Genomic DNA, 113,445 nt, shown 5'->3' with positions numbered 1-113,445 from the left:
GTCGCCCTCGCGGACCGCCAGGAGCTCGGTCATGCGGGCGACCGTGAACGGCTGCGAGATCGTCTGCCCGAGCCCGATGGGGAGCGCCACATCGTCGTAGGCCTGCGTCAGCAGCGACGAGTCGGGGATGAACAGGTGGCGCGGGACGCTGCCCACGGCGGCGAGCACGCGCTCGTCGGCGATGCCCTTGGCGCGGAGGGCGGCCACGAGGTCGGCGCGGCGGCGGGCGGCGACGCGGTCGGTGAGCGGCATCAGGGGGCGGGCGGGGCGGGCTCGTCGTCGTCGCGGCGGGCCGGCGAGAAGGCGGCGTTGAACCGGGCCTCGACCTCGTCGAGCGAGAGGTCGACGTCGAGCTTCCCGTTCTCGGCGACCGAGATCTTCCCGGTCTCCTCCGACGTCACGACGACGAAGGCGTCGGTCCGCTCCGTGAGCCCGACGGCGGCCCGGTGGCGGAGGCCGAGGTGGGGGTCGAGCGTGCGCGCGTCGGAGACGGGCAGGATGCACCGGGCCGCCTCGATCTTCTGGCCCTGCACGATGACGGCGCCGTCGTGGAGCGGCGAGTTGGGGAAGAAGATGGACGTGAGCAGGTCGCGCTCGACCTCGGCATGGATTTGGGTCCCGCTCTCGACGTAGTTCCGCAGGCCGGACGAGCGCGCGAACGCGATGAGCGAGCCTACGCGGTCCCGGCTCATCTCGCGGAGCGCGCCGACGACCTCGTCGGTGATCTTCTGGCGCGGCGGCTGCGTGACCAGCCGGCGCACGAGCGGGTTGCGCCCGAGCAGGAACAGGGCCTGCCGGATCTCGGGCGCGAACAGGATGAGGACCGCGAGCACGAACACGTCGCCGACGGCCCCGAACAGCGTGTTCAGCGTCGTCAGCCCGATCGCGCGGACGACCTCGCTGAGCGCGTAGATGCCCAGCAGCGCCACGGCCACCTGGACCGCGATCGTGCCGCGGATGAGCCGGTACCCCTGGTACACCAGGACGGCTGTGAGCGCGATGTCGAGGAGGTCGAGCCACCCGACCGGGACGAACCCGATCCGGAACACCTCCAGAAAGAGGAGGGCCGAGGGCGGGGCGGGTACCAGACTCACCGGCCGCCCTCGGCTCCCGCCCCGCCCGCGTCCGCCCCGCCCGCGTCCGCCCCGCCCGCGTCCGCCCCGCCCGCGTCGAGGGCGGCCGTGAGCGTGCAGAGCGTCTCGACCGTCGCGCGGACGTCGTGGACGCGCACGATGGCTGCCCCGCGCACGACGGCCAGCGCCGCCAGCCCGAGCGACCCGTACAGCCGCTCCGAGACCGGGGCGGGGTGGCCGCCCCGCCCGCCCCGCCCGGCGCGGGCCAGAACGGCGCCGACCGTGCTCTTGCGCGAGACGCCGACGAGGACCGGCCGGCCCGCCGCCGCGAGCCGGTCGAGCCCGGCGACCAGCCGGAGGTTGTCGGCGACGGACTTCCCGAACCCGAACCCGGGGTCGACGACCACGTCGCGGACGCCGGCGGCCTCGGCGCGCGCGGCGGCCCGTTCGAGCGCCGCGGCCACGTCGGCGACCACGTCGCCGTAGGCGTCCGCCGGGGCCGCCCCGCCCGTGGCCCCGAGCGCGTGCATGACCACGAGCGGGGCGCCCCACTCGGCCGCGGCCTCGGCCGTATCCGCCCCGCCCGCCACGTCGTTGACGAGGTGGGCGCCGGCCCGGAGCGCCGCGCGCGCGACGGCCCCCTTCGTCGTGTCGACCGAGACGAGGAGGCCGGGCACCTCGCGCGCGATGGCCTCGACGACCGGCACCACGCGCGCCGTCTCCTCGTCGGCCCCGACCGGCGCCGCGCCCGGCCGCGTCGACTCGCCGCCGACGTCGACGACCGCGGCGCCCTCGTCGGCCATCTGCGCCGCACGGTCGACGGCGGCGCGGACCGTGGCGTAGCGGCCGCCGTCGGAGAACGAGTCGGGCGTCACGTTGAGGACGCCCATCACGAGCCCGGCGCCCGGCCGCGCGTCGAGCGTCCGGCCGCGGCAGTCGAGCGCTCCGCGGGCGCCGTCGCGGGGCGCGGGCCGCGGGGGCGGGGCGGGGGCAGAGCGGGCGGCGGGCATGGGCGGGGCGGGGGCCGGAAAGCTACCACCGGCGCCTCGGGCGGGGCGGGGCGGCGGACCTTCCGTCTTCATTGTTCGTACACATGAGTGGCCCCGGTGGTAGACTCCCCCTCGCCCGGCACTGCTCCCAGCGCGGTCCCCCGACCGCTGCGCCACCGCCCGACCCGCCGCCTCCCCGCCCGACCCGCCGCCTCCCCGCCCCGCCATGTACGTCCCCCGCAGCCAGCAGATGCTGGACCAGTACCTCCAGGAGATCGGGACCATCGACCTCCTGACGGCCGACGACGAGGTGCGCCTGGCCCAGCGGATCAAAGAGGGCGACGAGGAGGCGCTGCACCAGATGGTTCGGGCCAACCTCCGGTTCGTGGTCTCGGTCGCCAAAAAGTACCAGGGCCAGGGGCTCTCGCTCTCGGACCTTATCAACGAGGGGAACTACGGGCTCATCAAGGCGGCCACGCGGTTCGACGAGACGCGCGGGTTCAAGTTTATCTCGTACGCCGTCTGGTGGATCCGGCAGGCCATCCTCCAGGCGCTCGCCGAGCAGGCCCGGGTGGTCCGGCTCCCGCTCAACCGGATCGGGACGATCTCGAAGATCCGCAAGGCGTCGGCGCGGCTGACGCAGACGTTCAACCGGGCGCCCAACGTCGAGGAGCTGGCCGCCGAGCTCGACCTCAAGCCCCAGAAGGTCCGCGACGCGCTCCGCCACCAGGTCCGCCACCTCTCGATGGACGCCCCGCTCGGCGACGACGACGACAACAACCTGCTCGACGTGCTGGCGGACCTCGAGGACCGCCCGCCCGACGAGCACCTGCTCGACGAGAGCGTCCGGGCCGACGTCGAGCGGGCGCTCGCGACGCTGCCCCCGCGCGAGGCCGAGATCACGCGGCTCTACTTCGGGGTCGGCCGCGAGAGCCCGATGACGCTCGAAGAGATCGGGAACGAGTTCGATCTGACCCGCGAGCGCGTGCGCCAGATCAAGGAGAAGGCGCTCCGCAAGCTCCGCCAAAAGTCCCGCCGCGATGACCTCGCCGACCACGCCGGGTAGGCCGCCCCGCCCCGCCCACGGGGGCGGCCAACGGGGGCGGCCAACGGGGGCGGCCAACGGGGCGGGGCGGGAGCCGCGCTGCGCGCCGTGGGCGGGGTGGGGCAACGATTTGGGGCGGGGCGGCGTTATAGGGAGGCACCTCCTGCACCACCCCGCCTATGCGCACCCTCGCCCTTTCCGTTCTAGCCGCGTCGGCCCTCGTCGCGCTCGCCGCCCCGCCCGCCGCCGCGCAAGACGCGCTCGGCCTCGACACCGAGGCGATGGACCCCGAGGTCCGTCCGCAGGACGACCTGTTCCGGGCCGTCAACGGCCGCTGGCTCTCGACGACCGACATCCCCGCCGACAAGAGCCGGTACGGCTCGTTCGACATGCTCCGCGAGGAGGCTGAGGACAACGTGCGCGCCATCATCGAGGACGCCGCCTCGGGCCGCGAGGTGGACCCCGACGCCCGCAAAATCGGCGACTTCTACGCCGCCTACATGGACTCGGCGCGCGTCGAGGCGCTCGGGCTCGCCCCGCTCCAGCCGGACCTCGACCGGATCGAGGCGGTGAACTCGGCCGAGGACCTCGCGCGCTACTTCGCCCAGAACCGGACGGGCTTTGGGCCGTCGCCGGTCGCGGGCTACGTGAGCGTCGACGACCGGGACTCGGACCGCCACGTCTTTTTCCTGACGCAGTCCGGGCTTGGGCTCCCCGACAAGAGCTACTACCTCGAAGACCGCTTCGCCGACGCCCGGGACGCCTACGTCGACTACCTCGCGCGGCTCTACGAGCTGGCGGGGTGGCCGGACGGCGCCGAGGCGGCTCAGACGGTCCTCGACCTGGAGACAGAGTTGGCCGAGCGCCAGTGGACGCGCGTCGAGAACCGGGACCCCGAGGCCCGCTACAACCCGATGTCCGTCGCGGACCTCGGGGCGGCCTACCCGAACGTCCACTTCGACGCCATGCTGGACGAGATGGACGTCGCGGACCAGATCGACTCGCTCGTCGTCCGCCAGCCGTCGTACCTCGCCGGGCTGGACAGCCTGATGGCCGAGGTGCCGCTGGAGGACTGGACGACGTACGCCCGCGCGCGGGCGCTCTCCGAGGCCGCCGGCCTGCTCCCGGCCGCCTACGGCGAGGCGAACTTCAACTTCTACGGCCGCGCGCTGAGCGGGGCGGAGGAGGACCGCCCGCGCTGGAAAAAGGCCGTCGGCGCCACGAGCGGCGCGCTCGGCGAGGCCGTCGGGCGGATCTACGTCGACCGCCACTACCCGCAGGAGGCGGCCGACCGGATGGAGGCGCTCATCCTGAACCTCCAGGAAGCCTTCCGCCAGTCGATCAACCAGAACCCCTGGATGACGGACGCGACGAAGGCCGAGGCGCTCCAGAAGCTCGACAACTACACGTTCAAGATCGGCTACCCCGACGTGTGGGAAGACTACACGGCCCTCGAGGTCTCGCCGACCGACCTCGTGGGCAACGCCCGCGCGGCGGCCGAGTGGGCGTACGAGGACAACCTGGGCAAGCTGGGCGAGCCCGTGGACCGGACCGAGTGGGGCATGACGCCGCAGACGGTCAACGCGTACTACAACCCGGCCTTCAACGAGATCGTTTTCCCGGCCGCCATCCTCCAGCCCCCGTTCTTCAACATCGAGGCCGACGACGCGGTCAACTACGGCGGCATTGGCGCCGTCATCGGCCACGAGTTCTCGCACGGGTTCGACGACCAGGGCAGCCAGTACGACGCCGAGGGCAACCTCCGCAACTGGTGGTCCGACGCCGACCGCGCCGAGTTTGAGGAGCGGGCGGACCAGATCGTGGCGCAGTACGACGCCTACGCCCCGTTCGACGACGCCAACGTGCAGGGCTCGCTCACGCTGGGCGAGAACATCGCCGACCTCGCCGGCCTCACGATGGCCTACCGCGCCTACCAGATCTCGCTCGACGAGGACGGCGACGGGGTCGTATCGCCCAGCGAGGAGGCCCCCGTCATCGACGGCTACACCGGCGACCAGCGGTTCTTCATGGGCTGGGCGCAGGTGTGGCGCATCCTCCACCGCGAGCCGTACCTCCGCCAGCTCCTCCAGGTCGACAGCCACAGCCCGGGCGAGTACCGCGCCAACGGCCCGCTCGGCAACGTGCCCGCGTTCTACGACGCGTTCGACGTCGAGCCCGGCGACGCGCTCTACGTGGCGCCCGAGGACCGGATCGTGCTCTGGTAGCCGCCCTGGCCACCCCGCCCTCGCTCGACCGCCCCGCCCGCGTTTGTGGGCGGGGCGGTGTCGTTTTGGGGTACGAGGTACAGCCCAGATTCAACCGGTCGTCGCAACACCCTTGAGGAGGGATCTGCGATGAGCACTCGGACGCGACACCCTGACAACACCGGACGTCCTCCACTCCATTCACCCGGGCGGCCGCCGGTCGGGCGCCGCTCGCACCGATTACGGTTCTGGATTGCCATCGCGGACGGGCAGTCCAGCGTCGACGCCGCCCGTAGCGTGGGCGTCTCCCCGGCCGTCGGGGTCCGATGGTTCCGACACGCTGGTGGCATGCCCCCGACACACCTCGCACCCTCTGCCCCAGCACTCTCGGGGCGCTACCTCTCGTTCGCCGAGCGAGAGGAGATCGCGCTGCTGCGCGCGCAAGGCCACGGCGTCCGCGAGACCGCGCGCCGGATCGGCCGGGCAGCGTCGACGGTCTCGCGAGAGCTCCGTCGCAACGCAGCCACGCGCAGCCGGTCGCTCGCCTACCGTGCGACCACAGCCCAGTGGCACGCCGACCGATCGGCCGCGCGCCCCAGGCCAACGAAGCTGACCACCAACGCCAGGCTGCGCGCCTACGGGCTGGACCACCTCAGCGGAGCTGTCGCCTCGCCGAGCGGGGCCGAAGTCCCGGGACCGGCGGTGGAGTGGAAGGGACGGCGACACGGACGCCGCAAGCCTCGGCGCTGGGCGCAGTCGTGGAGCCCTGAGCAGATCGCCGCGCGTCTGCGGGTCGACTTCCCCGACGACCCGTCGATGCGCATTAGCCACGAAGCCATTTACCAGGCGCTCTACGCCGATGACAGCCGACCGAGTGGGCTGGCGCGCGAACTGACGGCATGCTTGCGAACCGGGCGGACCCTGCGCGCGCCGCGAGCCCGGACGCGGGGGCGTGGCAAATCGTTTGTCTCACCCGAGTTGCTCGTCCGCAACCGCCCACCGGAAGCGGCCGACCGATCGGTGCCGGGTCACTGGGAGGGCGACCTCATCCTCGGACTCGGTAGCTCAGCCATCGGCACGCTGGTCGAGCGCACGACGCGGTACACGCTCCTGCTCCCGCTTCCTCGAATGGACAACCACGGGTCCGCGCCGCGCCAAAAGAACGGTCCGGCCCTGGCTGGACACGGCGCCGAGGCCGTCCGCAAGGCAGTCGCGCAGGCGATGGATCCACTGCCAGACCGGGTCTGCCGCTCGCTGACGTGGGATCAGGGCGCCGAGATGGCGCAGCACGCCGAGCTTCGGGAGCAGACCGGCTTGCCCGTGTACTTCTGCGATCCTCGCAGTCCGTGGCAGCGTGGGACGAACGAGAACACGAACGGTCTACTGCGTCAGTACTTCCCGAAGGGGACCGACCTGAGCACGCACAGCGCGGCGGAGCTGGCGGCGGTAGCCTTAGCGCTCAACACTCGTCCCCGCAAGACGCTAGGCTGGCGTACACCAGCCGAAGCGATGGACGAGGCCTTACGACCACCACCGACCGTTGCGACGACCGGTTGAATCTGGGCAGGGTACGAGGTACGGGAAACCGTTCTGGGCGAGCCGCCCCGCCCGCGTACCCCGTACCGTGTACCCCGTACCCTACGCGTCCGCCGAGGCGGGGCGGGGCGGGGTGGCGAGCGGGCCGCGGACGAGGAGCGCGCCGTCGCCGGACGACTCGTCGGCCGCCCCGCCCTCCGCGAGCGTCTCGGCCACGCCGGCGAGCGTCTCGGCGAGGGCCTCGCGGCGGACCGGCTTCGAGAGGTAGGCGTCCATGCCGGCGGCGAGCGCCGTCTCGCGGTCGCCGGCGAGCGCGTTGGCCGTCATGGCGACGATGTACGGCTGGCGCTCGGGCGGGAGCCGCTGGCGGATCTCGCACGTGGCCGTGAGCCCATCGACCTCGGGCATCTGGACGTCCATGAGCACCACGTCGTAGTCCACCGCCTCGGCCGCGGCGACGGCCTCGGCGCCGTTCGAGGCGACGTCGGCCGTGTAGCCCAGGCGGTCGAGCAGGCGGAGGGCCACCTTCTGGTTGACCACGTTGTCCTCGGCCAGCAGGATGCGGAGCGGGGCGGCGGGGAGCGGGGGCGGGGCGGCGGCCGCGGGGGGCGGGGCGGGGCGGGCGCGTACCTCGGTCGGCGTGGCCGCCTCGATCGCGCGGGTGATCGCGCGGTGGATCTGGGCCTGCCGCGCCGGCTTCGTGAGCCACACGGCGAACAGGCCGCTGTCGTCGGCCGCGTCGCCCAGCGAGCTGAGCATGACGAGCGGGGGCGGGGCGGCCGGGGCGTAGGCCTCGCGGAGGGCGTGGGCGACCGCGACGCCGTCCATCTCGGGCATGTGCATGTCGAGCACGACGGCGTCGAACGCGCGGCCCTCGGCCCGCGCGCGGTCGACGGCCGCGAGCGCCGCCGCCCCGCCGTCGGCGAGCACGACGGCGGCCCCGGTCCCGGCCAGCTGGAGCTCGGCCATCTGCCGGTTCGTCGCGTTGTCGTCGACGACGAGCACGCGGCGCCCGTCGAGCGCCTCGGTCGCCGCGACCGGGGGCGGGGCGTCCGATGGCCCGACGCGGACGGAGAACGAGAACGTCGAGCCCTCGCCGGGCACGCTCTCGAGGCCCACCGCCCCGCCCATGAGCTCGGCCAGCCGCTTCGAGATGGCCAGGCCCAGCCCGCTCCCCCCGTACTTCCGCGTCGTCGAGCTCTCGGCCTGCGTAAAGGCGCTGAACAGCCGGTCCTGGACCTCGGGCGGGATCCCGATGCCCGTGTCGCGGACGCCCACGCGGAGCTCGATGTCGCCGTCCTCGGCCGCCGCCGCCGTCACGGCCACCGTGATGCTCCCCTCGTGCGTGAACTTGGCGGCGTTCGAGAGGAAGTTGAGGAGGACCTGCCGGAACCGGGTCGCGTCGCCCTCGACCATGTCCGGCACCGACGTGTCGAGCAGGTACGCCAGGTCGACGCCCGACTCGCTCGCGCGCGTGGCGACAAGGTCGAGCGCGTCCTCGACCGCCTCGCGGACCGAGAACGGGTGCCGCTCCAGGACCACCCCGCCCGCCTCGATCTTCGAGAAGTCGAGGACATCGTTGATGATGGCGAGGAGCGCGTCGCCCGAGACGCGAACCGTTTCGAGGTAGTCGCGCTGGACCTCGTCGAGGTCGGTGTCGAGGAGGAGCCCCGTCATCCCAATCACGCCGTTCATGGGCGTGCGGATCTCGTGGCTCATGGTCGCCAGGAACTCGGCCTTCGCGCGGGCGGCGCACAAGGCCTCCTCGCGGGCGCAGTCGAGGTCGTCGTTGGTCGCCTCGAGCACGCGCTTCTGCTCCTCCAGCGCCGCCGTCCGCTCCTCGACGGCCGCCTCGAGCGTGGCCCGCCGGCGCTGGTGGCGCCGCGAGTTGGCGCGGGCGCCGAGCACGAGCCCGCCGAGCACGAGGAGCAGGCCGCCGGCCCGTGCCGCCGGGTGCTGCCACCACGGCGCGAGGACGGCGAACGCGAGCGGGGCGGTCGGCGCGCTCGCCCGCCCGTCCGACGTCACGGCGCGGACCGAGAACGCGTACTCGCCGGGCGGGAGGTTGGCGTAGGTCGCCGCGTGCTCGGCGGTGAGCGGGCTCCAGCCGGCGTCGAACCCGTCCAGCCGGAACTGGTAGCGGACGCCCTCGGGGTCGTCGTACGAGACGGCCCCGAACTGGAGGGTCACGTGGTTCTGGTCGTGCGGGAGCCGGAGCCCGACCGGCAGCCCATCGCCCCCCGCCCCGCCCGCGTAGGGCGCCCAGTCGCCGGCGCCCCGAAACAGGGCGAGGCCGGAGACGAACGCGCGGGGCGGGGTGGTCACGGCGACGTCGGCGGCGGGGTCGTAGCGGACGACGCCATCGATCGTCCCGAACCACACGCGGCCTTCGTCGTCCTCGGAGAACGTGTTGGCGTTGAGCTCGAGCGGCGTGAACCCCTCGGCGGCCCCGTAGAAGCGATAGTCCAGGTCGGCGTCGGCCGTGGGCCGGTCGACGCGGGCGAGCCCCCGGTTGGTGCCCACCCAGAGCCGCCCCGCTCGGTCGACGTGGACGAGGTAGATGGCGGCGCCGGCGAGCCGCCCGCCGAGCCGCTCGCGCTGGACGGTCCCGTCGGGCTGGATGCGGATAAGGTCGCTGGCCACGGTCCCGATCCACACCGTCCCGTCCCGGGCGACCGTCAGCCACTTTGGCCCGTCCGGGACGCCGTCGGCGGCCGTCCAGGTGCGGACCGCCCCGCCCGGTGCGACGGCCACAATTGCACGGTGGGAGCCAATCCAGACGGTCTCGTCGGGACCTTCGGCGAGCGAGAGCACGCGGTTGACCTCGGGGTCGATCCCGTCAAGGTCGAGGATCTCGGCGGTGCCGCCCCGCACAGCGATAACGCCGTACCCATCGGCCGCAGCCCACACCTCCCCATTCTTCCGGTGGAGGACGGAGACCACGTACGCGTCGCTCGGGACGCTCGGGACCCGGGTGACGCGGCCGTCGCGGTAGCGGAGCAGACCCTCGTCCGACCCGAACCATAAGCCGCCCGAGCCGCCCGAGCCGTCGGGGACGATCTGGGAAACGGCTTGGATGGGCGACCCGTCCGATAAGGCCAACTGCTCGATTCCGCTGCGGCCGATCCGGGAGAGCCCGAGGTTGTGACCGACAAGGACTTCGTCTTGGGCGACGCCTATTCCCCAGATCGAGTTGCTCCCCAAGCCGTGGTCGACCGTGTACGTCAGGAAGCGGTCTCGCCCGGCGTGGTGGCCGGCGTAGCGGAACGCTCCGCTTCCGTGCGTGGCGATCCAGAGGCCGCCCTCGTAGTCCGCCTGCATGCGGTAGACGCTGGCGTCGTCCACACCGGCGTCGGGCGTCAGGCAGTCGGGCGGCCGGCCCGGTGGCCCAAGCCGGCACGGTCCGTTCGCGGTCCCCACCCACACGGCGCCGTCGGCGTCGAGGCCGAGGCTTTCCGCCCCGCCCAGGAGCCCCCGGGGTCCGACCGGGTACTGGGCTTCGACGCCGAACGTGGAGTCGAACGCAATCGCTCCCTTGCCTCCAGCGGCCACCCACAGCGACCCGTCCACCTCCAGGACGTCCGAGACCGGCTGATCGAGCGGGGCGGGGCGGTCGAGCACGCCGCGCTGGTAGCGGACGACTCCGGTGTCGGTCGCAAACCAGACGGCGCCGTCGTCGCCCGCCGAGATCGCCGTCGTGCGCCCGAGCGACGAGTCGGGGGCGGGGCGGACCGGCACGAGCGGGCCGCGGCCGTCGCGGCGGTACACGCCGTCTTCGGTCCCGGCCCACACCGCGCCGTCGATGACGCGGACGACGTGGGCGTGAGGGCGTAGGCCGCCGCGGAACGGGACCCGCTCGAATTGGCGTCCGTCGAACCGCGCGACGCCTTCTTCGCCCAGAGCGAGCCAGAGGTCGCCTCGCACGTCGAGGGCGAGCGAGCGGACGTGGTTCGTCGGCAGCCCGTCCGTCACCGTGAACGACTCGAACTGGCGCCCGTCGAACCGGGCGACGCCGCCGTCGGTCGCAAACCACATCCGGCCGTGCTGGTCCTGCGCGAGGTCGTAGACGGTAGCCTGGGGGAGCCCCTCGGCCACGCTGTACGACGTGACGTGCCGGCGCTGCGCGGCAGCCGGGCGGGCGAGCCCGGCGGCGAGCACGGCCAGGACAAGGAGACGGAGGCCGATGTGGGGCATGCCGCGGGGGAGGACTCAGAGCGGTATCGGCCCCCAGGCGAAGGGGTTAAGCGGCCGCTGTGGACCCCGGCGCCGGCGCCGGCGTACCGGGTCGCACACCGCCCCGCCCCCCCATGCGCACGCTTCTCCCCGCCCTCGCCCTCTGTGTGGCGCTCGCTGTCCCCGCCGCCGCTCAGGAGCGGAGCACCGACGAGCCCCGGTCGAGCCCCAACGCCGTCGCCGGCCAGACCGTCGGGACCACCGACGTGGAGGTCACCTACGGCCGCCCGAGCGCCCGCGGCCGCGCGGTCTTCGGCGAGCTCGTCCCCTACGGCGAGGTCTGGCGGACCGGCGCGAACGAGGCCGCGACGTTCACGGCCTCCGACGACGTGATGGTCGAGGGCGAGCGGCTCCCGGCCGGCACCTACGCCCTGTTCACGGTCCCCGGCGAGGACGCCTGGACGATCATCTTCAACCGGACGCCCGCGCAGTGGGGCGCCTTCGACTACGACGAGGCCGAGGACGCGCTCCGCGTCCAGGTCGAGTCCGCCGAGGCCCCGATGCAGGAGCAGTTCGAGGTCCGCTTCGACGACACGACCGAGGACGCGACGACGATGCTCCTCCACTGGGACACCGTCGGCGTCCCGGTCCGCATCGCCGCCGAGTAGCGCCCGCCCCGCCCCAGCGCCTTCCGGCGCGTTCCGCCCCGCCCTCGCACGCGACGAGGGCGGGGCGGTCTGCGTTGCGGCGGACGCGCGGGCGGGGCGGCCTCGTCCACCCCGCCCTGCCCTTCTCTGGGAATGGAGGCGTTGGGTCCTGAGCGCGCGCGGCGCAACAGGTCCGCAACGGGGACCCGCCCACCGATCTACTGCCTCACTAGGCTACCGGCCTAGGCGTCCCAGTCGGGCGCGAAGTCGGGGTTCGCCAGGCGGTGGTCCTTGGGGAGCGCGGCGATCCGCGCCCGGTCGTCGTCGGTGAGCGAGACGTCGAGGGCGCCCAGGTTGCCCTCGCGGTGCGACGCCGACGACGCCTTGGGGATCGCGACCACGCGATCCTGATCCAGGAGCCACGCGAGTGCGACTTGCGCCGCCGTCGCCCCGTGCGCCTCGCCGATCTCGCGGAGCGTCTCGTCGCCGACCGCCTCGCCCTGCGCCAGCGGGCTGTACGCTGTGAGCACCATGCCCCGGTCGCGGACCACGTCGAGCAGCGCGCTCTGGTCCAGGAACGGGTGGTACTCGACCTGGTTCGTCGCGAGCTCCGGCACGACGTCCAGCGCGCGACGGAGGAGGCCGGCCGGGTAGTTCGAGACGCCGACGAGCCGCGCCTTCCCCGCCTCGCGCACGGCGTCGAGGTCGCGGAGCATCTGGTCAAGTGGGACCTCGTCGTTGGGCCAGTGGAGCAGGAGGAGGTCGACGTGGTCGGTCCCCAGCTTCTCCAGGCTCTCGTCGACCGACGGCCCGAGCCGCCCCGCCCCCATCTGGTCGGTCCACACCTTGGTGGTCAGGAACACGTCGTCGCGGGGGACCGACGAGGCGGCGAGCGCCGCGCCGACCTCGGCCTCGTTGCCGTAGATCTGGGCCGTGTCGATGTGGCGGTAGCCCAGCGCGAGCGCGTGCTCGACGGCCTCGCGGGCCGCGTCGCCGGTGATCTGCCAGGTGCCGAACCCGAGGGCGGGGATGGACACGCCGTGGACGTCGTAGTGGGTCATAAGGGGGCGGGGTGGGAGAGGGACCAGAGCACGCGGCCGCCCCGCCCGCGGTTCGCGGCGGGCGCCCCGGGGGCGGGGTGGGGCGCCTCCCGACGCCGGCGGAGACGGAACGGCGCGGGTCGGCGCCGGTATCCCCAAACCCCTCTCCAACCCCAACCTATCATGGCACAGATCACCGACCTCCGCGGCCTCCTCCTCCACGGCCTCAAGGACATGTACTACGCCGAGAAGCAGTCGGAAAAGGCGCTCTCGGACATGGCCGGCAAGGCCTCCAACGACGACCTCAAAAAGCAGCTCAAGGAGCACGGATCGCACTCGGACGAGCACCTCAAGCGGCTCGAGAAGGTGTTCGACATGCTCGGCGAAAAGGCCGAGGGCGTCACCTGCGAGGCCATGGACGGCATCCTCAAGGAGGCCCGCCACCTCATGGACGAGGTGAGCGACGACGCCACGCGCGACGCGGCCATCGTGTTCTCGGCCCAGGCCATCGACCACTACGAGATCACGCGCTACGGGAGCCTCGCGACCTTCGCCGAGCGCCTCGGCCACCAGGAGGCGTCCGACCTGCTCGGCGACTCGCTCGGGGAGGAAGAGGAGGCGGACGAGCGGCTGTCGCAGCTGGCCGAGAGCGTTCTCAACCAGAAGGCGGCGTAGAGCGCCCTCCGGGCGGGTACAAGGTGCGGGGTACTGGGTACGCCGCTGTCCCCGCCCCGCCCCCAGCCTGCGCCCCGCGTCCTCGCGACGTGGGGCGCGCTGCGTTTGGGGAGCCGCCCCGCCCTCGGCGCCGGGCGAGGCGGTCTCTGCTGTTCGCCCTGAAGGCTATATGCGCCGCCCCGCCCGTACCGACGCTGCGCGGCGCCAAAAAGGGAGCCTCCGCGGACCACCCCGCCCGGCAGTGGCTACTCGACAAAGGAGCCGGGGACCGTACCTCGTACCCGGTACCCCGCACCCATTCGAGAGGCGCACCGCCCGAGCCGGGCGGGGTGGTCTGGCCGGCCGCCACCCCGCCCCCATCCCTCCATCTCAAGCGCGCGGAGCGCGCATCCCCCATCCCTCCTAAAACGGAATCGCCGCCTGGATGCGGTAGTACAGGTCGACGTCGTCGAACGCGATCGAGCCGTCCCAGACGTCGTCCAGCCGCCCCGCCGGGAGGGCGAGGCCGATGGCGTGGAGGATCTCGAAGCCGGCCACCGAGACCACGTTCTTGACCTCGGCGCCGACGCCCAGCCGCTTCACCCCGCCCCCGATGTCGCTCCCCGACCACACGAGGCCGCCGTCGGCGAAGAGGGCCGGGGCCACCGGCCCGAGGCGGACGAGCCCGAGGAGCGTCGTGCTCAGGTCGAACAGGATGGGCGCCCGGTACTCGACCGACCCGAACAGCGCCCGCGTGCCGACCGCGTAGCTCCGGTAGCCGCGCACGCGCTCGGCGTCGTCGAGCGTGACGGCGCCGAGCAGCGGGATCTGCACGTCGACGTCGTCGAACCGCGACAAACCCACGTAGTCCTGCGCCAGCTGCTCACCCACGACGGCCGTGGCCCGGCCCTTCACGAAGAACCGCCCGACGCCGGGCGACGGCGACACCCAGTAGCCCAGCACGTCGGGGCGGAGGAACGCGCGGCCGCCGAGGGCGGGGAGGCCGGCCGTCAGCCGCGCGCGCAGGCCGGTCCCGTCGATGGGCGTGATCACGTTCCACCGATACGGCCGCTGAAACTTATAGGCGGCCCCGACCTGGACGTCAAACCGGGTCCCCGCCTCGGGCACGCCCAGGCCCGTCGTTTCGAGGTCGCCGAACCGGCCGAAGTCGATGGGCTCGGCGTAGGCGTAGCGCACGCGGCCGCCGCCGAGCGTGGTCACGTAGGGCCGGTCGATCAGGTCGAGCGTCCACTCGGCGCCCACGTCCCCGCCCGTGAGGTCCTCGACGAGCACGCTCGACCCGTAGAACGACGACGGCGACGGGAAGCGGTACAGGTTGAGCGAGAGCGTCGGCGCGAGCTGCCGGTTCTGGTACGCGAGCAGGAGGAACGACTTGTCGATGGGCCGCGTGACCGAGATGCCGGCGAGCGCGGCGACCTGGTGCTTGCCGAGCGGCTCCAGGAGGAGCGTGTTGGCGAAAAAGCCGAAGTCGTCGTCGCCCGTGAACAGGTCGCCGTCCTCGCCGGGGTCGCCGTAGGGGAGCACGAGCGTGAGGGCGTGCGTGAGGTTGGCCCACGAGTTGTACCCGCCCCGCTCGCGGACGAGGCCGGGGTCCGGGGCGATCTGGTCGGGGACCTCGACCGGCGGCCGGTGCTCGGTCCACGCCGCGTAGGCCGGCGGCACGACGACCGAGTCGGGCGCGACCGTCGGCCGCCGCGCGGCGTCGACGAGGAACACGCGGTCGCGCCGGGCCGACTCCGACGCGACGAGCACGAGCCGCCCCGCCGGGTGCAGGCGGTCCGGCGGCAGCCAGTCGTGGACCGTCGCGCCGTCGTAGAGGAAGGTGACGCGCTCCTCGCTGCGCTCGGGGAGGGATGGGGGATGGAGGGACGGAGGGACGAGCGTCTCGCCCGCCCCACCCCGCCCGAGCGGGGCGGGAGCCGCCCGGTCTGGCACTGGAGCGGGGCGGCCTGCGAGGTCGTCCATCCCCGATCCCTCCGCATCCCGTATCCCTCCCACAAACACGTTCGGCGCCCGGTCGCGGAGCGACGTGAAGGCGAGGGCGTCGCCGTCCGGGCTCCACACCGGCAGCCGGTCGTCGCGCTCCCAGGGCGGGGTGGTGGCGCCCGTCGGCAGCCGCTCCACGCGTCCCGTGGCCAGGTCGACCGTGGCGAGGTCGCGGCGGCCGTCGGCGTCGAAGAGCGCGAACGCCACGCGGCGGCCGTCGGGGCTCCACCGGGCCGTCGTGATCTGGACGTCGCCCGTGAACGCCGTCAGCGGCCGCTCGGCGCCCGTGGCGAGGTCGAGCGCGTAGACGTTGGCCGTCCCGCCGCGGACGCCGACGAAGGCGAGGCGCCGGCCGTCGGGCGCGAACGACGGCGACGACGCGCGGCGGTCCGTCGTCAGCCGCTGCACGTCGCCCGACGCGACCTCGACGACGTACAGGTCGTCGACGAGCGAACCGTAGGCGCCGCGGCGGTTCCGCGAGAACGCGATGCGCGCGCCGTCGGGGCTCCACGAGATCGGCCCAGAGATGGCACCCTCGGCCAGGATGCGGAGGTTCGACGGCCGCCCCGCCCCGCCCGCCGTCGAGTCCCGCCCCGCCCCGCCCTCCGCGTCCGCCGAGTCGGGCGGGGCGGGGCGGTCGCGCTGCGGGCCGTCGCCGGCCGAGCCGTCGCGGGCGGGGCGGCCGTGGTCGAGCACGATGAGCCGGCGGACCGGCCGCGCCAGGCTGGGCAGCACGACGGCCGCCACCATGCTCGTGTCGGGGCTGAAGCGGACGTCGTAGGCCACCTGCCCCGGCAGCCCGTACGGCTCCGTGCTCAGCGAGTCCAGCCGCTCCATCTGCCCCGCCTGCGTGTTGTAGTACACGTTGACGTGCTTCCGCCACTCCTCGTTGAACGCGCCGTAGCTCTTGCCCACGACGGCCCGGAAGGCGGTCCGAAAGTCGTGGACGCGCGCGAGCCCCAGGGCCACGGGCGTCCGGTGGGCCAGGATCTTGGCGATCGTCGAGTCGCCGTAGGTCTGGGCGAGGTAGCGGACCTGGGAGTTGCCGACCGCGTAGCGGAGGCGGCCGGCGCTCGGGCTCGTCCCGTCGCTGTAGTTCAGGCGGTCCTCGAAGACGGCCGTGCGCAGCCAGCGGTCGCCGCGCTGGGCGTCCCACCGCTCGGTCTCGTACTGGGCCAAGCCCTCGGCCCAGAAGCTGGGGAGCGGGTCGCCGAAAAAGATGCCGAGCAGGCCCAGGTTCGACCGCACGGCCCGGTAGTGGACGATGTGGGCGAGCTCGTGGGCGATCACCTTGCGGAGCCACTTGACGTCGCCGGTCCAGACGGTCGCGAAGTCGTTGACGTGGACCCAGATGGCCGTGAACCCGCTCCGCCCGACGTTGTAGGCCACGCCGTTGGCGATCTCGTCCTCGTCGGTGAGGTAGAGCCGGATGGGCTCGTCGAAGTCGAGGGCGACCGAGTCCGGGCTGAGGTTCTGCGTGAGCGCGGCCAGCGACTCTTCGGCCACGGCGGCCGCGTCGACTTCGATGCCGGCGAGGCGGGCGGGGTAGACGATCTCGAAGTGCTCGGTCGTCGCGACCCGCCAGTCGATCTCAGGGTGGTTGCGGCCGTTGAACGCGCCGAACCCGACCTGGGCGGCGGCGGGGCCGGCCACGAGGGCGACCAGCAAGGCCACGAGGCCGGCGACGAGGCGGGACCCCGCGGGCGGGACTGTCAGCATGGGCGGGGCGTCCGGGGGGAGCGAATGACCGCGAGTCGGCGGGGCGAAGGTAGGGCGGCCGCAGCGGGCGGCGGGGCCGTCCGCCCCGCCCACAACGCGCCGCCCCGCCCGTCCGCGCCTGGGCGGGGCGGTCGGGGGCTGCCGGCCAGGACGCGCGGGCGGGGCGGCAGACGGACCGGGGAGGAGGCGTGCGAGAGCGGGCAAACAACCGTATCGCGCTGTGACAATCAGGTGTCACCGGGGATGCCTACCCTATGTACACGCGCGCGCGAGGCTCCGCCCCGCCCCTGTGAGTCGACCCAGCGCGCCCCTTCCCCAACCGCTCCCGTCATGCTCCGTCCCCTCCACTCCCGCCCCGCCCGCGTGCGGCCCGCCGGCGCGCAGTCTTCCCCCGATTGGGCCTCCGCACTCGCGGCCGGTCCGCACTACGAGCCGCCGTACCCGGGCGCCGTCCAGGACGAGCTCGCATGGCACCTCGTGAAGTACCTCCGCGACGACGCCGTGCTCCGCTCCGAAGTCGAGGTCGAGGTTCCGCCGGGGGCGGGCCACGGGCCGGCCTTTTTCACGCTCGACCTCGTCGTCGAGGTGCCTGTCGAGGGCGGGGCGGAGGGCGCGGTTCGCCGCGTGGCCTTCGAGACCGACTCGGGCCGCTCGCTCCGCGACCACGAGCGCCGCCTCCGCCGCGACGCCACGCTCCTGGCCCACGGCGCCGTCGACACGGTGTACCGGCTCCGCGGCTCGGACCTCCTCGGCCACATGGCCGACGTGCTCTACCTGGCCTCGCAGTGGGACGCCGACGTGTTCTCCGAGCGCGGCCGGATCAACCTCAAGACGCTCGCGAGCCCCGAGGCCCGCGCCCTCACCGTCCGCCCGGAGCAGCCCAGTGTGCTCGTGCCCTACGCGCTGGGCGGGGCGGACGAGGCCCCCGAGCGCCACCTGTGGCACGTCGCCAACGGTCAGGCCCCGCACGTCCTGGTCCGCCGCCTCGACCGCCGGTTCGAGAGCGTGTGGGGGCCGTACGCCGAGCGCCCGCTGCGGCGCGTCGAGCCCGCCCCGCTCCGCAAGGCGGGGTGACAGGTGGGCAGGAGAGAGACCCACCCCGCCCCACGGCTAGGGCGGGGTGGCGCCTCGTATCGATCCGCACCGGCCACCTGTGACACGTCGCTGACACCGCCCCGCCCTACGCTCCATCCACACCACCGTTCGTCCGTTATGCCCAGCCTCCGCGTCCACCCCCTCAGCCGCCGGCCGCAGCAGCGCCGCCTCGTCGTCGCCGTGCGCGGCGCGGCCGGCGCCGGCAAAAGCTGGTTCGCCGCGTCGCTCGCCGACGCCGGCCTCGGCCGGCTGTGCTACTTCGACACCGAGCGGAAGGCCCGCCTGCTGCCGGGCGCCGACGGCTCGGTCTTCGACGCCATCGAGGTCGAGCACCCCGACGAGCTGCTCCCGTTTATCGACTGGGCGCTCGGCGAGGGCCGCGAGGAGCAGGGCTACGGGTGCTACGCGCTGGACTCGTGGGCCATGTACTTCGGCCGGAAGCACCGGGCGACCGTCCAGGCCGCCCGCGAGCGGACCGGCGACCCGACCGCGCGGCCGTCGGCCGAGGAGCTCGAGGCCGATCAGGTCGTGCTCCAGGAGGTCCTCCGCCGCCTCTGCGTCGACTCCGGCGCGTGCGTCGTCATCACGGACCAGATCGGGGCGCGCGGGAAGGAGCAGCGCGAGGAGAACGAGATGGGCCGCGTGCTGCCCATGACCACGTCGGGGCTGGAGTACTTCGTCGACGTCATGCTCGAGCTCAACCTCCGCCAGGACGGGTTCGAGACGCGCCGCGTGGCGACGGTCGTGAAGTCGAACGCCCCCGACTTCCCGGTCGGCCTGGAGGTCGAGGGGCCGACGTTCGCCGACCTCCTGGGGCGGATGGGCGCCGGGCCGTCGCCCGCCCCGCTCCCCGCGAGCGTGGCCGACGTGCTCCCCGAGCTCCCCGAGCCCGGCCTCCCCGCCCCGGCCGGCCCGACCGTCGACGACCTGCTCGCCGAGGCCGAGGCGCTCGGGCTCGCCCGCGAGCAGGTGCTGCTCGCCGCCCGCCACTACTGCGGCGTCCAGGCCCTGGGCGAGCTCGCCCCCGACCAGACGGCCGACCTCCTCGATCGGATGCGCGCCCGCTACGCGCCGCAGGACGACACCCCCAGCGGGGACGGCGTAGCCAACGCCACGACGGCTGAACCAGAGGTGACCGTGTCGAAGCGCTCGCGGAAGAAGGCCGCCTGACCACCCCGCCCAGCACGCGGGCGGGGTGGGGTGGGGTGGGGTGGGGTGGGGTGGGAAGCTATCCCGCAGCGTCGTGGCATGCGACGGCGTCACCCCGACGCAGGCGTGCCGACGTAGCGCCGCCGGTCCGCCCCGCCCACGACGCGGGCGGGGCGGTCGCCAGGGCGGGGCGGCCCGAGCGATCTTCCACCCCGCCCGCACCCGCCGGGCCGTGACGCGCGGCCCCCGACTCCCACCCCGCCCCTATGGCGAAAGCCCGCAAGACCGGCGCCTCCTTCGACGACCTCGCCACCGGCTTCCGGCACGGCCAGTTTGCCCCGCTCTACTTTTTCTACGGCGAGGAGGGGTGGTTCATGGACGAGCTCCAGCGGCTCGCCGTCGAGCACGCGCTCGCCCCGCACGAGCGCGACTTCAACCTGGACGTCGTGTTCGGGCCGGAGGCCAGTGCGCCGGCCGTGCTCGCGCAGTGCGCTCAGTACCCGATGATGGCCGAGCGGCGGCTCGTGGTCGTCCGCGGGTTCGAGAAGCTGGACGAGAACAGGCTGTTCAAGGGCTACGCCGAGGCCCCGAACCCGCACGCCGTCGTGGTCCTCCTGTGCCACGCCAAACCGAACACGTCGGCGCACCCGTACCGGGCGCTCAAGGCGGAGGCGGTGTGGGCCGAGTTCGCCCCGCTCAAAGACCGCCAGGTGCCCTCGTGGGTCGAGGAGCGGTTCCGCGCGCACCGCGTCGAGACCGAGGCGGGCGCGGCCCAGATGCTGGCCGAGCTGTCCGGCCCCGACCTCCGCTCGCTCGCCGCCGAGGTCGACAAGCTGGTCACGTTCGTCGGCGACCGCCGGCGCGTCGAGCGCGACGACGTGCTCCGCGCTGCCGGCCACAGCGCCGAGCAGAACCCGTTCGAGCTCCAGAACGCCCTCGCCGCTGGCGACACGCCGCGCGCACTCGCCATCGCCGACGCCCTGCTCGCGCAGGCCGGCAACCGGCGCGGCGAGGCCCTCAAGATCGTCGGGCTCCTCGCGTCCTACGTGACCAAACTGTGGAAGCTGACAGGGTGTCTCGCCGCAAACGTGCCCGAGCCGCAGTGGGCCGGACAGATCGGCGTGCCCCCGTTCTACGTCCGCGACTACGCCCAGGCCGCCCGCCGCTTCGGGCCGGACGCGCTACGCCGCGCCTTCGAGGCGCTCCTGGCGGCCGACCTGGAGCTGAAAGGGGCCTCCCACCGCGACGAGCGCCTCATCCTCACGCTCGCGCTCCGCCGCGTGTCGGCTCCGTCGCGGTGAGGGCGGACCCAGCGGGCGGGGTGGGGAATTCCCCAACTCGGGCGTTCATCGTTGGAACAACGTCCGGGGGCACTATCCTTGCGTTTTGTTCCCGTGCTGACAATCCGGCCGCCCCGCCCCCTCAGGAGCGGGACATCCACCATCACCTCCCGGCCCTACATGCCCACACTGAAGAAGCAAACGTTCGCCAAGGCCGCCGCCCGCACCGTCACGCCGGCCTCGAAGAACCACGGCGTCCTGTCGCAGATGAACGACGAGGACCTGATGTCCCAGTTCCAGATGGGCACCGTGGAGGCGTTCGACATCCTCGTCAGCCGCTACCACGACCCGCTGACGAACTACATCTATCGGTTCCTGGGCGACCTCAAGGAGTGCGAGGACCTGCTTCAGGAGACGTTCCTCCGCGTCTACCGCAACCGGCACAGCTACCGCCGAATTGCCAAGTTCTCGACGTGGCTCTACACGATCGCCGGCAACCTCGCGCGCAGCGAGTACCGCAAGCGGAAGCGCCGCCGGCTCTACAGCCTCCAGTCGGTCAACCGCGACGACGAGGAGTACGAGGTCGAGATCCCCGATGAGACGTTCCTCCCGGACAAGCACGCCGAGGGGACCATCCAGGACCGCTACATCCAGGACGCGCTCGCCCAGATCCCGGAGGAGTTCCGCGAGGTCGTCGTGCTCCGCGACGTGCAGCAGCTGGCCTACGAGGAGATCGCCGACATCACGGGCCTCCCGATGGGCACGGTCAAGAGCCGGATCAACCGCGGCCGGACCAAGCTCCAGGGCATCCTGAAGGAGGTCTACACGCCGGAGGAGGACTAGAGAGTGAGGAGTCGTGGGTGACGGGTGACGAGCCCGGACCGCCCCGCCCCAACCGAGCGCGGCTCCCACGACGGGGGCCGCGCTTTTTTTATCCGCCCCGCCCGCGTCGTCGGGCGGGGCGGGGTGGTGCCGAGGTCCGCGCCGTCTTCGCACCGGGCGCCCTTGCCGGGGCGGGGCGGGGCGGGCTACCTTTGCCGTCCCGCCGGAGCGGTTCCGGCGCGCGGGTCCTTAGCTCAGGGGTTTAGAGCGCTCGCCTCACACGCGAGAGGTCGATGGTTCAAATCCATCAGGACCCACCCCGCCCAGCGACGACGAGGGCGGGGCGGTGGACGTGCGGCGAGGGAGCCGCCCCACCCCAGAAGGCCGCGCGAGCGGGGCGGCCGCTAGGCCAGCCCCTCGGTCTCGGCCCACGCCCGGAGCCCGTCGATGGCCTCCGGCGACAGCGTCGGCACGGTCACGCCGACCTCGACGTAGAGGTCACCCGTGCCGCGGTCCGAGGCCACGCCCTGGCCGCGCACGCGAAGCCGCGCGCCCGGCTGCGTCCCCGGCTTGATCGTCAGGCGGACCGTCTTGCCCGTCGCCGTCTCGACCTCGCGCGTGGTCCCGAGCAGCGCCTCGACGGCCGTGACCGAGACCGACGTCGTGAGGTCGTCGCCGTCGCGGCTGAACCGGGCGCTCGGCGCCACCTGGAACGTGACGAACAGGTCGCCCGGCTCGCCCCGCCCGCCCGGCGCCGCCTCGCCCCGCCCGGACAGCTTGATCTTGAACCCGTCGCGGACCCCCTTCGGGACCGTGATGCGGACCGTGTCGCCGGTCGGCGTGCGGAACTCTCGGGGGCCGCCGGCGAGCGCCTCGCCGAAGCTCAGGCGCAGCGAGGCGTTGACGTCGCGGCCGCCGCGGTACTGCGGCTCGCCGCCGCCTCCGCCGCCGAAAAACTGGTCGAAGATGCCGCCCAGTCCGCCCCCGCCGCTAAACACGAAGTCGTCCTGGCTGCCCCCGAACGAGCCCGGCCCGGCACCCGTCGCGTCGACGCGGACGTAGGTGCCGTCGGGCGTGCGGTAGTAGCGGCCGTCGCCGCCGGGCGCCCCGGCGAACCCCTCGAACGGGTTGCCCTCGAAGCGGCCGCCGTACGGGTCGCGGCGGGCGCGGTCGTACGTCTTCCGCTTGGCCTCGTCGCCCAGCGTGTCGTAGGCCTCCTGGACCTCCTTGAACCGCTCCTCAGCCGCCGCGTCGCCCGCGTTCCGGTCGGGGTGGTACTGCTGGGCCAGCTTGCGGTAGGCCTTTTTGACCTCTTTGGCGGAGGCGTCTTCGTCGACGCCGAGGACGGCGTAGTAATCGGGAGCGGGCAACGGGTCGGGGGCAGGTCGAAGGGAGCGGAGGTCGAACGCGGGAGGAGGCTCCCCCTGTTCCAGCGCCGCCCCGCCCGCCGCCCCGCTCAGCGTCCCGGGCCGTTCCCGAACCGGGGACCCGGGGCGGGGCGGGTAGCGTGGCCGCCCCGCCCCCGCGGGCGGAACAGGGCGGGGCGGGGCGGCCGACCGCGACGTGAGGGCGGGGCGGAACGTGGAGCGGGAGAGGCGCCTATCTAGAGCACCCTCCGGGTCGGTACGGGGTACCAGGTACGAGGTACGGCCCCGGAGGCTTTCAGGCAGCGTACCCGGTACCCCGTACCCTGTACTCCGTACCGATCCCCGCCCCGCCCGTGCTCGTCCTCGTCCCCACGCCCGTCGGCAACCTCGAAGACGTCACGCTCCGGGCGCTCCGCGTGCTCCGCGAGGCCGACCTCGTGCTCTGCGAGGACACGCGGACGACCGGGCGCCTTTTCCAAGAGTACGGGATCGACACGCCGCGCCAGAGCTTCCACGTCCACAACGAGCACGCCCGCGCGCCCGCCGTCGTAGAGCGGATGCGGGGGGGGGCGGTCGTGGCGCTCGTGAGCGACGCCGGGACGCCGGGCGTGTCCGACCCCGGCTTCCTCCTCGTCCGCGCCGCCGCCGAGGCCGGCGTCCGCGTCGAGGCGCTGCCCGGGCCGACGGCGTTCGTGCCGGCCCTCGTCGCGAGCGGCCTCCCGACGGACCGCTTCGCGTTCGAGGGCTTCCTCCCCCACAAAAAGGGCCGCCAGACGCGGCTCAAGGCGCTCGCCGACGAGCCGCGGACGGTCGTCCTCTACGAGAGCCCGCACCGGCTCGTGAAGCTCCTGGGGCAGCTCGCCGAGGTGTGCGGGGCGGACCGCCCCGCCGCCGTCGCCCGCGAGATCTCGAAGATCCACGAGGAGGTCCGCCGCGGGACGCTGGCCGAGTTGGGCGCGCACTACGGCGCGCAGGCGAAGGTGCGGGGCGAGATCGTTGTCGTAGTCGGAGGAGCCCCCGCGCCCTGAGCCCCACGTTATGACCCGTTTTCTCTCGCTCGCCCTCGTTGCCGGACTCACTGCCGGAGCGGCCGCCGCGCAGGTGCCGCCGGGCCACGCGACGACCTCGCCGATTCAACCCAAGGACTACCCCGAGCGCATCACCGCCGACGACTTGGCCGCCCCGCCCGCGGACCAGACGACGACTGAAGAGGTCGTGCAGCGGACGATCGGACGCGACGGCGTCCACGTCGTCCACTTTTGGGCGCCGTGGTGCGGCAACTCGCAGGCCGAGTTCGAGACCGGGTGGTACGAGGTCATCGAGGAGCACCCCGACGTCACGTTCACGTTCGTGACCATCTGGAACGACGGACGCGACGGGGCCGACGAGCTCCGCCGCTACGGCATCCCCGACTCGGCCACGATCCTCGCGCAGCCGGACCGCGGCCCGAGCGCCAACCCCGACGCGCGCCGCCGGACGTTCCTCGGCCTCCCGCTCTCGTGGACGCCCTCGACCTGGATCTTCAACCGCGGCGGGCAGCTGGCGACGGCGTTCAACTACGGCGAGGTCTCGGCCGACATGCTGGAGGACGCCATCGAACACGCCCAAGCCGACTGGACCCATGACTGACGATTCCACGACGGCCGCCGACGCCGCGCTCCGTGAGACGATTCAGGGCGAAGGCGTCCACGTCGTCCACGTGTGGGCGCCGTGGTGCGACAACTCACTAAACGAGCTGGCGCCCGTCTGGGCCGGCGCCGTGCCCGGCCGCGCGGCCTCGGTCACGCACGTCGCCGTGTGGTCCGACGGCGACGACGGCGCCGACGTCCTCCGCGAGTACGACGTCGAGGTCGGGGGGCGGGGCGGGGCGGTGCTCGCCGTGCCCGGCCCGAAGCCCGCCCCGCCCGAGCGCCGGCTGACGCTGCTGGGCCTGCCGGTCACGTGGATCCCGACGACGTGGGTGTTCAACCGCGGCGGCCTCCTCGCGACGGCGTTCAACTACGGCGAGGTCTCGGCCGACGCGCTCGCGGCCGCCATCGACGGCGCGGGGCGGAGCTGGTAGCCGCCCCGCCCGAGCGCAGCAACGAAGGGCGGGGCGGTGCAGGACCGTAGGCGGGGCGGTCTACTTGGCGCCCATCTTCGACTCCGTCCCGTTCAAGAGCCGCCGCACGTTGGCCCGGTGCGTCCACACGATGAACGCCGGCACGACGGTGGCGAAGATCCAGACCGGCGGCGGGCTCTCGACGCCCAGCCCGAAGTGGAGCGCGAGGAGCGAGAGCGGGAGCGACACGGCGGCGAGGATCGAGCCCAGCGAGACGTAGCGCGTGAGCGCCATCACGACGGCGAACACGACGGCCGCCAGCCCGACGGCGACCGGCGCGAGGCCGGTCAGCATGCCGGCGCCTGTCGCCACGCCCTTGCCGCCCTTCCACGACCCGAAAAAGAGGCGGCCCCAGACCGTGAACACGTGGCCCAGCATGGCGGCCGTCCCCGCGATCGTCGCCACCCAGGCCGCGGCGAGGGCGGGGCGGGAGCCCAGCCACCCCGCTCCGACGACGGCGTCGAGGTCGGCCAGGCGCGCGACGAGGGCGACGGCGGCCAGCCCCTTGCCGAAGTCGAGGAGGAACACGAGGAGGCCCGGCCCCTTGCCTAGCACGCGGAGCGCGTTCGTGGCCCCGGCGTTCCCGCTCCCGTGCTGTCGGAGGTCGACGCCGAGCGCGCGGCCGACGACGAGGCTGAACGGGATGGCCCCGAGCAAATAGCTGATGGCGACGACGAGGACGAGCGAGGTCACAGGGCGGGTGTGAAGGGCGGGCGGCGGTCAAGATAGAGGCTCGTGAAGGGGCTCCCGATGTGGAGGGCCGGTGGCGGGCGGCCCAAGGCCGAGTTAAGGGAGGCCCAAGAGACGACGAGACCGGGGCCGTGGAGGCGCCGCCCCGCCCGCCGCCGCTATCCTTGCGCCCGCACCCGGACCCTCTGGTCCTTCGGCTGTTTCGTCCCCCACTCTGCGTGTGATCCGTCTCCTCCTGCTGGCCGTTCTCTTCGCCGCGGCCCCCGCCCTCGCCCAGTCGTCTGGACCCATTGCTCCGGGCGGAGCGCGCGCCGAAGCCCAGCGGTCCCAGGCGAAAAGGGGCGTGGCCAGCTACTACGCCGCCTCGCTCCACGGCCGGCGCACGGCCAACGGCGAGCGCTACAACCGGACGGCGCTGACGGCGGCCCACCGGACGCTCCCCTTCGGGACGCTCCTCCGCGTGACCGCCCCCCGGACGGGGAAGGCCGTGCTCGTGCGCGTCAACGACCGCGGGCCGTTCACGGGCGGCCGCGTGCTCGACCTCTCGGGCGCCGCCGCCGACCGGCTCCGCATGCGCCAGCGGGGCACGCTCCGCGTCCGCTACGAGGTCGTCGACCCGGACGCGCTGCCGAGCCGGCAGGCGCCGCCGGCCCCAAAGGTCCGCCACCTGTAGGCGGGCGGGGCGGCCACCCCGCCCTCGCCGCAGGGCGCCCGGGCGGGGCGGTCTAGGCGCCGTCGAGCACCACCTTGAGCGACACGTCGAGGGCGCGGACCGAGTGCGTGAGGGCGCCGGTCGAGACGAAGTCGACGCCCGTCCGGGCGACGGCGCCGACCGTGTCGAGCGTCACGTTCCCGGACGCCTCGGTCTGGATCCGGCCGCCCACGCGCTCGACGGCCGCCGCGAGCGGCGCCGTATCGACGCCGCCCTCGGGGGCGGGGCGGGCAAAGTTGTCGAGCAGCACGCGGTCGACGCGGAGGCCGTCAGCGTGGGCGGCGAGCACGGCGTCGACTTCGTCGAGCGTCCGGGCCTCGATCTCGACCGGCACGTCGCGGCCGGTCTCGCGGAGGTGCCGGTCGACGGCCTCGGCCGCCGCCCGCACCCCGCCCGCCGCCGCCACGTGGTTGTCTTTGACCAGGACCATGTCGTAGAGCCCGGTCCGGTGGTTGGCCGCCCCGCCCAGGCGAACGGCCCACTTGTCGAGCGCCCGCAGGCCGGGCGCCGTCTTCCGCGTGTCGAGGACCGTCGCAGGTCGGGCCGCCTCGGCAAAGCGGGCGGCCGCCGTCGCCACCCCGCCCATCCGCTGCATGAGGTTGAGGGCCAGCCGCTCGGCGACGAGGATCGACCGCGCGCGGCCCGTTACCTCGCCGAACACGGTGCCCGCCTCCAGATGGTCGCCGTCAGCCGCCGTCCACGCGACGGCGAGGTCGGGGTCGACGGCCTCGAACACGCGCTCGGCAACGGCGAGGCCGGCCACGACGCCGTCTTCTTTGAGGAGGAACCGGGCCGTCGCGCGCGTGCCCGCGGGGATCGTCGCCTCGGTCGTGACGTCGCCGTCGCCCACGTCTTCGGCGAGCGCGCGGTCGAGGAGGGCGGGGAGGTCGCGGGCGACGTCGGGGGGGAGCGGGAGCATGGGTCAGGGGGCGAGCTCGGCGGCGATGGGGTCGACCACGCGGGCCGGCATCGGCCCCCACGCCTCGAACCCGGGGACCTCGGCGCCCACGATCTGCTCGGCCGAGCGGCCGGCGGCGAGCGCCTGCGCGACGGCCTCGCGGGCCGCCCCGAGAAAGTCGCGCATGACGAGCAGCTCGCCCCGCCCGCCCGTCACCGGGTAGCCCTCGCCGGCGTGGCCGAAGACGAATACGGTGCCGTCGGAGAACGCTCCGTGCGTCGCTTCCAGAACGCCGATCCACCCCGCCACTGAGGCCCCGGCGCCGGCGTCGATAAACGGCTGGCGGCGGTTGAACACGAGGTCGCCCATGTGCACCACGTCGGCCCGCTCGAAGTGGACGACCGAGTCGCCGCACGTGTGGGCGGGGCCGAGGTAGCGGAGCGCGACGACCTCCCCGCCCACCTCGGCACTCCACGTCCGGGCGTACGTCTCGGACGGGTAGCGCTGGGCGTCGTACGTCCCCCGCTGGACGGCCGCCGCGCGCTGGAGGCCCGGGACGGCCTCGTGCGCGACGTGGGTGTCGGCGACCGGCGCGAGCACGGCGTTGCCCGCCGTGTGGTCGCCGTGGTGGTGCGTGTTGACGAGCAGGTCGAGCCCGCGCGCCGACCCGTCGCGGAGGCCGGCGAGGAACGCCTCGGCCGACTCCGGGAACTGGGCGTCGACGGCGACGAGCGCGTCCGGCGTCTGGAGGTACCCGATCGTCCCGCCCCGCCCGCTGAAAAAGCCGACGCCCCGGCGGATGGGCGTGAAGTCGGCGCGGCGGGCGGGGCGGACGGCGGCCCGCAGCGCCGGCGCGGCGAGCGGGAGGCCGGCGGCGGCGACCGACGTGCGGGCGAGAAACTGGCGGCGGCTGAGGGGCATCGGGCGGGGCGGGGCAGCGGGGCGGACGGCGGCAACCCCGAACGCAGACGCGCGGATCCGGGCGGGGCGGCTACGGGCGGGGCGGGGCCGCGTGTGCTCTCCTCGCAGGCGGAGCCCCGCCCCCCGTAGCCCGTACCTCCCCGCCCCGCCCCCGACCGCATGAGCCTGCTCTCCCGCCCCGCCCGCCTCGTCGGCGGCCTCGTCCTCGCGCTCCTCGCGCCGGCCGCCGCCGCCCAGACGGCCGACTCGGCCGCCGCCCCGCCCGAGCGCCCGACGGTCGGGCTGGTCCTCTCGGGCGGGGCGGCCAAGGGGCTCGCCCACGTCGGGGCGATCCGCGCCATCGAGGCGGCCGGCGTGCCGGTCGACCTCGTCACGGGCACGAGCATGGGGGCCATCGTCGGCGGCCTCTACGCGGCCGGGTACCCGACCGACTCGCTGGAGGCCATCGTCGAGGGGCGCGACTGGATCGGCCTGTTCGACGACGCCGTCGACCGGCGGCTGGTGGCGCCCGAGGCCCGCGTGGGCGGGGGGGGCGTTCTGGTCTCGCTCCCTATCGAGGGCGGCTCGCTCGGGCTCCCGTCCGGGCTCGTCGCGGGGCAGAACGTGTTCGAGCTGCTCACGAGCCTCCTGTGGCCAGTCCAGGACGTCCAGGACTTTACCCAGCTCCCGCGCCCGTTCGCCGCCGTCGTCGTCGACGTCGAGACCGGCGAGCCGCGGCGGCTGACCTCGGGGTACCTCCCGCTCGCGATCCGCGCGAGTATGTCGCTGCCGAGCCTGTTCACGCCCGTCGCCATCGACGGCCGCCGCTACATCGACGGCGGCGTGGCCCGGAACCTCCCCGCCGAGGACGCGCTCGCGCTCGGCGCCGACGTGCTCGTGTGCGTCGACGTGTCGAAGGTGATCGACGAGGCGACCGACGGTCTCGACTCGTTTTTCGACGTGCTCGTCCACGCCGCGTTCTACCAGTCGGAGCAGAGTCTGGGCGATCAGAAGGCGCTGTGCGACGTGCTCATCGAGCCGGACACCGAGGGGCTCTCGTCGTTCTCGTTCGACGCCGGGGCCGAGTGGATCGCCCGCGGAGTGGCGGCGGCCGAGGCCAAGCGGGCCGAGCTCGACGCGCTCGCCGACCGGGTCGGCCGCGCCGCCGCCGCCCCGCCCACCGCGCCCGCCGCGCGCACGTTCCGGGCCGACACCGTCGCCGTCGTGGGCGTGGAGGCGGGCGGGGAGGCCGAGAAGCTCGTCCGCCGCCGTTTGGGTCTGACCTTCCCGGCCGACCTCACGGCCGCCGACGCCGAGGCGGCGGTCCGGCGCGTCTACGCATCTGGCGCCTTCGACATCATCACCTACCGCGTCGTCGGCGCCGCGTCCGACAGCGCGGCCGTCGTGGGCGGGGCGGCCGTCCCCACGCTCGTCCTCGACGTCCGGCGGTCGAACGGGGACCGTCTCGGGTTCGGGTTCCGCTACGACACGGTGTACGACGCGGCGCTCCTGTTCTCGCTCCAGCTCCGCGACCTCGTCCAGTTCGGGAGCACGACGCGGCTGGACGCCCGGCTGGGCGAGCAGGTGCAGCTCCAGGGCGGCTACTTTACGCGCCTGGGAATCGACGAGCCCCTGTCGGTCGCGGCCCAGGCGGGCTACGTTAGCGTGCCGGTCCCCGTCTTTACTGGGGCTGTCCGGCCGACGGCGCAGGGCCGGCTTGACGTGGTCTCGGCGTCGGTGCTCGGCGGGCCGATCGTATTCGACGCCATACTCACCGGCTTGGGGCCGAACGTCGCCTACGTCCGCGACGCGCCCGACGTGGCGCCCGAGGGCGTCGAGGGCACGTCCTGGACGTACGCGTCGGCCTCGGCGTTCGCGGCGGTCGATGACCGGGACCGGGAGGCATTCCCGTCGCGGGGCGTCCGGGCGCTGGCCACGGCCGAATGGGCGCCCGGCGTGGGCGCGTCGTTCCGCCACGTGTCGGCCGACGCCGAGCTGTGGGTGCCGCTCGCGCGCGGGCTCAGCGTCGGCGCCCGCGCCGCGGCCACGCGCGCCTGGGGCGAGGATCTGCCCGCCGACCGGCTCTCGTTCCTGGGCGGGGCGGTGGTGCCGTCGCTCTTGCCCGGCCGCTTTTTCCCGCTCTACGGGGCCGAGCGCCTCGAGCTCGCCGGCCGGGCCAGCCAGCTCGCCGCGGTCAGCGTCCAGTTCGAGGTCGTCGACGAGGTCTTTGCGCGCGTGACCGCGAACGCCGGCCGCGCCGGCGATTCGTGGTCGCTCGACACGGACGACGTCCGCGGCGGCGTCGGCGCCCAGCTCGGTGTGGTCACGCTGGCCGGCCCGGCCTCGCTCACAGTCGCCACCGACTTCGACGGCGTGCCGCAGGTCGTCTTCTCCGTCGGCCGCTCGTTCTAGAGCACCCTTTGGGTGGGTACGGGGTACCGGGTACGAGGCACGGTCCGATCCGACCTCGACGCGCGCGTACCTCGTACCGAGTACCCTGTGCCTCCCTGCATATTGCTCTAGCCGCCACCCCGCCCGCGCAGCACGGGCGGGGCGGGCGCGGAAGGAGCCGGGGCCGCAGACGCCTGGGCCGCCACCCCGCCCTCGCCGCTGGGCGGGGCGGTCTCGCGGCGGAGGGGTCCGCCTGCTCCCTACGGCCAGATGCCGCGCTGGAGCGTGACGTCGGACACGCGCTGGATGGCGAGGACGTAGGCCGCGGTGCGGAGGTCGATGGCCCCGAGCGGCTGCCCGTTCAGGCCGCGCTCGGCCCGGGCCGCCCCGATCGCGTCGAGGTCACCGTTGATCCGCTCCTGCGTGTCGACCACGGCGTCGACCGCCCGGTTCATCTTGCGGAGGAGCCGGCCGTTGACCTCCTCCTCTTCCCACTGCTCGTTCTCCTGGTTCTGGACCCACTCGTAGTAGCTCACGGTCACGCCGCCGGCGTTGGCCAGGATGTCCGGGAGCACGGGGACGCCCCGCTCGAAGAGCGCGCGGTCGGCCGCCGGCGTCGTGGGGCCGTTGGCGCCCTCAACCACGAACCGAGCCTGGATGCGGTCCACGTTGTCGGCGCGGATCTGGTTTTCGAGCGCGGCCGGGACGAGCACGTCGCACGCGAGGGCGAGGAGGTCGTCGTTCGAGATCGGCTCCGTGCCGTCGAGGCCCTTGACGAACCCGGTCTCGTCGCGGAGCGCCAGCGCCGCCTGGATGTCGATGCCGTCCGCGTTGTGGACGCCGCCCGAGACGTCGCTGATGGCGATCACGCGCGCGCCGGCCTCGTGGAACAGCTCGGCCGCCGTCGCGCCCACGTTCCCGAAGCCCTGGACCACGACCGTGGCGCCCTCGACCGAGTCGAGCCCGTCGACGAGCCCACGGCGGAGCGCCTGCTCGCAGGCGAAGAGGACGCCGCGGCCGGTCGCCTCGGGGCGTCCCCGCGAGCCGCCCATGTCCAGCGGCTTGCCGGTCACGACCGGCAGGTTGTTCTCGCCCGGGTGCATCACGGCGTACGTGTCGTAGATCCAGGCCATCGTCCGGGCGTTCGTGTTCACGTCCGGGGCCGGGATGTCGACGAACGGGCCGATGGCGTCGCCGAGCTGCGAGATAAACCGGCGCGTGATCCGCCGGAGGTCGCCCTCGGTCAGCTGGGTCGGGTCGCACTCGACGCCGCCCTTGGCCCCGCCGAACGGGACGTCGACGACGGCGCACTTCCACGTCATCCACGCGGCCAGCGCGCGGACCTCGTCGGCGTTCACGCTCGGGTGGAACCGGATGCCGCCCTTGCCCGGCCCGCGGACGTGGTTGTGGAGCACGCGGTGGCCCACGAAGTTCTCGACGGTCCCATCGTCCTTCTGGATCGGGAACTCGACCGTGAGCACCCGCTCGGGGCGGATCATGAACTCGACGAGGCCCGAGTCCAGCTCCGGGAGGTACCGGACGGCGTGGCTAAACTGCTCCTGCGCGATTGCGAAGGGGTTCAGCTCTTCGGGGGACTGTGCGGACGGGGGGGGAGACGTGGAGGCCATAAGGATGGGCGGGGCGGTTCTGGGAGGGGAAGCCCTGGCGTGGGGCGGGGCGGCCGGCGGAAGCGGCGAGTGAACGTACGGCGGAGGAGCGGGCGGGGTCCGCTCCGAGGACCACGTCCCGCCCCGCCCCCGCCGCTCAGGCGGCGACGCGCTCGGCGCCGGCGGCCTCGGGCTGGTAGAGGACGGCCTCGATCTGGAACTGCGTCCGGCCCGCCGGCACGTCGCACGCGACGACGTCGCCCTCGCGGCGGCCGAGCAGGGCGCCCCCGATGGGCGCGAACACAGAAACGCGGCCCGCGCGGAGGTCCGACTGGCCGGCGACGAGCGTGAGCACGCGCTCGGCGCCCGTGCCCAGCGTGCGGATGCGGACGCGCGAGTTCAGCGTGACGACGGTGGGGGAGATCTCCGACGAGTGGACGACGACGGACTCGCTCAGACCGACGACGAGGTCGGCCAGCGTGCGGGCCTCGGGGGCGGTCGCGTTCCGCGAGGCGAGAAGCTGGCCGATCGTGGTGCGGTCGGGGTCGGTGAGGGTGAGGGGGCGCGTGGTCATGGGGAGCACGAGGAGGCCCGCCGAGCGGGGCACAGCGCCGGGAGCCAGAGGCGACCTCTAGCCCTCGGCGGGGCGGGGCGGGGTGGGGGACGGGCTGCGGCCCGAGCCGGGCGGGGCGCCAGGCTGGCGGAAGGATCGGGCGCTACCATTGATCGGTCCAATCGTTTGTGCGCATCCGCTGATAACCCCGTCTTATCGCTGTGACCCTCCTCCAGCTCGCCTACGCCGTCGCCCTGGATCGACACGGCCACTTTGGACGGGCCGCCGAGGCGTGCCACGTCACGCAGCCCGCGCTCAGCGCCGGCGTCCAGGCGCTCGAGGCGGGGCTGGGCGCCGTCCTCTTCGACCGCTCGGCCCATCCCATCGTGCCGACGGAGCTGGGCCGGGCCGTGGTCGCGCAGGCCCGGCACGTACTCGCCGAGGCGGAGCGACTGGAGGACCTGGTGAGTGAGGCGACGGGCGAGCTGGCGGGCGAGCTCCGCGTGGGCGTCCTCTCGACGCTGGCCCCGTACCTCGTCCCGCTCGTGATCGCCCCGTTCGCGCGGCGCTATCCCGATGTCGAGCTCGTGTTTGAGGAGCTCGTGGCGGAGGCCATCGTGGACCACGTCCGGCGCGACCTGTTGGACGCCGGGCTGACGGCGACGGCGCCGCCCGTGCGGGGCATCGAGGAGGTGCCCCTGTTCGAGGAGCCGCTCGTGGGCTACGTGGCCCCGGGCCACCGGCTCTACGGCCGCGCCGAGATGGAGCCCGAGGACTTAAGCCCGGGCGACGTGTGGCTCATGCGCGAGGGCCACTGCTTCCGCGACCAGGCGCTCGCTCTCCTGGCGCGGGGGGCGGGGCGGCCAGACGCGAAGGCGGCCCAGTTCGAGAGCGGAAACCTCGAAACGCTCCAGCGGATCGTCGACCGCGGCTTCGGGATGACGCTCCTGCCGTGGCTGGCCGTCCAAGGCGGGGGGTCCCACGCGCCCGAGTCGGTCCGGCCGTTCCGGGCGCCGGCCCCGTCGCGGACGGTCCGCCTGGTGTACGCGACGACGCTCGTGCGGCGGCACCTGGTGCGGGCGTTCGCGGCCGAGGTCGCGCGCGCGGTCGCGGCCGACCTTCCCCCGGGCGCCGTCCTCTACACGCCCGGGCGGTAGCGGCGGGAGCGCCTGCGCTGGGGCCGGTACGGGCGGGGCGGTCGGAAGGAGAAGGGGTAAAGCCAGGGGCGTCGACCCCTCTTATCTGGACTAGGTCTACATTTGGATCCGGTCTAGACAGTCGCCCCGCCCGCTCGCCGCCCCGCCCCCGTGAACGTCCCGCCCCGCCCCTCCGCCCGCCGCCTCGGCGCCGTGCTGGCGCTGCTCCTGGCCGCCCCGGCCGCCCTCGCCCAGACGGGCACCGTGACCGGCCGCGTCGTCGACGCCGAAAATGGGCAGCCGCTCCCTGGCGCGACGGTCCGTCTGGCCGCCCCCGAGCGGGGCGGGGTGGAGCGGGGCGGGGCGGCCGACGCGTTCGGGCGGTTCGTGCTCCGCGACGTGCCCGCCGGGCCGGCCGTACTCACGGCGTCGTTCGTGGGGTTCGTCGCGGCCGAGCAGACCGCAACGGTCGCGGACGGCGAGACGGTCGCGCTCGACTTCCGGCTGGCGGAGGAGGACGGCCGGCTGGCCGAGGTCGTCGTGCGCAGCGAGAAGTTCGTCCGCAACCTCCAGGAGACGCAGTCCAGCGTGGCCGTCGTCGGGGACGGCGCGCTGAACGCGCTCCCCATCCGGGACTGGCGCGACGCGGGGCTCCTGGTGGGCAACTTCTCCGGCAACGGGGTCGGCGGGTTCGTCATCCGCGGCATCAACAGCGCCGGCGTCGGGTTCGGCGGGCAGGGCACCACGGCCCAGCTCTACATCGATGGGATCGCCCAGAACCAGGCCTCGACGCGGTCCGGCGCGCGGGGGACGTGGGACGTCGAGGCCGTCGAGGTCTTCCGCGGGCCGCAGTCGACGGTCGCCGGGCGGAACGCGCTCGCGGGCGCCGTCTCGATCCGCTCCAAGGACCCGTCGTTCGAGTACGGCGCGGCGGCTCGGCTCCGCGGCGGCAGCCAGGAGACGGCCGAGGGCGCGCTCATGCTGACCGGCCCGCTCGTCGCCGACCAACTCGCGTTCCGGCTCTCCGGCGAGCTCCAGCGCGAGGACACCGGCTTCCGGTACACGGCGCTGGAGGACGAGGGCTTCGACCTCTCCGACGCGACCGAGAACGGCTATGCCAGCGCCAAGGCCCGGCTCCTGTTTACGCCGACGGCGCTCCCGGGCTTCTCGGCCCGGCTCGCCTACGGCTACGCCTACGACCGGCCCAACATCTACTTCAACGCCAACGGCCCCGACTTCGAGGCCCGCGAGAGCACGTCGCCGTTCACCGTCCTCGACGACAACCGGACGCACAACGTGTCGCTGGAGGCCGCCTACGACCTCACGGACGCGCTGACGATCACGTCGCTGACCGGCTACCTCGCCAACGAGCGAACGTACGACAGCCTGGAGCAGCAGGACTCCGACCCCGACGTCGTCATCCCGGTCGGCCAGCGGAGCGTGGTCGACGGCGACGACGTGACGCAGGAGCTCCGGCTCAACGTCGTCACCGACCGGACGACGGCCGTTGTCGGCGGCTACGCCGGCCGGTTCGCGTTCAGCGGCTTCCGGGTCGACCGGGGCGACGTGTTCCCCATCGTCGAGGGGAACCTGACGCGGGCGGCCGTTCAGCTGGGGCTGATCCCGGCCGGCGCGTCGCTGCCACCGTTCGAGGTCTTGTACGAGACGGACAACCCGCTCTCGACCGAGAGCGTGAACGTGGCCCTCTTCGGCGAGGTCAACCACGAGGTCCTGCCCGACCGGCTCACGCTGACGGCCGGGCTCCGGTACGACTACGAGGAGTACGAGGAGCGGAGCGAGCAGGACGCCACGATCTCGCTCCCGGACAGCCCGTTCGACGCCGCCACGACGGCGCTCGTCGTCCAGACGCTCCAGGCGCAGATCGAGAGCGGCGAGCAGAACCCGAGCGCCAGCTACAACGCGCTCCTGCCCAAGCTCGGCGCGACCCTCGACGTCACGCCCGACCTCTCGCTCGGGGCCGTCGTCCAGCGCGGCTACCGGGCCGGCGGCGCCGAGGTGCTGACGACGGGCCAGCGCAACGTCTACGACCCGGAGTACACCTGGAACTACGAGCTCGCGCTCCGGAGCCGCTGGCTCGGCGGCCGGCTCACGGCCAACGCCAACGCCTTCTACACCGACTGGACCGACCAGCAGGTCCGCATCCCGGTCGAGGGCACGACGCTCACGCAGACGGTCAACGCGGGCGCCTCGACGCTGTACGGCGCCGAGATCGAGCTCCGCGCCGTCGCCGCGCGCGGGCTGACGGTGTTCGGCTCGGGCGGCCTCGTCCACACCGAGTTCGACGAGTTCGTGCTGGCTGGGCGCGACCTCGCGGGCTACCAGTTCCCGGCCTCGTCCGGCGAGACGGTCTCGCTGGGCGCCGTCTACGAGCCAGGCTCCGGCCCGTTCGCCGCCTTGAGCGCCAGCTACACCGGCCCGTTCTACGACGACGTGGGCACGCTGCCGGACGGCGGCAACGACCCGCTCCTGCGGGCGGGCGACTACACGATCGTCAACGGGCAGGTGGGCTACGCCTTCGGGCTCCGGGGCGTCGAGGCGCGAGTGGCCGCGTTCGCCCGCAACCTGCTCGACGAGGACATCGCCACGCGGCGGACGTTCGACTCGTTCGGGCAGCCCGTCGTCCGCTTTTCGCTCCCGCGCGTGATCGGGCTCAGCCTCGACGTCTCGATCTGATTCCATGGCCGCCCTCTCGCTCCTCCTCGCCGCCGCCGCCTACGGGGCGTTCTACGCCGCCGCGCCGGGCCGGCAGTCGGCGCCGGCCGGGCCGCCCCGCCCGCTCCGGTGGGCCGGCGCCGGGCTGGCCGCCGCCGCGCTGGCGCTCTCCGTCGCCGCGTACGGGCCGGGCGTGGGGCCGGTGCTGGTGGTGACAGTGATGATGACCGTCGCCTCGGTCCTCGCCGTGGCGGGTCCGTTCCTGCTCCCCGAAGTGGCCCGCCCCGCCCGCGGTACGCGCCCCGCCCGAGGCGCCCGCCCCGCCCGCCCCGCCCCCTTGAACCGATGAAGCACGCCTGGACACGCGGCGAGGGGTGGGGAAAGGGGACGGCGGCCGTCCTGGGCGGCTTTGCCGTGTTCCTCCTGTTCGGCATGGCGCTGGGGACCGCGCTGCCGCTGCTCGGCGTGCCGCTCGGCTGGACGGTCGGGCTGGGCGTGGCGCTGTGCGTGCCCGTCTGGGCGCTCGTCGTCGGCTGGGCGGTGCTGGCGCCGAGCGGGCGCGGCGCGTGGCTCCGCGTGGGCGGGGCGGCCCTCGTCTTCGCGGCCGTGACCGCCCTCACCACGCTCTGATGGAAACGATCTCCCGCCCGACGCGCCCGCCCACCCCGCCCGCGCCGCCGCCGGGCGGGGCGGCGCCGTCCGCGAAAAAGAAGAAGCTTGTCGGGCCGCGCGCGTTCAAGCTCCTGTGGGACGCCCACTCCGTCACGGGCGTCGTCTTGGGGCTCGGCCTGTTCGTCATCTTCTACTGCGGGGCGTTCGCGCTCTACCGGGCCGAGATCCAGGCCTGGGCCGACCCGGCGCTCCGGGCGACCGAGCAGACGGCCGGGGCGATGCTCTCGGCGGACGCGGCCGTCGGCGAGATCCTGCGCGAGCGGCCGCCGGCGCAGGGAGCGGATGTGCTGTTGGTGTACCCGTTCGCCGAGCGGGCGTACTACTGGCTCCGCTACCCGACCGCGGCCGGCGACACGCTCGACCACTGGGTGAGCGCGACGAGCGGGGCGGTGCTCCCGACGCGGAGCCGGAGCGGGGTGGCGGAGGTGCTCTACGATCTCCACTACTTCGCGCAGGCCGGCCTCGTCGGGCGCATCCTGTCGGGGCTGGCGGCCGTGTTCCTGCTGTTCGGCGTCGCGAGCGGCGTCCTGATTCACCTGCGGAAGCTCCCGCGGGACTGGCACACGTTCCGGCCGCGTGGGAAGCTCCGCGACGCGCTCGCCGACGCGCACACGGTCCTCGGCCTCGTGGGCCTGCCGTACACGGTGATGTACGCGGTCACGGGCGCCTTCTTCAGCCTGCTCATCGTCATCCTGGGGCCGACGCTGCTCGTCGTGTTCGACGGCGACGAGGGGGCGCTCGAAGCCGTCCTGACGGGCGTCGAGGAGCCGCCGCTGGAGCTCACGGGCGAGGCGGCCGAGATGTGGTCGCCGGACGCGCTCCTGGCCGCGCTCCCGCCGTTGTGGGACGACGCCGAGATCACCGTGCTCCACGTCCACGGCTGGGGCGACGCGGGCGGGTTGGCGGCCTTCGAGTCGGGCGTGCGCGAGAGCGTCACGGCGTCCGGGAAGGCCGTCCTGAACCCGGCGACGGGCGAGGTGCTCGCCGTTTCCGACCCGCGGCGCCCGACGGCGCTCGGCGCGACGACGACGGCCATGACCACGCTCCACTTTGCCACGTTCGGCGGGTGGTTGATGACGGCGCTGTTTTTCGTGCTCGCGCTCGCCGCGGGCGCCGTGATCCTGACGGGCAACGTGCTGTGGGTGCTGGTGCGCCGGCCCAAGGACCCGCGCGCCACGCCGCGCCTCCACCGAGTCCTGGCCCGGCTGACGGTGGGCGTGGGCGTCGGGCTGGTGGCGGCGGTGCCCGTGCTGTTCCTGGCCTCCCGCGTGCTCCCGATCGACCTCGACGGACGCGTGGCGTGGGAGAACGCTGCGTTTTTCGGCGTGTGGCTGGCCCTCGTCGCGGCGGCCTTTGCGGGGCGGTCGCCGGTGAGCGCGGCGCGGTGGCAACTCGGGCTGGCGGCCGTACTGAGCGCGGCGGTGCCAGTCGCGAGCGGCCTGCTCGGCGGCCCGTGGCCGTGGGAGAGCGCCGCGAACGGCTGGTGGGGCGTCTTCTGGGTCGACATCGGGTTCGCGCTCGCTGCGCCGCTCCTCGTCTGGACGGCCCGCCGCCTGTCCCCGGGCGCTCCTCAGCACACGCCACCCCGCCCGGAAGTTGTGCGGTCGCCTCGCCCGGCGTAGCCCGTCGCCCTCCTTTTTGGCCGTGCCCGTCGCGGGGGGACGTCCGCCCCGGCGTGGGCGGGGCGGAGTCAGGCCGCGCGGACGTCGGCGGAGACGAACCCGCCCCGCTCCTCGGCTCGGCCGACGCGGACCGCGAGCGGCCGGCGGAACATCGGGCCACCCGTGCAGACGGTGTGGAACTCGCCCCGCTCCCCGCACGGGTCGGCTAGGGCGGGGAGGTCAGACAGGAAGGCGCCGTCGTAGGGGCGCCCCACGAACGAGGCGTCGAGGACGGACGCGTCGGCGCAGGTGACGGTCGCGCGGAGGCCGCCTGCGAGCATGGACTGGGCGAGCGCAGCCGTCCCGCCGGGCGGGTGCCAGAGCGGAAAGAGCGGGGCGAGCCCGGCCTCAGCCACGAGCCGCTCGCGGTAGGCCCGGATGTCCGCCAGGAAGAGGTCGCCAAAGGCGACGTGCGTGGCGCCCGCGTCTCGGGCAGCCGCGAGGGCAGGGCGGAGGGCGGCTTCGTAGACGTCGTTCGGGGCCGGCCACGGGAGCGCGACGGTGTGGAGCGGGAGCCCGGCGGCCTCGGCCTGTGCCTCGACCACGTCGCGCGGGACCCCGTGCAGGCCGACCCGCCCGGTCGCCTCGTCCAATGTCGTAAGCAAGCCGCTGACGTCGACGCCGCGATCGCGGAGCACCCAGAGCGCCCAGGCGGCGTCCTTTCCGCTGCTCCACGAGAGGATGACCCTCACGCCGCGACCGGCAGGCCGGGCAGCCACACCGGCGGTGCGACGCCGTCGGGCCGCGGCTGCACGTCGGGGTGGAACAGGTGCGCGAGCAGCTCGACCGCCTCGACCAGGCGCGGCCCCGGCCGCGCGAACAAGCCGGACCCGTCGACGACCACCACGCGGCCGTCGCGTGCGGCCGGGACCGTCTCCCACCCCGCCACGCCGTCGAACGCGCCGACGTCCTTCAGCGCCCGCTCGGGCGTGAACCCGCAGCAGGCCACGACGACGATGTCGGGCGCGGCGCGGACGACCTCGGCCCAGTCAAGCGTCCGCGACGGGGCGCCCTCTTGCCCAATGACCTCCGCCCCGCCTGCGAGCCGGACCAGCTCCGGGTTCCAATGGCCGGCTGAAAACGGCGGGTCGAGCCACTCCAGCACGACGACGCGCGGGCGCGCCCGGCCAGACACGCGCTCGGTGACGGCCCGAACGCGGGCATCGAGCGCGCGGACAACCGGACCGGCGTCGACGCCCGCCGCGCAGCCGACGGCGTCGATAGACGCGAACACGCCGGCGAGCGTCGTCGGCTCCAGGTTGAGGACGCGCGGCGAACCCGGCAGGCGACAGGCCGCCGCCTGGACGTCGGCCTCGGCGACGGCACACACGTCGCAGAGCGCCTGCGTGACGATCAGGTCCGGGTCGAGCGCCGCGAGGGCGTCTTCGTCGAGCGTGTAGAGGGCGGGGCGGTCGTCGCCCGCCGCTTCGAACCGCTCGCGCACGAGCGCGTCAATCTCACCGCTCGTCGCGGCAGGGGGAATGAGCGTCCGCGTGACGGGCGGCAGGTCACCAACCTCCGGCGGCCCGTCGCACTCGTGCGTCACGCCGACGAGGCGGTCGCCCAGGCCGAGGGCGCAGACGAGCTCGGTGGCGCTCGGGAGGAGGGAGACGATTCGCTGGGCGGCCAGGGCGGGGCGGGGCAGGTGGCCGCGGTCTACGTCACTTGGAGCGCTCGGGTCCAGCGTGGGCCGGGCGCCGCCCCGCCCGCGGTGCGTCGGGGCGGGGTGGCAGCCCGAGGCTGGGGCGGGGCGGTCTGGTGGGGCCTGGAAACAGAGCCGCCCCTCGCCGGCGGGTGGCCGGGAGGGGCGGTCTGGTGTGGAGATGCCGGGAGTCTCGAGGGGGTCCGGTTTGCTCTGTGTTTGCTGGCGAAAACGGCGTTTCCAAGCTAGATTGGGCGTTCGGAAATCTGTTGCCCCAGGCAAACCGGCAATGCCTGAGGAAAAATCCGGCAGTGTTTCCGGCAGTGTCTAGCAGGCACTGCCGGCGCCGCCCGACCGCCCCCGCCCGTGGTCTCCGTCAAGATCACCCTCCGCGCCTCCGAGCAACGCGCCGACGGCACGGCCCCGCTCTACCTCACCTGCCGCCACGACGACGCCCGCGCCGTCCTCTCGCTCGGCCTCTCCGTCCGGCCGAAGCACTGGAACGACCGGACCTCCGCCGTCCGCAAGACGCACCCCGAGGCCGACCGGCTCAACGAGCACCTCCAGCACTGCCTGGCCAAGGCGCAGGCCGAGGTCACGACGCTCGCCCTCGGGTCCGAGCGCGTGACCGCCGCCCGCCTCCGCGACCGCGTCCGCGCCGTCGTCCGGCCCGACACGCTCCAGCCCGCCCCCGAGGCGCCCGGCACCGGGCTCGACGCCGACTTCCTCGCCTACGCCCGCGACGTCCTCCAGGGCTACCGCACGCGCGGCCAGATCAACACCTTCCAGGCCTACCGTTCCGGCTTGCGTAAGCTCGCCGCCTGGCACCGCCGCGAGACCGGCCGCGACGCGCTCGCCTTCCGCGACGTCACGCCCCGCCTCGTCCGCCGCTTCCACGCCCACCTCGCCGCGCCGAAGGACGACGGCGGGTGTGGCAACCGGCCCAACACGGTCCACAAGGCGGTCACGTCCGTCGCCAAGCTGTACCGCCAGGCCGTCGAGGAGGGCGCCGTCCCCTACGGGCCCGACCCGTTCAAGGCCGTCAAGCTCAAGAAGGAGCGGGCCCAGAAGCGGAAGCTCTCGCTCGACGAGGTCCGTGCGCTCGCCCACGCCGACATCCCCGCCGGCCTCACGCGCGACGTCCGCGACTGGTGGCTCTTCGCGTTCTACGCCGGCGGCATGCGGTTCTCCGACGTCGCCCTCCTTCGTTGCGAGCACCTCCGCATCTCGGAGACGCCCGAGGGCCAAGAGGTCCGCGTGTTCTACCGGATGGGGAAGACCAAAGAGCTCCACGGGGTCCTCCTTGTCCCCGAGGCCGTCGCGCTCCTCGACGCCCGCGGCTGGCGGGACAAGGCGCCTGGCGACCGCGTGTTCTCGATCCTCGACGGGTACGACCTCTCGACAGCCGAGGCCCGCCACCGCGCGATCGCCGCCCGGAACGCGCTCGCCGACAAGTACCTCCTGAAGGTCGCGAAGCACGCCGGCCTCGTCGACGCCAGCGGGAAACCGCGGAAGGTCGGGTTCCACCTCTCGCGCCACTCGATCGCGGGGTACCTCCTCGAGCAGGGGACCGACGTCCATACGATCCAGCGGATCCTCGGGCACTCGTCGGTCCGCGTCACGGAGCAGTACCTCCGGGGGTTCGAGCGGTCGACGGCCGACGACGCCATGCGATCGGTCCGGCTCTGAACTGCGTAACCGTGGCTTCGGTAGGAGTAACCTGTTAGCTCATACTACACTGGGGTTCTTCGCCTGAGTACTAGCACTGGACTGCTCATCCACTTTGGCGTACCCGCCCACTAGTAAAGCGTCAAGTCTGATGGGTTATGTTGGACGCTCGCTTCCCGTACGCTCATGTCCGCCCGCTACACCGTCCGCCTCTCCGACGACGACCGCGAGGCCCTCCGCCTCTTCGTTAGCCGTGGCACCGCCCCGGCCCGCGCCATCGCTCGCGCCCGCGTGCTCCTCAAGACCGATGCCGACGGCCCCGCCTGGGACGACGCCCGCGTCGCCGAGGCCCTCGACCTCTGCGCCGCCACCGTGCAGCGCGTCCGCAAGCGGTTCGTCACCGGGGGGCTCGACGCCGCCGTCGAGCGCAAGCGGCCCGACCGCGTCTACGCCCGCGCCCTCGGCGGGCGCGGCGAGGCGGAGTTGACCCGGCTGGCGGGCTCTCCCGCACTTTGTGTGATCGCGGACGGCGTCGCGCTCCGACGGGATCGTTCGGGCAGGCTCACCCGCCCGCCTCTGCATGGCCGCCTCCGTCGTCCCGTTCCGCATCCCCGGCTGCCGCCTCGACGCCGTCCAGGCCGACCCGTCTGACCTCACCGTCGACGCGAGCAGCAAGGCCCGCAGCGCCGTCTGCCCGGGGTGCGGCCACCGCTCGCGGCGCGTCCACGGCCTCTACACCCGCTCGCCGGCGGACCTGCCCGTCAGCGACCGAGCCGTCGGGCTGCGCCTCCGAGTCCGACGGTTCCGCTGCCTGAGCGAGGCCTGTCCGCGACGGACGTTCGCCGAGCCGTTCCCCGATCTCGTCGCCCGCCACGCCCGGCGGACGGACCGCCTGGCCGCGTCGCAGGTCCGCACCGGACTCGCGACGGGGGCCGAGCCGGGCGCACGGCTGCTCCGTGACCTGCGGATGCCGACGAGCCCCGACACCGTCCTCCGGCTCCTCCACCGGCACCCGGTGCCCGAGGCCGAGACGCCCCGCGTGCTCGGCCTCGACGACTGGGCATGGCGCAAGGGCCGCTCGTGGGGCACGATCCTCATCGACCTGGAGACGCGCCGTCCTGTCGATTTGCTACCAGACCGGACGTCGACGGCTGTCTCGGCGTGGCTCCGCGATCACCCCGGCGTCGAGGTCGTCGCACGCGACCGCTCGACCGAGTACGCCCGTGCGGTCTCTGAGGGGGCGCCCGACGCGGCCCAGGTCGCGGACCGGTGGCACCTGCTGCACAATCTCCGCCAGGTGCTCGTCCGGCACCTGACGAGCGTCCGCGGGCGGCTGAGGACGCTTCCAGGAGTAGAGAGCCTTCCGGCATCGGAGTACCAGCCTGGACGACGGACGGCCGCCGAGCGGGCGGCGTCGGCCGCCAGTCGCGACCGGCACCACGCCCGATACGTCGAGGTCCGACGGCTCCACGCCGAGGACGGCCTCAACGCGCTCCAGATCGCCCACGCGCTCCGGATCGACCGCAAGACCGTAGCCAAGTACCTCGCCGCCGACGCGTTCCCTGAGCGCGGACGCCACTCGGTGCCGCCGAGCGTCCTGGCGCCCTATCAGGAGCACCTCAACGCGCGGTGGGCGGAGGGCGAGCGGAGCGCGCTCGTGCTCTACCGCGAGATCGGAGCGCTCGGCTACTCCAGGTCATCGCGCCCGGTCTCGCGCTGGGCGCAGGGCCGCCGGACCGAGCCCCACCCCCGAACGCCCCGCAAGTACCTGACGGGGCTCCGCGAGCCGGTCGAGAGCGCACCGCGCCGCGGACGTCTGCCGTCGACGCGGAAGCTGGCCTGGCTGCTCGTCCGCGACCCTGAAGCGCTCGACGCATCGGAGACGGCCGTGCTCGCCCACGTCCGACAGGACACGGAGGTCGCACGTCTCCACGATCTCGCGCGCTTGTACAACCGGATGGTGCGCGAGAAGCGGCCGGACGACCTCGACGGCTGGCTGGAGGCGAGCCGCACGAGCGGGATCTCCGCGCTGGCGACCTTCTCGGACGGCTTGCGTCGGGACTACGCCGCCGTCCGCGCCGCGCTGGACGAGCCGTGGAGCAGCGGTCAGGCGGAGGGTCAGATCAACCGGCTGAAGATGCTCAAGCGCCAGATGTACGGCCGGGCCGGCTTCGACCTGCTCCGCAAGCGCGTCCTGTGCTCGGCGTGATCACACAAAGTGCGGGAGAGCCGCTACACCGGGTCAGGATCAGATGTCCCCGAGACCAAGTCTGCCCTCAACGGCTATTTCGGGACCGTCAGCGCGTTCTGGAAGCTCGTCAAGGACTACGGATTCCCGGCAGCAGTCAAGAAGCTGACGAGCGCGCAACAGCGGGCGGCGCGCCTGTTCCCGGTCTGGGCGGTCAACAACCTCTCCGTCCGAAACGCCCTCCCCCTCCAGCCCGCCCTTGAATCAACCCGGGTTTGCCGGAGACCGGATTACGTGAGTGCCGCCTCGGTGACCTGAGTCTCCAAGCGGCGGTAGAAAGCGTCTTCGTACTCGGCTGGCGGAAGGTAGCCGAGAGGCTCGAGCAGGCGCCGCTCGTTGAACCACCACACCCATTCCAGCGTGGCGAGTTCGACGTCTTCGAGGCCGCGCCACGGCCCGTTGCGGTGGATCTCCTCGGTCTTGAACAAGCCGATCACCGTCTCAGCCAGGGCGTTGTCGTAGGAATCTCCCTTGCTTCCGACCGACGGCTCGATGCCCGCCTCGGAGAGCCGCTCGGTGTAGCGAATGGACAGGTATTGAACGCCCCTATCGCTATGGTGAACGAGGAGATCGTCGCCGACCGAGCGCTCGCAGATGGCCTGCTCCAGCGCGTCGAGCGCCAAGTCGCTCCGCAGCGAGTTCGACACGCGCCAGCCGACGATGCGCCGCGAGAACACGTCGATCACGAAGGCGACATAGACGAAGCCGCGCCAGGTGGCGACGTAGGTCAGGTCCGACACCCAGAGCTGGTTGGGGCGCTCGGCGGTGAAGTCGCGCTCCACCAAATCGAGCGGGCGCTCGGCCAGATCCGCCGGTACGGTCGTGCGGACACGGCGGCCCCGCGTGACGCCGCGCAGACCCATTGTGCGCATCAGCCGGGCGACGGTGCAGCGGGCGACCACGAAGCCTTCGCGTTTCAACTGCTTCCAGACCTTCTTTGCGCCGTAGACCGAGCGGTTCTCGTCCCACACGCGCTGGATCTCAGCACGCAGGGCCTCGTCGCTCTGTGACCGCGCCGAGCGCAGGGCCGGATCGGACTGGCGGGCTTTGGCGGCGTAGTAGGTCGACGGAGCGATCGGCAGAACCTTGCAGATCGGCTCGACTCCGTAGGCCTCGCGGTGGTCGTCGATGAACGTGATCATCGTCTCGGTCGGCGGTCGAGCTCCGCCTGTGCGAAATACGCGGACGCCTTGCGGAGGATCTCGTTGGCGCGGCGCAGCTCGCGGTTCTCGCGCTCCAACTCCTTCAGCCGCGCTCGGTCGTCGGTGGAGGGGCCGGCGCGACGGCCGTGGTCGCGCTCAGCCTGGCGAACCCAGTTGCGGAGCGTCTCGGCGGTGCAGCCGATCTTCTCGGCCACCGAGCGGATGGCGGCCCACTGCGAGGGGTGGTCGTGCTCGTGGTCGAAGACGAGGCGGACGGCGCGCTGCCGGACCTCGGGGGAATAGCGGGTGGACTTGCTCATGGCTCCAAGTTGTCAAGGATGGGAGCCTCCGGCAAACCCGGGTTGATTCACCTCTTCGACCTCGTCGTCATCGACGAGGCGAGCCAGTGCGACCTCGCCTCCGCCGTGCCCTCCTCTACCGGGCCCGCCGGGCCGTCGTGATCGGGGACCCGTACCAGCTCCGCCACATCACGTCCGTCGGCGAGGAAGCGGAAGCTCGGTTCGCCAAGCGGGCAGGGGTCACGGACCTGCTCCCTCGCCTCTCTTACGTTCGGAACTCGACCTACGACGCCGCCGAGGCGGCCCTCTCCGAAGCCGGAGGCCATCGCGTCTTTCTCCGCGAGCACTACCGGTGCCACCCCGAGATCGTGGCGTTCCCTGCGCGTGCCGTCTACAAGGGGCGGGACCAACTCCTCGTGCGGACCACTCCCGAGCAGTACACAGCCCGCATCCCCCCGCCACTCCACGGCCTCGTCTGGCACCACGTCGCTGGCCAGGCCCGTCGCGTCCGGTCGAGTTGGATCAACGATGCCGAGATCGACGCCATCATCCGTCTCCTCACAGAGTGGTCGGCTGCGGGCCACCTCGCCAACACGGACCTCTCGATCGGAATTGTGACGCCGTTCCGACCCCAGGCGGATGCGATCCGCGACCGAGTGCGCCGGCTCGATCTATGGGCTTCCCGCCCGCCCCCAACCGTCGGGGCGGCTCACGCCTTCCAGGGCGACGAGCGAGACGTCATGCTCCTCTCATCCGTCGTCGCATTAGGCATCTGGCCTGGTTCCGCTTCTTGGGTTAGCGGCGAGGTCAATCTGCTCAACGTCGCGGTGACCCGCGCGCGAGCGGGCCTCCACGTGGTCGGCGACGAGGGTGCCTGCCGAGAGACGGGAGGCGCCCTGCGAGACCTCGTAGCGTGTGCGAGGCTTCGCGCCTGCGACGGGGTTGCAAACGGCGTGGGCCCAGACACCTCACTCGCCGTATCAACAGGCTGACAGCCGTCATCCTGTTCCTGGTCATCGCCAATACGCCGGATCGACTGGCGTGAAGCTGACGATCCGGAAGTAGCTCCCGGGCGTGATCCGCCGCTCGCGCCGCCACACGCCATCCCCATCGCGCTGGCTCCCCGCTTGGCCAGACGACGTGTTGCCCTCGACCGTCTCGCCACTCGCGCCGTCCCAGGTCACCGCGAACCCCGCGTGCCCGTACGGTCCGTTTCCCTTCCGCCACACCACGACGGCCCCCGACGGCACTTTCTTCGTGCCCCGGAGCGCCTCGCTCGCCCGGATCGACCGGGCCGTGATGAACCGGGCCGCGAGCCCCGACCGGATCACGCGCCGCCGCCCATCGAGCGGCGCCCGGACGCCCGCCACGTCGAGCACGTAGCTGACATAGGCCGCGCACCACGGATTCCCCGGCCCGAGCCCGACCGACCCGAGGAACCGCTCGACCCGCGGCCCCCGATTGTTCCTGCCCCGCTCGACGGTCCCGAGGTAGGCGAGCGCCGTGTCGAGGTGGGCCGGCCGCGCGCGCACGACCTCGGAGGGACCTCGCTCTGCCCGTCCGCCCGCTGGCGGCGTGCACGAGCAGACGCACCGGCACGCCGCCTCGCCATCTGTCTCCGTCGCAGTGGGCAGCGCAACCGCCGGCTGTGCCGTGGCCACGGTCGCCGCGAGGAGCACCGCCAGCGCGAGGAGCGCGAGCGCGTACGCCACGTTCCCCGCTTTCAGCTCCGCCACCGTGTCGATCTCGTCCAAGACGTACCGGTCGAACGCCCAGAACAGCCCGACGGCCAGGGCGGCTTTCAGGAGACCCGCTGCGAAGCCCGAGAGCTCGATCGGGGTCACGGCCCCGTCGCCCCCGTCGGTGAACGTGGCGTAGACGGCCGTGCCGGTTGCGAGGAGCAGCGCGGTCAAGAACTTCTCGGCCTTCATCGGTCTCAGGGGGTCGAGTGAGAGGTCAGCGGTCGAGCCGGGCCTCAAGGTGGTCCAGCCGGCGCTCGACGTGCTCGATCCGCCGCTCCTGGCTCGCCTGGTCCACGAGCACGCCGCCGAGCGACTCGGCCAGCCGCTCGAGCCGGGCCGTGTTCACGGCGATGTCCTCGGCCACCCCGTCGAGCGTCCGGTTCGCGCTCCACCCGAAGAGCGCGACGAGGAGGGCCACGACGAGGTGGAGCGCGTTCCGGGCGAGCCAGCCCTCGACGGGCGGGGTCTGAGCGTGGGAGTCCATCGGTCCGGTCGGAGACGGCGCCGGCCCCGCTCCCAGTTCGCTCCTGACCAACTCCTACCGGAGGACGGTCGGAACGAGCGAGAGCAAGGCCGGCGCCTCGGGTGAGCCCGGGGTTAGACGAGCGCGCCGGCCTCGTCCGGGACCGGGCCTGCGTCGCCGCCGCCGGCCTGGAACGCGGCCCGCTTCTCGGCGCCCGTCACGACGACGTCGGCCGCGGCGTCGGCGTCGTAGCGGACCGACCCGTGGAAGGCCAGCTTCGGGTCGCCGCCGGCAACGGGCCGGTACGGCACGACGTGGACGGCGTACATGGCCCGGTCGGCGAACGGGACGCCGAGCGCCGCCTGGCCGTCGGCCCGCGTGAGGCCGGTCAGCACGTCCTGCGCCGCGCCGTCCGGCCCGGCCACGACGACCGCAATCGCGTCGTCCGGCTGCCCGCCGGCCACGTCCCACGTCACGAGCGTGTCGCCCGCGCCGTCGTCGGCGAGCGCCGTCGGCTCGGCCGGCGCGAGCCCGCCCCGCGTGAGGAGCATCTGCGCCGCGTCGAACGTGCCGGCCGGCTCGCCGGCCACGGCGTCGGAGCGCATGATGCGGACGTTGGCGCGGACGAACTCGTTGAACGCCGTCGTCGCGTTCCGGCCCGACCGCTCGAACCGGCGCCAGTACGGGCGGACGAACGCGTCCATGAGAGACGAGCCGGCCCGGGTGAGCTGGGCGAACAGGTCGCGCTGGGTCGTTTGCGCGGCGGTCTGGGGGTTGGCGGGCGTCACGCGGGAGCGGATCACGTCCTTCCCGCGCCACTTGGTCATGACGACGGTGCCGACGGCGTTCCGGCCGCCGCCGAGGATGCCTCGATCGAGAATGGCCATGGGTCTGTCTGGGGGGTGAGTCCTCAACCTCGGCGTCGGCTCCGTGGCCGTCCAGGTCGTCTTCCCAACCTCGGGAGCGCCCAGCGACACCGCGAGGTGGGTTAGCCGAAGACACGAGGGGGCGTGGTTGTTACATTTCCTCGGTACCTGAAGCCAAGTACCTAGACTTCGTGACGCACGCCGACCAACTCCTCGACCTCGCCCGCCAGCGAGGCGTCCTCCGCCCGAAGGACCTCGCTCCGCTCGGCATCCCCCGCCAGACCCTCGCCCGTCTCCACCGCCGGGGCGTGCTCGAGCGCGTTGGGCGCGGCCTCTACGTCCTCGCCGACGCCGACGTCTCCGAGTACCACACGCTCGTCGAGGCCGCCCGTCGGGTCCCCCACGGCGTCGTCTGCCTCCTCTCGGCCCTCCGGTTCCACGACTTCACCACGCAGGACCCGTTCGACGTGTGGGTCGCCATCGAGAACAAGGCGTGGCGGCCCGAGCCCGAGGCCATCCCGCTCCGCGTCGTCTACATGTCCGGCCAGGCGTTCGCCCACGGCGTCGAGGCCCACGAGGTCGAGGGCGTCGACGTCAAGGTCTATGGCGCGGCGAAGACCGTCGCCGACTGCTTCAAGTACCGAAGCCGGGTCGGACTCGACGTCGCCATCGAGGCCCTCCGGGACTACCGTCGGAGCGACGGCTTCGATGCGGACGCGCTCTGGCGGGCCGCCCAGGTCTGCCGCGTCTCGACCGTGATTCGCCCCTATCTCGAGGCCGTCGCATGAGTGCAGAGTCGAGCAAGGCCGCGTCCGTCCGCCAACGGCTCCTCAACCGTGCCCGCGCCGAGGGCGGGGGCTTCCAAGCGCTCCTCACCCGCTACGTTCTGGAGCGCTTCCTCTACCGGCTGGGGCAGTCCCCCCACCGCGAGCGGTTCGTCGTTAAGGGCGCGATGCTGTTCGTGCTGTGGGAGGGCGACCTCCACCGGACGACGCGCGACCTCGATCTCCTCGGCTCTGGCCCCAGCGCCATCGCCGACGTGGAACGGGCCGTCCGCGAGGTCCTCACCGTTGAGGTGGAGGACGACGGCGTGACGTTCGACTCCGGTACCGTGCGGGGCGATCTCATCCGGGAGGAGCAGGAGTACGAGGGCGTCCGCGTGAGCGCCGAGGCCCGCGTCGGCAACGCCCGCGTCCGCCTCAAGATCGACGTCGGGTTCGGCGACGCCGTCACGCCCGAGGCGGAGGAGGCCACCTTCCCTACGCTCCTCGACGCCCCGCCGCCCACGCTCCGAGCTTACCCGAAGGAGACCGTCGTCGCCGAGAAGCTCCAGGCGATGGTCGCCCTCGGCATCCTCAACAGCCGGATGAAGGACTTCTACGACGTCTGGCACCTCGCCCGCCACGACGCCTTCGACGGCCCCACGCTCACCGAGGCCGTCCGCGCCACGTTCGAGCGGCGCGGGACCCCCGTCCCCCACGCGGCCCCGCTGGCGCTCACCAACGAGTTCGCCGCCGATACCGGGAAGCAGACGCAGTGGCGCGCGTTCGTGCGTCGCGGCCGGCTGAGCGACGAGGCCACGCTGGCCGAGGTCGTCGGCGTCCTCCGCGTCTTCCTGCTCCCCGTACTCGACGCGGCCCGGCGCGAACCCTCACTCGACGCCCACTGGCCACCCGGCGGCCCATGGCTGAAGGAGGGGTAGAGGGCTACTTCCGGTAGACCACGGTCCGGACCCGCTCCTCGCTGAGGTAGTACGGCCGGCCCTCGTCATCTTCGTGCGGTCCGAGCAACTCGGCCACCGACGCCTCGACGGTCTGGCCCGACTGGCGGAGCATCTCGAACCGGCGTCGGAGCTCGGCGTCGCGGAGCGCGAGCCGGAGCGCCTTCGCCACGCGCGCGTCACCCAGCGCCTCCGCCAGCGCGGCGGCGTCGGGGAGCGTGACGGGCGGGCCGCCCGGAGTGGGGGAAGGGGGCCAAAGTGGGCACAGCGGAAAAATCCGGCAGTGTTTCCGGCAGTGCCCAAACTAGAACCGCCCCTCCTCGGCTTCAATGGCCGAAAAGGGGCGGTCTGTTGTGGAGATGCCGGGAGTCGAACCCGGGTCCGAGAAACGCTACAGTCCGAGCGTCTACACGCGTAGTCGGCGCTTTAAAGGTCTTTGCTTGTCCGGCGTGGCCCGCCGACGGGCTTCCGGTCAAACGCAGGCTGGTTGGTTCTCGTCCGTTCGGCTCAGCCGGAGCCTCCGGGACCAGCTCACTCTAGTCGGTGTCTCGCACAGCGACAGTGAGCACCCACTGTGCGAGACAGCTAGCGGCGTGTTTACGCGGCCAGCGAGTAGGAGTAGTCGTTCGCAGCTACAAGTGCGGTCCGATGGGTGTCACGGGCGTATCGGACACCACCCGGCGCGCAGCTCGCCGCACACGTCTCTCGTCGAAACCAAGTCATCCCCAAGGAACAGCGCCTCGCCGAAGCCAGGCAGAGAGGACAACGTACGACCGAGACTCCTCAGTCTCCACCCCGCCCACTTCACGGTCGCTCCGCCACCGGCGCGACCGCGTAGAACGAAGCCGGGCGGACACGCTCACCCGTGCGTGTCCGCCCGACGTGCGCGGACCCGTATTCGGGACGCTATGCGCACTGGCATCGCTCTTCAACGTCCCCGCCGTGCTGTGCACGACTCGCGGACGTACCAGACCTACGGCAATGCGCATGCCAACCGTTGTCCCCGCTCCATAGTCCCTCCCGCGTTCCCTCTGTACGCACGGAGGGGCAGAGTTGCGGTGGCGAAGCGTCTCTGATCCTGGACGGATGTGTGGCCGATCGGAGACGGCCCGTGTCTTCGGCGTGTTGGAGAACGGATTCGCCAGGACGTCAGAACCGGGCGGCGGCGGCTACGTCTCGTATGAAGCCTGCACCGAGTCCCGCGCATCTCGGCGAAAGCCGACGTCCCAGCGTTACTTTGAGGTCTCTGTTCGTGTTCGAACGCTCACCAACTCCCAGTCCCTATGCCCAGCGGACGTAAGCGCAAGCGCCACAAGATCGCCACTCACAAGCGGAAAAAGCGCCTCCGCAAGAACCGGCACAAGAAGAAGGGCCGGTAGCACCCCCGGCGTCGGCGGGCGGTACCGGACGCGTTCGGCTGCGGCCGGCCGCGCCACGATGCGCCGGCCTCTAGGCCGAGCCGGGCGTCCCGTGTGCAGGGGCGGCCTTGCTGCGAGTGCCCCACCCCGCCCCTCCTCGCTCTCCGTCTCCATGAGTCAGCGTAGCCGGTCTGTCCGTGCCGCCGTCTGGGGGTTCCTCGTTGGAGGAACCTCGGGCGTAGCCTTCGGCCTCCTCCTAGCCCCCAACGAGGGGCGCCAGCTCCGCCGCCGCGCGGCCTACCTCCTTGACCGGTGGGCCAGCGACCTCGCGGGTCTCGTGGACCGGCTCGACGGCGCCGACGTGCCCACTGACGCCCGCCAGCGGGCCGACGACATCGTGTCCGACGCCCGCAAGCAGGCGGAGAGCCTGCTGAGCGAGGCCGACGCCCTCATCATGCAGGCCCGAAAGGGACGGTCCTCGTAACGTCGAACCCGCCCCGCTCTCACCCCGCCCCCACACGTGCGTTTTTCCATCCTCCTTCCCAGCGCGGAGGGTAAAGAGGCCGGCGGCAACCCGCTCGCGCCCGACATGTTCGACTACCGCTCGTCGAACACGTTCAACTACTTTTCCGAGCTGAACCCTGAAAGGCGCGCGCTGATCGACGCCCTCCAGACGCAGATGGAGGAGGCCACCGAAGCGGAGCTCGGGGCGCTGCTCGGAGTCAAAGGGGACACGCTAGAGGAGGCTGTCGCGATCAACCGGGACATTTACCGGAGCCCGCTCATGGCGGCCGTCGATCGGTACAGCCCAGGCGTGATGTACGCCGCGATGGATTTTGCAGGCCTCCCGACGGGCTCCCAACGTCGCCTGCTGGAGAACGGCGTCATCTTCTCCGGTCTGTTCGGGCTGCTCCGCCCCGATGACCTGATCCCGAACTACCGCCTGCGGATGGATGCCAAGGTGGGCGACCTGGGCAAAGTGGCGTCTTACTGGCGGCCGGTGCTCTCGGATCACCTCAACGCGCTCCTCAAGGGGCAGGCGGTCTGGAACCTCCTCTCCGGCACGCACGAGGCGGCATGGGACGACGCGGGGACGTACGCCCGGATGATCCGGCTCAAGTTCTACCGCGAAGACGAGAGCGGCGAGCGGACCGCCGTCTCCCACGGCGTCAAAGAGCTGCGCGGCGCCCTCGTCGCGTTCATCGTCAACGAGACGGCCGACGGCGTCGAAGCCCTCGAAGAGTGGGAGGCGCCGGACGGATACGAGGTAGACCACGACGGGTCCGAGATCGACGAGTCTGGGGGCGGGACCGTCGTCATGGTGTCGAGCCCGGGGTGGGAGGCCCGGCGGAAGGCCCGGCGGAAGGCGCGGGCGCAGGAGGAGGCCGAGGCCGCCGCAGCGAAGGCGGCGCGCGAGCGCGACGAGGACGACGACTAGGTCGCCCGTTCCGCCGCCCCGCCCGCTCTACCGCCCCGCCCCTTCCGCCGCCCCGCCCGTGTCCGTCGTCATCGGTATTGCGGGCGGGTCAGGGTCGGGGAAGACGACGGTCCAGCGCCGCGTGATGGAGCGGTTCGGGCCGCGGCGGATCGCGCTGCTCGACCACGACGCGTACTACCACGACCTCGCGCACCTCGAGCCGGACCAGCGGGCGCGGTTCAACTTCGACCACCCGGACGCGCTGGAGTCCGACCTCCTGGTCGACCACCTCGACCGGCTCCTCGCCGGAGAGCCCGTCCAGAAGCCGACGTACAGCTTCGAGACGCACCGGCGGCTGGAGGAGACGGAGACGGTCGAGCCCCGCCCCGTCATCCTGGTCGACGGCATCCTCGTGCTCGCCGAGCCCGCGCTCCGCGTCCGCATGGACGTCAAGCTCTACGTCGACGCGGCCCCCGACGTCCGCCTCATGCGGCGGATCGAGCGGGACCTCCACGAGCGCGGCCGCTCCGTCGAGTCCGTGCTCGACCAGTACCGGCGGACGGTGCGCCCGATGCACCTCGAATTCGTCGAGCCCTCAAAGCGCCACGCCGACGTCATCATCCCGCGCGGCGGCCGCAACGAGGTAGCCATCGACATGGTCCTCGCGCGCGTCCAGTCGCTCCTGGACCTCGACCACTAGCCGCCCCGCCCGGGCAGCCTACTGGGGCGGGGCGGTCAAGAGGCGCACGCCGTCGAGCACGAGGTGGGGTTCGACGCGGTCGACGCCCGGCACGCGCTCGGCCATCCACGGCCCCCACCCGCCGGTCACGACGAGGGCGGGGCGGGCGCCAAGCGCCTCGGCCGTCTGGCGCAGGAGCCGCTCCACCCCGCCCACGAGCGCCGCCGTGAGTCCGGCCTGGATCGACTCGGCCGTCGACGCGCCGACGGGCTCGGGCGGGGCGGCCCATGCAATGTCCGGGAGCTGGCCCGTGCCGCGGGCGAGCGAGCGGCGCAGGAGGTCGGGGCCGGGGAGGATGGCGCCGCCCAGGTAGGCCGGCTCCGCGCTCACGACATCGAGCGTGACGGCGGTGCCGGCGTCGAGCGCCACCACTGGCCGCTGGCCGCCCACGAGCGCCCACGCGGCCGCCGCCGCTGCCAGCCGGTCGGCCCCGAGCGTCGAGGGCGTTTGGTAGGCGAGGCGGAAGGGGAGCGGGAGCGCCGCCGACACGACAGCGGGCGGGGCGGACCACGCGGCCTCCGCCGCCTCCGCGAGCGCGGGCGTCAGGGCGGGGACGACCGAGGCGATCCCGACGGCGGACGCGCAAGGCGACAGGTCCCGGAACCGCCCCGCCCACACCTCGGGCGGGGCACCGTCCGAGGGCCACCGCTCGACGCGGACCCACCGCCCCGCCCACACGCCGGCCTTGACGGACGAGTTGCCGGCGTCGAGGGCGAGGAAGGGGGGGAGAGAGGAAATGGGAACGGAGAACTGGGAATGGGGCAGAGAGAGGGGCGGGGCGGTCCTCATAGTCATGTGTCCGCCACGGCCATCACGTGGGCGGGGTGGTCGGCTCCACGCCCTTCCCGTTCCCATGTCCTGCACGCGCAGCGGGTCTACAGCCTCTGGATGCGGACCGTCTCGATCCGGCTCGGACTCGCCGTCAGAACCGTAAAACGGTGTCCGTCCAACTCGAACACCTCGCGCTCCGGGGGGACGCTCCCGACGTGCGCGAGCAGGTAGCCGGCAACGGTGTCGTAGTCGCCGGCGGGGAGGACGACGCCGGACTCGGCCTCCAGGTCTTCCAACTCAACCCGGCCGTGGACGTGGACCGTCCGCTCGTCAATCCGGCGGACCGGGGCGGCGGCGGCGTCGTGCTCGTCGCGGATGTCGCCGAACAGCTCTTCCAGCAGGTCTTCGATCGTGACCACGCCGGCCGTCCCACCGTACTCGTCGACGGCCACGGCCATCGTGGAGCCGCCCTGGAGAAAGTCGAACAGGAGGTCGCGGGCCGGCTTCGACTCGGGCACCATGCGGGCGGGGCGGAGGATGGCCGCCAGCGAGTCCGGCGCGTGGAACAGGTCGTGCGCGAGGACCACGCCGACGATCCGGTCCACGTTCTCGCGGTAGACGGGGAGCCGGCTAAAGCCCGTCTCGATAAACGTCTGGCGGACGGCCGCGAGGCTCGCCCCTTCCTCGACGGCCACGATCTCGGTCCGCGGCACCATCGAGTCCTTGACGCGGAGGCTGCGGAGCTCGAACACGTTCGAGAGGATCTCCGAGCCCTCCTCGTCCAGGTCGAGCGTGCCCGTCTCGCGGCTCTCGCGGATGACCAGCTCGAAGTCGCGCCGCAGGAACTGCTGGAGCGTGTCGGGCTCGCCGCCGACGAGGCGAACGAGCCCGCCCGAGACCCACCCCGCCAGCTTGATCGGGAGCCAGAACACCCAGTACGTGACCCAGAGCGGGGTGGCGAGCGCGAAGACCACCCCGCCCGCCGGCTGCCGAAGGAGCGACTTCGGGATCACCTCGCCGACGACGAGGACCACGAGCGCCGCGATCACCGTCTGCGTCAGGAGGACGGTCCCGGTCGGGTCGGCCATCCCGAGCGTCCCGGCGAAGAACGCCCGGAGCGGCCCTTCGAGCGCCAAGCTCATGAGCGTCGAGTAGACGACGAGGGCCACGTTGTTGCCTACGAGCGTCGTCGTGAGGAACGTACCGGGGTCGGCCAGGAAGTCCTGGACCACGCGGCCGACCCACCCCGACTGCCGAGCTCGGACCTCGGTCTTGAGCCGGTTCGCCGTCACGAACGCGATCTCCGAGCCGGAGAAGAACGCGCTCAGGAGGAGCATGAGCCCGATGAGCAGGATCTGAGCGGTGGGCGACATAAGGCGTCGGGGCGGGGCGGGGGGCGGGCGCCCCCAGCGCTACCGGCCCTGGAACTGCGGCGTCTCGCGGTTGAGGAACGCGCCCACGCCCTCGGCAAAGTCTTCGGTCGCCGCGCACTGGGCGAAGAGCGCGGCCTCCTGCTGAAGCCCTTGCGGGAGCGGGAGGTCCGCCGCGCGGAGCGCCTGGAGCGTCATGGCCACGGCGACGGGCGCCTTCGAGGCGATCGTGAGCACGAACTGCTTGGCCGTCGGGATAAGCTCCTCAGCCGGCACCACACGGTTGACTAGGCCGATCTCGTACGCCCGCTGCGCCGAGACCCGGTCGCCGGTCAGCAGCATCTCGGTCGCGATGCCGCGGCCGACGAGGCGCGGGAGCCGCTGCGTCCCGCCGTACCCAGCGATGAGCCCGAGCTGCACCTCGGGCTGCCCGAACTGGGCCGTCTCGGAGGCCACCCGGAGGTGGCACGCCATGGCGAGCTCGCACCCGCCGCCCAGCGCGAACCCGTTGACGGCGGCCACGACTGGCTTCGGCGTGCTCTCGATGCCGCTGAACACGGCCTGCCCGCGCGCGGCGAAGCGGTGGGCGTCGAGCGGCTCCATGCCTGCGAACTCGCCGATGTCGGCGCCGGCCGCGAACGCCTTCTCGCCCGCCCCCGTAATCACGACGCCGCGGACGCTGTCCTGGCGCGCGAGGCGGAGCGCCTTGCTCAGTTCGGCCACGAGTTGCTGGCTGAGCGCGTTGAGCGCGTCCGGCCGGTCGAGCGTGATCGTGAGCACGCCGTCGGCGTCCGTCTCGGTCTGGAGGGTCTGAAAGTCGGGCACGGTTGAGAGATGGGTGACGGGTACAGGGTGACGAATCCTTCCGGTTCGGGGTCGCGCTGAGTGCGGCCGCCCCGCCCGTGGACGGCGGCGGAGAGGTTACGGACACCGCCCCGCCCTGGGGGGGCGCAGCGGTCTCCGGGCACGTGGTCATCGCCGGGCGGGGCGGGGCGGTCGAGCTGGCCACCCCGCCCGTCTCCCGTCTACCGCTCGCGCGAGCGGCGGCGTTCGGACGTGGGCGGCGGCTCGGAGAGGCTGTCAATGTCGTCGAGGAGGCCGGCGTCGATCCGGCCGACCTTGCCGGCCGGCGAGGCGTCGAACGCCTCCAGGTCCAGCTCCGTCAGGCCGCTCGTCCCGAGCGAGTCTTCGATGGCCTCCATCGAGAGCTGCGTCTCCTCGACCTCCGACATCAGCGTGTCAAGCTGGAACGAGACCTCCTCCGGGTTCTGCATCGTCAGCGACTGCTCGTAGACGTAGCGCGTCACGTCCTCGATGGTCTCGAGCTGGGCCTCGATGATGGCCAGGTTCTCGCCGGCCTTCTTGAATCGGTCGAGCCGCTTTTCCAGGATCACGAGCCGCCGCTCCTTGATGGCACGCACGCGGGGCGGGTCGCCCTGCATCTCGTGGCGGAGCCCGGAGATGGCGTCGACGATGTCGGCCTCGCCGGTCCGCCGGGCAAACTGGACGTAGCGCTCCTTGAGCTGGAGCAGGTTGAGGTGGGCGTCCAACAACCCGTCGAGCTTCTGGAGGTGGGCGTCGAGGAGCCCCTGGCTGGAGTACGGGAGCTTGGCGTAGTTGTCCTTGATCGCCTTCTCCATGTTGCGGAACCGGACGTACCGCTTCTGGTCGTCCTTGGCGAGCGTGCGGAACACGTCGCGGTCGCGGGGCTCCTTCCGGCGCTCCCCGATCTTCCGCGCGCGGACGGCCCGCCGGTAGCGGTCGTTGCGGGGGACGGTCCCCAGGTACAGCAGCTCGGCCGCCGCCGCGAACACGAGGAGCACGTTCGCCGTCACCCCGCCCGCGAGGAGCGCGACGACGAGGGCGAGGATCAAGAAGCCCAGGTTGACCGGGCTCATGAACGCCTCCTTCGTAAAGTTGATCGGCTCGTCGGGCATCGGGCTGTTACGTGTCTCGTGTTCCGTGTGTGGCGTCCGCTAGGAGAGACGCAACACGGAACACGCAACTAGGATTTTGAGCGGCCGATGGTCTTGCCGTCGCGGTCGGTCGGCGGCGGGTCGCCCGCGAGCGGGGCGCGCCCGATCGTCTTGTCCGCCCCGCCCCGCCCCGCGTCGTCAGGCGGGATGGGCTCGCCGGTCGGGCCGGCGGGGTGGGCCGGGCGCTGGCCGTGCGACTCGTTCGGGTCGGTGACGAACGGGCTGTCCGGGTTCCGGGCGGGGTCGATGGCCAGGTTGGGCGTGGGCTCGTCGGGGAGCGCCCCGCCCATGGCCGCCTTCATCTGCTTGACGAGCGCCTCGGCTTCGGCCTTGGCGAGGTCGTCGCGGTCGAGGTCCTCGACGTTGCCGGTCTGCGGGGCCTGCCCTTCGAGGGCCAGCTCGAGCCGCGCCTCCTGCTGGGCCGACTCGCGGAGCATCTCCTGCGTCAGCCGGTCGGTCTCGTCGGCGACGTCGGAGTTCTGGATCTCGTTGAGAGCGTCGGCCGTGGACTTTTTGCTCTGGAGCCCGCGGTAGGTCTGCTTGAGGTCGCGGAGCTTGCGGAGGTGGGCCTTCTCCTCGGCCTTCAGCCGCTCGAACTCTTCGGGGGACATGGTGGGGGAGGGATGGGGGATACGAGGGACAAAGGGATGAGCAGAGGGGGAGCGGGGCGGGGCGGTCGAGGGCAACGTTTGCCTATCCCTCCATTCCCTATCCCTACGATCCCTCTTGCTACTCCGTCCGCGTCCGGTCGCGGCCGGCGGTGCGCTCGGCCGGGGCGGGCTCGTCGGGGATCTGGAGGGCCGGGGCGGGCGCGGACTCGCGGGCGGGCGATTCAGACACGCCCATCTCCAGCTTGAACTGCTTGACGAGCTCGGCGCCCTGGAGCTCCTGCGCGTCCTCCTCGATCTGCATGGCCTCGGTGTCGACCGAGTCGAGGGCCATCTCCATGCGCGCCTCGTTCTTGGCCGACTGCTCGTTCACGCGCCGGATCATCTCGGAGTGCGTCTGGTCGACGCCGGCGACCTCGAACTGCTCGAGCGTGTCGGCGATCTTCGCCTGCCACTTGGCCCGCTCGTGCGTGCGGAGGGCCTCCTTGGCCTCGGAGATCTTCTTTTCGCGCTCGCGCATGAACGCCTTCTTGACCTGGAGCGATTTCTCGTAGGCCTGCTCGGCGAACTCGAGCTGCTCGCCGGTCCGCGCCTGGGCCTCCTTGGTCGACTGGAGCTGGACGGCGTAACGCTGCGCGATGTCGTCGCGGCCGGCGTTGATGGCGGCCTTGATCTTGTTCGTCAGCGCCTGCTGCTCGGCCGTGTACTTCCGGTGCTCCTTCTGGAGCAGCATCGCATTCGCCTTCACGGTCGCGATGTTCTCGTTCATCTTGGGGACCTGGTCGTTCAGCTCCCGGATGTTCTGCTCCAGGATCAGCCGGGGGTCCTCCATCGCGGAGACGGCCCCGCCGAACATGGACTTGATGAGACGGGTGAAACGCTTCCACATAGCGGCGGGCGGGGCGGGTGAGGCAGGGGGGAGGGAATGTAACGGGCGTGCGGTCAGGCCGATCCATCCGCCCCGCCCGCGCGTCCGTCCCACGCCCCACCCGCGTAGCGGTCGAGGACGAGGGCGGCGGGGCGGGGCGGGGTGGCGTCGGAGACCGTGAACGCGGCCCGCACGGCGTCGGTGTCGGCGCGGTCCGGGTCGGAGGCGTAGACGAACGCGAGCGGCTCGCCGGCCTCTACGGGCTCGCCCGGTCGTTTGTTGAGGACGAACCCGGCCTTCGGGTCCACGGCGTCCTCCTTCCGCGCCCGCCCCGCCCCGAGCGCGACGGCGGCGTAGCCCAGCGCGAGCGCGTCGACGTCGGCGACGGTGCCCGCGCGGTCGGCCTCGACGGTCGCCACGGGCTCGCCCATGAGCCGGGCGGGGTGGTCGAGCACGGACGCGTCGCCGTCCTGGGCCTCGACGAGCGCGCGGAACGTGGCGAGCGCGCTCCCGTCGGCGAGCGCGGCGCGGGCCTGCTCCCGCCCCGCGTGTGCGTCGGGCGCCGCCCCGCCCAGGGCCAGCATCTCGCCGGCGAGCGCGACCGTGACCTCGACGGTGTCGTCGCAGGCGCCGCCGGTCGGCGTCTCGTCGCGCAGGATGGAGACGGCCTCGGCGGTCTCGGGGCCGTTCCCGACCGCGCGGCCCAGCGGGACGTCCATGCGGGTGAGGAGCGCGACGGCGGGCGTCCCCTCGCGCTCGGCCACGCCGACGAGCGTCTCGGCGAGGCGCCGCGCCTGCGCCTCGTCCTTCATGAACGCGCCCCGCCCGCACTTCACGTCGAGCACGAGCGCGTCGATGCCCTCGGCCAGCTTTTTCGACAGGATGGAGGCGGCGATCAAGGGGATCGACTCGACGGTGCCGGTCACGTCGCGGAGCGCGTAGATCTTTTTGTCGGCCGGCGCGATCTCGGCCGTCTGCCCGATCATGACGGTCCCCACGCGGCCGAGCACGTCGCGGTACTCCTCAATCGAGAGGTCCGTGCGGAATCCGGGGATGGCTTCGAGCTTGTCGAGCGTGCCGCCGGTGTGGCCGAGCCCGCGCCCCGAGATCATGGGCACCGGCACGCCGCATGCGGCCACGAGCGGGGCGAGCACGAGCGACACCTTGTCGCCTACGCCGCCCGTCGAGTGCTTGTCGACCTTGGCGCCCTCGACGTCGCTCAGGTCGAGGACGCGGCCGCTGTGGAGCATGGCGCGCGTGAGCGCGGCGGCCTCGGCGTCGTCCAGCCCGCGCACGAAGGCGGCCATGAGGAACGCGGCCATCTGGTAGTCCGGCACGTCGCCGGCCGTGTAGGCGTCGACGAGGGCGGTGAGGTCGTCGGGGGCGACCTCGCCCCCGTCGCGCTTCTGGGTGATCAGGCGGACGACGTTCATCGAGTGCGGAATGGAGAATGCGGAATGACGAAGGGGAGCCCCGGGCGGGGTGGCGCAAACTCCCCACCGGCGCGGGCGTTCTCGGGAGGAGAGGGATGGGAGAGGCACGGAGGGATGGGCAGACGCCCTCCGACCACCCCGCCCGCGCTCATCCCTCACATCCCTTGTCCCTCCATCTCTCTTCCCCATGACTCAGATCTGGATTCCCGAAGCCGGCCCGCCCGACGTCCTCGACGTCCGCGAGGCGCCTGACCCGCGGGCGGGGCGGGGCGAGGTGGTCGTCGACGTCGAGGCGGCCGGCATCAACTTCGCGGACATCCTGGCGCGGCAGGGGCTCTACCCCGACGCGCCGCCGCTCCCGGCCGTCGTCGGCTACGAGGTGGCGGGGACCGTCGCGGCCGTCGGGGCGGGCGTCGAGTCGCTGGCCGTGGGCGACCCGGTGCTGGCGTTCACGCGCTTCGGCGGCTACGGCTCGAAGGTGGCCGTCCCCGAGGTGGCCGCGTTCCGCCGGCCCGACGGCATGAGCGCCGAGGAGGGCGCGGCGATCCCGGTCAACTACCTCACGGCGTTCCAGATGATGATCGTCATGGGCAGCGTGCGCCCGGCCGACGAGCTGGGCGGGCGGCCCGTCCGCGTGCTCGTCCACGGTGCTTCGGGCGGGGTGGGGACGGCGTGCGCCGACATCGGGAAGGCCTACGGTGCCGAGCTGTACGGGACGGCCTCGCCGGGCAAGCACGACTACGTCCGCGAGCGGGGCTACGCCCACGCCATCGACTACCGCAACCGCGACTTCGTCGACGAGGTCATGCGGCTGACGGACGGGGAGGGCGTCGACCTCGTCCTCGACGCCGTCGGCGGGAAGCACTGGGGCCGGAGCCTGAAGACGCTGGCCCCGAGCGGCCGGCTCCTCGTCTACGGCATCTCGTCGGTGACGGGCGGGAGCAAGGTGGACCTCGCCAAGATGCTCCTCGGCGTGCCGTGGGTGAAGACGAACCCGCTCGGGCTCATGAGCCGAAACGAGGGCGTCATGGGCGTCAACGTGGGCCACCTGTGGAACGCCCGCGAGCGCGTGGCGGGGTGGGCGCGCGCCGTGCTCTCGCTCTACGACGCCGGCCACGTCCGGCCCTACGTGGACCGCGTGTTCTCGTTCGACGAGGCGGCCGAGGCGCACCGCTACATCGAGGACCGCAAAAACCGCGGCAAGGTCCTCCTGCGGCCGTAGCCGCCCCGCCCGCGCGTTGTGGGCGGGGTGGTCAGGGCAGGCCCCGCCCCGCCCCGGCCACGCCATCAATCGTAGGGACACCACGCGTGGTGTCCGCATTCGCAGCGCCGCCCCGCCCGCGCGTGGTGGGCGGGGTGGTCATAGAAACGGGGCGGGCCGCATCGCGCAGCCCGCCCCGTTCGCAGTCGTCCGTGCCGGCGGCGCTACGCCGCGGCCGGGGTCTCCTCGGCGGGCGTCGTCGCCGGACCGGCGTCGGTCGTCACGGTGCCCTCGGCGTTGTCGGCGCCCTCGTCGTCGTTGCCGATGGTCTTGGCCTGGGCCTTCCCGTAGCGGCGCATGAACTTCTCGACGCGGCCGGCCGTGTCGACCATCGTCTTCTTGCCCGTGTAGAACGGGTGGTTCGACGAGTCGACCTCGGAGCGGAGCTCGTCGCGGTCCATCGTCGAGCGCGTCGTGAACTCGGACCCGTCCGCGAGCGTGACGGTGACGAACGTGTAGTCGGGGTGGATGTCGGTCTTCATCGGTCGGGGGCGCGGAGTCAGAACCGAAAAGGTACGCGGGCGGGGCGGGTCCGCCCAAGCCGCCCCGCCCGTGTTCCCCCGGTCTTCGCGGGGGCGCTCGGGGCGGGGGGGCGCTCAGGTCGGGACCACCCCGCCCCGATCCCTCTGCCGCCCCGCCCCTACGGGCGCGGGCGGGGTGGTCAGGCGGCGAGCGTGGCCTCGATCTGGGCGACGGAGTCCCGGAGCTCGGCGGCCTTCTCGAACTCCAGGTTCTCGGCCGCCTCGTCCATCTCGCGCGTCAGCTGCGCGACGAGGTCCCGCTTCTGGTCGTCCGTCAGGTACTTCACGACCGGGTCGGCCACCTTCGGGAGCTGGTCTGGGCCGCTGTAGTAGGTCGTCGCCTGCTTGGCGCGGCGCTCGTCCTGCTCCGCCTTGTGGTCGGCGATCGCTGTCCCGCGGCGGACCTCGTCGATGGACTTGGTGACGGTCGTCGGCGTGACCCCGTGCTCCTCGTTGTACGCCGCCTGGATCTCGCGGCGGCGCTCGGTCTCCTCCATCATGCGCGCCATCGAGTCCGTCACGCGGTCGGCGTATAGGACCACGACGGACTCGGCGTTCCGGGCCGCCCGCCCCGCCGTCTGGATGAGCGAGCGCTCGGACCGCAGGAATCCCTCTTTGTCCGCGTCCAGGATCGCGACGAGGTTTACTTCGGGCAGGTCGAGCCCCTCGCGGAGCAGGTTGATCCCGACGAGCACGTCGAACTCGCCCAGCCGCAGGTCGCGCAGGATGTCGACCCGCTCCAGCGCGTCGATGTCCGAGTGGAGGTAGCGCACGCGGACGCCGAAGCTGTCGAGGTAGTCGGTCAGGTCCTCGGCCATCCGCTTCGTGAGCGTGGTCACGAGCACGCGCCCGCCGGCCTTGACGCGGTCGCGGATCTCGCCCAGCAGGTCGTCGATCTGGCCCTCCACCGGCCGGACCTCGACGACCGGGTCCAGGATGCCCGTCGGGCGGATGATCTGCTCGACCACCACCCCGCCCGACTGCTCGAGCTCGTAGTCGGCCGGCGTCGCGCTCACGAAGGTCACGTTGTGGTGGAAGCGCTCGAACTCCTCGAACGTGAGCGGCCGGTTGTCCATCGCCGACGGCAGCCGGAACCCGTGCTCGACGAGGTTCAGCTTGCGCGCGCGGTCGCCGTTGTACATCCCGCGGACCTGGGGGATCGTCACGTGGCTCTCGTCGATGACCATCTGCCAGTCCTCGCCGTGGTTTTTTTCGAAGTAGTCGAGCAGGCAGTACGGCCGGGTGCCCGGCTCGCGGCCGTCCATGTGGCGGCTGTAGTTCTCGATCCCCGAGCAGTACCCGATCTCCTTGATCATCTCGATGTCGAACAGCGTCCGCTGCTCGATCCGCTGCGCCGCGATCATGTTGCCCTCGTTGCGGAGGATCGCGAGCCGCCACCGGAGCTCCTCCTCGATGCCCGCGATGGCCCGGTCGACCTGGTCCTTCGGCGTCACGAAGTGCTTGGCCGGGTAGATCGTGAGCGTGTCCGACTCCAGCGCCAGCTCGTCGCCGGTGAGCGGGTTGATCCGGGCGATCCGCTCGACCTCGTCGCCCCAGAACACGATGCGGTAGGCCTGGTCCTCGAAGTAGGCCGGGAACACCTCGACCACGTCGCCGCGCACGCGGAACGTGCCGGGCGTAAAGTCGACGTCGTTCCGGTTGTAGAAGATGTTGACGAGCTTCAAGAGCAGCTCGTCGCGATCGGTCTCCTGCCCCGGCGTGACCTGGACGAGCTGCTTTTTGTACTCGTCCGGGTTGCCCAGCCCGTAGATGCACGACACGGACGCCACGATCACCACGTCCTTCCGCCCGCTCACGAGCGCCGACGTCGCCCGCAGCCTCAGTCGGTCGATCTCCTCGTTGATCGCCATGTCCTTCTCGATGTACGTGTCGGACGAGACGATGTAGGCCTCGGGCTGGTAGTAGTCGTAGTAGGAGATGAAGAACTCGACGGCGTTGTCCGGGAAGAACGTCCGGAACTCGGCGTAGAGCTGGGCCGCGAGCGTCTTGTTGTGCGAGATCACGAGCGTCGGTTTCCCGACGTTGCGGATGACGTTGGCGGCCGTGAACGTTTTGCCCGTGCCCGTGGCCCCGAGCAGCGTCTGGTAGGGGTCGCCGCGGAAGACGCCCTCGGTCAGCTCCTCGATGGCGCGGGGCTGGTCGCCCATCGGCGTGAACGCCGTGTCGAGCGTGAACGGCGAGCGGATGCGCTGGATCGTAGCCATGAGGGCGGGGCGGGGTGGAGGCAGCCCGGGAACGTAGCGGCCCCGGCTGACAACCGTGCGTCAGACGAGCCGTGTAAGTTGGAGCCCCGCCCGCCGTTCCGATCCCCCCGCCCCGCCCTTTGGGTCCGCCCGTGCCCGCGACGCTCCCCGACGGATTCCTCCCCGCCCTCCGCCGCCGGCTGGAGGCGCACTACGGCGACCGGCTCGTCCGGGCCGTCCTATTCGGGTCGTACGCCCGCGGCGAGGCGACCGAGGAGTCCGACGTGGACGTGCTGGTTCAGCTTCGGGGCGATGTGAACGCCTGGAGGGAGTACGGGGAGTTGTCCGAGATCACTCTCGACCTCCTGTTCGAGTACGGCGAGCTCGTCTCGTTCGTCGTCGTGGACGACGAGATCTGGGAGCGGGGGTGGTCATTTGTCCAGAACGTCCAAGAGGACGGGGTCTCCATCGCAGCATGACAGACGAAATCAACGGCCTCCTCGCCCTCGCCCGCGAGGACCTGGAAACTGCGCGCCGCGACCTCGCCGCAGGCGCCTTCCGCCACGCGGTGTCACGGGCGTACTACGGCGCGTTCCACGCGGCCTCCGCCGCTCTCCTCCACCGGGGACACCGCCCCAAGTCGCACGGCGGTGTCCACCGGATGCTGAGCGACCTGTTCGTCCGCGAAGGGCCGCTCGGTAGGGAACAGGGGCGAGCCTACACCCGGCTGATGCAGCTCCGTTACGACGCGGACTACGAGGTCGGGCGCATCATCCCGCAAGAGGACGCCGAGCGGTCTGTCCGGGACGCCGCTGCGCTCGTGGACGACCTCGCCGTCTGGGTCGAGGCGCAGTGACCTACTGGCTCTGGTCCGTCCCGCCCGACCTCTACCCCGCCGTTGTGCGGACGCAGACGTTCGCGCTCCGGCAGCAGGGGCGGAAGCGGCTCGCTGAAGTCCGCCCCGGCGACCACGTGTTCGCCTACGTCCCCGGCAGCCGCGTGATCGCGGGGCAGTTCGAGGTCGTGGGCGAGCCGTTCGAGGACGCGACGGCGCTCGTGCCCGGCCGCCACGCGCCGCACCGGGTCCGCGTGCGGCCGGTCGTGGTGCTGCCCGAGGAGGCGTGGGTGCCGTACGACGGGTTCGCCCGCGACCTCCGCGTGCTCGACCAGTACGCCGACGTGCGGCCCGAGGCCCGCTTCCGGCGCGTCGTGCAGCGCGTGCTCCACCGGCTGCCGCCCATCGACGGGAAGGTGCTGGAGTTCGTCGTCCGCGCCCGCGCTGGGGCCGACCCCGAGGCGCTCATGGCCGCCGTCGAAGCCGTCCGCGAGGCGCGCGACGCCGCCCCGCCCCGCCCCGCCGCGCCGCCTGAGGGCGACCGGCCGGAGAGCGCCGCCCCTCCCGCGCGGGGCGGGGTGGTCGCGGAGCCCGGCGTCGGCTACGTCGCGCCGTCGGGGTTCGACCGCGCCGAGGCGACCGAGCGGCTGATCGAGGCGCTCGCTGCGCGCGGGTTCGTTTTCGCTCCGTGGGAGGTGGCCGCCTACGTGACGGCGCTCCGCACGAAGCCGCTCGTGCTCCTGGCCGGCGTGACGGGCGTGGGCAAAAGCCGCCTCCCCGCCCTCGTCGCCGAGGCCACGGGCGGGGCGGCCGTCGTGGTCCCGGTCCGCCCGGACTGGACGGACCCGGGCGAGACGATGGGGTACACCGACCTGGCCGGCCGCTTCCGCCCGGGCGCCGTTCTGCGCGCGGCGTGGCAGGCCAGCGACCACCCCGCCCGCTTCTGGACGCTCGTGCTCGACGAGATGAACCTGGGGCGCCCCGAGCACTACCTCGCCGAGGTCCTGTCGCGCGTCGAGGACCGCCGCCCCGCGCCGGGCGGGTGGGAGAGCGCCCCGCTCCTCACGGACCAACTGGACGTCGAAGAGGCCGCGTGGCAGGCCGTCCGCCTGCCGCCGAACCTGGGAATTGTGGGGACGGTGAACGTGGACGAGAGCGCGCACGCGTTCAGCCGGAAGGTGCTCGATCGGGCGTTCGTGATCGAGCTGGCCGCCCGCGACCTCGCCGCCTGGGACGCCGCCCCGCCCGCCCCGCCCGCAGCCGAAGCATGGCCGGCGTCGGCGTGGACGCCCCGGGCCGTTCGTCTGGGCGGGGCGGCGCTCTCGTCCGACGAGCGCGCGGCGGTCGAGCGGACGGTCGCGGCGGTCGCCGAGGCGAGCGCGATCCTGGACCCGGCCGGGCTGGGCGTCGGCTACCGGGCGCGCGACGAGGCGGCCCTGTTCGTCGTCCACGCGGGCGAGACGCCGGGCGCCTTCCGCACCGACGACGGGGGCGGGGTGGACGCGGTCGACGTGGCGCTGCTCACCAAGGTCCTCCCGCGCATCGACGGCGCCCGCGCGCCGGCCCGCGCCGCCGTCTACGCGCTCCTGGCCTGGGCCGCCGGCGAGCCCGCCCGCCCCGCCCGAGACGTGGTCGACGAGTGGGCGGGGGCGGGGCGGCCCTCGTCCCTCGACGGCGCCCGCTTCCCGCGCACGGCCGCGCGCCTCGCCCGGATCGCCGAGGGGGCGCTCGACGACGGCGTCGCCTCGTTCTGGGCGTGAAGCGCGGGAAATGGAGACATGAAAAATGGGGGATAGGAGCCAGAGGAGCCTATTCCCCCTTTCCTATGTCCCCATCCCTCGCATTCCGAATCGCCCCGCACGTCTGGGTAAAAGTGGCGGCGGAGCGGCTGTGGGCGGCGTCGACGGGGACTGGGACGTCCATGACGAGGTCTTGCCCGTCGCTGCGCGTCGTCGCGCCGAGGCGGCGGAGCCAGGTCGTCATCCGGTCGTTCTCGCGGCCGACGAGGCCTCGAAGCGTGCGCACGCCGAGCGGCTCGGCGGCGACGGCGAGGACAGCCAGGAGCAGCTTGCCCACGCCCAGCCCCTGCGCCGTGTCGAGGACGGTGACCGAGAACTCGGCCACGTCGGGCTCGCTCTGCAGCCGGATCCACCGGCCGACGCCGAAGCCGGGCGCGTCGGGGTCGGTGAGGTCGAGGGCGCCCCACGCGACGTGGTCGACGTGGTCGACCTCGGTGAGGTAGCGGAGGGCGGCGTCGCTGAGCGTCGAGACCGAGCCCAGAAATCGGAGCCGCCGCGACTCCTCGGACAGCTCCGCGAACCCCTGCGCCAGCCGCTCCCGGTCTTCGGGCACGACCGGACGCAGCGCCACCGGGCGCCCGTCTTCGAGCGTGAGACGGAGGACGAACGGCTCCACAGTCGGCTCCACGAGCGGACCCAAAGGGCGAGGTGGGGAGGCGCTAGCATACGGCCGCTGTGCAAACACTCTTCACCATCGAGACCGCCGCCCTCCGCCTGACGTGGAGCGGCCCGCCCCGCCCCGCCCGGGGCTCCGCGTCGGACGCCGGCCGCCCCGCCCCGCTCGTGGCGCGGGCGCTCGGGGCCGACGCGCTCCGGCTGGACGCGGGCGGGGCGGCCGTGTTCGCCGAGCGAGACGTGGTGCTGGAGGAGGAAACCAGCTACGCCGTCCTCCTCCAGAGCCTGTCCGGCGAGCCGGTGTCGCTGGAGCACCGGGACCCGGTCGTCGTGGGCGGCCTCGTCGCGGCCGACGGCGGGCGCGTGGTGCATGGACGCGTCCGGTTCGGGTCGCAGGCGGGGAGGGCGCGGTTCGTCGTCCGCTCCGGCGGGCGGTCCGAGGCCGAGATCGAGGTGACGGTCGCCCCGACCAAGCTGCCGCTGTCGGACGTCGAGGCCATGCGCGCGGACGTCGAGGCGGCGGCGGCCGGGCTGTCGGTCGCCTCGCTGCGCCCGGCGACGCTAGGCGGGGCGGCGTCGGAGGGCGCGCCCGCCCCGCCCGTGTGGCTCGCCGCGCTCGCCGCGTCGGTCGGGGCGCTGGACGACGCCGTTGCCGAGATCGACCGGCGGCCGGCGCTGGAGACGGTCCGCCCCGCCCGCGCCGTCCGCGCCGACCGGCTGCGGCGGGCGTCGCCCGAGACGCGGTCCGCCGCGCGCCGGGGCGGGGTGGCGGGCGTCCTCCCCGGCCGCCCCGCCCGGCTCACGGACGACACGGCGGCCCACCGCTGGATCGGGGCGGCGCTCGACCGCCTGGTCTCGCGGCTGGGCGCGCTCGCGGCGGGCGAGGCCCGCCGGCGCCCGACGGCGCGGCGCCAAGCCGTCCGCCGCGAGATCGCAGGGTTGGAGGAGCGCCTGCGCCGCGTCCGCGCGCGGCCCGTGCTGGGCGGGGCGGGGCGCGCTCCTGCCGTGCCGCCGCTCGTGCTCCGCCGCCGCCCCGCCTACGCCGCGGTCTACGACGCCCTCCGCGCCGCCGAGCGCGGCCTCGACCTCCAGAGCAGCGGCCTCGACGTGGCGACGCAGGACCTCGCCGTCCTCTACGAGACGTGGGCGGCGCTCGCCGTCGTGCGCACCGCCGCCGCTGTGCTCGGACTCGCCGCCCCGCCCCGGCTGGCCGTCGACGTCGAGGGCGCGGACGTCCGCCTGCGGCCGGACCAGGCGGTCGTGCTCGCGGGCGGGGCGGCGACTGTCGAGGCCCGGTACCAGCCGCGCTTTCCCGCCCCGCCCGCGCTCCTCGTCCAGCGGCCGGACCTGTGGCTGACCGTGCGCCAAGCGGGCTGCAACCGGGCGGGGCGGCCGACGCGCCGCGTCGTGCTCGACGCCAAGTACCGCCGCGACGACGCGGCCGGCTACCGCCGCCGCCACGGCGCCGCCGGCCCGCCCGAGGACGCGCTCGGCACGCTCCACCGCTACCGCGACGCCATCGTCGGGCCGGGCGGGGAGGCCGGCGTCGTCGACCTCGCCGCGGCGCTTTTTCCGGGCGACGACGACCCCGTGTTCCGCACGTCGCGGTTGTGGACGAGCCTGGACGCGCTCGGTGTCGGCGCCGTGCCGCTGCGGCCGGGGCACGAGGGCGCGCTGCGGGCGCTGCTCACGCGGCTGGTCGGACCGTAGCGCCGACCGCCCCGCCCGCGCCTACGGGCGGGGCGACGGGGCGGGGCGGTTCGCGTTGGCTCGGCGCGCGGCGAGGGCGGCGGCGGCCACCTCGTCGGTCCCGATCACGTCGACGCCGGTGACGAGGAGGGCGTCGTAGGGCTCCGTCGTCGCGGTCGCGGCGGCCTCGGCGTCGATCGCCCCGTAGGCGCCGGCCTGGGCGCGGATGCCGGCCGCGTGGAGCCGCGCGACCACGTCGGCGTCGGGCGGGCCGACGCCGGTCCACGCCACCACGCGGCTCAGGTCGACGTCCGAAGCGAGGAGCGCGTCGGCGGCGGCGACGGTCTCGGCCGTGCTCGACACGACGAGGTCGGGGTCGAGGGCGTAGAGCCGGAGGTGGTCCTCCAGCGAGTACACGATGACGGCGGACTGGTCGGCCGCTTCCAGCCGCTCGACTTCGGCGACCAGCTCCTCGTACGGCACGTCCGATTTGACGTCGAGGAGCAGGACCGTCCGGGCTTCAGCCCACGCCAGCGCCTCGGCGAGTGTCGGCACGCGGAACGAGGTGACGAGGCTGTCCTCGGTCACGAGCCGGAGCGAGCGGATCGCCTCGAACGAGGTCTCGTCGACGCGGCCCGTCCCAGTCGTCGTCCGGTCGAGCGTCTCGTCGTGCATGAGCACGAGGACGCCGTCGGCCGTCCGCCGCACGTCGGTCTCGATGAGGGCCGGCGCGAAGTTGAGCGCGTGCTCGAACGTGGCGAGCGAGTTCTCGGGGAGCCCGTGGGGCGGGGCGCCGCGGTGCGCGCTGACCAGGACCGGCGCCCCGGGCCGCCACCGGAGCGCCGCCGCGAGGTCGTCCGCCGTGTCGTAGTCGCGGTAGTGGACCGACGACGTGGGCACGACCACGCGGCTAGAGGGCCGCTCCTCCAGGGCGAGCGGGCGGGGCGAGCCGCACGCGCCGAGCGCGACGGCCAGCAGGGAGGCGAGTGCGGCCACCCCGCCCCGCCAGAGCGGGCGGGGCGGGGTGGGGCGGAGCGAAACGTCGTGGGGCGGGGCGGGGCGGAGGCCGAGGGTCACGCTTCCACCCCGCCCGAGGCGTCGCCGTCTGGGTCGGCGGCCGCTTCGGCGACCCCGTGCTTGAGCCGGGCGAGGACGCCGGCGAACCCGCGCTGCCGCTGCACGCCGAGCAGCTTCGCCACGCCGAGTTGCCGGAGGAGGTCGTCGGGGATGTCGGCGACCTCGGCCGGCGGCGCCCCGTCGTACGCCTCCATCAGGATGCCGACGAGCGCCCGCTGCGTCGGCGCGTGGCCCGGGATGTCGGCGTGGATGCGAACCGCCCCGCCCTCGGCGTCGGGTTCGACCTCGGGGAAAAAGTAGACCTCGGCCTGGCATTCGTGGACCCGGCCGAGCCCGGCGTCGCGGGCCGCCTGGTACTTCTCGGGGAGCGGCGGGAACTGCCGGGCGTGTTCGAGCAGGAGCTCGACCTGCATCTCGGGCGGGACGGAGGCCAGCTCGTCGGCGATCTCCTGGAGGCGGGCGTTCATCAACTGCAGGGAACTAGGAAACGGGAAACAGGAACGGGCAGAGCGGGCGGGGTGGTCGAAACGGAGACTCTATTTCCCAGTCCCCATTCCCTATTTCCTGGCCTCTACTCCCCCTCGTCGGGCTCGCCCTTCTCGATCGGCGCGCCGACGAGGTTGCCCCACTCGGTCCACGAGCCGTCGTAGTTCTTGACGTTCTTGAACCCGAGGAGGTAGCGGAGCACGAACCACGTGTGGCTGGAGCGCTCGCCGATGCGGCAGTAGGCGATCGTCGGCTCCTTGGGGCTCAGCCCCTGCTCGTCGAGGTAGATGGCCTCCAAGTCCTCGCGGCTCTTGAACGTGCCGTCGTCGGCGGCGGCCCGGCTCCACGGCACGTTCGAGGCGCCCGGGATGTGGCCCCCGCGGAGAGCGGCCTCCGAGTTCGGGTTGCCCGGGGCGTGCGTGACCTCGCCGATAAACTCCTGCGGGCTGCGCACGTCGACGAGTGCCCCGCCGTCCTCCATGTGGCGGAGGACCTCGTCGCGGAAGGCGCGGACCGTCGGCTGCGGCGTGTCTGCGGTGTAGTCCGTGCTCTCGAAGTCCGGGGCGTCGGTCGTCATCGTGCGCCCCTCGGCCTCCCACTTCGCCCGGCCGCCGTCCATGACCCGGCAGTCCTTGTGGCCGAACATGGTGAACGTCCAGAAGGCGTAGCAGGCCCACCAGTTCGACTTGTCGCCGTAGAACACGACCGTCGTGTCGGGGCGGATGCCGAGCTTCGAGCACAGCCGCTCGAACTGCTTCTGGCTGATGTAGTCGCGGACCTCCTCGTCCTGGAGGTCGGTCTGCCAGTCGACGTGGACGGCGTTGTGGAGGTGGCCCGTCGCGTAGAGCAGGACGTCCTCGTTGGACTCGATCACGCGGACGTTCTCGGTGTCGGCGAGGTGGTTCGCGACCCAGTCGGTGGAGACGAGGACCTCGGGGTGGGCGTAGTCGGACATGGCGGGCGCGGGGCGGGGTGGCGGAAGCTAGAGGGCCGAACCCGCGACGGGCGCCGGGGTGCCGCCCCGCCCGGGCGCGCAGGCGCCTTCACCCGGTCTCCCCCGGGCGGGGCGGCGGCCGCGCCCGGGGCATCGCCTGAGATGTGCGGGCGCTAGGACCCACGACGGACCCCGATAAGTATCGACTAACCCTCTTACACCTCCCCGCCCGTGGCCCCCCGCGCTTACCTCACCGCCCGCCCCCTCGCGTTCGGCCACCTCCTCCGCCAGGAGGACGGCGTGGCCTGGATGAAGGCGGCTCTTCAGCGCGTGGCCGAGACCGCGCCGGTCCCGGACCTCGACCGGGCGCTCCGGCTCTACGACCTGCTCGGCCGGCGGAGCGCGATCGACACGCGGCGGACGGCGCTCGAAGACTACGCGCACCAGGACTGGGACCGGATGCGGGTCCACGCCGCCCCGCCCAGCGGCGACGGGCAGGTCGGGGGCGGGGCGGCCGCCGCCCCGTGGTACCGGGCGTCGCTCGACGCGCGGATGGCCGTGTTCACCGAGACCGCCGAGGCGATCGCGCACGACGCGTTCGCCGGCGACGCCGAGCCGCCCAACGCGCTGCTCCAGGTGAGCTGCACGGGCTACGACAGCCCGAGCGCCGTCCAGCGCCTCGTCGCCGCGCGCGGCTGGGCCGACCGGACGCGGCTCCTCAGCGTGGGCCACATGGGGTGCTACGCGGCCCTCCCCGCCCTCGCGACCGCCGCCGACCTCGCCACGGCCACGGCCGCCCGCGCCGTCGCCGCGGGCGACGAACCGGGCGGGGCGGCCCTGGGCGGGGCGGACGCCCGGACGTCGGTGCTCCTCGTCGAGATGTGCACGCTCCACCACCACCTCGCCACGACGGACCCGGACCGGATCGTGCAGCAGGTCCTGTTCGCCGACGGCGCGGCGCGGCTCGACGTGACGGTCCAGCCCCCGCCCGAGCCGCACTTCGCGCTCCTCGACCACTTCGAGGCCATCCTCCCCGACACGCTCGACGAGATGACGTGGCGGCCGGCCGACGGCGGGTTCGCGATGACGCTGAGCCGCGAGGTGCCGGCCCACATCCGCGCCCACGTCGCCGGCGCGTTCGGGGCATTCCTGGCGCGGAACGGGCTGGATGTGGACGACCTCGACGTGCTGGCCGTCCACCCCGGCGGCCCGCGTGTGATCGAGAGCACGGCCGAGGCGCTCGGCGTCGGCGAGGACCGCGTCCGCCACAGCCAGGGCGTGCTCCGCGAGCGCGGCAACATGTCGTCGACGACGCTCCCCCACATCTGGGACCGCGTGCTCCAGGACGACGACGTGCCGGCCGGCGCCCTCGTCGGCTCCGTCGCCTTCGGCCCCGGCCTGACGGTGACGGGCAACCTGCTGCGGAAGGGCGGGGGGGCAGTCGGTCAGTAGAAGATCAGTGGATCAGTAGGATCAGTGGGACGGGGTGGCCGATTTCAGAGCGGCGCGCCCGCCGCGTCACGCGGGCGGGGCGGTCTGAGAACGGTGCTGCCCCGCCCGTGGCCGCCCCGCCCGGCCGCGCTACGCCGTTGCATGCAACGGCGCTACGGCACCCGCCCCGCCCCCGGCACAGCGGGCGGGGCGGGCACCCTTCCGCCTTCCGCCTTCCGCCTTCCGCCTTCCGCCTTCCGCCTTCCGCCTTCCGCCTTCCGCCTTCCGCCTTCCGCCTTCCGCCTTCCGCCTTCCGCCGTGCCTGCTGTCAACAACGCCTTTTACGACGACCTCGGGGACCGCTGGTTCGAGGACGACGGCCACGCGATCGCGCTGCTCCGGGCCGAGGGCATCCTCAAGACGGCCTACGTCCGCGAAGTGCTCGACCGGCACGGGATCGACGAGGGCGCCCGCGTGCTCGACGTGGCGTGCGGGGCGGGGCTCGTGTCGCTCCCGCTGGCCGACGCCGGCTACCGCGTCGAGGGCGTCGACCTGTCCGAAGGGTCGCTGGCCGTGGCCCGGCAGCGCGTGCCCGACGCCACGTTCCGCGTGGGCGACGCCCTGGCGCTGGACGCCGAGGACGGCGCCTACGACGCGGTCCTCCTGCTCGACGTGCTCGAACACGTCGAGGAGCCCGCCCGCGCGATCGCCGAGGCGGCCCGGGCCGTCCGGCCGGGCGGGGTGGTCGTGTTCAACACGTTCAACCAGACGCCGCTGTCGTGGCTCGTGGCCGTCCACGGGTTCAAGGCCGTCGTGCGCGACGCGCCGCAGCACCTCCACGTGTGGCGCCTGTTCATCCCGCCCGAGACGCTCCGCGGCTACGCGCGGGCGGCCGGTCTCCGCGTGGAGGAGGTGCGCGGGATGCGGCCGCGCCTGGACGGCGCGTTCTGGCGCTCGGTCGCCCGGCGGCGCATCGATCCGGGCTTCCGGTTTACCTACACGTCGACCGAGGCCGTGGGCTACGTGGGCGTGGCGGTCAAGGCGTAGCGAGCGCCGCCCCGCCCGCTCGGTCTGCCGCCCCGCCCGCTCGGTCTGCCGCCCCGCCCGCTCGGTCTGCCGCCCCGCCCGCTCGGTCTGCCGCCCCGCCCGCTCGGTCTGCCGCCCCGCCCGCTCGGTCGTGCCCGCGTTCGGGGGCGGGGCGGCCTCAGACGCCGAGCGTCTCGCGGGCCGCGGCGATCTGGCGCTCGTGGTTTAGGTCGTGGCCCGCCAGCAGCGTCGCGATGCGGCGGACGCTCTCCTCGCCCCGCTCGCTGTGGAGCCCGACGCGGTCCCAGTCGGCCGCGTCGAGCGCGCGGAGAAAACGGACGGTCATGCGCCGCCCCGCCCTCCAGTCGCCCAGCGCCTCGGCGACGGTGCCGCGGCTGTAGTGCAAGCGGTCGGCCCAGGCGTCCTGGTCGTAGCCGACGATCTCGGGCCGGTCGGCGGCCACGATCAGGCGGAGCCGGTAGCCGTAGACGACTTCGGAGTCGGCGAGGTGGCGGAGCACGCTCAGCACGGACCACGAGCCGGGGCGGGGCGGCCGGCGGGCATCGGCGTCGGAGAGACCGGCGACGGCCGCGGCGGCACGCTCGGGCGCGGCGTCGAGGAGCGCGAGCGGGTCGCGGTCGCCGACGAGCGCGAGGACGTTCTCGACGTAGGCGCTGGGGTCGGCGGCGTCGTAGGCGGGCGGGGCGGGCATGGCGCGCGGGCGGGATGGCCCGCCAGTCTACACCCCGCCCCGCCCGCTACGGCGCCGGGACGCGCGGGACGTCGTCGCCGACGACGTCTGGGGGGAGCGGGCCGCACAGGTCCGTCACGCGGGCGTGCGCGGCGGGCAGGTCGAGGCGGACCGCGTTCACGTCGACGGTCACGTCCGCCCCGCCCCCGTCCCACGTCCCCGACTCGGCCGGGGGCACGTAGCGGAACACGGACTGGCCCTCGCGGACCGGCCCCTCAAACAGCCCGGTCTCCTCGATCCCGAGCCCGACGAACGCGTTTCGCTGGGGCACGTCGACCCGTCCGAGCGGCGTCATGACCGTGTAGCCGTTGTCCGTCGTCCGGGCCAGGAGCGTCGGGCAGTCGGGGCGGAGCCGGTAGACGACGTGGGCGTCGACCTCGCCGCGGGCCGAGGGCTCGAACGCGCCGCGCACGACGCCGCACCCGGCGAGGAGAAGAGGGATGAGGGACAAGGGATAGAGGGATAAGCAGAGAAGGCGGTGCGGCCCCCGCCCTCCTCTCATCCCGCATCCCGCATCCCTCCCCCTAAACATGCCGCTCGGCGTGGTACGAGCTCCGCACGAGCGGGCCGCTCTCGACGTGCTCGATGCCCAGCGCCTCGCCCTGCTCCTTGTACCACGCAAAGCGGTCGGGGTGGACGAACTCCTCGACGGGCAGGTGGTGGCGTGTGGGCTGGAGGTACTGGCCGATCGTCATCACGTCGACGCCGTGGGCGGCGAAGTCGGCCATGAGCGAGACGACCTCGTCGGGCGTCTCGCCCAGGCCCACCATGATCCCGGACTTGGTGCGGAGGCCGTGCTCGGTCTTGGCCAGCTGGATCACGTCGAGCGACCGCTGGTAGTCGGCCTGGGGGCGGACGCGGCGGTACAGCCGCGGCACCGTCTCGACGTTGTGGTTGAGGACCTCCGGGCGCGCCTCGAACACGGTCTCGAGGGCGGGGCGGAGCCCGCGCATGTCGGGGATGAGCACCTCGATGGTCTGGTCCTGGTCGTGGACGCGCCGGATGACCTCGGCGAAGATGGGGGCGCCCCCGTCCTCGCGGTCGTCCCGGTTGATCGACGTCACCACGACGTGCTGGAGCCCCATGAGCTGGGCGGCCTCGGCCACGCGCCGGGGCTCGTCCCAGTCGAGGTCCTTCTGCTCGGGGCGGCCCGTGAGGACGGCGCAGAACGAGCAGCCCCGCGTGCACACGTTCCCGAGGATCATGAACGTCGCCGTGCCGGCGCTCCAGCACTCGCCCATGTTCGGGCACCGGGCCGACGAGCAGACGGTGTGGAGGCCGTGGGCCTCGATCGTCTTCTGGACGTCGCGGAACGTCTCGCCGTAGGGGAGCTTCGCGCGCAGCCACGGCGGCCGGCCGCCGGGCCGGCTCGCGACCTGCGGCTTCTGCACGACGGGCAGTTCGAGGGCGAAGCCGTCGCCCTCGGGCGTGTCGAGCGCCACGGGCGGGGCGGCGGCCTTGAGCCGGACCTCTCCGGGGCGGCGGGGCGGGGCGGGTGTCGCGGGCATAAGGGCGGGGTGGGGGTCCCAGGGATGCGCGGGAAGGTACGGGCGGACCCAAAGGGCGAGGCGGGGCCGTTCGTGTGCGGCCGCCCCGCCCCGGGGCCGCCCACGCCAGACGGCGGGGCGGGCGGCGGGCTTACGCGGGCAGGTCAGTCACCCCGCCCGAGCCGTGGCCGCCGCCCCGCCCGCGCGCATAGGCAATAGGCAAGCGAGGGCGGGGCGGGCGCGGCGAGGTTCGTGGGCGCTCCGGCCGGCGGGTCGCCCGGAAGCGCTCCCACCGGACCAGAACGCCGCCCGGGGCCGTTACCTTGCGCGACAGACTTCCGACTCCACCCCGCGCCCCCATGCAGATCACCGCCTCCGAGACCCGCTACGGCCTCCCCGCCCCCGCCGACGTCCGCGGCATCATCGGGCGCCACCTGCTCGCCGACGGCTACCCCATCGTCCTCGACATGGAGGCCAGCCAGGGCGCCCACCTCCGCGACGCCGCGACGGGCCGCGACTACGTCGACCTGTTCACGTTCTACGCCTCGAACCCGCTGGGCATGAACCACCCCGCCCTCGCCGGGCCGGGCGAGGAGGCCGAGGCGTTCCGGGCGCGGCTCATGGAGGCGGCGCTCAACAAGGTGGCCAACTCCGACGTGTACACGCCGCACCTGGCCCGCTTTGTTGACACGTTCAGCCGCGTCGGCATTCCGGACGAGCTGCCCCACGCGTTCTTCGTCTCGGGCGGGGCGCTCGCCGTCGAGAACGCGCTGAAGGTGGCGTTCGATTGGAAGGTGCGCAAAAACCAGCAGAAGGGGTACTCGGGCGAGCGCGGCCACAAGGTCCTCCACTTCCGCGAGGCGTTCCACGGGCGGACCGGCTACACCATGTCGCTCACGAACACGGACCCCAACAAGGTCGCCCACTACCCCAAGTTCGACTGGCCCCGCGTCGCGAACCCCAAGATCCGCGGGGGGAACGTGGAGGAGCGTGAGGCGGCCGCGCTCGCCGAGGCCCGCCAGGCGTTCACGGACCACCCGGACGAGATCGCGGCCCTCATCATCGAGCCGGTCCAGGGCGAGGGCGGCGACAACCACTTCCGCCCGTCGTTTTTCCAGGGGCTGAGGGCGCTGGCCGACGAGTTCGACGCGCTGCTCGTCTTCGACGAGGTCCAGACGGGCGTCGGGCTGACCGGCACCTTCTGGGCCTACCAGGGGCTCGGCGTGACGCCCGACGTGATCGCGTTCGGCAAGAAGACCCAGGTCTGCGGCATCCTCGCGAGCCGCCGCGTGGACGAGGTCGAGGGCCACGTGTTCGCCACGTCCAGCCGCATCAACTCGACGTGGGGCGGCAACCTCGTCGACATGGTCCGCTTCGACCGCATCCTCGAAGTCATCGAGGCCGACGACCTCGTCGGCAACGCCGAGCGCATGGGCCAGCACCTGCTCGCGCGGCTCCAGGAGCTCGAAGCCGCGCACGAGGCCGTGACCGACGCCCGCGGGCAGGGCCTGATGTGCGCGTTCGACCTGCCCTCGAAAGAGATCCGAAACGCGGTCGTCCAGCGGGCCTTCGACGACGGCGCGATCGTGCTCGGGTGCGGCGAGCGCTCGGTCCGGTTCCGCCCCGCCCTCACCGTCACCGACGCCGACCTCGACGCCGGCGTCGCGATCCTGGAGGGGGCGATCAAGGCCGAAGTGTAGGCGGCCGGCCGCCCCGCCCGGCGCCGGGCGGGGCGGCTCTGGGTGGACGCGGCGCGTGCCCGCCCCGCCCGCTACAGCGTCCCGTCCGGTTTGTCGCTCTCGCCGTCAGCGCCCTTGCGGCTGGCCGGGTCCTTGAACGCCTGCCGCGCGAGGACGATAAAGATGGCCAGGACGGCGACGGCGAGGAGGATGTAGAGGAGGTTGCTGGCGACGTCTCCGAAGGACATGGTCGAGAGGGTGAGAGGACGAGGCGTACGCCCCACCCCGCCCGCCGCTCCCCGTTCGCCGCCCGATCAGGAATCGCCGTGCGGGCGGGGCGGCCCCGCTGGCGGACGTGGCCCCAAAGCACGCCGCCCCGCCCGAGGCGTCGGGCGGGGCGGAGGCGGGGCCGGGGCGCTGGCGGAGCGCTTACCCGCTCGGCCGCTTGTCGGGGAGCGCGGCGAGGAGGAGGAGCGCGAGCAGAGCCGCCGGGGCCGCGAGTTGTAACGCGAGAACCATGGGCGGGGGCGGCTGACGAGGGGGAACTCTCATGCGTAGGGTACGGGCCGAGGTTTCGCGGCCGCGCCCGAATCCGCCGAGCGGTCGGCCGCCCCGCCCGAGCCGTCCGAGGGGCGGGGCGAGGCGTGGCCCGCCCCCAGCGCGCCCGCCCCCACGAGGCGGCGGCGTTGGGGGCGGGGCGGTCGGGTCGTTACGTTCCGCCGCGGCCGCCGTAGTCCGACGCCCCACGCGGCGCGGCGCCAACGCCCGCCCCGCCCTCGGCGCGGCCGGCCACATCTTCCGCTCTCCGCTCTCTACCCCGCCCATGCCGCAGCACATCACCTCGCCCACCCGCATCCCCGTCCCCGGCGGGAAGCTGATCGAGGAGCACGTCGGGAACGTCCGCACCGGCACGGCGGCGTTGTCGGTGGCCCACATGGTGGCCCCGGCGGGGTGGGACGAGCCGGCGCAGACGCCGGCCTTCGACGAGGTCACGATCGTCGTCCGGGGGACGATGCGCGTCGAGCACGAGGGCGGACACCTCGACGTCGGGCCGGGCGAGACGGTGCTGTGCGAGGCCGGCGAGCGCGTCCGCTACCTTAACCCGTCGGAGGCGGACGAGTGCGAGTACTGGGCCGTCTGCACGCCCGCCTTCGCGCCGGACCTCGCGGGCCGCGACGACTAGCAAGGCAGCGGGTCGGGCCTCCGCTCAGTGCGTGGGGGCGGGGCGGCCCCACCGATTTGCTGATCCGCCGGCTCTCTGACCTCCCGCCCCGCCCGTGGCCGCCGATTTCTTCGCCCGTCTCACCGCCGTCGAGCGGTTCGCCGCGCTCGCCGACCCCGAGGCCTACACGCCGGCCCCGGACGACTGGGCCGTCGTGCTCACCGACGTCGTGGGCTCGACGGAGGCCGTGCGGGCGGGGCGGTACCGGGACGTGAACTACGTCGGCGCGGCGTCGATCGCGGCCGTGCTCAACGCGAGCCACCGGGCCGACCTCCCGTTCGTGTTCGGCGGCGATGGGGCCACGCTCCTCGTCCCGCCCGAGCACCTGCCGGCGTCGCTCCGCGCGCTCGCCGCGCTCCAGGAGCACGCCTCGGCGCGGCTCGGGCTCCCGCTCCGCGTCGGCGCCGTTCCCGTCACCGCGATCCGGCAGGCCGGACACGACGTGGCCGTCGCGCGGCTCCAGGTGACGGACCGCTACGCGCAGGCCCTGTTTCAGGGGCGCGGCGTGGAGTGGGCCGAGCGCCAGGTAAAGAGCCCGGCCACGGCCGAGCTCTACGCCAACCGCGCCGAGCCGCCCGAGGGCGCGGACCCGTACGCCGGCCTCGAGTGCCGGTGGGAAGACGTGCAGAGCCCGCGCGGCGAGACCGTGTCGCTCCTCGTCGAGGCCGTCGGCGGCGACACCGGCGCGACGTACCGCGAGGTGCTCGGGACCATCGAGGCCCTCTACGGCCGCGGCGACGCCGCGCGCCCGGTCACGCTCGACCGGCTCCGCCTCAGCGCGCGGCCCTCCAAGCTCAGCCCCGAGGCGAGGCTCCGCCACCCCGGCGCCCGGCTCCGCTACCAGGCCAAAATGTGGGCGCTGAACCTGCTCGGTCGCACGCTCATCGGGCTCGGCGCTCGGACGCAGGAGACGGACTGGGAGGAGTACCCCAAGCGGGTCCTCGCCTCGACGGACTACCGCAAGTTCGACGGCGTCCTCCGCATGGTGCTCGCGGGCGGGGCGGCGGACCGCGGGCGCCTCGAGGCCACGCTCGACCGGCTCCACCGGGCGGGGCGGCTGGCCTACGGGCTCCACGTCACGGACCGGGCCGTCCTCACGTGCATCGTCTACGAACGGATGGGGGGGCAGGTCCACTTTGTGGACGGGGCCGGCGGCGGCTACACGAACGCGGCCGTCGCGTTCAAGCGGCGGCGAAACGCGCTGGCGGGCGGGGCGCGCTGATGGGCGGGGCTCCGCAGCGGGGCCGCAGGCCCTAAAGGGCGGGGCGGGGTGGCGGACCTCCGCGCCCGACGCGCGGGTAGGTGGCTTCCCACCCCACCCCGCCCATGCTCGACGCCCTCACGTCCATCCTCGTCCGCGCCGAGCGCGTGGTAGACCGCTCGCTGAGCGCCGTCCGCCGCCGCTACGGCCTGTGGGACGACGTCCACGTACTGCCGTACCACGGCTACGGCCGCCCCGACCGGGTCCGCCTGCTCGGGCGCGTCCTGGACGACCGAGAGGTCGAGCACGAGGGAGCGCTCACGCGGCTCGAGAGCGCCCGGCTCACGGCCCGCCGGTTTCTCAGCGACGAGGTGCCGGGCGCCCGGGTCACGGTTCAAGTCGGCGGGCAGACGGTCCGCACCGAGACCGACGAGGACGGGTACTACAGCCTCGACGTCGAGACGGCCGCACCGCTCGCGCGCGGCTGGGCCGAGGCGACCGTGACGGTCGAGGAGCCGCAGCACGCCGAGGCGACGGCCCGGGTCGTCGTGCCGCCGGCCGACGCCCGGTTCATGGTCGTGAGCGACGTCGACGACACCGTCATCCGCACCGGGGCCACCAACAAGCTCCGGTTCGCGCGCGTCGTGCTCCTCAACAACGCCACGACGCGCGAGGTCTTCCCCGGCGTCGGCGCCCTCTACCGCGCGCTCGTGGACGAGGGCGGGGCGGCGACGAACCCGATCTTCTACGTGTCGTCGTCGCCGTGGAACCTGTACCGCCAGTTTGCGGGCGCCTTCGAGCACCGCGGCGTGCCGCCGGGGCCGCTCTTCCTGAAAGACTTTGGGGTGGACCCGGGCAAGTTGATCAAGTCGGGCCACCACGCCCACAAGCTGGACCAGATCCACACGCTCCTCGACTTCTACCCGGACCTGCGCGTGGTCCTCGTGGGCGACAGCGGGCAGGAGGACGCCGAGATCTACCAGCAGGTCGTCGCGCGCCGCCCCGCCCGCGTGGCCGCCGTGCTCGTCCGCGACGTGACCGACGGCGCCCGCGACCGGGCGGTCGGCCACATCGTGCGCGACGTCGAGATGCGGGGCGTGCCGATGCGGCTCGTCCGCGACACGGTCGGGGCGGCCGAGGCGGCGGCCGAGTTGGGGCTTATCGACGCCGATGACGTGGACCGCGTGCGCCGGGCGGCGTCGGCGGAGCGGTAGGGCGGGGTAGGAGCCGCCCCGCCCGCTGCGGGCGGGGTGGTCAGATGCCGGCCACCCCGCCCCCGCGAAGGGCGTGCGGGCGGGGCGGTCGCGCGAGCGGGGCGGCTACGCCTGCCCGTCGCCGGCCACGCCGTCGTCCGTGTCGAGCGCGTCACCCGACGGCGTCGGGTCGATCTGGGCGACCACCCCGCCCTCGGCGTCCTCGATCACGAGCCGGGCCACGTCGGCGATGGCGTCGTTCGCCTTGAGGTTAATGACGCGGACGCCCTGCGTGTTGCGGCTGTAGACCGAGATGTCCTCGACGGCCATGCGGATCATGGTCCCGGCCTCGGTCGCGATCATCAGCTGGTCGTCGGGGAGCACGCTCTTGATGGCGACGAGCGGGCCGGTCTTGCCGGTCGTCTTCTGGGTCAGGATCCCCTTGCCGTTTCGGCTCTGGACCCGGTACTCGTCGAGGTCGGTCCGCTTGCCGTACCCGTTCTGCGAGATCGTGAGCACCTGGGCGCCGTCGCGGCGGACGGCGATCATGCCCACCACGCGCTCGCCGCCGGGCAGCTTCATCCCGCCCACGCCCCGGCTCTTGCGGCCCATCGAGCGGACGTCGCCCTCGTGGAACCGGATGGCTTGGCCCTCCGACGACCCCAGCAGCACCTCGGTGTCGCCGTCGGTGAGGTGGGCCTCGATGAGCTCGTCGCCGTCCACGACGTCGATGGCGATGATCCCGTCGGCCCGGGGCCGCGAGAAGTCCGCGAGCGGCGTCTTCTTGACGCGGCCCGCCCGCGTCGCCATGAGCACGAAGTGGCTCTCGAGGAAGTCGTCGTCGCGGAAGTCCTCCTTGCGGATGGCGAGGACCGCCCGCACGCGGTCGTCCTGGTCGATCTGGACGAGGTTGCGGACCGACCGGCCCTTCCCCGTCCGCGTCCCCTCGGGCACGTCGTAGACGCGGAGCCAGTAGCACTGGCCGTGGTCGGTAAAGAAGAGGAGGTAGTCGTGGGCGCTCGCCCCGAACAGGTGCTCGACGAAGTCCTCGTCGCGCGTGCCCGTCCCGCGGTGGCCCGTGCCGCCCCGCCCCTGCGTGCGGTACTCGGCCATCGACGTCCGCTTCACGAGCCCCTGGTGCGTGATCGTCACCACGACCTGCTCGTCCTCGATCAGGTCCTCCAAGTCGATGTCGCCGCCGCCCATGACGTCGATCTCCGTCCGCCGCGGGTCGGCGTACTTCTCGGCCACCTCGCGGAGCTCGTCGGCGATGATCCGCATGCGGAGCGGCTCGGACGCGAGGATCGACTGGAGGCGCTCGACCTCCTTCAGGATCTCGGCGTATTCGGCCGCGATCTTGTCGCGCTCCAGGCCCGTCAGCCGCGAGAGGCGGAGGGCGAGGATGGCGTCGGCCTGGGCCGCGCTCAGCCACGGCTGCGGCTGGAAGTCCTCGCGCGTGAGCGCGTAGCCGACCGCCTCGCGCGGGCCGGTGATCTCGACGGGGTCCGAAGCGGCCAGCCCCAGCCGCTCCTTCTGCTCGGCCGTGAGGCGCTGCGGGTAGACGCCGGCCATGAGGTTGGCCCGCGCCGCGTCCGTGTCGTCGGACTGGCGGATGATGGCGATGACGGCGTCGAGGTGGTCGAGCGCCACCGTCAGCCCCTCCAGGATGTGCGCGCGCTCCTCGGCCTTGCGGAGCTCGAACTCGGTCCGCCGCACGACGATCTCGTGCCGGTGGTCGACGTAGTGGCGGATGAGGTCCTTGAGCCCCAGCGTCTTGGGCCGCCCGTTCACGAGGGCGACCGTGTTGACGCCGAACGTCTGCTGGAGCCGCGTGTACTTGAACAGCTGGTTCTGCGTGACGGCCGGGACCGCGTCGCGGCGCAGCTCGATCACGATCCGCATCCCGTCGCGGTCGGACTCGTCGCGGAGGTCGGAGACGCCTTCGATCCGCTTGTCGCGGACGGCGTGGGCGATCTGCTCGATGAGCGTCGACTTATTGACCTGGTACGGGATCTCGCTCACGACGAGCGCCTCGCGGCCCTCGCCGTCGCCGCCCCGCCGCTTGATGGTCTCCTCGTGCATCCGCGCGCGCATGACCACGCGGCCCCGCCCGGTCGCGTACGCCTCGCGGACGCCGCCGACGCCGTAGATCACCCCGCCCGTGGGGAAGTCCGGGGCCGGGACGTGCGCCATGAGCGCCTCCAGCGTGATGTCCGGGTCCTCGATGTACGCGACGATGCCGTCGACCAGCTCGCCCAGGTTGTGCGGCGGGATGTTCGTCGCCATCCCGACGGCGATGCCGCTCGCGCCGTTGAGGAGCAGGTTGGGGAGGGCCGCCGGGAGCACGGACGGCTCTTCGAGCGAGCCGTCGAAGTTCGGCGTGTAGTCGACGGTCTCCTTGTCGAGGTCGCGGAGGATCTCCTCGGAGAGCCGCGTGAGGCGGGCCTCGGTGTAGCGCATGGCGGCCGCCGAGTCGCCGTCGATGCTCCCGAAGTTGCCCTGCCCGTCGACGAGCGGGCCGCGGACGGCGAAGTCCTGGGCCATCCGCACGAGCGCGTCGTAGACCGACTGGTCGCCGTGGGGGTGGTACTTGCCGAGCACCTCGCCCACGATGCGGGCGCTCTTCTTGTGCGCCCGCCCAGCGGCCAGCCCCAACTCCTGCATGCCGTAGAGCACGCGGCGCTGGACCGGCTTGAGCCCGTCGCGCACGTCGGGGAGCGCGCGGCTCACGATGACCGACATCGAGTAGTCGATGTAGGAGGACTTCATCTCCTCCTCGATGTTGATCGGGATGATCCGGGAGGCGCTGGCTGCGCCGTCCCCTGCGGGGGTGTCGGGGATCTCGGCCATGGCGTCGGGGGGGACGGAAAAGCGGGGGCGGGGCGATCCCGGAAAAGATACCGCCGTGCGGTGTCACCGGACCGTCACGGCCCCTTCGCGGGCGGGGTGGTGTCGCACATGTCCTGCGCCTACCTTTTGGCCCCACGGCCCCCGACCATGCCCCCCGCCCCCGCCCGCATCCTCGTCGTCGACGACCACCCGATCGTCCGGTGGGGGCTCGACAAGCTGTTCGCGGCCGAGGACGACCTGGCCGTCGCCGGCGAGGCGGCCACGGCCGACGAGGCGCTCCAGCTGATGGGCGCCGAGACGTTCGACCTCGTCCTCCTCGACATCGGCCTCAAGCAGGGGTCGGGGCTGGACCTGATCGGCCAGATCCGCGCGCAGTACGACGACCTTCCCGTGCTCGTCCTGTCGATGTACCAGGAGCGGTTCTACGCCGAGCGCGTGCTCCGCGCCGGGGCGCAGGGGTTCGTGACCAAGCAGGGCGACCCCCGCGCGGTCGTCGAGGCCATCCGGCGGGTCCTCGGCGGCGACCTCTACGTGAGCGACGCGCTGGCCGACGAGCTCGTGCTCCGGGCCGTCGAGGGGCCGGACGGCGGCGGCCCGGCCGTCGAGCACCTCTCGGACCGCGAGGCCGAGGTGGTCCGCTTTATCGGCGGCGGCCTGACGACGCGCGAGATCGCCGGCGAGCTCAACCTGTCCGTCAAGACGATCGAGAGCTACCGCGCGAACGTGAAGCGCAAGCTGGGGCTCAAGAGCGGGGCGGAGCTGGCCCGGTTCGCCTACGACTGGTCGAGCCGGTCGATGGGCGTCGAGGCCGGGTAGCGAGCGGCCGCCCCGCCCGATTTCGCCACCCCGCCCGCGCCGAGGGCGGGGCGGGGCGGGGCGGCGTCAGTACCCGAACAGGACCGGGCGGACCTCGGGGGCGATGCGGAGGGCCGGCATCGGGAGGTGGACCACGCGGAACGCCTCGCAGAGCGGGCCGGCGAGCGGGCCGCGCAGCCCCAGCCCGCACACGTTGAGGTCGAGGCCGAGGTACCACTCGCGCTCCGTCGGGAACCCGTTGGCGTCGGCGCCGCGGACCGTGGTCCCGGCGGCGATCCCGAGCCAGGGCGGAAGAAACGGCTTCGCCGCGTCCGGGGCGACGTCGTGGGGGACGACCGACAGCCAGTAGGTCTGCCCGCGGTAGTCCTCCATGAGCGTGCGCTCGTCGGCCCCGCTGGGCCAGAAGCTCAGCTTGAAGTCGAACGGTTCGAGCGCCGGCACGTGCCGCTGGGCCACCTCCCACCCGACGCCGGCCGTGTTGCCCGCGACGTCGCCGGGCGAGAACCCCCAGTAGGGGCCGTACCCGTCGTAGACCTCGTGGACGAACAGGATGGCCCAGGCGGCGCCGGCCGCGACGCCCGTGGCCTGGGCGCGCCCCAAGCCGGCCGCTTCGAGCGACATCGCCGAGGTGCGCGTGAGGACCGCGGCGCCCCAGGCGTGGCCAATTTTGTCGGCGTTGAGGGCGTAGGCGTTGTCGCCCAGGATCCGAAACCGCGGGCTCCGCTCGTCCCACCACCCCACGTGGAGCCGCTCGACGAAGGCGGCGCCGAGCGCGCCGGCACCGGCGCCGGCGGCCGCCACGTGCCACCAAACGAGCCCGCTCGAATCGGGGGACGGCGGACTGACGCGGAGGTCGGGGAGCGACGCGTCCCAGGCAGCGCCCGGTCCCTCGGCGGGCACGGCGGACTGGGCCGAGTCCGCCGGCGTCGGTTGCGCCCGCGCGAGCGGGGCGAGGGCAAGGCCCGCCGCGGCCGCCGCGACGTGGAGCCAGCCCGTCGGAGAAGGAGAGCCCACGGCGAGGGGTGGCATACACTAAAGAATCATGAGAATACCGTCTCGGAATCGGCGCCGCGGGGCACTCCGGCGGGCACCCGCGGCCTCCGCCCCGCCCGTACAGGCGCGCTCCGCGTCGGGCGGGGCGGACAATCCGCGCGACCATTAGGGGGCGGGGCGGGGGACGCCGACACCAGACGCGGACTCTCCACCCTGCCCATGCCCACGACCCCGCAGGCCCTGCCGACCGTCCGGTTCGCGGTGCTCCTCGCCCTCCTTCTCCTTGCCGCCGGCCTCGCCCGCCCCGCCCTGGCCCAGGAGAGCTTTGCCCGCGCGTGCGCCGCCACGATGGCCGTCGCGGCCGACCCGGCAGCCCCCCGCCTCAGCACGGCGGCGGCCCAGGCGGCGTGCGACTGCGCCGCGCGCCGCGCCGCGCTCCCCGAGATCGGGGTGGGCGGGGCAGCCCTCGACGCCTTCGGCGCCCGCCTCGCGGCCGGCGTGCCCGTCGACCCCGCCACGCTGTCGGCGTCCGAGCAGGAGGCCGGGCTGGCGGCCAGCCTCGCCCTCGTCTCGTGCGCGCTCGACGCCGGCCTCCGCGGGTTCGCCCAGGCCCCCGCCGGCGCGCCCGTCGCCGGGCCGGATCGGTGGACGATCGCGCCCGCCCCGCCCGCCGCACAAGACGCCGCCGCGCGCTTCGAGGCGGCCGCCCCGCCTGCCCCGTCCGACGAGGGCGGGGCGGTAGACGTCGCGGACGCGGCCCCGCCCCGTGCCGGCGCCATCTGGACCGGGAACGGGACCGGGCCGGTCCACAGCCGCCAGGGCGGCCGCGGCGCCGTCGTCTACGTCGTGGAGTAGGGGCGGGGCGGCGGGCGAGCCGGGGCTCCTCCGGGAGCGCTTCCGGCGATTTCGAGCCGTCTAGGCCGTTCCTCGCCCCGGCCGAGCGGGCGCGCGGGGTAGGTTAGACGGCCTCCCTCGCCCACGCCCTGCCCATGCTCCGCCCCGCTCCCCGTCGCACGAAAATCGTCTGCACGCTCGGCCCCGCCGTCGCCTCCCGCGACGGCGTCCGCGCGCTGATCGGGGCCGGCATGGACGTGGCCCGGCTCAACTTTTCGCACGGCTCGCACGACGACCACCGCCGCATGATGGAGGTCGTCCGCGAGGAGGCGAAGCGGGCGGGCCGCGTGGTCCCCATCCTCCAGGACCTCCAGGGGCCGAAGATCCGGCTCGGCGAGGTCCGCGACGGCGGCGTGCTCATCCACCGCGGCGAGCCGCTCGTGCTCACGTCGGCGCCGGTCGCCGAGGGCGACGGCCGGCGCGTCCACGTGAGCTACCCGGCGCTCGCCGAGGAGGTGTCGGAGGGGAACCGGATCCTGCTCGACGACGGCCACCTGGAGCTCGTGGTGACGGCCATCAACGGCGTCGACGTGCAGACCGAGGTCGTCGTCGGCGGCCCGCTCCGGTCGCGCAAGGGCGTCAACCTGCCCAAGCTGAAGTCGGCGCGGCCGTCGCTGACCGAGAAGGACGTCCGCGACCTCGCGTTCGGGCTGGCTCACGACGTCGACCTCATCGCGCTCTCGTTCGTCCGCTCGGGGAGCGACGTGGCCGACCTCGTCGGGCGCGTGAAGGAGAGCGGCAAGGACATCGCCGTCATCTCGAAGATCGAGAAGCCCGAGGCCGTCGAGGACTTCGACGCCATCCTCGACAGCAGCTACGGGGTGATGGTGGCCCGCGGCGACTTGGGCATCGAGATCCCCATGCAGGAGGTCCCGATCGTCCAGAAGCAGCTGATCCGCAAGTGCCTCGAAGCCTCGAAGCCGGTCATCACGGCGACCCAGATGCTGGAGTCGATGATGGAGAACCCGCGCCCGACGCGGGCGGAGGCGACCGACGTGGCGAACGCGGTCCTCGACGGCTCCGACGCCGTCATGCTCTCGGGCGAGACGGCGGCCGGTAAGTACCCGGTCGAGACGGTCCGCGTGATGGACGAGATCGTCCGCTCGGTCGAGGCCAACCGCCGGCGGCTCGGCGGGCGCCAGACGGTCGACGCCGTCCACGACAACGTGGCGCCCGTCACCGAGGCCGTCTCCTACATGGCCGTCCAGCTGGCCGAGCAGACGCAAGCCCGCGCCATCGGGTGCCTCACGCACAGCGGCTCGACGGCCCGGGCCATCGCCAGCCACCGCCCGGACGTCCCCATCTACGCCTTCACCGACGACGAGATGGCACTCGGGCGGATCGCGCTGACGTGGGGCGTCGAGCCCATCCCCATCCCGTTCCAGGAGCACACCGACGACGGCGTGCGGACGGTCCATCGCGTGCTCCTGGAGAGCGAGACCTACGAGCGGGGCGACCGCGTCGTGGTCACGGCGGGCCTCCCGCTGCCGGCCCTGGGCCGGACCAACATGGTCCACGTGACGTCGCTGGGGGAGGGCTGGGGGTAGGCGGGAAAAGGGAAAAGGGAAAAGGGAAAAGGGAAAAGGGAAGCGCGGGCGGGGTGGTGCCCGTTTTTGTTCCACCCCGCCCTCGGCACGGGCGGGGTGGCGCACGTTGCCCCCGCTGCCCGCTGCCCGCTGCCCGCTGCCCGCTGCCCGCTGCCCGCTGCCCGCTGCCCGCTGCCCGCTGCCCGCAACAGCGCCGGCCGCGGCGGGTTGGGGCATCGCCGGAGGCCGCTTCCGCCCCGGCCCGCCGTTACCTTCCCTGCCTTCCTCTGATTGGGCACGTTTCTCTCCGCATGGACTACATCCAGGTCGACATCATCGGGCTCTCGACGAGCCCCTCCTCGGGCGGCGCGTACGCCCTCGTCTTGGGCGAGGTCGGCGGCAACCGCCGGCTCCCGATCATCATCGGCGCGTCCGAGGCCCAGGCCATCGCCCTCGAACTCGAAAAGATCCAGCCGCCCCGCCCGATGACGCACGACCTGCTGCGCGGGCTGTTCGACGCGCTCGGCGCTGAGGTCACGGACGTCGTCATCGACGACCTCCGCGAGGGCACCTTCTTCGCCAAGATCCGCTACGTCTACGACGACGACGAGGCCACGCTCGACGCGCGCCCGTCCGACGCCGTGGCGCTCGCCGTCCGCACCGACGCCGCCATCTTTGTCGCGGCCTCCGTGCTCGACGAGGCCGGCATCCCGGCCGACGACGGCGACGACGATGACGAGCGCGAGGCGGTCGCCGAGCGCGAGTCGCCGGACCCGGCCCGGAAGACGATGTCGAAGCTCGACCGCATGGAGAGCCAGCTCGAAAAGGCCATCGCCGACGAGGACTACGAGACGGCCGCCACGCTCCGCGACGAGATCGCCCGGATGAAAGGGGACAACTAGAGCGCCTCGCGGGCGGGTGCCGGGTACGAGGTACCGGGTACGGCCTGATGGAAGGCGTCGAGGCTCCCGCACCCCACACCGCCACCCATGCGCCTCTCCAACCTGCCCCCGCCGTCCCTCCTCGGCGCTGCCCTCCTCCTCGCGTTCGCCGCGCCGGCCGCCGCGCAGGACGCGGCCACGCCTGGCGCGGGCGGGGCGGAGGCCGTCGTCGGCGAGTACGTCCGCGCGTTCACCGGCGGGGACTACGTGGCCGCCGCCCGGCTCCTCGACCCCGACGAGCTCGAGGAGTTCATGGGCCTCATGGGCGCGCTCTCCGAGCTCGACGAGACCGGCGCGTTCGACGTCGACCCGGACGCCACCCCGCCCGAGGCGTTCGCCGAGTTCCTGAGCGCGCTCACGGGCGCCGAGCCGCTCGTGGGCGAGGCGATCGAGAGCGCGCGCGGCCGCGTCGTCGGCAGCGTCGCCGAGGGTGACAGCCTCCGCCACGTCGTCGTTCGCACGCAGGCGGAGGTGATGGGGACGGACATCGACGGGGTCGAGCTCACGACGGCCCAGTGGACGGGCGACCGCTGGGTGGTCACGTTCGACGCCAAGATGCAGCAGTTCAAGGCGGGCTTAGAGGCCGCGCTCGCCGCTCAGGGCGGGGCGGAGGACGACGGGTGACGGACCGCCCCGCCCCCGCCGCACTCGGCCCGGACGTGCGGGCGCTGCCGCCCGCGGCCGTCGGCGCCTCGGCGCTGTTCCAGGCGTACGCGGCCGGAGACGAGGCGGCCCTGAGATTTTACCGCTGGAACCCGTGGAGCCGGGCCGACCGCGCCGAGGCCGCCCAGATCGCGGCGCAGCGCGCCCGCCACCGCCACGCCGTCGCCGACGTGCTGGCCGAGCAGAACGCGGCATGGGGCGCCGCGCCCGAAGTCCTGGCCCTCGTCCGCCGGCTCCGCGATCCCGAGTCGGTCGCCGTCGTGACGGGCCAGCAGCTCGGGCTGTTTGCCGGCCCGCTCTACACGGTCTATAAGGCGCGCACGGCCGTCCGCTTGGCCGAGCGGCTGGAGCGCGAGACCGGCCGCCCCGCCGTCCCCGTGTTCTGGCTGGCCGACGAGGACCACGACTTCGCCGAGATCCACCGGGCCGCCTTCGCCGACGGCCCCGACGTCCGCACGGTGACGTACGAAGACGGCCGCCTCGCCGGGCTGCGGTCCGCCCACGACAACGCCGTCCCCGTCGGGCGGATCGTGCTCACCGAACCCGCCGTCGCGGACGCCCTGCGGGGGCTGGAGGCCGCCCTCCCCGCCGGTCCGCACCGTGCCGAGGCGCTCGCCCTCGCCCGCGCCGCCTACGTCCCCGGCCGGACGATGCGCGACGCGTTCGCGCGCTTGCTCCGCGCGCTCGTCCCCGACGTGGTCCTGATGTCGGTCGACGACGCGCGGCTGAAGGCGCTGGCCGCCCCGCTCGTACGGCGCGAGCTGTCCGAGTGGCCCGAGACGCTGGCGGCTCTGGAGGCGCGCAGCGCCGACCTCGTGGCGGCCGGGTTCCACGCCCAGGTGGCGCCGTCGCCGGTCAACCTGTTCTGGCTGGAGGACGCCGCCCCGCCCCGCCCGCCCGGTTCGGAGGACGACGGCGCTCCTGGGGCGACCGAGGAGGGGGCGGGGCGGCGGCTCGCGCTCGACCCGGCCGAGACGGGAGGGACCGCCTTCGAGGTACGCGGGGCGGGGCGGACGCTCGCGCTGGACGCCCTGCTCGACGCCGAGCCGTGGCGGTTCAGCCCGAACGTGGTCCTGCGGCCGCTCGTGCAGGACGTGCTGCTGCCCACGGCGGCCTACGTCGCGGGGCCGGGCGAGGCGGCCTACTTCGCCCAGCTCGGCCCGGTCTACGAGCGGTTCGGCGTGCCGATGCCCGTCGTCGAGCCGCGCCTCAGCCTGACGGTCGTCGAGCCCAGCGTCGCCAAAGTGCTCGACCGCTACGGGCTGGACGTGGCCGACCTTTCGGGCGACCTCGCCGCGCTCTGGCGCCGCCTCGCGCTGGAGGCGTCCGACGCCGACCTCGACGGCGTCTTTGCCGATGCCCGCGCCCGTCTCTCGGGCGTACTGACCGACCTGGAGGCCGTCGCCTTAAACGTGGGCGGCGAGCTGAGCGGGGCGGCCGGCGCCGCGCGAGCGGCGGTCGACCACGCGGTCGACCGTCTGGAGACGAAGACGGTCCGCGTCGAGAAGCGGGCGCACGCCGACATCCGCGCGCGGCTGGAGCGCGGGCAGGCGGCGCTGTGGCCGGGCGGGGCGTTACAGGAGCGGGCGCTTGGACCGCTCGGCGTCGTCGCCCGGCACGGTGTTGGCGCGCTCGCGGACCTCGTCGGCGCCGTGCCGCTCGACGCCTCCGCCCACTACGTCGTCCGCCCATGACCTTGTTTTCCCCGCTCGTCGAGCGCGCCGTCGAGATCGCCGCCGAGTGGCACGACCAGACGTACCGCAAGGGCCGGTGGAGCGACCCGTGCGTCGAGGCCCCGAACGGCGCGCCGTCGCGCGTGCCCGCCATGGCCCACGTCACGACCGTCGCGCTCACGGTCCAGCGGGCGGGGTGGGGAGACGAGGCCGTCGCCGCGGCCTTCCTCCACGACGCGCTCGAAGACGCCGACCGCTACGGCCACACGATGACGCCGGCCGCGCTCGACGCGCTCGTGGGCGGGGCGGTCGTCCGCATCGTCGAGGCTGTGACCGAGCCCAAGCGCGACGCCGCGGGCGACTGGCTCCCGTGGCGCGTGCGGAAGGAGGCGTACCTCGACGCGCTCCGCGCCGGCCCAGTCGAGGGCGCGGCCGTGTCGCTGGCCGACAAGCTCCACAACGCGTTCTCGATGGCGTCCAGCCTGGAGGCCGGCGTCGACATCTTCGCCGACGGGCCGGGGCGCCGCGCGCTCTCGGCGGGGCCGGAGGCGCAGGCGTGGTTTTTCCACGCGGCCCTCGACGCCACGCGCCGCTTCGACGACCCGCGGCTCGGCCCGATGCGCGAGCGGCTGGGCCAGGAGGTGGCGCGGTTCGAGGCGGCGGCCGGCGTCGCCGCCTAAGCCACCTCGCCCGCCCCGCCCTTGGACACTCGCTGGACTAGGGCGGGGTGGGGAACGGGCTGTGGTCTACAAGAAGGACCCGCCACCCCGCCCGCCGTAGGTTCGGGCGCATGCCGCCTTCTACTCGCTCCCGCCCGCCCGCTGCTCCGCCCACGTGGGGCGGGGTGGGGCGGACCGCCGTCGCGCTCGGCCTCGCCGCGCTGGTAGTGCTCGCCGGGTGCGGTAGTGAGCCGGCCGCTCCGCGCAGCGCCGCCGCGCCCTCCGCCGAGGTGGAGGAGGCACCCGCCGACCGCCCCGCCCCCGAAGTCCGGCCCGGCGTGCCGCTCGACCGCATCCTCGCCCTCCACGACGACCCCGCCGCGTTCCTCGCCGGCCTCCGCCCGCCTCGGCAGACGCACGTCGAGCTCGTCGCGAACGAGTACACGGAAGGCCAGGTCGACACCGTCCGCACGCGCGTGTACGACGGGATGGAGGTCGTGGCCTACGAGGTCACGGACGGGCCGACGTTCGTCCAGAGCGTGACGATCATGGGCACCGGCTACGGGACATCGGGCGGGGTGGCGGTCGGCGAAGCGCGCGAGGCGCTCGAAGACGTCCTCGGGCGCCCGGTCGACGAGCGGAGCGGGGCGGTCCTCTACGAGATCGACAGCGGACCGGCGCCGACCGCCGTGGAGGTCCGCTACGAGACGGACGAGGACGGCGTGGCGCGCGCCGCCGAAGTCACCTGGCGCCCGTACCTCGACTGAGCGGGCGAGAAAGAGCGGGCAGGGCGGGGCGCGGCCTTTCGCCGCCCCGCCCCTTACGCGAGTCGCCGGGCGACGTCGTCCAGGAGGCGCCGGACGCGGAGGCGGTTGACGCCCAGGTCGCTCTCGCCCACGCGCGACGCGCTGCGGACGTGGAGGACGGACTGCCCGGCCGAGCCGGGTTCGATGGCCGCAGCGACGTCGTCGCGGAACGGGCCGGCGCGGAAGACGGCGCGGAGCCCGGTCTCGGTCGGCGTCACGCGGATGGCGGAGCCCGAGAAGATCGACCGCTGCTCGCGGACGGCGGCGTCGAGCGCGGTCTTGAGCGCTTCGGGGCCGACGTCGTAGGCTCGCCGGGCGCGGTAGCAGTTGGGCGTGTCCGTGCAGGTCGGGAGCGGGCCGACAAAGCCAGGCTCGTCGGGGCGCGACCCGAGCACCCGGCCCGCGACGAGGGCCGCGGCCATCACGCCGAGCGTGCCCAGACCCAGGAGGAGAGGCCGCTTCACCGCCCCGCCCCCAACGCGACCGTTGCCGGGCCGCCGGCCGCCGGTGTGCCGGCCGTCGGGTCGGCCTGGAACTCGCCGCCCTCGTTGTACTTCGACGGGCACTTGACGAGGATGTGCTCGGCCTCGAAGTCGCCGGCCGCCGTCATCTGGCCCTCGACGACAACCTGCTCGGCGTCCTCGAACGAGGCCGGCTTCGGGTTGGCGTAGACCACGCGCCGGGCCGTTCCGTCCTCGTCGGCCATGACGAACGTGAACACGTTCCGGTCCGGGTCGTAACGCGAGGGCTCGGCCTCCAGCCACTCGCCGACGACGTGGGCGCGGCGCCCGCTCTCGGTCGCCTCGGTAAACGTCTCGTAGCCCGAGAGCTGGCTTCCAAAGCTGGTCACGACGAAAAAGCCGAAAACGGCGACGAACGCGAGGCCGGCGAGGGTCTTGAGGCGCATGGCGGGGGCGGGGCGGTCGGGGAACGGGAACGTACGGCCGCTAGCGGTCGACGGAGGGCTCGGCGGGGCGGGGCGGGGCGTCGTCGAGCCGGTCGAGCTCGCGCTCGACGCGGCCCAGCCGGCGGTCGGTGCGGACGAGCAGGAACAGGAGCCCGAGCCACACCACGAGGACAACGGCGAGCACGACGTAGAGCTTGTCCTGGGACAGCATGACCTGCTCGAGTGCGTCCGGCTGCTGCCCCACCTGGGCGGCAGCGGCGTCGAGGACGGCGACGGTCGTGTCGGCCACTTGCATCACGAGACGACGGCGAGGGCCGGCGCGGCGTCCGCCCCGCCCCGCTCGACGCGGAGCTCGGCGACGCGCGCGCGGACGCGCTGCGTGTAGATCCACCACGCGAGCATCAGGAAGCCGGCGGCGGCGGCGTAGAACACCCACCGCATCTGCGGGGCGATGTCCATCTGGCTAAAGGCCGGGTTGCCCTCGGCGCCCGGGTGGAGGCTCGCGAGGCGGCGCGGCAGGACGTAGGTCAGGAACGGCATGGTCGCTGTCGCGAACAGCGCGTAGACGGCCGAGAGCCGCGCCCGCGTGCGGGGACGGTCGATCTGGCCGCGGAGCACGAAGTAGGCCCCCGAGATCAGCAGCTGCACGGCCACCATCGTCTGGCGGGGGTCGCCGTTCCACCAGATGTTGGTGCCCACGTACCACGTGAACCGCGCCCACAGGATGCCGGTCACGAGCGCGATCACGCCGGCCGCCGTCGACACCCGCCACGCGGCTTCGGAGCGCACGTCGTGGACCTCGCGGCCGGTGGCCAGGTAGCGCCCCGCGTGCCATGCCCCGGCGACCGCGCCGGCGTAGAGCACGAACCACATGGGCACGTGGAAGTACAGGTTCCGCGCCGTCTGCTCCAGGATCGGCAGGTTCGTCACCGGCGCCGCGATCCCGAGCACGAGCACGACCGTGACCCAAACCGCGGCGACGACGCCGAACAGGCGGTACACGAGGCCGTAGCGGGGCAGGGCGAGGTCGCGGTCCATCGGGCGGGGCGGGGCGCGGGGAACGCCCGGAAGAACGGCCGGGATGCCCGAGGAATGGAGAATGGGGAATGGAGAATGGGGGATGGGGTATGAGGAATGGGGGATGGGGGATGGGGGATGGGGGATGGGGGATGGACGCTCGCGGGCGGGGCGGCGCCGGGTTTGTTCCACCCCGCCCGCGAGCGGTCCTGTAGGGGCGAGCGGCGGTCGCCCTCGGGGGCGGGGCGGTCGTACAGCCACCCCGCCCATCAACGAGCACCCGTGGGGACACGGCGTGCCGTGTCCGGGGCGATTGGAGCGGTCAGAGCCTCCCGCCGAAGTCCATTCAAGGCGGCGGCAGTCCCCCTCCTGGCCACCGCGCAGCGTCGGCGCAGCCAAGAGGGGATAGGGGTGGTTGTGACGCAAGCGGAGCGTTTGGCCCGTCGCCGCCCCGCCCGGACGCCGTTGCCCGACGCCGTTGCATGCAACGGCGCTACAGCGCCCACCCCGCCCATGACGCGCGAGGGCGGGGTGGCGCACCTTCCGCTGCCCGCTGCCCGCTGCCCGCTGCCCGCTGCCCGCTGCCCGCTGCCCGCTGCCCGCTGCCCGCTGCCCGCTGCCCGCTGCCCGCTGCCCCGTCAGTCCCGCCAGACGTAGTCGAACAGGAGGAACGAGGCCGAAACCAGAAGACCCGCGTAGGCCGCGAGCAGGACGAGGTTGCCCTGGGCCGCCGCCCACGCCCCGGTCGGCGCGCCCGCCGCGAGCTCCGTCAGCTCCACGGCCGGGATCAAGACGGGGACCACGAGCGGGAACGCGAGGACGGGCAGGAGCGGGCCGGCCGCCTGCGACCGCGCCACGATGGCCGAGAGCAGCGTCGTCGCCGCGGCCAGACCGAGGGCGCCCAGCGCGAGCGCCGCCGCGAGCACGGCCGGCGCCCCGAGCGGCGTGGGCACGAGGACGCGGAAGCCCAGTGCGGCCACGGCCCCCAGCGCCGCCATCAGGGCCACGTTGAACGCGAGCTTGCCGGCGTAGACCTGGCTCGGGCGGAGGTGGAGCTGGAGGAGCAGCGACGTCCCCCGCTCCTCCTCGGCCACGAACGCCCGCCCCAGCCCGACGGCCGCCGCGAACACGACGACCACCCACAGCAGCGCCGCCGCGACGGACACCGACGGCGCCCCGCGCCCCAGCGCCACGCGCACAAGCACGAGCGAGGCGGCCACGAACATGCCCAGCGCGCCCAGCGCGACGCGCGTGCGGAGCTCGAGGCGGGCGTCGTTGGCGACGACGGCCCAGGCGCCGGCCAGCCAGTTCACAGGGCGGGGTGGGGGAACGGGGGAGGGGAGCGGAGGATAGCACGGGTCCGCCCCGCCCTCGGGGTCCGCCCTTTGGATCCGCCCTCGGGATCTGCCCCACCTTCCCCCACCTGCCCGTGCCGGAGTCGACCGCCCCCGCCCCGTTCCGCGACCGCCTCGTCGGCGCCCTCCTCGGCTCCGCCGTCGGTGACGCGCTGGGGATGCCCGTCGAGGGCCTCAGCCACCAGAACGTCCGCACCTACTACAAGGGCATCAAGGAGATGCGGGCTGACGAGAAGCGCGGCGACCTCGACGCCGGCCAGTGGACGGCCGACACGCAGCGCGCCCGCGCCCTCACGCGCGCGCTCGCGACGGCCGCGCCGGACAGCCCCGAGGAGGTCCGCACCACCCTCGCGCTCCCCGGCGACGACGCCCGGCGGGGCGGGGTGGTGAGCCCGTCGAGCGCGCTCGCGGCCTGCGCCGCCCCGCTCGGCGTGCAGGCCCGGCTCCGCGGCTTGAAAGACCTCGCGAGCGCCCGGTGGGCCGCGCTCCTCCTGCGCGACGTCGACCCCAGCCCGGTCGCCCACGTCGCCGCCGCGGCCCAGATCGCGGCCGTCCGCACGTGCCTGGACAAGGACCCCGAATCGCTCACGGGCGCGCAGATCCTGGACGCTGCGCTGAGCGCGGCCCGCGACTCCGAGCGGCTGCTCAGCGCCGACGACCGCGTGTCGAAGCGGCTCGACGCGCTCCGCGGCCACCTCGGCGAGACTCCGCTCGACCTCCAGGACCTTTGCAACGGGACCGGCTCGGCGGCCGACGAGGCGTTCCCGTTCGCCGTCGCGATGGTGGCGCGCAGCCCCGAGCTCGTCGAGCCTACGTTCCTCGCCGCCGTCAACGTAGGCGGCGACGCGGCGGCGGTCGGGGCGTGCGTCGGCGCCCTCGTCGGCGCGCTTCACGGCGCGCGCGCCCTCCCCGCCCCCTGGCTCGATGCGCTCGAAGACGCCGATGCCATCCGCGCCGAGGCGGAGGCTTTGGTGACGGCGCTGGGGGAGTAGAGCAGGTAGAGCAGGTAGAGCAGGTAGAGCAGGTAGAGCAGGTAGAGCAGGTAGAGCAGGTAGAGCAGGTAGAGCAGGTAGAGCAGGTAGAGCAGGTAGAGCAGGTAGAGCAGGTAGAGCAGGTAGAGCAGGTAGAGCAGCGGGCCGGGCGGCGGCCGAAAAGTTCCACGGCGCTCCCGCCCCGCCCGGTGGCGCGCACGGGGCGGGGCGGGCACCTTGCTCTCTCCGCTCTCTCCGCTCTCTCCGCTCTCTCCGCTCTCTCCGCTCTCTCCGCTCTCTCCGCTCTACTCCGCCCACGCGTCGGCCCAGGGCGGGGCGGCGAGGAGCGCGCGCGCCGCGTCGGGCGGGACCGGCCGCGAGAACAGGTAGCCCTGGCCGAGCGGGCACCCGAGGTCGCGGAGCGCGGCGAGCTGGTCGGCCGTCTCGATCCCCTCGGCGACCACGCGGAGCCCGAGGTCGTCGGCGATCTGGACGACGGCGCGGACGAGCGACCGGGCCGCCCGCGACGTGCCCAGGCCGGTCACGAACGATCGGTCGATCTTGAGGCCGTCAACGGGGAGCGTGTGGAGGAGCCCGAGCGACGAGTAGCCCGAGCCGAAGTCGTCGACGCAGAGCTGGAGGCCGTGGGCGCGGATCGCGGCGAGCGCCTCGCGCGCGGCGTCGGCGTCGACGAGCGCCCGCTCGGTCAGCTCCAGGACCACGTGCTCCGGGCGGAGCCCAGCGGCGTCGGCCGCCGCCCGCGCCCGCTCGGCGAGGCCGGCGGCGAGGAACGTCTGGTCGGAGCAGTTGACGCTGATCCACAAGAGCGAATCGGCGTCGAGGTGCGGCGCCCAGCGGCCCATCTCGCGGCACGTCGCCTCGAGGACCCAGCGGTCGACCTCGGCCACGAGCCCGACCTCCTCGGCGACGGGGAGGAAGCGGTCCGGCCCGAGGAGCCCGAGGTCGGGGTGCTGCCACCGGACGAGCGACTCGAACCCGACGGCCGCGCCGGAGTCCAGGTCCACGATGGGCTGGAAGAGCGCCCGGAGCTGGCCGTCGTCGATGGCCTGCCGGAGGTCGTGCTCGAGCCCGAACCGGGCCGCGGCCGCCTCGTGCATGGACGGGTCGAACACGGTCACGCCGCCCCGCCCGGCGTGCTTGGCCGCGTACATCGCCGTGTCGGCGTCGCGGAGGAGCGCCTCGCGGTCGGCGTAGGCCTCGCCCCGGGCGACGACGCCGACGCTCGCCCCGGGCTGCACGGCCCGCGCGCCCAGGTCGACCGGCGCGCCGAGGGCGTCGAGGACCGCATACGCCACCGCCTCGGTCGCCCCGCCCGCCGCCCCGCCCGTCTCGGGCACGATGACGCCGAACTCGTCGCCGCCCAGCCGGGCCACGAGCGCGCCGTCGTGGACGCCGACCGCCCTGCGGAGCCGGGCGGCCACGGTCTTCAAGAGCCCGTCGCCGGCCTCGTGGCCCAGCGAGTCGTTGACGACCTTGAAGCGGTCGAGGTCAATAAAGAGGACGCCGAACGGGGCGCCCGACGCCATGATTCGGTCGATCCGGTCGCGGAAGCGGGCGCGGTTCGGGAGCCCCGTGAGGTCGTCGTGCGCCGCCTGGTGCCGGAGCCGGGCGGCCAGCTCGTGCCGGTCGGTCACGTCGCGGACGGCCGTCATGCGCACGGGGCGGCCGCCGTAAACCAAGCTCCCGCCCTGCACCTCGACCCACGCCCGCGAGCCGTCGGCGCGGACGACGACGATCTCGTACGGCTCGGTCCGCTCCGCCGCGATCGCCTCGCGGACAGCCCCGACGTGCTCCGGTGCCACGAAGTCGGTGGCCGCGCGGCCGACCGCGTCGGCCGTCGACGGCAGCCCGATTAGCGCTGCGAACTGGTCGTTGCAGTCGATGACCACCCCGCCCTCGGTGAACGCGATGCCCTCGGTCGTCGACTGGCCCAGTGCGCGGAGCCGGCCCTCGCTCTCGGCGAGCGCCCGGCGCCGGAGGTCGCGCGCGACGGCGCCGCCGGCCCACTGCGCCGCCAGACGCACGAGGTCGGCGTCGCGGTCGGTGAACGCGCACGGGGCGGGGCGGTCCGACCAGAAGCCGAGCGCGCCCCAGACGACGCCGTCGACGACGACGGGCACGCCGACGTACGCTCCGACACCCGCGGCGGCGTGGTGGCGGTGCGCCGAGTCGGACAGGTCCTCGACGGCGACGACGTCACCGGCGGCGAGTGCGAGGGCGCCGAGTGGGAGGCCGCCCGGTTGGTCGTCGGTGGCGGGGCGGGGCGGGGCGGCGGCGACGCACGCGAACGCCCCGCCCTCGGCGTCCGACTCGGCGCGGCTGAGGGCGCCCGTGTCGAGCCCGAGCAGCTCGGCGACGGTCGCGAGCACGACGGGTGCGCGGTCGTCGAGCGCGCCGTCCACGGCCGTAACGTCGAGGAGCCGGTGGAGCCGCTCGGCCTCCCACGTCAGGCGCGCCTCGGCGTGGTGGAGGTCCGTGACGTCGATCGACACGCCCGTCGCCCCGACCACGTGGCCGGCGTCGTCGGTCGTGGGGGCGGCCCACGACTCGTAGTGGAGCGGGCCGACGCTGGCCGACCACGTCCGCTCCTCCCCGCCCAGGACGCGCCGGAGGGCGGCCACGGCCTCGGGGACATCGGCGTACAGCTCGAACACGTTCTGCCCGATCGACGCCCCGGGCTCGACCCCGAGCGCCCGGAGCCCGCGCCCCTCCTGGAGCGTAAACGCGCCGTCGCCGTCGAGGGCAAAAAGGACGATCGGCGACTGGTCGACGACGGCCTGGAGGTGCCGGTTCTGGGCGGCGAGCGCCTCGGTCCGTTCGTGCCGGTCGAGGGCACCGCCGGCCCACGTGGCGAGCACGCGGATCAGGTCGCGGTCGGCGTCGGAAAGCGGGGCGGCGAGCGGGGCGGAAGACGAAAACGCGAGCGTCCCCCACGGCGCGCCGCCGACGGAGAGCGGGGCGCCCACGTACGCTTCGAGCCCGAAGGCGAGGTAGCACGGGTGCCGGCGGTGCGGGGAGGCCGCCGCGTGGGCGATCTCGAACAGGTCGCGGCCGCCGATCGTGATCGAGCAGTACGTGTCGCCGAGGTCGAAGCGGTCGCCGGGCGCCATCGCCGCCCCGTGGCACGCGACGACGGTGTAGTCGTCGCCCTCGATCCGGCTCACGGTCCCGACGTCGAGCCCGAGCAGCGACGCTGTGAGCGCGAGCGCCTGCTGCGCCTGGTCCTCGAACGGGAGATCGCCCTGGGACATGACCGTCGCGAGCAGGCGGAGCCGGTCGGCGTGGCCGGCGTCGTCGCGTCCGAGGCCGCCCCGCCCCGCCCGGACCTGGCCGGCCACGCGGCCGTCGGGCGCTTGGCAGAGCGTGACCCAGAGCGGGGCGCCGCCGCGGCTCCGCACGCGGAGCGAGACGTGGTCGGCCTCGCCGTCGCGGACGCGGCCGACGAGGGCCTCGGCCGTCGGGCGGTCCTCCGGCGCCACCCAGTCGGCGAGCGGCCGCCCGTCCGCGGCTTCGGGCGCCAGCCCGGCCAACGCGGCGGCGGCCGGCGACGCGGCGACGCGGCCGTCGGCGTGGATCTCGATCGTGGCAGCGGGGGCGGTGGGCATCGGCGAAGCCGTCTGGGCGGAGGTCGCCCGCGGCCGGCGCACATCCCGTTCCCCACCCCGCCCCGCCTTCTGTGACGCTGGATAGCGCGGGGGCGGGGTGGAGCGGCGTTACGAAACGCCCGGCTAAACGCGGCTCCGCCCGATGCGGCCACCCCGCTCGCCATGCACGAATACTGATGGTTCCGGGCGGGGCGGCAACCGCGCGCGCGGCGCGTCGGTCTCGCTGCGTCCGAACCGCTTTGGGCGGGGCGGGGTGGCCTCGGGCGGGGCGCTACCGGCGCTCGGCGTCGCGGTGCGGCTCGGGGTGGCCGCCCGGCGGGACGCCGCCCGAGAACCCGTCGGCGTCCTCCCACCCCGCCGGCGGGAGCGCGCCCAACTCGCCGAAGTCGCCGACGAACCCAACTTCCGTGCTCAGCCGGTAGCCCTGCTCGCGCTCGACAGTCTCCTGGACGTAGCCGATGAGGTGGCGGACGTCGCGGGCCGTCGCAGACTGCCCCTCGGCCGCGCCCGCGTTGATCAGGATGTTCGCGTGCCGCTCCGTGACGGCCGCCCCGCCGATCCGCGTGCCCTTCAGGCCGCACCAGTCGGCCAGCCGCCCCGCCCCGACGCCGTCGATCTTCTTGAAGATGGAGCCCGCCGAGGGCTGCGTGTCGAGCGGCGGGTGCCGCGCGCCGCGCCATTCCAGGTTGGCCTCGACCGTCGCGCGCAGCCGGGCGGGGTCAGCCGGCTCGAGGCGGAACGCCGCGCTCAGCACGAGGTCGTCGGTCACGTGGAGCGTCGAGTAGTCGTACCCGAAGTCGAACCAGTCGCGGCCGACCGTCACGCGCGAGCCGTCGGCGCGGAGGAGTTCGGCGGATTCGACGACCTCCTCGATAAACATGGTCCGCTCGCGGTCTGGGGGCGGGGAGAGAAAGTGGAGGTTCTGCCACAGCGCTCCGCCGACCGTCGAGGGGATGCCGGCGTAGTGTTCGAGCCCGCCCAGCCCGGCCGCGACGGTCGCCTCGATGAGGTCGGGCCAGACGACCGCCCCGCTCTCGGCCGTCACGAGGCCCGTCGCGCGGTCGACCGCCACGTGCGCCGCCCGGTTGCGGATCACGACGCCGCGGAAGCCGAGGTCGCCGACGAGGATGTTGGCGCCCAGGCCGAGGAGGAAGTACGGGACCTCGGCCTCACGCGCCGCCCCGACCGCGGCGGCCAGCTCGTCGGCGCTGTGCGCCTCGAAAAAAACGTCGGCCGGGCCGCCGATTTGAAACGTCGTGTACGGCCCGATGGGCTCGCCCGCGCGGATACGCTCGGCGTCCAACTCCGGCAGGCGCTCGCGGAGCCCGTCTCGGAACGAGCGCTCGCGGCGCTCGCGCTCGGCCGGTGAGAGGGGGCGGGGCGGGGCGGAGACCAGGGGCACGGGGCGGACCCAAAGGGCGGGGTGGGGGAGAGGGCGGGCGGGCCGCCCCGCCCTTGCACGTCGGGCGGGGCGGAGTTCGGCGGCGCCTCTAAGTTTACCGACCGCCTTGCGACCGCCCCGCCCTTTGGGTCCGCCCGTGCCCGAGACCTCTCCCGACTTTTTCGAGCGCGTGTGGAACGTCGTCCGGCGCGTGCCGCCGGGGCGGGTCACGACGTACGGCCACGTCGCGCGGCACCTGGGCGTCGGGCGGGGCGCCCGGGCGGTGGGCTGGGCGCTGAAGGCGGTCGCGCAGAACGCGCGGGGCGGGGCGGGCGCGCCGTGGTCGGTCCCGTGCCACCGCGTCGTCAACCGCGAGGGCGTGCTGACGGGCCGCCTCCACTTCGAGACGCCGACGGTCATGGAGGAGCGGCTCCGGGCGGAGGGCGTCGCGTTCGACGGGGCGGGGCGGGTAGAGCTGGCGGCACACCTCTGGGACCCGGCCGTCGAGGGCTGACGGCTGGGGCGGGGCGGCGACCGTTCGCGGGCGGGGTAGACCGTCCGGGGTTGCCCTGCGACCGTTCGCGGGCTTTTCCTCATCGTTGGGTACGAGAAGACGCACGGCCCAGCGTAGTGCAGGTACACTAGACCTCCTACAACTCTGGGCAGTCCCTTCACACGGCAGCCTGGGCGCTCGCACTCTCACCAACGCACCCACCATGCGACCCACTGTCACTCGCGCTCTTGGAAGCTTCGCCGTCTTATTGGCGGCGCTCGCCGGTCCTGGCGCTCTCGCGCAAACTGGTACCGTCACGGGCACGGTCGTCGACGCCGAAACGGGCGAGGCCCTGCCCACGGCGGCTGTCCAAGTTGTTGGCCAGCCCGGTCTCGGCGGCGCCACCAACATCAACGGCATCTATGAGTTCGACCTTCCGGCCGGCACGTACACCATACGCGCCACGTTCGTCGGCTACGAGGCCGGCGAGGCGCTTGTCACGGTCGGAGTCGAAGAAGAGGTGACCCAGGATTTTGCGCTCTCGACCGACCTCGCTGACTTAGAAGAAGTGATCGTCACGGGCGCTCTGTCGGAGCGGTCGGTTGGTCAGTCGGAGGTTGCTGTGTCGCGGCTTGACGCCGAAGCACTCACGGCTCAAAACGAGTACCAGGATGTCTCCCAGTTGCTCAACGGCAAAATTTCAGGCGTTAGCGTCCAGCCGTCCTCGGGTAACGTCGGAGGCGGGATCCGGTTCAACGTCCGAGCCGGCGGTGGCCTGAACGGGCAAGGTCAGCCGCTCATCTTCATCGACGGTGTTCGAATTGACAACTCTCAGATCGTCGGGTTCGGAGCGGGCGGCCAGGGGACGAGCGCTCTCGCTGACCTCAACCCTGAAGACATCGGCTCGGTCGACGTGCTGAAAGGGCCGGCGGCTGCCGCGCTTTATGGAACAGACGCTTCAAACGGCGTAGTCCTCATCACGACCAAGAACGGCGCTTCGGCCACTGACGCCTTTAACATCTCCATCCGGCAGACTGTCGGTCAGAACTCTCAGCAGACGGAGTACACGGCCATCAATGCCTTTCGGACGTTCGGAGACGCCAACGCCAACTTCCGCGACGGCACAATCTTGGAAACGGGCGTGAGCATCTCGGGCGGCACCCAGGCGGTCCGATACTACGGCCAGTTCGATCGCCGTGACGAGGAGGGCATCCTCCCGAATAACGACTTTGACCGGAACTCGCTGCGGGCCAACTTCGACGTGACGCCGTCGCAGAAGCTCCAGGTCGGCGTCAACTTCGGCTACACGCAGAGTGCGACGAGCCGGCCGCAGAACGACAACAACGTCATCGGCTTCCTCGGCAATACACTCCTGCGGCCGTCTTCCTACCTCTTTGTCGACTCGCTCGGTGTGCTCGCGGCCCGAAACGAACAGCGGACGAACCGCTTCATCGGCGCCGCCGACGTAGCGTGGACACCGATCCCGGCCCTCACGCTCCGTGGCAACGTCGGGGTCGACGCCGCTGATCTCCGGCAGGACGACTTCCAGCAGACTGGGATCTCCTACCCGGGCGTTGGGACACGCGGCTCGCGCGGGTTCTACGGCCGCGAGAACGATCAGGTCTCTCTCACGGCGAGCGCCCGCTACCAGTACAACCTGACCCCGCGGCTCAACCTCTCGACGGCCGTCGGTGTGCAGGGATTCGACCGGCGCCTGCGGACGATCTTCCTGGAGAACTTCAACTTCGCCACTCCGCTCATCACAGACATCGGGTCCGGTACGGAGTACCAGGAGTCGGGCGAGAGCTATCTCAACGAGCGCCAAATCGGCGTGCTCCTGGATCAGTCGGTCAGCTACGGTACAGTCTTTAACGGGTCGGCTGGGTTCCGTCAGGACTACGCAACGGCCATCGGCGGCGATAGCCCCTCGATTTTCTACCCGTTCATCCGTGGCGCCTTCCGGTTCGACCAACTCAACGGTACGCCGGCCATTTTCGACCTCCTGAAGGTCCGAGCAGCCTACGGCGAGAGCGGTCAGTCGCCGGGTGCTTATGACTCTCAGGCCGCGCTTTATGAGGCCGCTGTCGGCGGGTACGGGGCCGGGGCCATCCCCGATCTTATTGGCAACCCGGACATCCGGGCCGAGCGCGTGGCTGAGTTTGAGACCGGACTCGACGTCGAGATCGCCGGCGTGGCGCTCGCCGAACTCACGTACTACATCCAGCGCGCGACCGACTCCATCGTCGGTGTCGAACTGCCGCCGTCGACCGGCCAAGTCGCCTCGCTCGTCCCGTTCAACGTGGGGCGGGTCGATGGGCAGGGGATCGAGTTTTCCCTCACGTCAACGCCGGTCTCTTTCCAGAACTTCTCGCTCGACCTCGGGGCGGTGTTCAGCTACCAGACCAATGAGGTGATCGAACTGGGTGAAAACCCGGTTACAGGAAACCCAAACCCCGCCCTCTACGACGGGTTCGATGTTAACGTCATCCGTCCGGGCATTTGTGCCTATCAGCTAGGCGTGGGTGACAACTACTCGCCCGATCTCCGTGGCGACGAGTGCCCAACGGAGATCACTGATGGGCTCCCGCGCTCTGCGTTCTACACGACGCCGGTCAACGGGGCCGTCTTCGAGAGCGACGGGACGTACGCCGGTGTCGACTTCGGCATCGACCAGGACAACCTCGAGCTGTACCAGGACAGGCTCAGCTCGGGGGAGTGCGAATACAACCCCAGTAGTGGGGCCTCCCGGTGCTACTACGGTCTCCCGTACCCGAAGTACAACGGGTCGTTCACGGCCAACGCCACCATCTTCCGAGACGTCAGCTTCTACGCCCTCGTCGACTACGCGATTGGACTCAAGGTGCTGAACAACACACGCAACTTCCAGCTCTCGTTTGGGAACGACCAGGAGCGGGCTGAACTGGCGGATCAGCTTGGCATCGGCTCGGCAGACGATCTCCCGAACCTCACGCCTAACACGCCCGAGTACGAGGCGGCGGCCAACGCCTACGCCCGGACGGACCGCCGCTTCGACGCTAACCTTATCGAGGACGCCGACTACCTCAAGCTCCGCGAGATCAGCATCCGTTATAGCCTCAACCGGCTGCTTGCGGGCGTACCGGCCTCGCCCATTCGGACCGCGACCCTCACGCTTGCGGGACGCAACCTCTTCACGTCGACGCCCTACAGCGGCGTCGATCCGGAGGTCAACTTCGCTGGCGCTCGGAGCCTCTCACGGGGCCAGGACTTCCTGACGCTCCAGCAGCCACGCGTCATCTACGCGACCCTCACCGTCGGCCTCTAGCCTCCTCTGAACCACCAGACGCAGGCTCCCGGACGCTCCGGGAGTCTGCTGTGCCCCATGAACAAGTCACTCCTCATCTCTGTCGTGGCTGGCGCTCTCGCCGTAAGCGGCTGCGACTCGTTCGTCAACGACGTCGACCCCCCGATCGACCTTGTCTCGTCGGACTCCCTCAACGCAGTCGGAAACTTACAGTTCGTCGTTACAGGCGTTGAGCAGAGGTTTGCGACGGCCTACGGCGACATAGTAGTCCTTTCCGAGGGGCTCGCCGACTCCTATCGGTTCGCTTATGGGACTTCAGGAGCCACCTTTCCCACGTATATTGAGATCGACGAAGGGATGATCGAGCTCGACAATAACTCTGTCGACGCGGCCTATACTGATGTCAATGAGCTCCGCTTCCTTGCGGACGATCTCATCAACCGGGTGACGAACACGATCCAGTTTGGGTCGAACCCGCCAATCACTCAGTCTGAGGCCCTGTACGCGGGCAACCTCTACGCGGGTATCGCACGATACTTCCTCGCGACCTACTTCGGACTCAATCCGCGACAGGGAGGGGCCACGATCGACTCCGGCCCGTTCATCCCGTCGAGCGAACTCTACGACCAAGCTATCGCCAACTTCCAGGCTGCCTTGAGCAACGTCGATGCGGGATCTTATGAAGCTCGCGTGGCTAACTCGCTCCTTGCTCGAGCGTACCTATACGCAGGCAACACAGAGCAGGCGGGCTCTACTGCGGGCAGAGGTCTCATTGAGGGTGATGCCGATTTTGCGGCACTGTTCAGCCCGCAGACGGCCAACCCGGTCTGGCTCGCCGCTGGTCGCGGCCGGACCCAATATGGTGTGGATCCTCGATTTGAGGATAATGAAATCACGCCGACGGAAGAGTATGAGACAGTTGACTGCGCAGATACACCCTATTGTGCGGACGGTGATCTGACCTATGGCCGCCAAGCGGAGTACCTCACCGATTCAGACCCAATTCCCTTTATCACATGGCAGGAGACGAACCTCATTCGAGCGGAGTCCCTACTTGGTAGTGACGACAGTCAAGCTGTTGGTCTGATTAACGCTGCTTACGACGGTAATGACATCAGTTCTATCGACCGGAACACGCTGATCGAGATCCGTGATGACCTCTTGTTCTCACGTGGGGCTCGGCTTGTTGACCAGCGACGCTTCGACCTTTGGCATCTCGGGCCGGACACGTGGCAGTACCTGCCGATCACGCAGACCGAGCGGAACGGCAACCCGAACATCGATTAGGCCGTATGGACAATCACCCAGATCGGCTCGCACGGGCCAGATTCCGCCCCCGCATCGTCGCGCTCGTCGTCCGGGGCTACGGCCCCGCACTCCTCCCGCTCCTTGCGGGGTCAGAATCGTGACTTCGTGCGAGCCTGACCTTGCGAGTGTCCACACGACCTAGTGCTGCGTCAGAGCTAATCTGATGAGTTGAGGTGGTGTTGCGTGTTCCGTATTACGTCCCCGAGGGCACCCAACACGCAACACGAGACACGCAGCAGCTCTCTGCGGACCCATCGGAAGACGGTTGACGCGCCACTAGTTCGCGATCGCAATCGTGGGGGGGGGGGCGGGACGCATAAGCGTCCCGTCCCCCTTTTGGGTTCGCCCCAGAGCGGTTGGCCTCTCTTCCCTAAGACCCATGCGGATCGCTCTCGTCGCTGCCCTCTCAATACTCTGTGGGGGGGGCGTTCAAGCCCAAGGAGGCGATCGAGAGCATGGCAGACTGGTTGTTTTTGTTCGCGACGCCGAGACTAGAATGCCGTTCGAAGGAGCTCGCGTTGATGTCTTAGGAACAGTCGCCGCGACTGGAAAAGCAGGGAGGATCTTATTCAGTGGGCTCGAAGGATTGGCTCAAGTTAGGGTGAGTGCAACTGGCAGAGCCGAAGTTGATACTACGGTTGCTGTTGGAGCTGATTCGATTACACGAGTTGATGTGTATCTTTCCCTGTCGACAACTCAGATTGAGGGGGTGTTGGTCGAGTCGGAATCGCTTAACGACGTCATGCTTCGGCGACGTGGATTCTTTGACCGTCGGGAGCTAAGGTCTGGAAAGTTTATCACTCGGAATGAGCTCGACGCACGTGGGGCTACTCAATTTATAGATGTGTTTTCTGGTGTTAGCGGTGTAAGAATAGCGCAGCGGGGTGGGGCAACGGTTCTGGTATCCGACCGGCGTCGCGACTGTCCTATGGCTGTCTTTATAGACGGAGTAGAGGCAGCTTTCCTTTCGGAGCAGATAGATAACGTCCCATTCGATCCAATTGCAGCTGTGGAGATATATAGAGGGCCAGCTGACATGCCGCAGCAGTACGCCTACACTAAACAAAATAGAACTTGCGGTGCAGTTCTAGTTTGGACACAGATAGATGTTGAATGACGGGTGCGTGGGCGGCTCTCGGGAGGCAGCGCACTCACAGCTACGCACCAATGAGGTCGAAGTAGGGGCGGTGCTCTTGTACCGAAGCGAAACGCTGTCATACCAGGGGAATCTTTAACAGACTCAGGGAGATCCCAGGCGGAGTCTGCTTTGAGATCATCCCGAGGAGCGTCCGCTCAAGACGGCATAAGAACAGAGCAAAGGGGGGCAGTGCATAGCAGCCCCCCCGCGCTACGCCGGGCGGGGCGGCCCGTGCTCCACCGACCCCACCGCCACGGCCTCCAGCGCCTCCCAGAAGCCGGGGAACGACACGGCCGCCGCCTCGGCCCCGCGAATCGTCGTCGGCCCCGTCGCCCCGAGCGCCGCGACCGCCGCCGCCATCGCGATCCGGTGGTCGTCGCGGGCGTCGACCGTCGCGCCGTAGAGCGGGCGGCCGCCGTCGACGACGAGCCCGTCCGGGCGCTCGGTCACCGCCCCGCCCATCGCGCGGAGGAACGCGGCCGTCGCCGCGATTCGGTCAGTCTCCTTGACGCGGAGCTCGGCCGCGTCGCGGATGACGGTCCGGCCCTCGGCGTAGGCCGCGGCCACGGCCAGCGCCGGGATCTCGTCGATGAGGTTGGGGACGATGGCCCCGCCGATCTCGACGCCCGAGAGCCCGCCCGGCGCCTCGACGCGGAGGTCGGCGATGGGCTCACCACCCCGCTCACGCTCGTTCGAGACTTTGATCGTGGCGCCCATCGCGCGCAGCACGTCGAGGACCCCGCTCCGCGTCGGGTTGAGGCCCACGCCCGCGAGCTGGATCACGGCGGCCTCGGCCATGCTCCCCGCCACCAGGAAAAAGGCCGCCGCCGAGACGTCGCGCGGGACCACCCACCGCCGCGCGCGGACGGCCGCCCCGCCCTCGACCGACACGTGCCGCTCGCCGCCGAGGTCGAGCACGTCGAGCTCGAGCATCCGCTCCGTGTGGTCGCGCGTGGGGACCGGCTCGACAACGGTCGTCGTGCCGCTCGCGGAGAGGCCGGCGAGCAGCACGGCGCTCTTGACCTGGGCCGACGCGACCGGCAGCCGGTACGTGACCCCGCGCAGCCCGCGCCCGCGCAGCCCGACCGGCGCGTGACCGCCGTCGAGGTCGACCGCCCCGCCCATCTGGCGGAGCGGGGCGGCCACGCGCTCCATCGGCCGGCCGCTCAGCGACGCGTCGCCCGTGAGCGTGGAGTCGAACGGGCGCCCCGCCAGGAGCCCCATGAGCAGGCGCATGGTCGTCCCCGAGTTGCCGCAGTCGAGCGGCCCCGGGGCGGGGCGGAGGCCGCCGAGCCCGCCGCCCTGGACGAACAGGCTGGGCGTGCCGTCGGCGCCGAGCACGTCTGGCCGCTCCTCGGCGTCGACGCCGAGCGCGCGGAGGCAGGCCAGCGTCGAGTGCGGGTCGGCGGCGTCAGAGAACCCGATGATCTGGCTCTCGCCCTCGGCGACCGCGGCGAAGATCGCGGCCCGGTGCGCCACCGACTTGTCGGCCGGGAGCACCGGCGAGCCCGCGAGCGCGGCGGCGGGGTGGACGGTGACGGTCACGCCCCGCCCCGCCCGTGGCGCGAAGGAACAGGCAGCCTGCGAACGTGCCCGCCCCGCCCCGCTCGTCTGCTGGCGCGGGCGGGGCGGTCGGCCGTTGCGGGCGGGGCGGGGCGGGGCGTCACGCCGCCTCCGGGAGCGCGACGAGCGGGGCCACCTCGGCGAGCAGCGCCTCCTTCTCGGCGTGCGGCAGAAAGCCGAACCGGAACCCGTTCAGGACGATCTCGCGGAGCGCGCTAGAGGGGATCCCGCACCGCGAGTGGGCCAGCCACAGCTCCTCGGTCATCGACGTGTGGCTAAAGAGGCGGTTGTCCGTGTTGATGGTCACCGGCACGCCGGCGCGGACGTACTCGGCGACCGGGTGGGCCTCGTAGCTCGCCACGACGTGCGTCTGCACGTTCGACGTGGGGCAGACTTCGAGCGGGATCTGGCGGTCGACGACGTAGCGGAGCAGCGCCGGGTCCTGCCCCAGCGTCACGCCGTGGCCGATCCGGTGCGCCCCGCACTTGAACAGCGCCTGGCGGATCGACGCCGGCCCGAAGCTCTCGCCCGCGTGGACCGTGATGTTCAGAAGCTCTTTGCGGGCGAGGTAGAACGCGGCCCCGTGCATCTCGGCCGGGTTGCCGCGCTCGCCGCCGGCGAGGTCGAACCCGACCACGCCCTTGCCGCGGTACGACGCCGCGAGCTCGGCCTGCGCCAGCGACGCGCTCTCGCGCCGGTCGCGGAGCCCGCACACGATCACGCCCGTGCGGATGCCGTGGTCGCGCTCGGCGTCCTGGAGCCCGGCGAGCACGGCGTCGTTCACCTGCCACATCGTGAGCCCCTGGTCCGTGTGGAGGACCGGCCCGTAACGGACCTCGAGGTAGCGGACGTTCTCGCGCGCGGCGTCCTCGGCGAGCTCGTAGGCGATGCGGTGGAGGGCGTCCCGCGTCTGCATGAGCGGGATCGAGTACCCGAACCACGCGAGGTACTCCTCGAGCGTCGCGCTCCGGTCGACCTTCGCGAGCTCGGCGGCCAGCCCCTCCTCGGTGTCGGCCGGGAGGAGGTCCGGCTGGTCCTGCTCGCGGGCCAGGTCGAGCATGGTGCTCAGGCGGAGCGAGCCGTCGAGGTGGCAGTGGATCTCAGCCTTCGGCCACGCGAGGATCGTGTCGCGGTCGAGGGCGGGCGGGGTGGCAGGCATAGGCGTCGGGGGGCGTGGCCCAAACTACCCGCGCGGCCGCCCCACCCCGCCCGCCCCGCTCTGCGGACTCGGCGAAGACCGACGGGCAGGGGCACCGCGTTGGAGCTCGGGCGTACGTTTGTCGCACCCACACCCCAGAGGCCATGTCCCTCGGACCGACGGAGATCCTCCTCATCTTCCTCGCCATCCTGCTCCTGTTCGGGGCCAAGCGCATCCCCGAGATCGCGCGCGGCCTGGGCAAGGGCATCCGCGAGTTCAAGGACGCCACCAACGACATCAAGCAGGAGCTGACGGTGTCCGACGCGCCGCCGCCGCGCATCCAGCCCCCGCCGGTCCAGCGCGCCCAGCCGCAGCCGTCGCAGCCCGTCGCGACGGAGGCCGCCCCGCCCCCGGCGCCCGCCGAGGACCGCACGGCCGAGCCGCTGAGCTAGCTCGGGTACGGGGTACTTGGTACGAAGTACCCGACTTGCACGCCCTCTTTAGACCGTACCCCGTACCGGGTACCCCGTACCCACATCTCCCCAGCATGAGCATCCTGATCGACCAAGACACCCGCCTCGTCGTCCAAGGCATCACCGGCAAGGAGGGGTCCTTCCACGCCGAGCAGATGATCGAGTACGGCACGACCGTCGTCGCCGGCGTGACACCGGGCAAGGGCGGGACGACGCACCTCGACCGGCCCGTCTACAACACGGTCGCCGAGGCGGTCGAGAAGGAGGGGGCCAACGTCTCGGTCATCTTCGTGCCGCCGCCGTTCGCGGCCGACGCCATCCTGGAGGCCGCCGACGCCGGCGTCGACACGGTCGTCTGCATCACTGAGGGGATCCCGGTCCAGGACATGATCACGGTCAAGCCGTACGTGGACAAAAAGGGCGTCCGCCTCGTCGG

101 protein-coding genes, 1 tRNA gene, 1 other RNA gene, 1 pseudogene and 1 other annotated feature (2 of these 105 running past the window's edge) are annotated in these 113,445 nt (G+C 72.9%); of the genes and pseudogenes, 55 read left to right on the top strand and 49 right to left on the bottom strand.

Annotation, left to right across the window (positions count from 1 at the left end; all coding sequences use genetic code 11):
- The 3 genes in view from RQM47_RS00980 to folP are tightly spaced (each overlapping or abutting the next) and all read right to left on the bottom strand, a layout consistent with a single transcriptional unit that may run on beyond the window.
- Positions 1–252: the 5' end (the start) of a protein-L-isoaspartate(D-aspartate) O-methyltransferase gene (locus RQM47_RS00980; RefSeq protein ID WP_311664284.1), read on the bottom strand. 414 nt of this gene lie to the left of the window's left edge; 252 of the gene's 666 nt are visible here — the first part of the coding sequence; the start codon lies at positions 250–252; its stop codon lies beyond the left edge, outside the window.
- A complete protein-coding gene (gene cdaA / locus RQM47_RS00975) occupies positions 252–1,094 on the bottom strand; it encodes a diadenylate cyclase CdaA (RefSeq protein ID WP_311664286.1) in 843 nt (280 codons plus the stop codon). The genes RQM47_RS00980 and cdaA overlap by 1 nt, the downstream gene beginning before the upstream one ends.
- Positions 1,091–2,083 (bottom strand): dihydropteroate synthase, encoded by a 993-nt coding sequence (folP, locus tag RQM47_RS00970; protein ID WP_311664288.1) that lies wholly within the window; start codon positions 2,081–2,083, stop codon positions 1,091–1,093. Before folP ends, cdaA begins: the two co-directional genes overlap by 4 nt.
- A gap of 205 nt (positions 2,084–2,288) precedes the next feature.
- Between folP and RQM47_RS00965 the strand changes: the two genes are divergently transcribed.
- The 3 genes from RQM47_RS00965 (at position 2,289) to RQM47_RS00955 (ending at position 6,868) form a co-directional block, all read left to right on the top strand.
- On the top strand, positions 2,289–3,128 hold the full coding sequence (locus RQM47_RS00965) for an RNA polymerase sigma factor RpoD/SigA (RefSeq protein WP_311664290.1): 840 nt from the start codon (positions 2,289–2,291) through the stop codon (positions 3,126–3,128).
- A 158-nt stretch (positions 3,129–3,286) separates the two neighbouring features.
- A complete protein-coding gene (locus RQM47_RS00960; RefSeq protein WP_311664292.1) occupies positions 3,287–5,332 on the top strand; it encodes a M13 family metallopeptidase in 2,046 nt (681 codons plus the stop codon).
- A 129-nt stretch (positions 5,333–5,461) separates the two neighbouring features.
- A complete protein-coding gene (locus tag RQM47_RS00955; RefSeq protein WP_311666072.1) occupies positions 5,462–6,868 on the top strand; it encodes an IS30 family transposase in 1,407 nt (468 codons plus the stop codon).
- An 81-nt stretch (positions 6,869–6,949) separates the two neighbouring features.
- Here the strand turns inward: RQM47_RS00955 and RQM47_RS00950 are convergent, their stop codons facing one another.
- Positions 6,950–11,041: a response regulator gene (locus RQM47_RS00950; protein ID WP_314007036.1), complete on the bottom strand. Its 4,092-nt coding sequence runs from the start codon at positions 11,039–11,041 to the stop codon at positions 6,950–6,952.
- A gap of 113 nt (positions 11,042–11,154) precedes the next feature.
- Between RQM47_RS00950 and RQM47_RS00945 the strand changes: the two genes are divergently transcribed.
- A complete protein-coding gene (locus tag RQM47_RS00945; RefSeq protein WP_311664960.1) occupies positions 11,155–11,688 on the top strand; it encodes a DUF2911 domain-containing protein in 534 nt (177 codons plus the stop codon).
- A 221-nt stretch (positions 11,689–11,909) separates the two neighbouring features.
- Here RQM47_RS00945 and RQM47_RS00940 read toward each other — a convergent pair whose 3' ends face one another.
- On the bottom strand, positions 11,910–12,728 hold the full coding sequence (locus RQM47_RS00940) for an aldo/keto reductase (RefSeq protein WP_314007033.1): 819 nt from the start codon (positions 12,726–12,728) through the stop codon (positions 11,910–11,912).
- Positions 12,729–12,890: 162 nt separating this feature from the next.
- Between RQM47_RS00940 and RQM47_RS00935 the strand changes: the two genes are divergently transcribed.
- Complete coding sequence (locus RQM47_RS00935; RefSeq protein WP_314007031.1) at positions 12,891–13,382, top strand: ferritin-like domain-containing protein; 492 nt, start codon at positions 12,891–12,893, stop codon at positions 13,380–13,382.
- Between the two features lie 402 nt (positions 13,383–13,784).
- On the opposite strand, the gene RQM47_RS00930 is transcribed toward RQM47_RS00935, so the two are convergent.
- On the bottom strand, positions 13,785–17,087 hold the full coding sequence (locus tag RQM47_RS00930) for a hypothetical protein (RefSeq protein WP_314007029.1): 3,303 nt from the start codon (positions 17,085–17,087) through the stop codon (positions 13,785–13,787).
- Positions 17,088–17,417: 330 nt separating this feature from the next.
- Here RQM47_RS00930 and RQM47_RS00925 point away from each other — a divergent pair, with 330 nt between their 5' ends.
- The 5 genes from RQM47_RS00925 to RQM47_RS00905 all read left to right on the top strand — a co-directional run bounded on the left by RQM47_RS00925 (position 17,418) and on the right by RQM47_RS00905 (position 21,750).
- A complete protein-coding gene (locus tag RQM47_RS00925; protein ID WP_311664968.1) occupies positions 17,418–18,161 on the top strand; it encodes a hypothetical protein in 744 nt (247 codons plus the stop codon).
- Between the two features lie 138 nt (positions 18,162–18,299).
- Positions 18,300–19,352, top strand: a complete 1,053-nt coding sequence (locus tag RQM47_RS00920) for a hypothetical protein (RefSeq protein WP_311664970.1) — start codon at positions 18,300–18,302, stop codon at positions 19,350–19,352.
- Positions 19,353–19,597: 245 nt separating this feature from the next.
- Positions 19,598–20,632 carry a DNA polymerase III subunit delta gene (holA, locus tag RQM47_RS00915; RefSeq protein ID WP_311664972.1) on the top strand — a complete coding sequence of 345 codons (1,035 nt, stop codon included), beginning with the start codon at positions 19,598–19,600 and terminating at the stop codon, positions 20,630–20,632.
- Between the two features lie 246 nt (positions 20,633–20,878).
- Positions 20,879–21,454, top strand: a complete 576-nt coding sequence (locus RQM47_RS00910) for a sigma-70 family RNA polymerase sigma factor (protein ID WP_349256329.1) — start codon at positions 20,879–20,881, stop codon at positions 21,452–21,454.
- 222 nt (positions 21,455–21,676) lie between these two features.
- A tRNA-Val gene (locus tag RQM47_RS00905) sits at positions 21,677–21,750 on the top strand.
- 87 nt (positions 21,751–21,837) lie between these two features.
- On the opposite strand, the gene RQM47_RS00900 is transcribed toward RQM47_RS00905, so the two are convergent.
- Complete coding sequence (locus tag RQM47_RS00900; RefSeq protein WP_311664976.1) at positions 21,838–22,803, bottom strand: J domain-containing protein; 966 nt, start codon at positions 22,801–22,803, stop codon at positions 21,838–21,840.
- 350 nt (positions 22,804–23,153) lie between these two features.
- Here RQM47_RS00900 and rsmI point away from each other — a divergent pair, with 350 nt between their 5' ends.
- Genes rsmI through RQM47_RS00885 form a run of 3 tightly spaced genes read left to right on the top strand, consistent with a single transcriptional unit; the run spans position 23,154 to position 24,862 of the window.
- Positions 23,154–23,828: a 16S rRNA (cytidine(1402)-2'-O)-methyltransferase gene (gene rsmI, locus RQM47_RS00895; RefSeq protein ID WP_311664978.1), complete on the top strand. Its 675-nt coding sequence runs from the start codon at positions 23,154–23,156 to the stop codon at positions 23,826–23,828.
- Positions 23,829–23,838: 10 nt separating this feature from the next.
- Complete coding sequence (locus RQM47_RS00890) at positions 23,839–24,429, top strand: thioredoxin family protein (protein ID WP_314007026.1); 591 nt, start codon at positions 23,839–23,841, stop codon at positions 24,427–24,429.
- Positions 24,422–24,862 carry a thioredoxin gene (locus RQM47_RS00885; RefSeq protein WP_314007024.1) on the top strand — a complete coding sequence of 147 codons (441 nt, stop codon included), beginning with the start codon at positions 24,422–24,424 and terminating at the stop codon, positions 24,860–24,862. The genes RQM47_RS00890 and RQM47_RS00885 overlap by 8 nt, the downstream gene beginning before the upstream one ends.
- A gap of 60 nt (positions 24,863–24,922) precedes the next feature.
- On the opposite strand, the gene plsY is transcribed toward RQM47_RS00885, so the two are convergent.
- Positions 24,923–25,594, bottom strand: a complete 672-nt coding sequence (plsY, locus tag RQM47_RS00880) for a glycerol-3-phosphate 1-O-acyltransferase PlsY (protein WP_314007022.1) — start codon at positions 25,592–25,594, stop codon at positions 24,923–24,925.
- Positions 25,595–25,811: 217 nt separating this feature from the next.
- On the opposite strand from plsY, the gene RQM47_RS00875 reads away from it, so the two are divergent.
- Complete coding sequence (locus RQM47_RS00875) at positions 25,812–26,264, top strand: septal ring lytic transglycosylase RlpA family protein (protein WP_311664987.1); 453 nt, start codon at positions 25,812–25,814, stop codon at positions 26,262–26,264.
- A 52-nt stretch (positions 26,265–26,316) separates the two neighbouring features.
- Here the strand turns inward: RQM47_RS00875 and nadC are convergent, their stop codons facing one another.
- Together nadC and RQM47_RS00865 are read right to left on the bottom strand one after the other, a co-directional pair.
- Positions 26,317–27,222: a carboxylating nicotinate-nucleotide diphosphorylase gene (gene nadC, locus RQM47_RS00870; protein WP_314007019.1), complete on the bottom strand. Its 906-nt coding sequence runs from the start codon at positions 27,220–27,222 to the stop codon at positions 26,317–26,319.
- Positions 27,223–27,225: 3 nt separating this feature from the next.
- Entirely contained in the window at positions 27,226–28,122 is an 897-nt protein-coding gene (locus tag RQM47_RS00865; protein ID WP_314007016.1) for an MBL fold metallo-hydrolase, read from the bottom strand.
- Between the two features lie 159 nt (positions 28,123–28,281).
- Between RQM47_RS00865 and RQM47_RS00860 the strand changes: the two genes are divergently transcribed.
- Positions 28,282–30,513 carry a patatin-like phospholipase family protein gene (locus tag RQM47_RS00860; protein WP_314007013.1) on the top strand — a complete coding sequence of 744 codons (2,232 nt, stop codon included), beginning with the start codon at positions 28,282–28,284 and terminating at the stop codon, positions 30,511–30,513.
- Positions 30,514–30,752: 239 nt separating this feature from the next.
- Here the strand turns inward: RQM47_RS00860 and RQM47_RS00855 are convergent, their stop codons facing one another.
- Entirely contained in the window at positions 30,753–32,120 is a 1,368-nt protein-coding gene (locus RQM47_RS00855) for a Glu/Leu/Phe/Val dehydrogenase (protein WP_311664995.1), read from the bottom strand.
- Positions 32,121–32,256: 136 nt separating this feature from the next.
- Complete coding sequence (locus tag RQM47_RS00850) at positions 32,257–32,673, bottom strand: GreA/GreB family elongation factor (protein ID WP_311664997.1); 417 nt, start codon at positions 32,671–32,673, stop codon at positions 32,257–32,259.
- A 200-nt stretch (positions 32,674–32,873) separates the two neighbouring features.
- Between RQM47_RS00850 and RQM47_RS00845 the strand changes: the two genes are divergently transcribed.
- The 5 genes from RQM47_RS00845 (at position 32,874) to RQM47_RS00825 (ending at position 38,755) form a co-directional block, all read left to right on the top strand.
- Complete coding sequence (locus RQM47_RS00845) at positions 32,874–33,809, top strand: LysR substrate-binding domain-containing protein (RefSeq protein ID WP_314007010.1); 936 nt, start codon at positions 32,874–32,876, stop codon at positions 33,807–33,809.
- Between the two features lie 150 nt (positions 33,810–33,959).
- Positions 33,960–36,482 (top strand): TonB-dependent receptor, encoded by a 2,523-nt coding sequence (locus RQM47_RS00840; protein ID WP_311665001.1) that lies wholly within the window; start codon positions 33,960–33,962, stop codon positions 36,480–36,482.
- Positions 36,483–36,486: 4 nt separating this feature from the next.
- Positions 36,487–36,810: a hypothetical protein gene (locus RQM47_RS00835; protein WP_311665005.1), complete on the top strand. Its 324-nt coding sequence runs from the start codon at positions 36,487–36,489 to the stop codon at positions 36,808–36,810.
- On the top strand, positions 36,807–37,091 hold the full coding sequence (locus RQM47_RS00830; RefSeq protein WP_311665007.1) for a hypothetical protein: 285 nt from the start codon (positions 36,807–36,809) through the stop codon (positions 37,089–37,091). Before RQM47_RS00835 ends, RQM47_RS00830 begins: the two co-directional genes overlap by 4 nt.
- Positions 37,091–38,755, top strand: coding sequence for a PepSY-associated TM helix domain-containing protein (locus RQM47_RS00825; RefSeq protein WP_311665010.1), 1,665 nt, complete (start codon positions 37,091–37,093; stop codon positions 38,753–38,755). The genes RQM47_RS00830 and RQM47_RS00825 overlap by 1 nt, the downstream gene beginning before the upstream one ends.
- A gap of 68 nt (positions 38,756–38,823) precedes the next feature.
- On the opposite strand, the gene RQM47_RS00820 is transcribed toward RQM47_RS00825, so the two are convergent.
- On the bottom strand, positions 38,824–39,486 hold the full coding sequence (locus RQM47_RS00820) for a hypothetical protein (protein WP_311665012.1): 663 nt from the start codon (positions 39,484–39,486) through the stop codon (positions 38,824–38,826).
- Complete coding sequence (locus RQM47_RS00815; RefSeq protein WP_409945946.1) at positions 39,483–40,424, bottom strand: cobalamin-binding protein; 942 nt, start codon at positions 40,422–40,424, stop codon at positions 39,483–39,485. The genes RQM47_RS00820 and RQM47_RS00815 overlap by 4 nt, the downstream gene beginning before the upstream one ends.
- 378 nt (positions 40,425–40,802) lie before the next feature.
- Here RQM47_RS00815 and RQM47_RS00810 point away from each other — a divergent pair, with 378 nt between their 5' ends.
- The 3 genes from RQM47_RS00810 to RQM47_RS00800 all read left to right on the top strand — a co-directional run bounded on the left by RQM47_RS00810 (position 40,803) and on the right by RQM47_RS00800 (position 44,313).
- The gene (locus tag RQM47_RS00810; protein ID WP_311665016.1) at positions 40,803–42,125 is read left to right on the top strand and encodes a site-specific integrase; all 1,323 of its coding nucleotides are present in this window, start codon (positions 40,803–40,805) and stop codon (positions 42,123–42,125) included.
- Positions 42,126–42,290: 165 nt separating this feature from the next.
- Complete coding sequence (locus RQM47_RS00805; RefSeq protein WP_314007007.1) at positions 42,291–42,755, top strand: helix-turn-helix domain-containing protein; 465 nt, start codon at positions 42,291–42,293, stop codon at positions 42,753–42,755.
- On the top strand, positions 42,685–44,313 hold the full coding sequence (locus tag RQM47_RS00800) for an ISL3 family transposase (protein ID WP_311665192.1): 1,629 nt from the start codon (positions 42,685–42,687) through the stop codon (positions 44,311–44,313). The genes RQM47_RS00805 and RQM47_RS00800 overlap by 71 nt, the downstream gene beginning before the upstream one ends.
- 269 nt (positions 44,314–44,582) lie before the next feature.
- On the opposite strand, the gene RQM47_RS00795 is transcribed toward RQM47_RS00800, so the two are convergent.
- A protein-coding gene (locus RQM47_RS00795; RefSeq protein ID WP_409945472.1) for an IS3 family transposase occupies positions 44,583–45,814 on the bottom strand; the annotation gives its coding sequence in 2 pieces (ribosomal slippage) (positions 44,583–45,532 and positions 45,532–45,814; 1,233 coding nt in all).
- Positions 45,420–45,536, bottom strand: a sequence feature (AL1L pseudoknot). It overlaps the preceding gene by 117 nt.
- A gap of 137 nt (positions 45,815–45,951) precedes the next feature.
- Between RQM47_RS00795 and RQM47_RS00790 the strand changes: the two genes are divergently transcribed.
- A complete protein-coding gene (locus tag RQM47_RS00790) occupies positions 45,952–46,785 on the top strand; it encodes a C-terminal helicase domain-containing protein (RefSeq protein ID WP_311665188.1) in 834 nt (277 codons plus the stop codon).
- 21 nt (positions 46,786–46,806) lie between these two features.
- Here RQM47_RS00790 and RQM47_RS00785 read toward each other — a convergent pair whose 3' ends face one another.
- From RQM47_RS00785 to RQM47_RS00775, 3 genes are all read right to left on the bottom strand, one after another.
- Positions 46,807–47,724: a CHAP domain-containing protein gene (locus tag RQM47_RS00785; RefSeq protein ID WP_314007001.1), complete on the bottom strand. Its 918-nt coding sequence runs from the start codon at positions 47,722–47,724 to the stop codon at positions 46,807–46,809.
- A 25-nt stretch (positions 47,725–47,749) separates the two neighbouring features.
- The gene (locus RQM47_RS00780; RefSeq protein WP_311665183.1) at positions 47,750–48,019 is read right to left on the bottom strand and encodes a hypothetical protein; all 270 of its coding nucleotides are present in this window, start codon (positions 48,017–48,019) and stop codon (positions 47,750–47,752) included.
- Between the two features lie 113 nt (positions 48,020–48,132).
- Positions 48,133–48,885: a DUF6266 family protein gene (locus RQM47_RS00775; RefSeq protein WP_311665181.1), complete on the bottom strand. Its 753-nt coding sequence runs from the start codon at positions 48,883–48,885 to the stop codon at positions 48,133–48,135.
- A gap of 170 nt (positions 48,886–49,055) precedes the next feature.
- Here RQM47_RS00775 and RQM47_RS00770 point away from each other — a divergent pair, with 170 nt between their 5' ends.
- Both RQM47_RS00770 and RQM47_RS00765 read left to right on the top strand, forming a co-directional pair.
- On the top strand, positions 49,056–49,652 hold the full coding sequence (locus tag RQM47_RS00770) for a type IV toxin-antitoxin system AbiEi family antitoxin domain-containing protein (RefSeq protein WP_311665179.1): 597 nt from the start codon (positions 49,056–49,058) through the stop codon (positions 49,650–49,652).
- Positions 49,649–50,566 carry a nucleotidyl transferase AbiEii/AbiGii toxin family protein gene (locus tag RQM47_RS00765; RefSeq protein ID WP_311665177.1) on the top strand — a complete coding sequence of 306 codons (918 nt, stop codon included), beginning with the start codon at positions 49,649–49,651 and terminating at the stop codon, positions 50,564–50,566. Before RQM47_RS00770 ends, RQM47_RS00765 begins: the two co-directional genes overlap by 4 nt.
- A 4-nt stretch (positions 50,567–50,570) precedes the next feature.
- Here RQM47_RS00765 and RQM47_RS00760 read toward each other — a convergent pair whose 3' ends face one another.
- Together RQM47_RS00760 and ssrA are read right to left on the bottom strand one after the other, a co-directional pair.
- Positions 50,571–50,756, bottom strand: coding sequence for a hypothetical protein (locus tag RQM47_RS00760; RefSeq protein ID WP_311665175.1), 186 nt, complete (start codon positions 50,754–50,756; stop codon positions 50,571–50,573).
- A 179-nt stretch (positions 50,757–50,935) separates the two neighbouring features.
- Positions 50,936–51,311: a transfer-messenger RNA gene (ssrA, locus tag RQM47_RS00755) on the bottom strand.
- A gap of 803 nt (positions 51,312–52,114) precedes the next feature.
- Between ssrA and RQM47_RS00750 the strand changes: the two genes are divergently transcribed.
- From RQM47_RS00750 to udk, 3 genes are read left to right on the top strand one after another with little or no spacing between them, the layout of a single operon-like run.
- Entirely contained in the window at positions 52,115–52,426 is a 312-nt protein-coding gene (locus RQM47_RS00750; RefSeq protein ID WP_314006996.1) for a YtxH domain-containing protein, read from the top strand.
- A 36-nt stretch (positions 52,427–52,462) separates the two neighbouring features.
- Positions 52,463–53,380, top strand: coding sequence for a YaaA family protein (locus tag RQM47_RS00745; RefSeq protein WP_314006994.1), 918 nt, complete (start codon positions 52,463–52,465; stop codon positions 53,378–53,380).
- Between the two features lie 58 nt (positions 53,381–53,438).
- On the top strand, positions 53,439–54,059 hold the full coding sequence (gene udk, locus RQM47_RS00740) for a uridine kinase (protein ID WP_311665169.1): 621 nt from the start codon (positions 53,439–53,441) through the stop codon (positions 54,057–54,059).
- Between the two features lie 18 nt (positions 54,060–54,077).
- On the opposite strand, the gene RQM47_RS00735 is transcribed toward udk, so the two are convergent.
- From RQM47_RS00735 to RQM47_RS00705, 7 genes are all read right to left on the bottom strand, one after another.
- The gene (locus RQM47_RS00735; RefSeq protein WP_311665168.1) at positions 54,078–54,887 is read right to left on the bottom strand and encodes a type III pantothenate kinase; all 810 of its coding nucleotides are present in this window, start codon (positions 54,885–54,887) and stop codon (positions 54,078–54,080) included.
- Positions 54,888–54,973: 86 nt separating this feature from the next.
- Positions 54,974–56,242: a hemolysin family protein gene (locus tag RQM47_RS00730; RefSeq protein ID WP_311665166.1), complete on the bottom strand. Its 1,269-nt coding sequence runs from the start codon at positions 56,240–56,242 to the stop codon at positions 54,974–54,976.
- A 39-nt stretch (positions 56,243–56,281) separates the two neighbouring features.
- Entirely contained in the window at positions 56,282–57,064 is a 783-nt protein-coding gene (locus tag RQM47_RS00725) for an enoyl-CoA hydratase/isomerase family protein (RefSeq protein WP_311665164.1), read from the bottom strand.
- Positions 57,065–57,264: 200 nt separating this feature from the next.
- On the bottom strand, positions 57,265–58,176 hold the full coding sequence (locus tag RQM47_RS00720; protein ID WP_311665162.1) for a hypothetical protein: 912 nt from the start codon (positions 58,174–58,176) through the stop codon (positions 57,265–57,267).
- A gap of 68 nt (positions 58,177–58,244) precedes the next feature.
- The gene (locus RQM47_RS00715) at positions 58,245–58,826 is read right to left on the bottom strand and encodes a hypothetical protein (protein WP_311665160.1); all 582 of its coding nucleotides are present in this window, start codon (positions 58,824–58,826) and stop codon (positions 58,245–58,247) included.
- A 118-nt stretch (positions 58,827–58,944) separates the two neighbouring features.
- Positions 58,945–59,712, bottom strand: a complete 768-nt coding sequence (locus tag RQM47_RS00710; RefSeq protein ID WP_311665158.1) for a PspA/IM30 family protein — start codon at positions 59,710–59,712, stop codon at positions 58,945–58,947.
- A 53-nt stretch (positions 59,713–59,765) separates the two neighbouring features.
- A complete protein-coding gene (locus RQM47_RS00705) occupies positions 59,766–61,124 on the bottom strand; it encodes a thymidine phosphorylase (protein ID WP_314006991.1) in 1,359 nt (452 codons plus the stop codon).
- A gap of 187 nt (positions 61,125–61,311) precedes the next feature.
- Here RQM47_RS00705 and RQM47_RS00700 point away from each other — a divergent pair, with 187 nt between their 5' ends.
- A complete protein-coding gene (locus tag RQM47_RS00700) occupies positions 61,312–62,346 on the top strand; it encodes a zinc-binding dehydrogenase (protein WP_311665154.1) in 1,035 nt (344 codons plus the stop codon).
- Between the two features lie 314 nt (positions 62,347–62,660).
- Here RQM47_RS00700 and rpmE read toward each other — a convergent pair.
- Both rpmE and uvrB read right to left on the bottom strand, forming a co-directional pair.
- Positions 62,661–62,867 (bottom strand): annotated as a pseudogene (gene rpmE / locus RQM47_RS00695) (50S ribosomal protein L31); the annotation flags it as partial.
- Positions 62,868–63,046: 179 nt separating this feature from the next.
- A complete protein-coding gene (gene uvrB / locus RQM47_RS00690) occupies positions 63,047–65,131 on the bottom strand; it encodes an excinuclease ABC subunit UvrB (RefSeq protein WP_311665152.1) in 2,085 nt (694 codons plus the stop codon).
- A 131-nt stretch (positions 65,132–65,262) separates the two neighbouring features.
- On the opposite strand from uvrB, the gene RQM47_RS00685 reads away from it, so the two are divergent.
- Genes RQM47_RS00685 through RQM47_RS00675 form a run of 3 tightly spaced genes read left to right on the top strand, consistent with a single transcriptional unit; the run spans position 65,263 to position 67,705 of the window.
- Positions 65,263–65,589, top strand: a complete 327-nt coding sequence (locus tag RQM47_RS00685) for a nucleotidyltransferase domain-containing protein (RefSeq protein WP_314006988.1) — start codon at positions 65,263–65,265, stop codon at positions 65,587–65,589.
- A complete protein-coding gene (locus tag RQM47_RS00680) occupies positions 65,586–65,966 on the top strand; it encodes a HEPN domain-containing protein (protein WP_314006985.1) in 381 nt (126 codons plus the stop codon). Before RQM47_RS00685 ends, RQM47_RS00680 begins: the two co-directional genes overlap by 4 nt.
- A complete protein-coding gene (locus RQM47_RS00675; RefSeq protein WP_314006982.1) occupies positions 65,963–67,705 on the top strand; it encodes an EVE domain-containing protein in 1,743 nt (580 codons plus the stop codon). The genes RQM47_RS00680 and RQM47_RS00675 overlap by 4 nt, the downstream gene beginning before the upstream one ends.
- 49 nt (positions 67,706–67,754) lie before the next feature.
- Here RQM47_RS00675 and RQM47_RS00670 read toward each other — a convergent pair whose 3' ends face one another.
- Positions 67,755–68,372: a hypothetical protein gene (locus tag RQM47_RS00670; RefSeq protein ID WP_314006979.1), complete on the bottom strand. Its 618-nt coding sequence runs from the start codon at positions 68,370–68,372 to the stop codon at positions 67,755–67,757.
- A gap of 47 nt (positions 68,373–68,419) precedes the next feature.
- Here RQM47_RS00670 and RQM47_RS00665 point away from each other — a divergent pair, with 47 nt between their 5' ends.
- Positions 68,420–70,069 (top strand): DUF2357 domain-containing protein, encoded by a 1,650-nt coding sequence (locus RQM47_RS00665; RefSeq protein WP_314006976.1) that lies wholly within the window; start codon positions 68,420–68,422, stop codon positions 70,067–70,069.
- Between the two features lie 21 nt (positions 70,070–70,090).
- Here the strand turns inward: RQM47_RS00665 and RQM47_RS00660 are convergent, their stop codons facing one another.
- The 3 genes from RQM47_RS00660 to RQM47_RS00650 all read right to left on the bottom strand — a co-directional run bounded on the left by RQM47_RS00660 (position 70,091) and on the right by RQM47_RS00650 (position 72,566).
- The gene (locus tag RQM47_RS00660; RefSeq protein ID WP_314006973.1) at positions 70,091–71,125 is read right to left on the bottom strand and encodes a glycerophosphodiester phosphodiesterase family protein; all 1,035 of its coding nucleotides are present in this window, start codon (positions 71,123–71,125) and stop codon (positions 70,091–70,093) included.
- Positions 71,122–71,592: a SufE family protein gene (locus tag RQM47_RS00655; RefSeq protein ID WP_314006970.1), complete on the bottom strand. Its 471-nt coding sequence runs from the start codon at positions 71,590–71,592 to the stop codon at positions 71,122–71,124. The genes RQM47_RS00660 and RQM47_RS00655 overlap by 4 nt, the downstream gene beginning before the upstream one ends.
- A gap of 104 nt (positions 71,593–71,696) precedes the next feature.
- Positions 71,697–72,566 (bottom strand): sulfurtransferase, encoded by an 870-nt coding sequence (locus RQM47_RS00650; protein WP_314006967.1) that lies wholly within the window; start codon positions 72,564–72,566, stop codon positions 71,697–71,699.
- 210 nt (positions 72,567–72,776) lie between these two features.
- Between RQM47_RS00650 and RQM47_RS00645 the strand changes: the two genes are divergently transcribed.
- Complete coding sequence (locus RQM47_RS00645; protein ID WP_314006964.1) at positions 72,777–73,997, top strand: 3-oxoacyl-[acyl-carrier-protein] synthase III C-terminal domain-containing protein; 1,221 nt, start codon at positions 72,777–72,779, stop codon at positions 73,995–73,997.
- A gap of 297 nt (positions 73,998–74,294) precedes the next feature.
- Complete coding sequence (ubiG, locus tag RQM47_RS00640; protein ID WP_311665770.1) at positions 74,295–75,023, top strand: bifunctional 2-polyprenyl-6-hydroxyphenol methylase/3-demethylubiquinol 3-O-methyltransferase UbiG; 729 nt, start codon at positions 74,295–74,297, stop codon at positions 75,021–75,023.
- A 157-nt stretch (positions 75,024–75,180) separates the two neighbouring features.
- Here the strand turns inward: ubiG and RQM47_RS00635 are convergent, their stop codons facing one another.
- The 3 genes from RQM47_RS00635 to lipA all read right to left on the bottom strand — a co-directional run bounded on the left by RQM47_RS00635 (position 75,181) and on the right by lipA (position 77,261).
- Positions 75,181–75,714 carry a DinB family protein gene (locus RQM47_RS00635; protein WP_311665768.1) on the bottom strand — a complete coding sequence of 178 codons (534 nt, stop codon included), beginning with the start codon at positions 75,712–75,714 and terminating at the stop codon, positions 75,181–75,183.
- A gap of 46 nt (positions 75,715–75,760) precedes the next feature.
- A complete protein-coding gene (locus RQM47_RS00630) occupies positions 75,761–76,204 on the bottom strand; it encodes a hypothetical protein (protein ID WP_311665766.1) in 444 nt (147 codons plus the stop codon).
- 73 nt (positions 76,205–76,277) lie between these two features.
- A complete protein-coding gene (gene lipA, locus RQM47_RS00625) occupies positions 76,278–77,261 on the bottom strand; it encodes a lipoyl synthase (protein ID WP_311665764.1) in 984 nt (327 codons plus the stop codon).
- 338 nt (positions 77,262–77,599) lie between these two features.
- On the opposite strand from lipA, the gene lat reads away from it, so the two are divergent.
- Positions 77,600–78,940, top strand: a complete 1,341-nt coding sequence (gene lat, locus RQM47_RS00620; protein WP_311665762.1) for an L-lysine 6-transaminase — start codon at positions 77,600–77,602, stop codon at positions 78,938–78,940.
- A 71-nt stretch (positions 78,941–79,011) separates the two neighbouring features.
- Here the strand turns inward: lat and RQM47_RS00615 are convergent, their stop codons facing one another.
- Complete coding sequence (locus RQM47_RS00615; RefSeq protein ID WP_311665760.1) at positions 79,012–79,167, bottom strand: hypothetical protein; 156 nt, start codon at positions 79,165–79,167, stop codon at positions 79,012–79,014.
- A 575-nt stretch (positions 79,168–79,742) separates the two neighbouring features.
- Between RQM47_RS00615 and RQM47_RS00610 the strand changes: the two genes are divergently transcribed.
- From RQM47_RS00610 to RQM47_RS00600, 3 genes are all read left to right on the top strand, one after another.
- Positions 79,743–80,102, top strand: coding sequence for a cupin domain-containing protein (locus tag RQM47_RS00610; RefSeq protein WP_311665758.1), 360 nt, complete (start codon positions 79,743–79,745; stop codon positions 80,100–80,102).
- A 94-nt stretch (positions 80,103–80,196) separates the two neighbouring features.
- The gene (locus tag RQM47_RS00605; protein ID WP_311665756.1) at positions 80,197–81,363 is read left to right on the top strand and encodes a DUF3095 domain-containing protein; all 1,167 of its coding nucleotides are present in this window, start codon (positions 80,197–80,199) and stop codon (positions 81,361–81,363) included.
- 104 nt (positions 81,364–81,467) lie between these two features.
- Positions 81,468–82,556 carry an App1 family protein gene (locus RQM47_RS00600; RefSeq protein ID WP_314006962.1) on the top strand — a complete coding sequence of 363 codons (1,089 nt, stop codon included), beginning with the start codon at positions 81,468–81,470 and terminating at the stop codon, positions 82,554–82,556.
- Between the two features lie 105 nt (positions 82,557–82,661).
- Here the strand turns inward: RQM47_RS00600 and gyrA are convergent, their stop codons facing one another.
- Positions 82,662–85,385, bottom strand: a complete 2,724-nt coding sequence (gyrA, locus tag RQM47_RS00595; protein ID WP_314006960.1) for a DNA gyrase subunit A — start codon at positions 85,383–85,385, stop codon at positions 82,662–82,664.
- Positions 85,386–85,532: 147 nt separating this feature from the next.
- On the opposite strand from gyrA, the gene RQM47_RS00590 reads away from it, so the two are divergent.
- The gene (locus tag RQM47_RS00590) at positions 85,533–86,201 is read left to right on the top strand and encodes a response regulator transcription factor (protein ID WP_314006959.1); all 669 of its coding nucleotides are present in this window, start codon (positions 85,533–85,535) and stop codon (positions 86,199–86,201) included.
- Positions 86,202–86,267: 66 nt separating this feature from the next.
- On the opposite strand, the gene RQM47_RS00585 is transcribed toward RQM47_RS00590, so the two are convergent.
- Entirely contained in the window at positions 86,268–87,230 is a 963-nt protein-coding gene (locus RQM47_RS00585) for a DUF2279 domain-containing protein (protein WP_311665748.1), read from the bottom strand.
- 183 nt (positions 87,231–87,413) lie between these two features.
- Between RQM47_RS00585 and RQM47_RS00580 the strand changes: the two genes are divergently transcribed.
- From RQM47_RS00580 to RQM47_RS00550, 7 genes are all read left to right on the top strand, one after another.
- Positions 87,414–88,049 (top strand): hypothetical protein, encoded by a 636-nt coding sequence (locus tag RQM47_RS00580; RefSeq protein ID WP_311665746.1) that lies wholly within the window; start codon positions 87,414–87,416, stop codon positions 88,047–88,049.
- A 134-nt stretch (positions 88,050–88,183) separates the two neighbouring features.
- Positions 88,184–89,635, top strand: a complete 1,452-nt coding sequence (pyk, locus tag RQM47_RS00575) for a pyruvate kinase (RefSeq protein ID WP_314006957.1) — start codon at positions 88,184–88,186, stop codon at positions 89,633–89,635.
- A 290-nt stretch (positions 89,636–89,925) separates the two neighbouring features.
- The gene (locus RQM47_RS00570) at positions 89,926–90,516 is read left to right on the top strand and encodes a bifunctional nuclease family protein (protein WP_311665923.1); all 591 of its coding nucleotides are present in this window, start codon (positions 89,926–89,928) and stop codon (positions 90,514–90,516) included.
- Between the two features lie 87 nt (positions 90,517–90,603).
- Positions 90,604–91,179: a hypothetical protein gene (locus RQM47_RS00565; protein WP_311665925.1), complete on the top strand. Its 576-nt coding sequence runs from the start codon at positions 90,604–90,606 to the stop codon at positions 91,177–91,179.
- A complete protein-coding gene (gene bshC / locus RQM47_RS00560; protein ID WP_314006955.1) occupies positions 91,176–92,912 on the top strand; it encodes a bacillithiol biosynthesis BshC in 1,737 nt (578 codons plus the stop codon). Before RQM47_RS00565 ends, bshC begins: the two co-directional genes overlap by 4 nt.
- On the top strand, positions 92,909–93,571 hold the full coding sequence (locus RQM47_RS00555) for an HD domain-containing protein (protein WP_311665929.1): 663 nt from the start codon (positions 92,909–92,911) through the stop codon (positions 93,569–93,571). The genes bshC and RQM47_RS00555 overlap by 4 nt, the downstream gene beginning before the upstream one ends.
- A gap of 110 nt (positions 93,572–93,681) precedes the next feature.
- Positions 93,682–94,317, top strand: a complete 636-nt coding sequence (locus tag RQM47_RS00550) for a hypothetical protein (RefSeq protein ID WP_311665931.1) — start codon at positions 93,682–93,684, stop codon at positions 94,315–94,317.
- Between the two features lie 53 nt (positions 94,318–94,370).
- Here RQM47_RS00550 and RQM47_RS00545 read toward each other — a convergent pair whose 3' ends face one another.
- The 5 genes from RQM47_RS00545 to RQM47_RS00525 all read right to left on the bottom strand — a co-directional run bounded on the left by RQM47_RS00545 (position 94,371) and on the right by RQM47_RS00525 (position 97,593).
- Positions 94,371–94,820: a DUF1499 domain-containing protein gene (locus RQM47_RS00545; RefSeq protein ID WP_311665933.1), complete on the bottom strand. Its 450-nt coding sequence runs from the start codon at positions 94,818–94,820 to the stop codon at positions 94,371–94,373.
- Positions 94,817–95,263, bottom strand: a complete 447-nt coding sequence (locus RQM47_RS00540) for a cytochrome c maturation protein CcmE (RefSeq protein ID WP_311665935.1) — start codon at positions 95,261–95,263, stop codon at positions 94,817–94,819. The genes RQM47_RS00545 and RQM47_RS00540 overlap by 4 nt, the downstream gene beginning before the upstream one ends.
- Positions 95,264–95,303: 40 nt before the next feature.
- Positions 95,304–95,558 (bottom strand): CcmD family protein, encoded by a 255-nt coding sequence (locus RQM47_RS00535; RefSeq protein WP_311665937.1) that lies wholly within the window; start codon positions 95,556–95,558, stop codon positions 95,304–95,306.
- Positions 95,558–96,301, bottom strand: a complete 744-nt coding sequence (gene ccsA / locus RQM47_RS00530) for a cytochrome c biogenesis protein CcsA (RefSeq protein ID WP_311665939.1) — start codon at positions 96,299–96,301, stop codon at positions 95,558–95,560. Before ccsA ends, RQM47_RS00535 begins: the two co-directional genes overlap by 1 nt.
- Before the next feature lie 617 nt (positions 96,302–96,918).
- Positions 96,919–97,593, bottom strand: coding sequence for a heme exporter protein CcmB (locus RQM47_RS00525; protein ID WP_311666058.1), 675 nt, complete (start codon positions 97,591–97,593; stop codon positions 96,919–96,921).
- A gap of 116 nt (positions 97,594–97,709) precedes the next feature.
- Between RQM47_RS00525 and RQM47_RS00520 the strand changes: the two genes are divergently transcribed.
- The gene (locus tag RQM47_RS00520) at positions 97,710–98,627 is read left to right on the top strand and encodes an ADP-ribosylglycohydrolase family protein (protein WP_311666060.1); all 918 of its coding nucleotides are present in this window, start codon (positions 97,710–97,712) and stop codon (positions 98,625–98,627) included.
- Here RQM47_RS00520 and RQM47_RS00515 read toward each other — a convergent pair.
- The 3 genes from RQM47_RS00515 to murB all read right to left on the bottom strand — a co-directional run bounded on the left by RQM47_RS00515 (position 98,525) and on the right by murB (position 103,634).
- Complete coding sequence (locus RQM47_RS00515; protein WP_314006953.1) at positions 98,525–98,842, bottom strand: hypothetical protein; 318 nt, start codon at positions 98,840–98,842, stop codon at positions 98,525–98,527. The two genes, RQM47_RS00520 and RQM47_RS00515, sit on opposite strands and share 103 nt — an antisense overlap.
- A gap of 69 nt (positions 98,843–98,911) precedes the next feature.
- Entirely contained in the window at positions 98,912–102,232 is a 3,321-nt protein-coding gene (locus RQM47_RS00510; protein ID WP_311665132.1) for an EAL domain-containing protein, read from the bottom strand.
- A 271-nt stretch (positions 102,233–102,503) separates the two neighbouring features.
- Positions 102,504–103,634 carry a UDP-N-acetylmuramate dehydrogenase gene (gene murB / locus RQM47_RS00505; RefSeq protein WP_311665130.1) on the bottom strand — a complete coding sequence of 377 codons (1,131 nt, stop codon included), beginning with the start codon at positions 103,632–103,634 and terminating at the stop codon, positions 102,504–102,506.
- A gap of 136 nt (positions 103,635–103,770) precedes the next feature.
- Between murB and RQM47_RS00500 the strand changes: the two genes are divergently transcribed.
- The 4 genes from RQM47_RS00500 to RQM47_RS00485 all read left to right on the top strand — a co-directional run bounded on the left by RQM47_RS00500 (position 103,771) and on the right by RQM47_RS00485 (position 109,814).
- The gene (locus tag RQM47_RS00500; RefSeq protein WP_311665128.1) at positions 103,771–104,127 is read left to right on the top strand and encodes an MGMT family protein; all 357 of its coding nucleotides are present in this window, start codon (positions 103,771–103,773) and stop codon (positions 104,125–104,127) included.
- 202 nt (positions 104,128–104,329) lie between these two features.
- The gene (locus RQM47_RS00495) at positions 104,330–107,410 is read left to right on the top strand and encodes a TonB-dependent receptor plug domain-containing protein (RefSeq protein ID WP_311665126.1); all 3,081 of its coding nucleotides are present in this window, start codon (positions 104,330–104,332) and stop codon (positions 107,408–107,410) included.
- 57 nt (positions 107,411–107,467) lie between these two features.
- Positions 107,468–108,676 (top strand): hypothetical protein, encoded by a 1,209-nt coding sequence (locus tag RQM47_RS00490; RefSeq protein ID WP_311665124.1) that lies wholly within the window; start codon positions 107,468–107,470, stop codon positions 108,674–108,676.
- Positions 108,677–109,076: 400 nt separating this feature from the next.
- On the top strand, positions 109,077–109,814 hold the full coding sequence (locus RQM47_RS00485) for a TonB-dependent receptor plug domain-containing protein (protein ID WP_311665122.1): 738 nt from the start codon (positions 109,077–109,079) through the stop codon (positions 109,812–109,814).
- A 231-nt stretch (positions 109,815–110,045) separates the two neighbouring features.
- Here the strand turns inward: RQM47_RS00485 and aroA are convergent, their stop codons facing one another.
- Positions 110,046–111,380, bottom strand: a complete 1,335-nt coding sequence (gene aroA, locus RQM47_RS00480; protein ID WP_314006950.1) for a 3-phosphoshikimate 1-carboxyvinyltransferase — start codon at positions 111,378–111,380, stop codon at positions 110,046–110,048.
- 118 nt (positions 111,381–111,498) lie between these two features.
- Positions 111,499–112,557: an adenosine deaminase gene (gene add, locus RQM47_RS00475; protein WP_314006948.1), complete on the bottom strand. Its 1,059-nt coding sequence runs from the start codon at positions 112,555–112,557 to the stop codon at positions 111,499–111,501.
- A 143-nt stretch (positions 112,558–112,700) separates the two neighbouring features.
- Between add and tatA the strand changes: the two genes are divergently transcribed.
- Together tatA and sucD are read left to right on the top strand one after the other, a co-directional pair.
- Positions 112,701–112,988, top strand: a complete 288-nt coding sequence (tatA, locus tag RQM47_RS00470; RefSeq protein WP_314006946.1) for a twin-arginine translocase TatA/TatE family subunit — start codon at positions 112,701–112,703, stop codon at positions 112,986–112,988.
- A gap of 95 nt (positions 112,989–113,083) precedes the next feature.
- Positions 113,084–113,445 carry the 5' portion of a succinate--CoA ligase subunit alpha gene (gene sucD / locus RQM47_RS00465; RefSeq protein WP_311665114.1) on the top strand. The gene runs 520 nt beyond the window's last position, so the window shows 362 of its 882 coding nt (coding positions 1–362); it begins with the start codon at positions 113,084–113,086; the stop codon falls past the right edge of the window.

The sequence above is a fragment of the Rubrivirga sp. S365 genome (genome assembly GCF_032248475.1).
GTDB classification, from domain to species: Bacteria; Bacteroidota; Rhodothermia; order Rhodothermales; family Rubricoccaceae; genus Rubrivirga; species Rubrivirga litoralis.
Note: the sequence above shows the minus strand (reverse complement) of the source record. Positions and strands in the feature narration are given on the sequence as shown.

Coding starts and splice junctions, on each gene's coding strand:
- folP (WP_311664288.1), bottom strand. CDS start 2,083: ATGCCCGCCGCCCGCTCTGCCCCCGCCCCGCCCCCGCGGCCCGCGCCC.
- RQM47_RS00965 (WP_311664290.1), top strand. CDS start 2,289: ATGTACGTCCCCCGCAGCCAGCAGATGCTGGACCAGTACCTCCAGGAG.
- RQM47_RS00960 (WP_311664292.1), top strand. CDS start 3,287: ATGCGCACCCTCGCCCTTTCCGTTCTAGCCGCGTCGGCCCTCGTCGCG.
- RQM47_RS00955 (WP_311666072.1), top strand. CDS start 5,462: ATGAGCACTCGGACGCGACACCCTGACAACACCGGACGTCCTCCACTC.
- RQM47_RS00950 (WP_314007036.1), bottom strand. CDS start 11,041: ATGCCCCACATCGGCCTCCGTCTCCTTGTCCTGGCCGTGCTCGCCGCC.
- RQM47_RS00945 (WP_311664960.1), top strand. CDS start 11,155: ATGCGCACGCTTCTCCCCGCCCTCGCCCTCTGTGTGGCGCTCGCTGTC.
- RQM47_RS00940 (WP_314007033.1), bottom strand. CDS start 12,728: ATGACCCACTACGACGTCCACGGCGTGTCCATCCCCGCCCTCGGGTTC.
- RQM47_RS00935 (WP_314007031.1), top strand. CDS start 12,891: ATGGCACAGATCACCGACCTCCGCGGCCTCCTCCTCCACGGCCTCAAG.
- RQM47_RS00930 (WP_314007029.1), bottom strand. CDS start 17,087: ATGCTGACAGTCCCGCCCGCGGGGTCCCGCCTCGTCGCCGGCCTCGTG.
- RQM47_RS00925 (WP_311664968.1), top strand. CDS start 17,418: ATGCTCCGTCCCCTCCACTCCCGCCCCGCCCGCGTGCGGCCCGCCGGC.
- RQM47_RS00920 (WP_311664970.1), top strand. CDS start 18,300: ATGCCCAGCCTCCGCGTCCACCCCCTCAGCCGCCGGCCGCAGCAGCGC.
- holA (WP_311664972.1), top strand. CDS start 19,598: ATGGCGAAAGCCCGCAAGACCGGCGCCTCCTTCGACGACCTCGCCACC.
- RQM47_RS00910 (WP_349256329.1), top strand. CDS start 20,879: ATGAACGACGAGGACCTGATGTCCCAGTTCCAGATGGGCACCGTGGAG.
- RQM47_RS00890 (WP_314007026.1), top strand. CDS start 23,839: ATGACCCGTTTTCTCTCGCTCGCCCTCGTTGCCGGACTCACTGCCGGA.
- RQM47_RS00885 (WP_314007024.1), top strand. CDS start 24,422: ATGACTGACGATTCCACGACGGCCGCCGACGCCGCGCTCCGTGAGACG.
- nadC (WP_314007019.1), bottom strand. CDS start 27,222: ATGCTCCCGCTCCCCCCCGACGTCGCCCGCGACCTCCCCGCCCTCCTC.
- RQM47_RS00865 (WP_314007016.1), bottom strand. CDS start 28,122: ATGCCCCTCAGCCGCCGCCAGTTTCTCGCCCGCACGTCGGTCGCCGCC.
- RQM47_RS00860 (WP_314007013.1), top strand. CDS start 28,282: ATGAGCCTGCTCTCCCGCCCCGCCCGCCTCGTCGGCGGCCTCGTCCTC.
- RQM47_RS00855 (WP_311664995.1), bottom strand. CDS start 32,120: ATGGCCTCCACGTCTCCCCCCCCGTCCGCACAGTCCCCCGAAGAGCTG.
- RQM47_RS00850 (WP_311664997.1), bottom strand. CDS start 32,673: ATGACCACGCGCCCCCTCACCCTCACCGACCCCGACCGCACCACGATC.
- RQM47_RS00835 (WP_311665005.1), top strand. CDS start 36,487: ATGGCCGCCCTCTCGCTCCTCCTCGCCGCCGCCGCCTACGGGGCGTTC.
- RQM47_RS00830 (WP_311665007.1), top strand. CDS start 36,807: ATGAAGCACGCCTGGACACGCGGCGAGGGGTGGGGAAAGGGGACGGCG.
- RQM47_RS00825 (WP_311665010.1), top strand. CDS start 37,091: ATGGAAACGATCTCCCGCCCGACGCGCCCGCCCACCCCGCCCGCGCCG.
- RQM47_RS00805 (WP_314007007.1), top strand. CDS start 42,291: ATGTCCGCCCGCTACACCGTCCGCCTCTCCGACGACGACCGCGAGGCC.
- RQM47_RS00800 (WP_311665192.1), top strand. CDS start 42,685: ATGGCCGCCTCCGTCGTCCCGTTCCGCATCCCCGGCTGCCGCCTCGAC.
- RQM47_RS00785 (WP_314007001.1), bottom strand. CDS start 47,724: ATGAAGGCCGAGAAGTTCTTGACCGCGCTGCTCCTCGCAACCGGCACG.
- RQM47_RS00780 (WP_311665183.1), bottom strand. CDS start 48,019: ATGGACTCCCACGCTCAGACCCCGCCCGTCGAGGGCTGGCTCGCCCGG.
- RQM47_RS00775 (WP_311665181.1), bottom strand. CDS start 48,885: ATGGCCATTCTCGATCGAGGCATCCTCGGCGGCGGCCGGAACGCCGTC.
- RQM47_RS00765 (WP_311665177.1), top strand. CDS start 49,649: ATGAGTGCAGAGTCGAGCAAGGCCGCGTCCGTCCGCCAACGGCTCCTC.
- RQM47_RS00750 (WP_314006996.1), top strand. CDS start 52,115: ATGAGTCAGCGTAGCCGGTCTGTCCGTGCCGCCGTCTGGGGGTTCCTC.
- RQM47_RS00735 (WP_311665168.1), bottom strand. CDS start 54,887: ATGAGGACCGCCCCGCCCCTCTCTCTGCCCCATTCCCAGTTCTCCGTT.
- RQM47_RS00730 (WP_311665166.1), bottom strand. CDS start 56,242: ATGTCGCCCACCGCTCAGATCCTGCTCATCGGGCTCATGCTCCTCCTG.
- RQM47_RS00720 (WP_311665162.1), bottom strand. CDS start 58,176: ATGCCCGACGAGCCGATCAACTTTACGAAGGAGGCGTTCATGAGCCCG.
- RQM47_RS00715 (WP_311665160.1), bottom strand. CDS start 58,826: ATGTCCCCCGAAGAGTTCGAGCGGCTGAAGGCCGAGGAGAAGGCCCAC.
- RQM47_RS00710 (WP_311665158.1), bottom strand. CDS start 59,712: ATGTGGAAGCGTTTCACCCGTCTCATCAAGTCCATGTTCGGCGGGGCC.
- RQM47_RS00705 (WP_314006991.1), bottom strand. CDS start 61,124: ATGAACGTCGTCCGCCTGATCACCCAGAAGCGCGACGGGGGCGAGGTC.
- RQM47_RS00700 (WP_311665154.1), top strand. CDS start 61,312: ATGACTCAGATCTGGATTCCCGAAGCCGGCCCGCCCGACGTCCTCGAC.
- uvrB (WP_311665152.1), bottom strand. CDS start 65,131: ATGGCTACGATCCAGCGCATCCGCTCGCCGTTCACGCTCGACACGGCG.
- RQM47_RS00680 (WP_314006985.1), top strand. CDS start 65,586: ATGACAGACGAAATCAACGGCCTCCTCGCCCTCGCCCGCGAGGACCTG.
- RQM47_RS00655 (WP_314006970.1), bottom strand. CDS start 71,592: ATGAACGCCCGCCTCCAGGAGATCGCCGACGAGCTGGCCTCCGTCCCG.
- RQM47_RS00650 (WP_314006967.1), bottom strand. CDS start 72,566: ATGTCCGACTACGCCCACCCCGAGGTCCTCGTCTCCACCGACTGGGTC.
- RQM47_RS00635 (WP_311665768.1), bottom strand. CDS start 75,714: ATGCCCGCCCCGCCCGCCTACGACGCCGCCGACCCCAGCGCCTACGTC.
- lipA (WP_311665764.1), bottom strand. CDS start 77,261: ATGCCCGCGACACCCGCCCCGCCCCGCCGCCCCGGAGAGGTCCGGCTC.
- lat (WP_311665762.1), top strand. CDS start 77,600: ATGCAGATCACCGCCTCCGAGACCCGCTACGGCCTCCCCGCCCCCGCC.
- RQM47_RS00615 (WP_311665760.1), bottom strand. CDS start 79,167: ATGTCCTTCGGAGACGTCGCCAGCAACCTCCTCTACATCCTCCTCGCC.
- RQM47_RS00610 (WP_311665758.1), top strand. CDS start 79,743: ATGCCGCAGCACATCACCTCGCCCACCCGCATCCCCGTCCCCGGCGGG.
- RQM47_RS00600 (WP_314006962.1), top strand. CDS start 81,468: ATGCTCGACGCCCTCACGTCCATCCTCGTCCGCGCCGAGCGCGTGGTA.
- gyrA (WP_314006960.1), bottom strand. CDS start 85,385: ATGGCCGAGATCCCCGACACCCCCGCAGGGGACGGCGCAGCCAGCGCC.
- RQM47_RS00590 (WP_314006959.1), top strand. CDS start 85,533: ATGCCCCCCGCCCCCGCCCGCATCCTCGTCGTCGACGACCACCCGATC.
- RQM47_RS00585 (WP_311665748.1), bottom strand. CDS start 87,230: ATGCCACCCCTCGCCGTGGGCTCTCCTTCTCCGACGGGCTGGCTCCAC.
- RQM47_RS00580 (WP_311665746.1), top strand. CDS start 87,414: ATGCCCACGACCCCGCAGGCCCTGCCGACCGTCCGGTTCGCGGTGCTC.
- pyk (WP_314006957.1), top strand. CDS start 88,184: ATGCTCCGCCCCGCTCCCCGTCGCACGAAAATCGTCTGCACGCTCGGC.
- RQM47_RS00570 (WP_311665923.1), top strand. CDS start 89,926: ATGGACTACATCCAGGTCGACATCATCGGGCTCTCGACGAGCCCCTCC.
- RQM47_RS00565 (WP_311665925.1), top strand. CDS start 90,604: ATGCGCCTCTCCAACCTGCCCCCGCCGTCCCTCCTCGGCGCTGCCCTC.
- RQM47_RS00555 (WP_311665929.1), top strand. CDS start 92,909: ATGACCTTGTTTTCCCCGCTCGTCGAGCGCGCCGTCGAGATCGCCGCC.
- RQM47_RS00550 (WP_311665931.1), top strand. CDS start 93,682: ATGCCGCCTTCTACTCGCTCCCGCCCGCCCGCTGCTCCGCCCACGTGG.
- RQM47_RS00540 (WP_311665935.1), bottom strand. CDS start 95,263: ATGCGCCTCAAGACCCTCGCCGGCCTCGCGTTCGTCGCCGTTTTCGGC.
- RQM47_RS00535 (WP_311665937.1), bottom strand. CDS start 95,558: ATGCAAGTGGCCGACACGACCGTCGCCGTCCTCGACGCCGCTGCCGCC.
- ccsA (WP_311665939.1), bottom strand. CDS start 96,301: ATGGACCGCGACCTCGCCCTGCCCCGCTACGGCCTCGTGTACCGCCTG.
- RQM47_RS00510 (WP_311665132.1), bottom strand. CDS start 102,232: ATGCCCACCGCCCCCGCTGCCACGATCGAGATCCACGCCGACGGCCGC.
- RQM47_RS00495 (WP_311665126.1), top strand. CDS start 104,330: ATGCGACCCACTGTCACTCGCGCTCTTGGAAGCTTCGCCGTCTTATTG.
- RQM47_RS00490 (WP_311665124.1), top strand. CDS start 107,468: ATGAACAAGTCACTCCTCATCTCTGTCGTGGCTGGCGCTCTCGCCGTA.
- RQM47_RS00485 (WP_311665122.1), top strand. CDS start 109,077: ATGCGGATCGCTCTCGTCGCTGCCCTCTCAATACTCTGTGGGGGGGGC.
- add (WP_314006948.1), bottom strand. CDS start 112,557: ATGCCTGCCACCCCGCCCGCCCTCGACCGCGACACGATCCTCGCGTGG.
- tatA (WP_314006946.1), top strand. CDS start 112,701: ATGTCCCTCGGACCGACGGAGATCCTCCTCATCTTCCTCGCCATCCTG.